Source organism: Streptomyces sp. NPDC058773 (assembly GCF_042746015.1).
Taxonomy (GTDB): domain Bacteria; phylum Actinomycetota; class Actinomycetes; order Streptomycetales; family Streptomycetaceae; genus Streptomyces.
Window position 1 is genome coordinate 1 of record NZ_JBHYPE010000027.1, and the last position, 107,463, is coordinate 107,463.

The 107,463-nt window shown below is 71.7% G+C and carries 85 protein-coding genes, 2 tRNA genes, 1 other RNA gene and 3 pseudogenes; 39 read left to right on the top strand and 52 right to left on the bottom strand.

What is annotated here, in order from left to right:
• Positions 1-130 precede the first annotated feature (130 nt).
• Both tmk and topA read right to left on the bottom strand, forming a co-directional pair.
• The gene (gene tmk, locus ACFW5B_RS22545) at positions 131-3,454 is read right to left on the bottom strand and encodes a dTMP kinase (protein ID WP_386442354.1); all 3,324 of its coding nucleotides are present in this window, start codon (positions 3,452-3,454) and stop codon (positions 131-133) included.
• Between the two features lie 130 nt (positions 3,455-3,584).
• Positions 3,585-6,440 (bottom strand): type I DNA topoisomerase, encoded by a 2,856-nt coding sequence (gene topA / locus ACFW5B_RS22550; RefSeq protein WP_386442357.1) that lies wholly within the window; start codon positions 6,438-6,440, stop codon positions 3,585-3,587.
• 506 nt (positions 6,441-6,946) lie between these two features.
• Here topA and ACFW5B_RS22555 point away from each other — a divergent pair.
• Both ACFW5B_RS22555 and ACFW5B_RS22560 read left to right on the top strand, forming a co-directional pair.
• The gene (locus tag ACFW5B_RS22555; protein ID WP_386442360.1) at positions 6,947-7,576 is read left to right on the top strand and encodes a hypothetical protein; all 630 of its coding nucleotides are present in this window, start codon (positions 6,947-6,949) and stop codon (positions 7,574-7,576) included.
• Complete coding sequence (locus ACFW5B_RS22560) at positions 7,573-8,013, top strand: DUF2752 domain-containing protein (RefSeq protein ID WP_386442363.1); 441 nt, start codon at positions 7,573-7,575, stop codon at positions 8,011-8,013. Before ACFW5B_RS22555 ends, ACFW5B_RS22560 begins: the two co-directional genes overlap by 4 nt.
• Before the next feature lie 77 nt (positions 8,014-8,090).
• Here ACFW5B_RS22560 and ACFW5B_RS22565 read toward each other — a convergent pair whose 3' ends face one another.
• From ACFW5B_RS22565 to bldG, 7 genes are all read right to left on the bottom strand, one after another.
• Positions 8,091-8,495, bottom strand: a complete 405-nt coding sequence (locus ACFW5B_RS22565) for a hypothetical protein (protein WP_386442366.1) — start codon at positions 8,493-8,495, stop codon at positions 8,091-8,093.
• 231 nt (positions 8,496-8,726) lie between these two features.
• A complete protein-coding gene (locus ACFW5B_RS22570) occupies positions 8,727-8,924 on the bottom strand; it encodes a hypothetical protein (protein WP_386442369.1) in 198 nt (65 codons plus the stop codon).
• Positions 8,925-9,009: 85 nt separating this feature from the next.
• Positions 9,010-10,557 carry a methyltransferase gene (locus tag ACFW5B_RS22575; RefSeq protein WP_386442372.1) on the bottom strand — a complete coding sequence of 516 codons (1,548 nt, stop codon included), beginning with the start codon at positions 10,555-10,557 and terminating at the stop codon, positions 9,010-9,012.
• Between the two features lie 142 nt (positions 10,558-10,699).
• On the bottom strand, positions 10,700-11,284 hold the full coding sequence (locus ACFW5B_RS22580) for a small secreted protein (protein WP_386442374.1): 585 nt from the start codon (positions 11,282-11,284) through the stop codon (positions 10,700-10,702).
• 218 nt (positions 11,285-11,502) lie between these two features.
• Positions 11,503-13,908 carry a sodium-translocating pyrophosphatase gene (locus tag ACFW5B_RS22585; RefSeq protein WP_386442377.1) on the bottom strand — a complete coding sequence of 802 codons (2,406 nt, stop codon included), beginning with the start codon at positions 13,906-13,908 and terminating at the stop codon, positions 11,503-11,505.
• 904 nt (positions 13,909-14,812) lie between these two features.
• Positions 14,813-15,250 (bottom strand): ATP-binding protein, encoded by a 438-nt coding sequence (locus ACFW5B_RS22590; protein WP_386442380.1) that lies wholly within the window; start codon positions 15,248-15,250, stop codon positions 14,813-14,815.
• Between the two features lie 111 nt (positions 15,251-15,361).
• Complete coding sequence (bldG, locus tag ACFW5B_RS22595) at positions 15,362-15,703, bottom strand: anti-sigma factor antagonist BldG (protein ID WP_046926810.1); 342 nt, start codon at positions 15,701-15,703, stop codon at positions 15,362-15,364.
• 162 nt (positions 15,704-15,865) lie between these two features.
• On the opposite strand from bldG, the gene ACFW5B_RS22600 reads away from it, so the two are divergent.
• The gene (locus ACFW5B_RS22600) at positions 15,866-18,229 is read left to right on the top strand and encodes a DEAD/DEAH box helicase (RefSeq protein ID WP_386442382.1); all 2,364 of its coding nucleotides are present in this window, start codon (positions 15,866-15,868) and stop codon (positions 18,227-18,229) included.
• Positions 18,230-18,406: 177 nt separating this feature from the next.
• Here the strand turns inward: ACFW5B_RS22600 and ACFW5B_RS22605 are convergent.
• The 7 genes and pseudogenes from ACFW5B_RS22605 to ssd form a co-directional block, all read right to left on the bottom strand.
• Positions 18,407-18,724: pseudogene (locus ACFW5B_RS22605) on the bottom strand (Rv3654c family TadE-like protein); the annotation flags it as partial.
• Complete coding sequence (locus ACFW5B_RS22610) at positions 18,654-19,049, bottom strand: TadE family type IV pilus minor pilin (protein ID WP_386442384.1); 396 nt, start codon at positions 19,047-19,049, stop codon at positions 18,654-18,656. The gene ACFW5B_RS22610 and the pseudogene ACFW5B_RS22605, both read right to left, overlap by 71 nt.
• The gene (locus ACFW5B_RS22615) at positions 19,036-19,209 is read right to left on the bottom strand and encodes a DUF4244 domain-containing protein (protein WP_386442387.1); all 174 of its coding nucleotides are present in this window, start codon (positions 19,207-19,209) and stop codon (positions 19,036-19,038) included. The genes ACFW5B_RS22610 and ACFW5B_RS22615 overlap by 14 nt, the downstream gene beginning before the upstream one ends.
• Positions 19,210-19,437: 228 nt before the next feature.
• Entirely contained in the window at positions 19,438-20,247 is an 810-nt protein-coding gene (locus ACFW5B_RS22620; RefSeq protein WP_386442390.1) for a type II secretion system F family protein, read from the bottom strand.
• A 41-nt stretch (positions 20,248-20,288) separates the two neighbouring features.
• Positions 20,289-21,191, bottom strand: a complete 903-nt coding sequence (locus ACFW5B_RS22625) for a type II secretion system F family protein (protein WP_386442393.1) — start codon at positions 21,189-21,191, stop codon at positions 20,289-20,291.
• Positions 21,188-22,354 carry a TadA family conjugal transfer-associated ATPase gene (locus ACFW5B_RS22630; protein WP_386442396.1) on the bottom strand — a complete coding sequence of 389 codons (1,167 nt, stop codon included), beginning with the start codon at positions 22,352-22,354 and terminating at the stop codon, positions 21,188-21,190. Before ACFW5B_RS22630 ends, ACFW5B_RS22625 begins: the two co-directional genes overlap by 4 nt.
• Positions 22,351-23,589, bottom strand: a complete 1,239-nt coding sequence (ssd, locus tag ACFW5B_RS22635) for a septum site-determining protein Ssd (protein ID WP_386442398.1) — start codon at positions 23,587-23,589, stop codon at positions 22,351-22,353. Before ssd ends, ACFW5B_RS22630 begins: the two co-directional genes overlap by 4 nt.
• Before the next feature lie 465 nt (positions 23,590-24,054).
• Between ssd and ACFW5B_RS22640 the strand changes: the two genes are divergently transcribed.
• Positions 24,055-24,963, top strand: coding sequence for an HAD family hydrolase (locus ACFW5B_RS22640; protein WP_386442401.1), 909 nt, complete (start codon positions 24,055-24,057; stop codon positions 24,961-24,963).
• Positions 24,964-25,332: 369 nt separating this feature from the next.
• On the opposite strand, the gene ACFW5B_RS22645 is transcribed toward ACFW5B_RS22640, so the two are convergent.
• On the bottom strand, positions 25,333-26,205 hold the full coding sequence (locus ACFW5B_RS22645; protein WP_386442404.1) for an oxidoreductase: 873 nt from the start codon (positions 26,203-26,205) through the stop codon (positions 25,333-25,335).
• Positions 26,206-26,306: 101 nt separating this feature from the next.
• On the opposite strand from ACFW5B_RS22645, the gene ACFW5B_RS22650 reads away from it, so the two are divergent.
• The 7 genes from ACFW5B_RS22650 to ACFW5B_RS22680 all read left to right on the top strand — a co-directional run bounded on the left by ACFW5B_RS22650 (position 26,307) and on the right by ACFW5B_RS22680 (position 35,660).
• Entirely contained in the window at positions 26,307-27,293 is a 987-nt protein-coding gene (locus tag ACFW5B_RS22650) for an ATP-binding protein (protein WP_386442407.1), read from the top strand.
• A gap of 304 nt (positions 27,294-27,597) precedes the next feature.
• Complete coding sequence (locus ACFW5B_RS22655; RefSeq protein WP_386442409.1) at positions 27,598-29,937, top strand: SulP family inorganic anion transporter; 2,340 nt, start codon at positions 27,598-27,600, stop codon at positions 29,935-29,937.
• A 147-nt stretch (positions 29,938-30,084) separates the two neighbouring features.
• Entirely contained in the window at positions 30,085-32,049 is a 1,965-nt protein-coding gene (gene acs, locus ACFW5B_RS22660; RefSeq protein WP_386442412.1) for an acetate--CoA ligase, read from the top strand.
• 336 nt (positions 32,050-32,385) lie between these two features.
• Positions 32,386-33,780 carry a Na+/H+ antiporter NhaA gene (gene nhaA / locus ACFW5B_RS22665; protein WP_386442415.1) on the top strand — a complete coding sequence of 465 codons (1,395 nt, stop codon included), beginning with the start codon at positions 32,386-32,388 and terminating at the stop codon, positions 33,778-33,780.
• Between the two features lie 44 nt (positions 33,781-33,824).
• Positions 33,825-34,283 carry a phage holin family protein gene (locus ACFW5B_RS22670; protein WP_386442418.1) on the top strand — a complete coding sequence of 153 codons (459 nt, stop codon included), beginning with the start codon at positions 33,825-33,827 and terminating at the stop codon, positions 34,281-34,283.
• Positions 34,280-35,218: an alpha/beta fold hydrolase gene (locus ACFW5B_RS22675; RefSeq protein WP_386442421.1), complete on the top strand. Its 939-nt coding sequence runs from the start codon at positions 34,280-34,282 to the stop codon at positions 35,216-35,218. The genes ACFW5B_RS22670 and ACFW5B_RS22675 overlap by 4 nt, the downstream gene beginning before the upstream one ends.
• A gap of 244 nt (positions 35,219-35,462) precedes the next feature.
• The gene (locus ACFW5B_RS22680) at positions 35,463-35,660 is read left to right on the top strand and encodes a hypothetical protein (protein ID WP_386442423.1); all 198 of its coding nucleotides are present in this window, start codon (positions 35,463-35,465) and stop codon (positions 35,658-35,660) included.
• A 105-nt stretch (positions 35,661-35,765) separates the two neighbouring features.
• Here ACFW5B_RS22680 and ACFW5B_RS22685 read toward each other — a convergent pair whose 3' ends face one another.
• Genes ACFW5B_RS22685 through nth form a run of 3 tightly spaced genes read right to left on the bottom strand, consistent with a single transcriptional unit; the run spans position 35,766 to position 38,777 of the window.
• The gene (locus ACFW5B_RS22685) at positions 35,766-36,965 is read right to left on the bottom strand and encodes a MarP family serine protease (protein WP_386442426.1); all 1,200 of its coding nucleotides are present in this window, start codon (positions 36,963-36,965) and stop codon (positions 35,766-35,768) included.
• Positions 36,966-36,978: 13 nt separating this feature from the next.
• Positions 36,979-37,692, bottom strand: coding sequence for an NUDIX hydrolase (locus ACFW5B_RS22690; RefSeq protein ID WP_386442428.1), 714 nt, complete (start codon positions 37,690-37,692; stop codon positions 36,979-36,981).
• Between the two features lie 53 nt (positions 37,693-37,745).
• On the bottom strand, positions 37,746-38,777 hold the full coding sequence (gene nth, locus ACFW5B_RS22695; protein WP_386442431.1) for an endonuclease III: 1,032 nt from the start codon (positions 38,775-38,777) through the stop codon (positions 37,746-37,748).
• A 443-nt stretch (positions 38,778-39,220) separates the two neighbouring features.
• Between nth and ACFW5B_RS22700 the strand changes: the two genes are divergently transcribed.
• A complete protein-coding gene (locus ACFW5B_RS22700) occupies positions 39,221-39,895 on the top strand; it encodes a Crp/Fnr family transcriptional regulator (protein WP_006604164.1) in 675 nt (224 codons plus the stop codon).
• A 132-nt stretch (positions 39,896-40,027) separates the two neighbouring features.
• Positions 40,028-40,837 carry a nucleotidyltransferase gene (locus tag ACFW5B_RS22705; RefSeq protein ID WP_386442435.1) on the top strand — a complete coding sequence of 270 codons (810 nt, stop codon included), beginning with the start codon at positions 40,028-40,030 and terminating at the stop codon, positions 40,835-40,837.
• A gap of 78 nt (positions 40,838-40,915) precedes the next feature.
• Here ACFW5B_RS22705 and ACFW5B_RS22710 read toward each other — a convergent pair whose 3' ends face one another.
• From ACFW5B_RS22710 to ACFW5B_RS22725, 4 genes are all read right to left on the bottom strand, one after another.
• Positions 40,916-41,752 carry an MBL fold metallo-hydrolase gene (locus ACFW5B_RS22710; RefSeq protein ID WP_386442438.1) on the bottom strand — a complete coding sequence of 279 codons (837 nt, stop codon included), beginning with the start codon at positions 41,750-41,752 and terminating at the stop codon, positions 40,916-40,918.
• Positions 41,749-42,723, bottom strand: coding sequence for an NUDIX hydrolase (locus ACFW5B_RS22715; RefSeq protein ID WP_386442441.1), 975 nt, complete (start codon positions 42,721-42,723; stop codon positions 41,749-41,751). The genes ACFW5B_RS22710 and ACFW5B_RS22715 overlap by 4 nt, the downstream gene beginning before the upstream one ends.
• 121 nt (positions 42,724-42,844) lie before the next feature.
• Positions 42,845-43,309 carry a RidA family protein gene (locus ACFW5B_RS22720; RefSeq protein ID WP_386442443.1) on the bottom strand — a complete coding sequence of 155 codons (465 nt, stop codon included), beginning with the start codon at positions 43,307-43,309 and terminating at the stop codon, positions 42,845-42,847.
• Positions 43,306-43,467, bottom strand: a complete 162-nt coding sequence (locus ACFW5B_RS22725) for a DUF4177 domain-containing protein (RefSeq protein ID WP_003975360.1) — start codon at positions 43,465-43,467, stop codon at positions 43,306-43,308. Before ACFW5B_RS22725 ends, ACFW5B_RS22720 begins: the two co-directional genes overlap by 4 nt.
• A 186-nt stretch (positions 43,468-43,653) precedes the next feature.
• Between ACFW5B_RS22725 and ACFW5B_RS22730 the strand changes: the two genes are divergently transcribed.
• Together ACFW5B_RS22730 and ACFW5B_RS22735 are read left to right on the top strand one after the other, a co-directional pair.
• Positions 43,654-44,712, top strand: a complete 1,059-nt coding sequence (locus ACFW5B_RS22730; RefSeq protein ID WP_386442446.1) for an ArsA-related P-loop ATPase — start codon at positions 43,654-43,656, stop codon at positions 44,710-44,712.
• Positions 44,709-46,079 carry an ArsA family ATPase gene (locus ACFW5B_RS22735; RefSeq protein ID WP_386442448.1) on the top strand — a complete coding sequence of 457 codons (1,371 nt, stop codon included), beginning with the start codon at positions 44,709-44,711 and terminating at the stop codon, positions 46,077-46,079. Before ACFW5B_RS22730 ends, ACFW5B_RS22735 begins: the two co-directional genes overlap by 4 nt.
• 249 nt (positions 46,080-46,328) lie before the next feature.
• On the opposite strand, the gene ACFW5B_RS22740 is transcribed toward ACFW5B_RS22735, so the two are convergent.
• A complete protein-coding gene (locus tag ACFW5B_RS22740) occupies positions 46,329-46,670 on the bottom strand; it encodes a WhiB family transcriptional regulator (RefSeq protein WP_386442451.1) in 342 nt (113 codons plus the stop codon).
• Positions 46,671-47,053: 383 nt separating this feature from the next.
• Here ACFW5B_RS22740 and ACFW5B_RS22745 point away from each other — a divergent pair, with 383 nt between their 5' ends.
• Positions 47,054-49,240, top strand: a complete 2,187-nt coding sequence (locus ACFW5B_RS22745; protein ID WP_386442454.1) for a transglycosylase domain-containing protein — start codon at positions 47,054-47,056, stop codon at positions 49,238-49,240.
• A 91-nt stretch (positions 49,241-49,331) separates the two neighbouring features.
• Here ACFW5B_RS22745 and ACFW5B_RS22750 read toward each other — a convergent pair whose 3' ends face one another.
• Complete coding sequence (locus tag ACFW5B_RS22750) at positions 49,332-49,796, bottom strand: GatB/YqeY domain-containing protein (protein ID WP_386442457.1); 465 nt, start codon at positions 49,794-49,796, stop codon at positions 49,332-49,334.
• A 126-nt stretch (positions 49,797-49,922) separates the two neighbouring features.
• Between ACFW5B_RS22750 and ACFW5B_RS22755 the strand changes: the two genes are divergently transcribed.
• From ACFW5B_RS22755 to ACFW5B_RS22770, 4 genes are all read left to right on the top strand, one after another.
• Positions 49,923-50,849: a metallophosphoesterase gene (locus tag ACFW5B_RS22755; RefSeq protein WP_386442460.1), complete on the top strand. Its 927-nt coding sequence runs from the start codon at positions 49,923-49,925 to the stop codon at positions 50,847-50,849.
• 196 nt (positions 50,850-51,045) lie between these two features.
• Complete coding sequence (locus tag ACFW5B_RS22760; protein WP_386442463.1) at positions 51,046-51,774, top strand: Pr6Pr family membrane protein; 729 nt, start codon at positions 51,046-51,048, stop codon at positions 51,772-51,774.
• A 12-nt stretch (positions 51,775-51,786) separates the two neighbouring features.
• Positions 51,787-51,860: transfer RNA gene (locus ACFW5B_RS22765), tRNA-Pro, on the top strand.
• Between the two features lie 571 nt (positions 51,861-52,431).
• Positions 52,432-53,907, top strand: a complete 1,476-nt coding sequence (locus tag ACFW5B_RS22770) for a hypothetical protein (RefSeq protein WP_386442466.1) — start codon at positions 52,432-52,434, stop codon at positions 53,905-53,907.
• Here the strand turns inward: ACFW5B_RS22770 and ACFW5B_RS22775 are convergent.
• Positions 53,834-55,957, bottom strand: coding sequence for an ATP-binding protein (locus tag ACFW5B_RS22775; RefSeq protein WP_386442469.1), 2,124 nt, complete (start codon positions 55,955-55,957; stop codon positions 53,834-53,836). The two genes, ACFW5B_RS22770 and ACFW5B_RS22775, sit on opposite strands and share 74 nt — an antisense overlap.
• A gap of 698 nt (positions 55,958-56,655) precedes the next feature.
• On the opposite strand from ACFW5B_RS22775, the gene ACFW5B_RS22780 reads away from it, so the two are divergent.
• Together ACFW5B_RS22780 and ACFW5B_RS22785 are read left to right on the top strand one after the other, a co-directional pair.
• Positions 56,656-60,660 (top strand): AAA family ATPase, encoded by a 4,005-nt coding sequence (locus ACFW5B_RS22780; protein ID WP_386442472.1) that lies wholly within the window; start codon positions 56,656-56,658, stop codon positions 60,658-60,660.
• A gap of 350 nt (positions 60,661-61,010) precedes the next feature.
• A complete protein-coding gene (locus ACFW5B_RS22785; protein WP_386442475.1) occupies positions 61,011-61,811 on the top strand; it encodes a glycosyltransferase family 2 protein in 801 nt (266 codons plus the stop codon).
• A 22-nt stretch (positions 61,812-61,833) separates the two neighbouring features.
• On the opposite strand, the gene ACFW5B_RS22790 is transcribed toward ACFW5B_RS22785, so the two are convergent.
• On the bottom strand, positions 61,834-62,757 hold the full coding sequence (locus ACFW5B_RS22790; RefSeq protein ID WP_386442478.1) for an FkbM family methyltransferase: 924 nt from the start codon (positions 62,755-62,757) through the stop codon (positions 61,834-61,836).
• Between the two features lie 355 nt (positions 62,758-63,112).
• Here ACFW5B_RS22790 and ACFW5B_RS22795 point away from each other — a divergent pair, with 355 nt between their 5' ends.
• The gene (locus ACFW5B_RS22795) at positions 63,113-63,643 is read left to right on the top strand and encodes a hypothetical protein (protein WP_386442481.1); all 531 of its coding nucleotides are present in this window, start codon (positions 63,113-63,115) and stop codon (positions 63,641-63,643) included.
• Between the two features lie 153 nt (positions 63,644-63,796).
• On the opposite strand, the gene ACFW5B_RS22800 is transcribed toward ACFW5B_RS22795, so the two are convergent.
• Complete coding sequence (locus tag ACFW5B_RS22800) at positions 63,797-65,089, bottom strand: amidohydrolase family protein (RefSeq protein WP_386442484.1); 1,293 nt, start codon at positions 65,087-65,089, stop codon at positions 63,797-63,799.
• A gap of 131 nt (positions 65,090-65,220) precedes the next feature.
• Here ACFW5B_RS22800 and ACFW5B_RS22805 point away from each other — a divergent pair, with 131 nt between their 5' ends.
• Positions 65,221-65,670 carry a DoxX family membrane protein gene (locus ACFW5B_RS22805; protein ID WP_386442487.1) on the top strand — a complete coding sequence of 150 codons (450 nt, stop codon included), beginning with the start codon at positions 65,221-65,223 and terminating at the stop codon, positions 65,668-65,670.
• A gap of 58 nt (positions 65,671-65,728) precedes the next feature.
• Here ACFW5B_RS22805 and ACFW5B_RS22810 read toward each other — a convergent pair whose 3' ends face one another.
• Both ACFW5B_RS22810 and ACFW5B_RS22815 read right to left on the bottom strand, forming a co-directional pair.
• Positions 65,729-67,303: an LCP family protein gene (locus ACFW5B_RS22810; RefSeq protein WP_386442490.1), complete on the bottom strand. Its 1,575-nt coding sequence runs from the start codon at positions 67,301-67,303 to the stop codon at positions 65,729-65,731.
• Between the two features lie 198 nt (positions 67,304-67,501).
• A complete protein-coding gene (locus ACFW5B_RS22815) occupies positions 67,502-69,601 on the bottom strand; it encodes a bifunctional polysaccharide deacetylase/glycosyltransferase family 2 protein (protein ID WP_386442492.1) in 2,100 nt (699 codons plus the stop codon).
• Between the two features lie 510 nt (positions 69,602-70,111).
• On the opposite strand from ACFW5B_RS22815, the gene ACFW5B_RS22820 reads away from it, so the two are divergent.
• Entirely contained in the window at positions 70,112-70,930 is an 819-nt protein-coding gene (locus tag ACFW5B_RS22820; RefSeq protein WP_386442495.1) for a TetR/AcrR family transcriptional regulator, read from the top strand.
• 303 nt (positions 70,931-71,233) lie between these two features.
• Positions 71,234-72,526 (top strand): cytochrome P450, encoded by a 1,293-nt coding sequence (locus tag ACFW5B_RS22825; protein ID WP_386442498.1) that lies wholly within the window; start codon positions 71,234-71,236, stop codon positions 72,524-72,526.
• 204 nt (positions 72,527-72,730) lie between these two features.
• Here ACFW5B_RS22825 and ACFW5B_RS22830 read toward each other — a convergent pair.
• A pseudogene (locus tag ACFW5B_RS22830) lies at positions 72,731-72,937 on the bottom strand (SAM-dependent methyltransferase); the annotation flags it as partial.
• Between the two features lie 237 nt (positions 72,938-73,174).
• Here ACFW5B_RS22830 and ACFW5B_RS22835 point away from each other — a divergent pair.
• Positions 73,175-74,977: a S9 family peptidase gene (locus ACFW5B_RS22835; protein WP_386442571.1), complete on the top strand. Its 1,803-nt coding sequence runs from the start codon at positions 73,175-73,177 to the stop codon at positions 74,975-74,977.
• Positions 74,978-75,024: 47 nt separating this feature from the next.
• On the opposite strand, the gene ACFW5B_RS22840 is transcribed toward ACFW5B_RS22835, so the two are convergent.
• Positions 75,025-76,011: a cation diffusion facilitator family transporter gene (locus ACFW5B_RS22840; RefSeq protein WP_386442574.1), complete on the bottom strand. Its 987-nt coding sequence runs from the start codon at positions 76,009-76,011 to the stop codon at positions 75,025-75,027.
• Between the two features lie 57 nt (positions 76,012-76,068).
• Here ACFW5B_RS22840 and ACFW5B_RS22845 point away from each other — a divergent pair, with 57 nt between their 5' ends.
• The gene (locus ACFW5B_RS22845; RefSeq protein ID WP_386442501.1) at positions 76,069-76,290 is read left to right on the top strand and encodes a hypothetical protein; all 222 of its coding nucleotides are present in this window, start codon (positions 76,069-76,071) and stop codon (positions 76,288-76,290) included.
• A 71-nt stretch (positions 76,291-76,361) separates the two neighbouring features.
• Here ACFW5B_RS22845 and ACFW5B_RS22850 read toward each other — a convergent pair whose 3' ends face one another.
• From ACFW5B_RS22850 to ffs, 10 genes are all read right to left on the bottom strand, one after another.
• On the bottom strand, positions 76,362-77,285 hold the full coding sequence (locus ACFW5B_RS22850; RefSeq protein WP_386442504.1) for an SURF1 family protein: 924 nt from the start codon (positions 77,283-77,285) through the stop codon (positions 76,362-76,364).
• A 58-nt stretch (positions 77,286-77,343) separates the two neighbouring features.
• Complete coding sequence (locus tag ACFW5B_RS22855) at positions 77,344-78,936, bottom strand: hypothetical protein (RefSeq protein ID WP_386442506.1); 1,593 nt, start codon at positions 78,934-78,936, stop codon at positions 77,344-77,346.
• Positions 78,933-79,595 carry a SigE family RNA polymerase sigma factor gene (locus ACFW5B_RS22860; protein WP_386442509.1) on the bottom strand — a complete coding sequence of 221 codons (663 nt, stop codon included), beginning with the start codon at positions 79,593-79,595 and terminating at the stop codon, positions 78,933-78,935. The genes ACFW5B_RS22855 and ACFW5B_RS22860 overlap by 4 nt, the downstream gene beginning before the upstream one ends.
• Before the next feature lie 616 nt (positions 79,596-80,211).
• Positions 80,212-81,345: an aspartate-semialdehyde dehydrogenase gene (locus ACFW5B_RS22865; protein ID WP_386442513.1), complete on the bottom strand. Its 1,134-nt coding sequence runs from the start codon at positions 81,343-81,345 to the stop codon at positions 80,212-80,214.
• A complete protein-coding gene (locus ACFW5B_RS22870) occupies positions 81,342-82,613 on the bottom strand; it encodes an aspartate kinase (RefSeq protein ID WP_386442516.1) in 1,272 nt (423 codons plus the stop codon). Before ACFW5B_RS22870 ends, ACFW5B_RS22865 begins: the two co-directional genes overlap by 4 nt.
• Before the next feature lie 347 nt (positions 82,614-82,960).
• Complete coding sequence (locus tag ACFW5B_RS22875) at positions 82,961-83,623, bottom strand: DUF5063 domain-containing protein (protein ID WP_386442518.1); 663 nt, start codon at positions 83,621-83,623, stop codon at positions 82,961-82,963.
• The gene (gene recR, locus ACFW5B_RS22880; RefSeq protein WP_018089931.1) at positions 83,616-84,215 is read right to left on the bottom strand and encodes a recombination mediator RecR; all 600 of its coding nucleotides are present in this window, start codon (positions 84,213-84,215) and stop codon (positions 83,616-83,618) included. The genes ACFW5B_RS22875 and recR overlap by 8 nt, the downstream gene beginning before the upstream one ends.
• Positions 84,216-84,266: 51 nt before the next feature.
• The gene (locus ACFW5B_RS22885; RefSeq protein ID WP_078889642.1) at positions 84,267-84,617 is read right to left on the bottom strand and encodes a YbaB/EbfC family nucleoid-associated protein; all 351 of its coding nucleotides are present in this window, start codon (positions 84,615-84,617) and stop codon (positions 84,267-84,269) included.
• A gap of 166 nt (positions 84,618-84,783) precedes the next feature.
• Positions 84,784-87,405, bottom strand: coding sequence for a DNA polymerase III subunit gamma and tau (locus tag ACFW5B_RS22890; protein WP_386442523.1), 2,622 nt, complete (start codon positions 87,403-87,405; stop codon positions 84,784-84,786).
• 45 nt (positions 87,406-87,450) lie between these two features.
• Positions 87,451-87,549, bottom strand: an RNA gene (ffs, locus tag ACFW5B_RS22895) — signal recognition particle sRNA small type.
• Positions 87,550-87,680: 131 nt separating this feature from the next.
• Here ffs and ACFW5B_RS22900 point away from each other — a divergent pair.
• Positions 87,681-87,765: transfer RNA gene (locus tag ACFW5B_RS22900), tRNA-Ser, on the top strand.
• A 104-nt stretch (positions 87,766-87,869) separates the two neighbouring features.
• Here ACFW5B_RS22900 and ACFW5B_RS22905 read toward each other — a convergent pair.
• Positions 87,870-88,289, bottom strand: coding sequence for a DUF1707 domain-containing protein (locus tag ACFW5B_RS22905; protein WP_386442526.1), 420 nt, complete (start codon positions 88,287-88,289; stop codon positions 87,870-87,872).
• 130 nt (positions 88,290-88,419) lie between these two features.
• Between ACFW5B_RS22905 and ACFW5B_RS22910 the strand changes: the two genes are divergently transcribed.
• Positions 88,420-89,016, top strand: coding sequence for a TetR/AcrR family transcriptional regulator (locus ACFW5B_RS22910; RefSeq protein ID WP_386442528.1), 597 nt, complete (start codon positions 88,420-88,422; stop codon positions 89,014-89,016).
• Between the two features lie 44 nt (positions 89,017-89,060).
• On the opposite strand, the gene ACFW5B_RS22915 is transcribed toward ACFW5B_RS22910, so the two are convergent.
• Together ACFW5B_RS22915 and ACFW5B_RS22920 are read right to left on the bottom strand one after the other, a co-directional pair.
• Positions 89,061-90,287: a VanZ family protein gene (locus tag ACFW5B_RS22915; RefSeq protein ID WP_386442531.1), complete on the bottom strand. Its 1,227-nt coding sequence runs from the start codon at positions 90,285-90,287 to the stop codon at positions 89,061-89,063.
• 121 nt (positions 90,288-90,408) lie between these two features.
• A complete protein-coding gene (locus ACFW5B_RS22920) occupies positions 90,409-90,816 on the bottom strand; it encodes a hypothetical protein (RefSeq protein WP_386442534.1) in 408 nt (135 codons plus the stop codon).
• A gap of 646 nt (positions 90,817-91,462) precedes the next feature.
• Here ACFW5B_RS22920 and ACFW5B_RS22925 point away from each other — a divergent pair.
• The 3 genes from ACFW5B_RS22925 (at position 91,463) to ACFW5B_RS22935 (ending at position 93,200) form a co-directional block, all read left to right on the top strand.
• On the top strand, positions 91,463-91,816 hold the full coding sequence (locus tag ACFW5B_RS22925) for a hypothetical protein (RefSeq protein WP_386442537.1): 354 nt from the start codon (positions 91,463-91,465) through the stop codon (positions 91,814-91,816).
• 206 nt (positions 91,817-92,022) lie between these two features.
• Positions 92,023-92,418: a DUF6153 family protein gene (locus ACFW5B_RS22930; protein ID WP_386442577.1), complete on the top strand. Its 396-nt coding sequence runs from the start codon at positions 92,023-92,025 to the stop codon at positions 92,416-92,418.
• Positions 92,419-92,507: 89 nt separating this feature from the next.
• A complete protein-coding gene (locus tag ACFW5B_RS22935; RefSeq protein ID WP_386442540.1) occupies positions 92,508-93,200 on the top strand; it encodes a DUF305 domain-containing protein in 693 nt (230 codons plus the stop codon).
• 317 nt (positions 93,201-93,517) lie between these two features.
• On the opposite strand, the gene ACFW5B_RS22940 is transcribed toward ACFW5B_RS22935, so the two are convergent.
• The 3 genes from ACFW5B_RS22940 to ACFW5B_RS22950 all read right to left on the bottom strand — a co-directional run bounded on the left by ACFW5B_RS22940 (position 93,518) and on the right by ACFW5B_RS22950 (position 97,879).
• Positions 93,518-93,751, bottom strand: coding sequence for an SHOCT domain-containing protein (locus ACFW5B_RS22940; RefSeq protein ID WP_386442543.1), 234 nt, complete (start codon positions 93,749-93,751; stop codon positions 93,518-93,520).
• Positions 93,752-94,013: 262 nt separating this feature from the next.
• Positions 94,014-95,669: an APC family permease gene (locus ACFW5B_RS22945; RefSeq protein WP_386442546.1), complete on the bottom strand. Its 1,656-nt coding sequence runs from the start codon at positions 95,667-95,669 to the stop codon at positions 94,014-94,016.
• A gap of 185 nt (positions 95,670-95,854) precedes the next feature.
• On the bottom strand, positions 95,855-97,879 hold the full coding sequence (locus tag ACFW5B_RS22950) for an ABC transporter ATP-binding protein (protein ID WP_386442549.1): 2,025 nt from the start codon (positions 97,877-97,879) through the stop codon (positions 95,855-95,857).
• Positions 97,880-98,472: 593 nt separating this feature from the next.
• Between ACFW5B_RS22950 and ACFW5B_RS22955 the strand changes: the two genes are divergently transcribed.
• The 4 genes from ACFW5B_RS22955 to ACFW5B_RS22970 all read left to right on the top strand — a co-directional run bounded on the left by ACFW5B_RS22955 (position 98,473) and on the right by ACFW5B_RS22970 (position 104,468).
• Complete coding sequence (locus ACFW5B_RS22955) at positions 98,473-100,773, top strand: ATP-binding protein (protein WP_386442551.1); 2,301 nt, start codon at positions 98,473-98,475, stop codon at positions 100,771-100,773.
• A gap of 389 nt (positions 100,774-101,162) precedes the next feature.
• Complete coding sequence (locus ACFW5B_RS22960) at positions 101,163-102,290, top strand: FAD-dependent monooxygenase (RefSeq protein WP_386442554.1); 1,128 nt, start codon at positions 101,163-101,165, stop codon at positions 102,288-102,290.
• A 102-nt stretch (positions 102,291-102,392) separates the two neighbouring features.
• The gene (locus ACFW5B_RS22965) at positions 102,393-103,337 is read left to right on the top strand and encodes a VOC family protein (RefSeq protein ID WP_386442556.1); all 945 of its coding nucleotides are present in this window, start codon (positions 102,393-102,395) and stop codon (positions 103,335-103,337) included.
• Between the two features lie 147 nt (positions 103,338-103,484).
• Positions 103,485-104,468: an AraC family transcriptional regulator gene (locus tag ACFW5B_RS22970; RefSeq protein ID WP_386442558.1), complete on the top strand. Its 984-nt coding sequence runs from the start codon at positions 103,485-103,487 to the stop codon at positions 104,466-104,468.
• A gap of 59 nt (positions 104,469-104,527) precedes the next feature.
• Here the strand turns inward: ACFW5B_RS22970 and ACFW5B_RS22975 are convergent, their stop codons facing one another.
• Both ACFW5B_RS22975 and ACFW5B_RS22980 read right to left on the bottom strand, forming a co-directional pair.
• Positions 104,528-104,827: a DUF6506 family protein gene (locus ACFW5B_RS22975; RefSeq protein WP_386442560.1), complete on the bottom strand. Its 300-nt coding sequence runs from the start codon at positions 104,825-104,827 to the stop codon at positions 104,528-104,530.
• 83 nt (positions 104,828-104,910) lie between these two features.
• Entirely contained in the window at positions 104,911-105,876 is a 966-nt protein-coding gene (locus ACFW5B_RS22980; RefSeq protein ID WP_386442563.1) for a helix-turn-helix transcriptional regulator, read from the bottom strand.
• A 96-nt stretch (positions 105,877-105,972) separates the two neighbouring features.
• On the opposite strand from ACFW5B_RS22980, the gene ACFW5B_RS22985 reads away from it, so the two are divergent.
• On the top strand, positions 105,973-106,338 hold the full coding sequence (locus tag ACFW5B_RS22985) for a VOC family protein (protein ID WP_386442566.1): 366 nt from the start codon (positions 105,973-105,975) through the stop codon (positions 106,336-106,338).
• Positions 106,339-106,425: 87 nt separating this feature from the next.
• Positions 106,426-106,701, top strand: a pseudogene (locus tag ACFW5B_RS22990) (helix-turn-helix domain-containing protein); the annotation flags it as partial.
• A 205-nt stretch (positions 106,702-106,906) separates the two neighbouring features.
• Here the strand turns inward: ACFW5B_RS22990 and ACFW5B_RS22995 are convergent.
• Positions 106,907-107,314, bottom strand: a complete 408-nt coding sequence (locus tag ACFW5B_RS22995) for a hypothetical protein (RefSeq protein WP_386442568.1) — start codon at positions 107,312-107,314, stop codon at positions 106,907-106,909.
• Positions 107,315-107,463 lie beyond the last annotated feature (149 nt).

Genomic DNA, 107,463 nt, shown 5'->3' on the forward strand with positions numbered 1-107,463 from the left:
ACAACATAACCACCCCCCCCCCCGGCGGGGCCGGGCGCCCCCCGCCGCCCCCCCCCACCCACCACCCGGGGGGGGCCCCCCCCCCCCCCCCCCCCCCCACGGCCGTGTTCGTACGAGGGGAGCCGGCCCGCTAGCCGCGCCGCCCCCGGCCGCCGCGACGGCCGTTCCCGCCCCGGCCGTGATCCGCGTCCTCGTCGTCGCGCGAGCCCAGCAGCTCGTCGGCGAGCGTGGGCAGGTCGTCCAGCGGGGTCTCCTCCGCCCATTCGGGGCGGGGGCGGCCGGACTGCGGGGTCTCGACGGGGCGGCCCGTCGCCGGGTCGATCTGCGGGAGTTCGCGGGTGCGCTCGGTGCGCGACTCGGCGGGGGTGGACGCGGTGCCGTTCCGGCCGGCCGCCGCCTCCGGCGTCTCCTTGCGGAACATCCACGGCGGCACCCGGTCGGCGGGGTCACCGCTCCGCCCGTCGGCGCCGTGCACCTCGTCGCTGCGTACGGGCGGCAGCACGGCGGTCTCCTCCGGGTCCGCGCCGGTGTCCAGGCCCCGCCAGGGGTCCTGGGTGTCCCGCACCGGGGGCAGCACCGCGGTCTCGTCCGCCGCACGGGAGCCGGCGTCGCCCGGGGTCCCGGGCCGCGGCAGCGACTCCTCGGTCCGCTCACCGTCCGAGCCGGAACCGGACGAGGAGGACGGCGACGAGGAATCGTCGGACGTGCTCTCTCCGAACCGCTTCCGCAGGTCCGCGACGTAGGTCTCCGCCGTGGGCGCGTCGGCCGCTTCCGCCGCCTCGGCCGCGGCCTTGGCCTCCGCCGCGGCAGCCGCCTCGGCCGCCGCCTTCCGCGCCTCCTCGGCGCGCAGCAGTGCCGCCTCGGCCTTGCGCTGCTTCTCCAGGCGGCGCTCCTCGGCCTCCTTGCGGAGCCGCGCCTCCTCCTCGTGCTGCTTGCGCAGCCGCTCCTGCTCGGCCTGGCGGGCGCGCTCCTCGGCCTCGCGGCGGGCCCGCTCCGCCTCGGCGGCCTGCCGGGCCTCGTCGGCGCGCTTCCGGGCCTCCTCGGCCTGGCGGGCCTCCTCGCGCGCCCTGGCCTCCTCGGCCTCGCGGCGCTTGCGCTCCTCCTCCTCGGCGCGCAGCCGGGCGAGCTGCTCCTGGCGCTCCCGCTCCAGGCGCTCCTCCTCCGCCTTGCGCGCGGCCTCCTCCTCGGCCTTGCGGCGGGCCTCCTCCTCGGCGGCCTTACGGGCGTCGGCCTGCGCCTGGATCTCGGCCTCGGAGAGCGGGAGCACCTGGTCGAGGCGGTGCCGGACGACGGTGGTGACGGCTTCCGGCTCCTGGCCGGCGTCGACGACCAGATAGCGCGCGGGGTCGGCGGCGGCCAGTGTGAGGAAGCCGGCCCGTACCCGCTGGTGGAAGGCGGCGGGCTCGGACTCCAGCCGGTCGGGTGCCTCGGTGAAGCGTTCCCGTGCGGTCTCCGGGGAGACGTCGAGCAGCACCGTCAGATGGGGGACGAGGCCGTCGGTGGCCCAGCGGGAGATCCGGGCGATCTCCGTGGGGGCGAGGTTGCGTCCGGCGCCCTGGTAGGCGACCGAGGAGTCGATGTAGCGGTCGGTGATGACGACCGCGCCGCGCTCCAGGGCCGGCCGGATGACGCTGTTGACGTGCTCGGCCCGGTCGGCGGCGAACATCAGCGCCTCGGCACGGTCCGACAGCCCGGACGTCGAGACGTCGAGGATGATCGAGCGCAGCCGCTTGCCGATGGCGGTGGCGCCCGGCTCGCGGGTCACCACGACCTCGTGGCCCTTGCCGCGGATCCACTCCGCGAGCGCCTCGACCTGGGTGGACTTGCCGGCGCCGTCGCCGCCCTCCAGGGCGATGAAGAAGCCGGTGGGGGCGGGCGCCTGCGCCGGGTCGCCACCGCGCAGCGCCTCCCGCAGATCCTGCCGCAGCGGTACGCCCTGCCGGTCGTCGACCTTGCCGAGCACCAGCGCGGCGACCGGCAGCAGCAGCGCCCCGGTCAGCATCAGGGTGTAGGCGGCACCGCCGTACGCGAAGGCGAAGGCGCCGCCGCCGAGGTGGTGCGGGCCGATGACGGCCGCGAGCAGCGGCGCGACGATGGCGGCCAGCGCGACGGAGAGCCGGACGACGGCGTGCAGATGCTCGGTCGTCCGGGCGGTACGGGATTCCTCGGACTCCTGGTCCAGCAGGACGTGTCCCGTATGGGCCGCGACACCGGCGGCGATACCGGCCAGCAGCGCCAGCACCAGCACCGTCGTCGGGTCCGGGACCAGGCCCATGGCCAGCAGCGCGAGTCCGGTGGTGGCCACCGCGAGGGCGAGCAGCCGGCGCCGGGAGAGCGTGGGCAGCACCCGGTGGGCGCCCCGGACGCCGACGGCCGCACCGCCGGTCAGCGCGAGCACCAGCAGCGCGAAGGTGGCCGGGCCGCCGGCCAGGTCGTAGCCGTGCAGCGCGGCGAGCGCGACGGCCGCTGCGAGGGCTGCGGCCACCGCGGCGCAGGACGCCACCAGCAGCGGGATCGCGCCCGTACGGCCCTTGTCGGCGGCCGGGCGGGCGGTGCCGCTCGCCGCCTTCTGCCCCTGGGCGGCCTGACCGGACGGCGCCGCGGCGGCCTTCGGACGGCGCAGCCCCTCCAGAGGGGAGCGCGGCCGCGGCGTCGGCACACCGGGGAGCTCGATGAAGTAGAGGATCGACACGGAGGCGGCGAACAGACCGGCGGCCACATACGAGCCGAGCGCGGCCTGGTGCAGGTGGAACCAGTCGATGCCGGTGCCCAGGAGCTTGCTGATGAGGGTGACGACCACCAGGCCGGCGGCCGCGACCGGCAGCGAGAGGAAAGTGGTGCGCAGCGAGAGGCGCCGCAGCGCGTCCATGTTGTCGGGCAGCGGGCGGACCGCGGCGCCCTCGGGGGGCGCGGTGGGCAGCAGGCCGGGTGCGGCACTCTCCCGTGCGACGGTCCAGAAGCGTTCGGCGACGCCGGTGACGAAGACCGTGACCAGCAGCCAGGCCAGTGCGTTGCCCGGCGTCCAGTCGATCCAGAGGGGGGCGATGACCAGCAGCGCGAGCCGCAGCAGATCCGCGCCGATCATCGTCCAGCGCCGGTCCAGCGGGCCGCCGGGCGCAGTGAGCGCGGACAGCGGGCCCAGCAGGACCGCCCCGAAGAGCAGCATCGCCAGCATCCTGGCCGCGAAGACCAGGGTGACCGCGAGGGCGGCTCCCCGATACCCACCGCCGAAGACGGGCTCGCCGCCGAGGGGGACGTACAACGCCGCCTGAAGGGCGAGGAGTACGAGGACAAGCATGGACAGGGCATCGCCGATGCCCCCGACACATTGGGCGCTCCACAGTCGCTTCAGTGGGGGGAAGCGGAGCAGGGCTCGCACGGCGCGCTCGCGGGAATCCGCCGCTAGGGCGCCTGAAGTGGGGGTCACGACCGTTGGCTGCTCGGCACGCGTCATCTCGCCAGCCTATCGATACGGTGCGTCGCGTCGAGCGCCTGCCCGAACAAAGGGCCGGGCCCGACGGAACGAATCCGTCGGGCCCGCCCTTGACCTGCGGTTCCGCCGAGCGGAACCGGCCGGTCCGGCCTCAGTCCTCGGCCGGCGCCGCCGTCTTCTTCGCCACCGCCTTCTTCGCGGTGGTCTTCTTGGCGGTGGCCTTCTTCGCCGTGGTCGTCTTCTTCGCCGTGGTCGTCTTCTTCGCCGCGGTCTTCTTGGCCGCGGTCTTCTTCGCGGCCGTCTTCTTGGCCGGCGCCTTCTTGGCGGCCTTCTTCGCGGTCTTCTTCGCCGGACCCTTGGCGCGCTTCTCGGCGAGCAGTTCGTAGCCCCGCTCGGCGGTGATGGTCTCGACGTCGTCGTCCCGCCGCAGCGTCGCGTTGGTCTCGCCGTCGGTGACATACGCACCGAAGCGGCCGTCCTTCACCACCACCGGCTTACCGCTGACCGGGTCCGTCCCCAGCTCCTTCAGCGGCGGCTTGGCGGCGGCCCGCCCGCGCTGCTTGGGCTGGGCGTAGATCGCCAGCGCCTCGTCGACGGTGATCGTGAAGAGCTGCTCCTCGGTCTCCAGGGAGCGCGAGTCGGTGCCCTTCTTCAGATACGGGCCGTAGCGGCCGTTCTGCGCGGTGATCTCCACGCCCTCGGGGTCCTTGCCGACGACGCGCGGCAGCGACATCAGCTTGAGCGCGTCCGCCAGCGTCACCGTGTCCAGGGACATCGTCTTGAAGAGCGACGCGGTGCGCGGCTTGACCGCGTTCTTGCCGGTCTTCGGGGTGCCCTCGGGCAGGATCTCGGTGACGTACGGGCCGTAGCGGCCGTCCTTGGCGACGATCTGGTGGCCGCTCACCGGGTCCGTGCCCAGCTCGAAGTCGCCGCTCGGCTTGGCGAGCAGCTCCTCCGCGTACTCCACGGTCAGCTCGTCGGGCGCCAGGTCGTCGGGGACGTCGGCGCGCTGGTGGCCCTCGGCGTCCTTCTCCCCGCGCTCCACATACGGGCCGTAGCGGCCGACCCGCAGCTTGATATCGTCGCTGACCGGGAAGGACGAGATCTCCCGGGCGTCGATCGCGCCCAGGTCCTCGACCAGTTCCTTGAGCCCGCCGAGGTGATCGCCGTCGCCGTTGCCGGCGTCCGCGGCACCGCCCTCGCCGTGGCCCTCGCCGAAGTAGAAGCGCCGCAGCCACGGCACGGACTGCGCCTCACCACGGGCGATGCGGTCGAGGTCGTCCTCCATCTTGGCGGTGAAGCCGTAGTCGACCAGCCGGCCGAAGTGCTTCTCCAGGAGGTTGACCACCGCGAACGACAGGAAGGAGGGGACCAGCGCGGTGCCCTTCTTGAAGACGTAGCCGCGGTCGAGGATCGTGCCGATGATCGACGCATAGGTCGACGGACGGCCGATCTCGCGCTCTTCCAGCTCCTTGACCAGCGTGGCCTCGGTGTAGCGGGCGGGCGGCTTGGTGGCGTGCCCGTCGGCGGTGATCTCCTGCGCGGCCAGCGCGTCGCCGTCGGCGACCTGCGGCAGCCGGCGCTCGCGGTCGTCCAGCTCGGCGTTCGGGTCGTCGGCGCCCTCCACATAGGCCTTCAGGAAGCCGTGGAAGGTGATGGTCTTGCCGGAGGCGCTGAACTCGGCGTCCCGGCCGTCGGCGGACCGGCCGCCGATCTTGACCGTGACGGAGTTACCGGTCGCGTCCTTCATCTGGGAGGCGACGGTCCGCTTCCAGATCAGCTCGTAGAGCCGGAACTGGTCGCCGGTCAGGCCGGTCTCGGCCGGGGTGCGGAAGCGGTCGCCGGAGGGGCGGATCGCCTCGTGCGCCTCCTGGGCGTTCTTGACCTTGCCGGCGTAGGTGCGCGGCTTGTCCGGCAGATAGTTCGCACCGTACAGATGGGTCACCTGCGCCCGTGCCGCGGCGACCGCGGTGTCCGAGAGCGTGGTGGAGTCCGTACGCATATAGGTGATGTAGCCGTTCTCGTACAGCTTCTGCGCCACCTGCATGGTCGCCTTGGCGCCGAAGCCGAGCTTGCGGCTGGCCTCCTGCTGGAGGGTGGTCGTACGGAACGGGGCGTACGGCGAGCGCCGGTAGGGCTTGGACTCGACCGAGCGCACCGCGAAGTCGGTGTGCTCCAGGGCGGCGGCGAGCGCGCGGGCGTTCGCCTCGTCCAGATGCAGGACCTCGTTCTTCAGCTGCCCGTTGGAGCCGAAGTCCCGGCCCTGCGCGATACGGCGGCCGTCGACGGTGGTCAGACGGGCGGTCAGCGTCGACGGGTCGCTCACGTCCCCGGCCCGTCCGGTGGAGAAGGTGCCGGTCAGGTCCCAGTACTCGGCGGAGCGGAAGGCGATGCGCTCGCGCTCCCGCTCGACGACGAGGCGGGTCGCCACGGACTGCACCCGGCCGGCCGACAGCCGCGGCATGACCTTCTTCCACAGGACCGGCGAGACCTCGTAGCCGTAGAGGCGGTCGAGGATGCGGCGGGTCTCCTGGGCGTCGACCAGCTTCTGGTTCAGATCGCGCGGATTGGCGACGGCCTCGCGGATCGCGTCCTTGGTGATCTCGTGGAAGACCATCCGGTGGACGGGGACCTTGGGCTTGAGGATCTCCTGGAGGTGCCAGGCGATGGCCTCGCCCTCCCGGTCCTCATCTGTGGCCAGATAGAGCTCATCGGACTCGGCCAGCAGCTCCTTGAGCTTCTTGACCTGGTCCTTCTTGTCACTGTTGACGACATAGATCGGCTGGAACTCGGCGTCGACGTTCACGCCGAGGCGGGCCCACGGCTCGCCCTTGTACTTCGCCGGGACCTCTGCGGCGCCGTTCGGCAGATCGCGGATGTGTCCGACGCTGGCCTCGACCACGTAGCCAGGGCCGAGGTAGCCCTTGATCGTCTTCGCCTTGGCAGGCGACTCGACGATGACGAGTCGGCGGCCGCCGCCGTCTGTGGTCTCGCTGGTCGGGGACAACTTCGCTCTTCTCTCCGGTCGACGCTGGAAACGCTCCCCGGCCGGACGCCGGGACGCACTGCGGTGACGCTTGACGCTGCGGAGTGTGACGGTACCTCCCGGCCCCGTGTCAAACGGAAAAACCCCGCAACGCCACTCGAACGGTAACCCGACTACATGCCTTCATGCCGCCCGGACCGCATCGGGCGCCGTCGCGGGCCGCGGGGACGGTCCTGTGGATCATGACGGGGCCGTACCGCTCCCCGGTGTCCACGCCGGCCGTTCCCCGCGCGCCGCGGCCCCGGCACCTCCGGTGATTCCACACAGTGACGGATCACCGACGCCTCCTCGCTCACCCGGGGCCGCACACCGCGCGATCCGCCGGCAGACATCTGTCACAAGGCGGCGCCGGATGCCGTCATTGCCTTGATACCGCACGTGAGCGGGCTGGCAGGATGGACACGGCACGGCTCGCCGTTCGAGCCGGGCCTCGCCGTCGTCACGCACTCTCGGGGGGAACAGCACCCATGGCCCACCAGCACCCCGGACCGCCTCCGGAGCAGCCGCCCGGCCAGCCCGGTCAGAACCCCTACGCCACGCCGGAGGACGGCGGTCCCGCGGCGGCCGGCTACGGCTATCCGCAGGGCGGCCGTCCCGGGGAGCCCGGATACGGGTACCCGCAGCCCGCCCCGCAGCCGCAGCCCGGATACGGCTATCCGCAGGAGGCCACGCAGCCGGCGCCGCCGCCCGGTTTCGCGCCGGCCGCGCCGCAGCAGCCGGTGCCCGGCGGCTTCCAGCCCGGGGCGCAGCCCGGCGGGATGGCGCTGTCGCTCGGCGATATCGCGGTCACCGGCGACACAATCATGACGCCGGCCGGGCCGATGCCGCTCAAGGGTGCGGTGTGGACGGCGACCGACATGTCGCGGACGGAGGAGAAGATCCCGGCGCACGCGGTCGTGCTCGCCATCGTCTTCTTCCTCTTCTGCCTGCTCGGTCTGCTCTTCCTGCTGATGAAGGAGAAGGTGACGACCGGGTTCGTGCAGGTCACGGTGGTCAGCGGCGGGCGGCACCACGCGACAATGATCCCGGTGCAGTCCCCGCAGCAGGTGATGTTCGTACTGAACCAGGTCAACTACGCCCGGTCGCTGAGCGTGTGAGCAGCGGGCAGTCCTGGGGGCCCGCCGAGCCCGCGGGCCCCACGGGGGCGTCGGTCCGGGCGCGGACCCTCCGCCAGGCGTCGGTCGCGCTCGGCGTCGGCACGGCGGCGGCCGTCTACCTCTGGCACACCAATCCGCACCAGCCGGGGCAGATCCTGCTCCCCTGCCCCTTCAAATGGGCCACCGGGCTGCTGTGCCCGCTGTGCGGCGGGACGCGGATGGCGTACGACCTGATGCACGGGGAGCTCGTGACGGCGTTCCACGACAACGCGGTGCTGCTCGTCCTGGGCGGGCCGGCCGTGGCGTACGCCGTCGGGCGATGGCTGGTCGCCGGTCTCCGCGGGCGGGTGTACCGGCCGCGGCTGTCGGGCCGCGGCAATGCCGTGATGCTCGGCATCGGCATGGTGTGGATGCTCGCCCGCAATCTCGTCGGCTAGAGGGACGGCTGACGGTCCGGCGGACGGCTGACGGTCCGGCCGCGGTCCGGACCGTCGCCTTCCGTGCTGTCAGCGCGTCAGCGGACGGTGACCGTGACGACCGGCGAGACGGTGCTGCCGGTGGCCATCCGGAGCTGGTTGACGCCCTTGATGCCGAGCTTGACCCGCACCGAGTACGCGCCGCTGGAGTTGACCGGCGTCTGCGCGGGCAGCGAGACCCACTTGGCGCCCTGCTTCTGCTGGACGGTCAGCTTGGTGCCGGCCTTGATGCCCTTGGCGATGCCGGTGATCCGGAACTCCTGCCAGGCCTTGACCGTCGTCACACTGGCCTTGGCCGTCAGGGAGGCGGCGGCCGGTGCGGTGGCCACGACCGGCGTGGGCGAGTGGAGGTCCTGCGGTGCGGCGAAGGCCGCGGCCGAGCCACCGGCCAGCAGGGAGACGGCGATGACGCCGACGGAGGCGAAGCGAAGTGCACGGTTCATAGGTGTTCCTCACTGAGGGGGCCGGCTCGTCGGGCGGCCGGCCTGTCGGTGACCTTCACTGAGGAACATGCCCGGAGCCGGCGGATAGTTCCCTCGTACCGGCACACACCGGCCATATCTGACAGAACTGGCCGGAAGTGAACGGGGCGCCCCATGAGCGCAGTTGAGGACGGTGCCTCTTACAAGGGTGCCGGACGGGCGTGCGGCGGAACGAAGTGGCGAAGCCCGCGGCTACAGCGCCACCAGCAGCCAGCAGCCCGTCGCCAGGAAGACCACCCCGGACAGCAGCGCCGTGGCGGTGGCGACCGGACGGCTGACACCGTCGGCGACCGGCCCGCCGGTCCGCGCGCAGACGCCCGTCCACACCAGAAGTCCGGCGCCGAACAGCGCGAACGCCATACCGGCGAATGCCTCGGGTCCTCTCTCCATGCGGGCAGCGTGGCACCCCGGGGCGGCATCCCGGCGAACGCCGGATGAACGGGGCCGGTATGTCGCCCGCGCGGCCCCACCGCCGTCAGCCGCCCGCGGGCACCGGCTCCAGGAACCCCTGCTCGACCAGCATCCGGATCGACGCCGGGGTGCGGTCCCGCAGCAGTACCGGGTCCTCGCCGACGAGTTGGGCGATGGCGTCCAGAATCCGCCCGGCGGGCAGGGAGCCGTCACACACCCCGGCGAAGCCCGCACCGACCGTGTCCACCTTCGTGGCCCGCCGCATGCCGCGGTTCTGACGCAGCACCACATGTTCCGGGTCCTCCGCCCCGGGCAGCCCGACCTGCTCCTGGACCACCTCGTCGGCGAGCCGGAAGTGGCCGGCCAGCAGCGCCGCGTCGTCGGTGGCCCGCAGGTAGTCCTGGCGGTCGAAGTGCCGTACGACCGCGTCCCCCAGCGGCTGTTCGACCGGGTGCGGCCATTCCTCGACGGTGACGGAGGAGGCCTCCGCACCGGACTTGCGCAGCGTGATCCAGCCGAAGCCGATGGCCTTGGTCTTGCGCGCCTCGAACTCGTCGAGCCAGGCGTCGTACCGCGCCGCGTAGGCCTCGTCGCCCGCCCGGTGGTCGCCCGCGTCGCGCAGCCACAGCTCGGCGTACTGGGTGATGTCCTGCACCTCGCGCTGCACGATCCAGGCGTCACAGCCCCGCGGTACCCAGGACCGCAGCCGGTCCTGCCACTCCTCGCCCGCCACATGCTGCCAATTGGCCAGCAGCTGGCAGTAACCGCCGTCGTTGAGATGCGCCGCCGACTGCTGGACGAGCGTGCGGCACAGGTCGTCGCCGCCCATCCCGCCGTCCCGGTAGGTGAGCCGGGCGCCCGGGGAGATCACGAACGGCGGGTTGGACACGATCAGGTCGTACGTCTCGTCGCCCACCGGCCCGAACAGCGAGCCCTCCCGCAGGTCCGCCGGCGCCGCACCGGAGAGCGCCAGCGTCAGCGCGGTGATCCGCAGCGCCCGGGGGTTGAGGTCGGTGGCCGTGACCCGGGTGGCGTGCTGCGCGGCGTGCAGCGCCTGGATGCCGGAGCCGGTACCGAGGTCGAGCGCCTTGCCGACCGGGCGGCGCACCGTGATCCCGGCCAGGGTCGTGGACGCACCGCCGACGCCGAGCACCAGCTCCGCGCGGTCCGCCTCCCCGGCGCCCCGGATGCCGCCGGCCCCGCCGACCGCGCAGCCCAGGTCGGAGACGATCCACCAGTCCTGCCCCTCTGGGCCGCCGTACGGGCGTACGTCCACACTGGCGCGCACCTCGTCGCCGTCCTGCACCAGCCAGCCGTCGGCGAGGCAGTCCGCGACCGGCAGCGCGGCCTGCGCGCGCCGCTGATCCACCGGGCGCTGGAGCAGGAACAGCCGCACCAGGGTCTCCAGCGGGCTGTCGCCGCGGGTCGCCCGCAGGGCGGGAACGGTCTCGCTGCGCGCGAGCGCGGCATAGGCCGGCCCGCCGAGCAGGTCCAGCAGTCCGTCGGCGGTGAAGTCGGCGGCCAGCAGCGCCTCGCGCAGCCGGGCCGTGCGGGCGTGGCTCTCGGGGTCCTGGTCATCTGCGGTGGGGAGGTGCGTACTCACGTCCCCCATTGTCGGCCCTGCCACTGACAAACCGCGACGGCCCGGCGGCACGCCCTTCCCGGGCGCGTCGCCGGGCCGTCGGAGCCGTTGCCGGGGCGCGGATGCCGCGGCTGCCCGGCGTGGCCGACCCGCGCGGCCGGCTCGTGCGGCGCTACGACTTCTTGGACTGCGTGGGTGCCGGGGAACCGGACGCGGCGGGGTTCTGACAGCCCTTCTGGGCGGCCATCGCCGTGCCGACCTCACCGGCCTCCAGGTTCTTGAAGGCGGCCTCGCTCTGCTTGTTGAGCTTGTTGATGCCGTTGGAGAGGTCGCGCAGACCGTCCGCGAACTTGAGCTTGTCCGAGGTGTCCAGGCTGTCGACCTGCTTCTGGAGGTCCGCGTAGCCCTTGGACAGCGAGTTGAGTTCCTTGACGGCGTTCTGCTGGGCCTGCTTGCCCTGGTCGGTCGGCGGCGGCCCGGCCTTCTCCAGGGACTTGGCCAGCGAGGCGTAGGCACTGGAAATCTTCTGGAAGGCCGCGGAGTCGGTCTGCTGGACCTTCTTGGAGTCCGTGCTGCCGTTGTCGGCCGTCTGCATGGCGCCGTTGGCGTCCTGGATCTTCTTGAACTGAGCCTGCGCAGGGTCGCAGAAACTCTTCGCCCAGTCATTGAGCTTCTTGTTGCTGTCGTCGCTGCAGCCGGTCAGCGCGAGCACCAGTGCGGCACCGCCGGACAGTGCAGCCACAAGCTTCTTGTTCACCGGATTGGTCCCTTCCATGGCTCTCGGCCCCGGAACATACACGCCCAAAGGGCCTGGGCCAGTGGTCGGGCATCCCGCCCTGCCCTCATTGCAGCCATTTGCACCAAGGACCGCAGGGCCACCCGGGCACACGGAAGGCGGGTGGCCGGCGTCCGCAAAAAACGCCGTCCACCCGCCCAGTTGAGCGGTCCGCGAGCCCTTCCGGTGGTCCTTTCCGGCTAGGACGCCACCGCCGTTTTCGCCGATTTGGCGATGCCTTCCTGATCTTCGGAGTTGTCTTCGTCACCCACGGCGATTCCGCGCCGCTTGGAGACGTAGACCGCACCGACGATGACGGCGATCGCCAGCAACGCGACCACGAGCTGGACGCCCACGCTCTTGTCCTGGCCGTATGAGAACTTGACCACAGCGGGCGCGATCAGCAGCGCCACCAGGTTCATGACCTTCAGCAGCGGGTTGATCGCCGGGCCCGCGGTGTCCTTGAACGGATCACCGACGGTGTCGCCGATGACCGTCGCGGCATGCGCCTCGCTGCCCTTACCGCCGTGATGCCCGTCCTCGACCAGCTTCTTGGCGTTGTCCCACGCACCACCGGAGTTGGCGAGGAAGACGGCCATCAGCGTGCCGGTGCCGATCGCACCCGCCAGGAACGAGCCGAGCGCGCCGACGCCCAGGGAGAAGCCGACCGCGATCGGGGTGAGCACGGCCAGCAGCCCGGGGGTGGCCAGCTCACGCAGCGCGTCCTTGGTGCAGATGTCCACGACCCGCCCGTACTCGGGCGTCTCGGTGTAGTCCATGATCCCGGGACGCTCCCGGAACTGCCGGCGCACCTCGAAGACCACCGATCCGGCCGACCGCGACACCGCGTTGATCGCCAGCCCGGAGAACAGGAAGACGACCGAGGCGCCGAGGACCAGCCCGACCAGGTTGTTGGGCTGCGAGATGTCCAGGCTGAGCCCCATCCCGGTGGCGGCGCTGCCGACGCCCCGCACGGCGGTGGCGATCGCGTCCCGGTACGAGCCGAAGAGCGCGGCCGCGGCCAATACGGCGGTCGCGATGGCGATGCCCTTGGTGATGGCCTTGGTGGTGTTGCCCACCGCGTCCAGGTCGGTCAGCACCTGCGCGCCGTCACCGGTGACGTCACCGGACATCTCGGCGATGCCCTGCGCGTTGTCGGAGACCGGACCGAAGGTGTCCATCGCCACGATCACGCCGACCGTGGTCAGCAGGCCGGTTCCGGCCAGCGCCACCGCGAACAGCGCCAGCATGATCGAGGCGCCGCCCAGCAGGAACGCCCCGTAGACGGCCAGACCGATCAGCACCGCCGAGTAGACGGCCGACTCCAGGCCGATCGAGATACCGGAGAGCACGACCGTGGCCGGGCCGGTCAGCGAGGTCTTCCCGATGTCCCGTACGGGCCGCCGGGTGGTCTCGGTGAAGTAGCCGGTCAGCTGCTGGATCAGCGCGGCCAGCACGATGCCGATGGCGACCGCCACCAGCGCCAGCATCCGCGGGTCGCCGCGGTGGCTGAGGATCTCGATGTCGGAGACGCCCTTGAGGCCCTGGTAGCTGGACGGCAGGTAGGTGAACACGGCGGCGGCCACCAGGACCAGCGAGATGCCCGCGGAGATGAAGAAGCCGCGGTTGATGGCGGTCATGCCGCTGCGGTCGCTGCGCCGGGGCGCGACGACGAAGATGCCGATCATCGCGGTGAGCACGCCGATGGCCGGGACCAGCAGCGGGAACGCGAGCCCGGCGTCGCCGAAGGCGGCCATACCCAGGATGAGCGCGGCGACCAGGGTCACCGCGTACGACTCGAAGAGGTCGGCGGCCATACCGGCGCAGTCACCGACGTTGTCGCCCACGTTGTCCGCGATGGTCGCGGCGTTGCGCGGGTCGTCCTCGGGGATGCCCTGCTCGACCTTTCCGACCAGGTCGGCGCCGACGTCCGCGGCCTTGGTGAAGATGCCGCCGCCGACCCTCATGAACATCGCGATCAGCGCGGCGCCGAGACCGAAGCCCTCCAGCACCTTGGGCGCGTCGACGGCGTACACCAGCACCACGCAGGAGGCGCCGAGCAGCCCCAGCCCCACGGTGAACATTCCGACGACGCCACCGGTACGGAATGCGATCTTCATCGCCTTGTGAGAGACCGCCGTAAGATCCTTTTCCCGGGTATCACCCTTGTCCGGAGTGGCTTCCCGGGCGGCCGCCGCAACGCGCACATTGCTGCGTACGGCGAGCCACATGCCGATATAGCCGGTGGCCGCCGAGAATCCGGCACCGATCAAGAAGAAGGCGCTGCGTCCGGCGCGCTGCGTCCAATTGTCCGCAGGCAGCAGCATGAGCAGGAAGAACACCACGACGGCGAATACACCGAGGGTCCGCAACTGCCGTGCCAGGTAGGCATTTGCGCCTTCCTGCACGGCCGCCGCGATCTTCTTCATACTGTCGGTTCCCTCACCGGCCGCGAGCACTTGGCGGACCAGCACCGCCGCGACAGCCAGCGCCGCCAGGGCGACCACGGCGATCACCAGCACGATGCCGCGGTTGCCCGCCGTAAGGGACGGCCCGGCCAGAAAAGTGGGGGTGTCAAGCAACTGAGGGGTGTAAGGCCCCGCCATTCGTCCTCCTTGACGTTTGGCACATGGGCGCGCGGAAGCACGCTCAGGCGTCCTGAGCAAGATGTGGACGGATTGTAGGGAGCCGCGGTTGATCAAAACAGTACGCGTCAAAGGGAATTCGCCGGTAGCGGCGAAGATCAAAAGGCCGACGCGGTACGGAATTCGCCCGGACGAAGGAAAGCGCCGAATTCGCTGACCACGGCCCGATGATCTCCCTGTCGTACTGATCGCCTATGGACCGCCCACTGATCGCCGCTGCTCAAGGACGCCGCATCGGAGCCTGCGCCGATCGGGGTGCGCGTGACACCGAAGAGAATTGATCCACCCGGCTACGGCCGAAGGAGTGACCCGGGCCGCCCGGACCGCTCCCCACCCCTCGATGAGGGACCGTCAGATCGAGTCCGGATCGCAACGCATGGGGCGGGGGCGGAATCCGGGACGGGGGCGCCAGGGGCAGCCATTGGGCGCGGGCGGGGCGGACGGAGGGCCGGGGGGGGGGAACCGCGGCGTGGGGCCATCGCGGGCCTCGCGGGCAGGCGGAAGCCGCCGCGGAGGTCAGAGCCCGGCAGAAGGCCGTACGGGGCTCTCTCCGGCGATCTCGTGGCCGAGGGGCGGGATCTCATGGCCGACGGGCCAGGCGGTCGTGAACAAGCGGGCCACGGGCGCCGTCATCGCGCTCGGGGCGTTGGCGGTCTTGGAACCCGTCGTCGCTCTTGGAGTGTCGGTCGTCGTGGGTGCGCGGCCGGACCGTGGATGTCATGGCTCGTGCCGCGTCACGTGCGGACGGCACGGCGCCCATGGGCGGCAGGGCGCCGACGGACGGCGCGGTCACCTGCTTACGGCACGGCCATTTGCGTGCGGACAGCGGAGCCCCGGAGACGCCCCGCCGACGGCCCGCCGTGCCCTACGGCAGGACCGCAGCCGTCGTGGTGGGCCAGGTCATGCGGATCAGCCCGCCGTCCTTGCCGGCGGTCACCTCGACGTCGTCGACCAGCCCGCTGATCACGGCGAGGCCCATCTCGTCCTCGCCCTCGGCGTCGCTCTCCGCGACGCCCTCGGCCTCGTCGGCGCCTCGCGCCGTACCGGAGTCGCCGGTCACTCCGTCGCCCACCTCGATCGAGAACTTCTTCTCGCCCTCGATCAGCAGGACCCGGACCGGCGAGGTGATGTCATGGCTCTCGTGCAGGCCCACGGCCCGGCTGCACGCCTCACCGACGGCGAGCCGCACCTCGTCCAGGACGGCCTCGTCCACCCCCGCGCGCCGTGCCACGGCAGCCGCGACCAGACGCGCGGTGCGGACATGCTCGGGAAGGGCGCTGAAGCGAAGTTCGACGGTGGCCATGCCATCCCCCTCGTTATGCGGGCGTGCGACGCAGGGGGCCGGACCGGTGTCCGGTACCCCCCACTGCTCTTCCTCCCCCGCGCCGGCCGGCGCGGGGGACCGGCAAAACCGTCAGTCAGTCGCCGAGACGGCTTCGTCGACCGAGGTGTGAATCGGGAACACCTTGGTCAGTCCGGTGATACGGAAGATCTTGAGAATGCGCTCCTGGTTGCAGACCAGGCGCAGCGAGCCCTCATGGGCACGCACCCGCTTGAGTCCGCCGACCAGGACGCCGAGCCCAGTGGAGTCCAGGAAGTCGACACGTTCCATGTCCACCACGAGGTGGTAGCTTCCGTCGTTCACAAGCTCGACCAGCTGCTCCCGCAGCTTGGGCGCGGTGTATACATCAATCTCGCCACCGACCTCGACGACCGTACGGTCGCCAACGGTCCGGGTCGACAGGGACAGGTCCACGGATCCTCCAGCACCTTGCTATCGAGCGGTCGCCCCCCTGGGGCCTCCCCACCGTAGGTAGGGGCGGATCTGGCAGCCGCGATGGCATTCAATCACTTACCGGTAGGCGTGCACGACGCCCTTTGAGCATTGTCCGTCACTCCGGTGACACACTCGGTGCCGATGGCCTCCAATCCCGTCCCGCCGGATGCGGGCGCGCGCTCGTCCCCAGGCATGATTCTCGACCGTCTCGCCAGGGGCGCGACCCGCGCTGCGCGCATCACTCATACGGAGCACTTGCCCCCGCGCATCGGCAGCCATGCCGACTGGCCGCAACAGATCCGGCCGGAAGTGATCGACGCCATCCGGTCAGCCGGAATCGAGCGTCCCTGGGCTCACCAGGCACGGACGTCCGAACACGCACTGCGCGGCGAATCGGTCGTGGTCGCCACCGGCACCGCCTCGGGGAAGTCCCTGGCGTATCTCGCGCCGGTCCTCTCCACCCTCCTGGACGGCTCGGAGGCCCCGAACGGGAGAGGGGCCACGGCCCTGTATCTGGCCCCTACCAAGGCACTGGCGGCCGATCAGCGGCGTGCCGTACGTGAGCTGGCGGCCCCGCTGGGCACGACCGTGCGGCCCGCGGTCTACGACGGCGACACCCCCGTCGAGGAGCGCGAGTGGGTCCGCCAGTACGGCAATTACGTCCTGACCAACCCCGACATGCTGCATCGCGGCATCCTGCCGTCGCACTCCCGCTGGTCCTCCTTCCTGCGGGCGCTGCGCTATGTCGTCATCGATGAATGCCACAGCTATCGCGGCGTCTTCGGCTCCCATGTCGCGCAGGTCATCCGCCGGCTGCGCCGTATCTGCGCCCGTTACGGCTCCGAGCCGGTCTTTCTGCTCGCCTCCGCCACGGCCGCGGAACCGGGTCGGGCGGCGACCCGGCTCACCGGTCTGCCCGTGGTGGAAATCACTGAGGACACCTCGCCGCGCGGCGAGTTGGTCTTCGCGCTGTGGGAGCCGCCGCTGACCGAACTCCACGGCGAGCAGGGCGCCCCGGTCCGCCGGACCGCCACCGCCGAGACCGCCGATCTGCTCACCGATCTGGCCGTCCAGGGCGTACGCACCGTCGCGTTCGTCCGCTCCCGGCGCGGCTCCGAACTCATCGCCCTGATCGCGCAGGAGCGGCTCGCCGAGGTGGACCGCTCGCTGCCCGGCCGGGTCGCCGCCTACCGGGGCGGATATCTGCCCGAGGAGCGCCGCGCCCTGGAACGCGCCCTGCACAGCGGCGAGCTGCTCGGTCTGGCCGCCACCACGGCGCTCGAACTGGGTGTGGACGTCTCCGGTCTGGACGCCGTGGTCATCGCCGGCTATCCGGGGACCCGGGCGTCCCTGTGGCAGCAGGCCGGGCGGGCGGGGCGCGCCGGGCAGGGCGCGCTCGCCGTGCTCGTGGCCCGCGACGATCCGCTGGACACCTATCTCGTCCACCATCCCGAGGCGCTCTTCGACCAGCCCGTCGAAACCACCGTCCTCGACCCCGACAACCCTTACGTGCTCGCTCCCCACCTGTGCGCGGCCGCCGCCGAACTCCCGCTCACCGAGGACGACTTCCCGCTCTTCGGGTCGGCTTCGGCCGGACTGATGCCGCAGCTGGAGGCCGCGAGCCTGCTGCGCCGGCGTGCCAAGGCCTGGCACTGGACGCGCCGCGAGCGCGCCGCCGACCTCACCGACATCCGTGGGCAGGGCGGCTCGCCGGTACAGATCGTGGAGGCGGGCACCGGGCGGCTGCTGGGCACCGTGGACGCCGCCGCCGCGCACACCACCGTCCATGACGGCGCGGTCCACCTCCACCAGGGCCGTACCTATCTCGTGCGGGAACTCGACCTCGCCGATGACGTGGCGCTCGTCGAGGAGGCCAGCCCGCCGTATTCCACGACCGCCCGGGACACCACCGCGATCTCCGTCCTCGAGACCGACACCGAGATCCCCTGGGGCGACGCCCGGCTGTGCTTCGGGTCCGTCGAGGTCACCAATCAGGTCGTCTCCTTCCTGCGCCGCAAACTGATCACCGGCGAGGTCCTGGGCGAGACCAAGCTCGATCTGCCGCCCCGTACGCTGCGCACCCGCGCGGTGTGGTGGACGGTCACCGAGGACCAACTCGACGCCGCCAGGGTCAATCCCGAGCAGCTGGGCGGCGCCCTGCACGCCGCGGAACACGCCTCCATCGGCATGCTGCCGCTCTTCGCCACCTGCGACCGCTGGGACATCGGCGGCGTCTCCGTGCCGCTCCACCCGGACACCCTGCTGCCGACCGTCTTCGTCTACGACGGCCACCCGGGCGGCGCCGGATTCGCCGAGCGTGCCTTCCACACGGCCGCCGAGTGGCTCACCGCCACCCGCGATGCCATCGCCTCCTGCGAATGCGAGGCCGGCTGCCCTTCCTGCATCCAGTCCCCCAAATGCGGCAACGGCAACGACCCGCTCCACAAACGGGGCGCCATCCGGCTGCTGGGCGAACTGCTGCGGGGGGTGCCGCGGGGGGCGTAACGAGGCCGTGGCGGTACAGGCGTGGGCCACGGCAGATGACGCCCGAGCGGACCGGATGCCGGCCGCAGTGGGCGACGCCCGAGGAGGCCGGGCCCGCGCCGGGGCGCCGTCCCCCGGTGGCCCGGCCCGCGACCGTACCCGGGAGGTGAAGGGGGAGTTGCCCGCCTCGGCCGAGACGTCGGCGACCTGAGCGGTCACCGCGCAGCGCACCAGGCGGGTGTGCTGCGCGGCCGCCACCCGGCGGGCCGCCGCGCAGGCCGCGGTCGGCCCCCGCAGGGCGTGATCCGCGGCGGCCAGCGCCGCGAGGTCCGCCGCGCCACCCGCCCGGTGCCGCGCCGCGACGGCCTGACCCACGCCGACCAGAGCCACGAACACCGCGCACAGCGCCGCCGTGGCGAAGACCGTCCAGACCGTCGCCGAGCCCTCATCGGCGCACCGTCTCCTCCGCAAGAGCCACCGCCTCCCCCGTGACCTGCACCTTGAGTTGCTCCACACCGGGCAGCCCGGCCGCGACCCGTACCCGCACCAGATCGCCCTCCCGCGCCACGGCGATCCGCGCGCCCCGCGGAGCCGCGCCCCGGGCTGCAGCGATCACCGCCGCCGGTGGTTCCGACCGCGCCGCGGCACGCGCCCCCGCCCGCGCCGCGTCCACACACTCGATACGGGCACAGACCGCCGTCAGCCCCCAGACGAGTGCCGCTACGACCGCCACCAGAACGGGCGTGACCACGGCGGTCTCCGCCGTCACGAAGCCGGCATCGCGGGCCCGGGGGATGCCCCCGACCCACGGGTCCGGGGCACAGCCGTCAGAACTGGACATTGATCGCCCTCTCGAGCACCGACTGCAGCAACGCCTTTACCGGTCCGCTCGTCACGACCTTGTAGAGCACCGCCGCCAACGCACACGCCGCCAGCGTCCCGACGGCGTACTCCGCCGTGGTCATCCCCCGGTCATCCGCCCCGGTGGCGCGCAGCTTCACCCACCACCGTCGCGACATTCCGCCCCGCAACATTCGAACCCCCTTTGAACGGTCCTACGAATAGCCGCTGATGAACGGCCGTTGACCCATGACTTCTGGTTGATCACTTGTGGTTCATGACTGCTGGTGGCCGACTCCGCGCCCCCCTTCACCGGCCTCACCGCCACGCTCTCCGCACAGCGCCACGAATCCCGCAATGCCCGCGAACACGCCACGCCCGCCGCTCAGTTACGCCCCCAGCAGCCCGCTCGCCAGGCCGATCAGCACGGGCGCCACCCCGAGCGTCAGGAACGCCGGCAGAAAGCAGGCCGACAGCGGCAGGGTGACCAGCACCCCGGCCCGTCGGGCCTGTGCGGTCGCCACCCGGGCCTGGTCCGCCCGGAGTTCGGCGGCGATCCGGGAGGCCGACTCGACGGCCGGCACCCCGGATATCCCGGCGCGCTCCATACATCGCGCCAGCCCTTCGGCACCGGGGAGAGCACCCAACCGTGGCCATACGACCGCTGGTTCACCGCCCAGGCGCAGTTCCGCCGCCACCTGGCGCAACCGCTCGGCGACCGGCCCGTCGAGTGACCGGCCCACCGCCTCGGCCGCTTGCCGCGGCCCGGCCCCGGCCGCGAGGCAGGCCGCCAGCAGATCGCCCGCCGGTGCCAGCTCCGCCCGCACCTCCGCGGCCGCCGACCGAACCGCCTCCTTGCCTCGTTGGCGGACCAGGCGGTGATACACCCCGTAGCCCACGGCGAGTCCCGCCAGGACCCCCGTCATGCCACCGACGAGAATGATCACGAGGCCGGCCGCCGCCAGGGGGCCGGCCCATTCCTGCAGCCGACCGCGTTCTGGCGTGCCGTCCCGGACCGTCGCCGTACGCCGCCACCACCGGGCACGGACGGATGTGCCGGTCCGGGGCCCGTCCTTTCCGTAGCGATGCGCCCCGGCACCCCACACCTCCGCGAGCCGTCTCCGTACGGCGCGTGCGCGGTGCGCCTCCCGTGCCAGCGCCACGGCGCACAGCACCGCCGTCATGGCAGCGACCGCCATCCCCACCCTGTGGACAACTTCCGCACTCACATCGATCCCCCCTACGCCCCTTCCGCTGCCGTGACGATCCGGGCCGTCCAAGCCACCCCGCCCCACTCCAGGAGCCCTCCGACCACCAGGCAGCCCCACCCGGCCGGGGTGTGCAGCAGCACCCGCAGGGGGTCGGCGCCCAGTGCGCTGCCCATCAGGAGCCCGGCGGCCGGCAGCAGCGCCAGCATCAGCGCGGTGGCCCGGGGGCCGGCCAACTGGGCGCGCAGTTCGTCGCGCTGGTCCCGCTGCGCCCTGAGCCCGGCCGCGATCCGCTCCAGCCCCGAGGCCAGCCCGGCGCCGCCCTCCACGGCCACCTGCCAGCACGCGGCCATACCGGTCAGCCCCGCGGCCCCCGGCTGCCGCGCCGCGGAGCGCAGCGCCTGAGAGACGTCCCCGCCGTACCGCGCGGCGGCCAGCACCGCCGAACCCGCGGCTCCCAGACCCGGCGTCCCCGCGGCGAGCAGGGCCTGCGCGGGCTGCCGCCCGGCCCGCAGCTCCCCCGCCACCGCCGCGCACAGTCCGATCACCGCATCGGCCCGCCGGTCCCGCACGCGCCCCGCCCCACGGGCGGCCAGCCACCGGCGGACGAGGAACACGGCGGGCACCGAAGCGATCACCGGGATCACGGACCCGCCCAGTACCGCCAGCGCAAGCCCCACCGGCAGACACCAGACCTCCTGCCCGACGTCTCCCCAGCGGCCGAGGCTCCGACGACGCCCCGTTTCCCCCTCGATCGACCGCCCCGCGCACCACTTCCGTACCCCCTCGCGCCGACTCCCTGCTGATTCCGCCTCTCCTCCGCCGAGCAGCGCCCGCGCCCGCCGCCGTACGTCCTCCGCCCGGCCACCGGCCGACCGGAGGGCGGCGCCCGCACAGAGCACCGCGATCACCAGCACCACACCGGCCGCACTCATCGGGACGCACCCCCGCCCCGCTCGCACAGCTGCCGCAATCGCCCCCAGCCACGCTCCTCCTGGAATCCGAGCGGGCCCCAGACGGCGGCCGGCACGGTCACCACGAAGCCCTCGCGGTCCCGCTCCAGGACATGGAGCTCGGCGATCCGGCGCCGCCCTGTCCGGTCGCGGACGAGATGCAGCACCACCGAGAGCGCGGCGGCCAGCTGACTGTGCAGCGCGGCGCGGTCCAGGCCTGCGGTCGAACCGAGAGCCTCCAGGCGCGCGGGCACATCGCAGGCGGCGTTGGCGTGGACCGTGCCGCACCCGCCCTCATGGCCCGTATTCAGGGCCGCCAGCAGGTCCGTGACCTCGGCGCCGCGCACCTCGCCCACCACCAGCCGGTCGGGGCGCATTCGCAGCGCCTGCCGTACGAGGTCCCGCAGGGTCACCCGGCCGACGCCCTCCTGGTTGGCGGGCCGGCTCTCCAGCCGCACCACATGGGGATGGTCGGGCCGCAGCTCCGCCGAGTCCTCGGCCAGGACGATCCGCTCGGCGGGGCCGACCAGGCCGAGCAGGGTGCTGAGCAGTGTGGTCTTGCCGCTGCCCGTACCGCCGCTGACCAGGAACGACAGCCGGGCCGCCAGCAGCGCCCGGAGCAGCCGGTCGCCGCCCGGCGGGACCGTGCCGGCCGCCACCAGTTCGGCGAGGCCGAAGGCCCGTGGCCGCAGCACCCGCAGGGACAGGCAGGTCCCGGCGACGGCCACCGGGGGCAGCACGGCATGCAGCCGGGTGCCGTCCGGCAGGCGGGCGTCCACCCAGGGCCGGGCGTCGTCCAGCCGTCGGCCGGCCACCGCCGCCAGCCGCTGCGCGAGCCGGCGCACCTCCGCCGCGTCGCGGAAGCGGACGTCCGTGCGCTCCAGCCCGCCACCGCGGTCCACCCACACCTCGTCCGGCGCGGTGACCAGGACGTCCGTGACGTCGGGCGCGGCCAGCAGCGGCTCCAGCGGCCCGCTGCCGACCATCTCGGACCGCAACGCGGCCACCACTCCCAGCACTTCGGCGTCCCCCAGCAGCCGCCCCTGCTCGCGCAACGCCACGGCCACCCGGGCGGGTGTCGGCTCCGCGCCGGCCTCGGCGAGCCGCCGGCGCACCCCCTCCAGCAGGTCCTGTCCGTGGCTCATGCCCGCCCTCCGCTCCGGCCGCCCGCTCGGGAAGCCGCCTGGGCAACCGCAGGACCGTGCGCACCGGCCGCGGGGCCCGAGCCGCGCCCTGCACCGCCACCCGGCCCCGGCCCGGCGGCGGACGGCGGCCCGCTCCCGCCGCCCCCGCTCTCCGTCAGCCGCTGCCAGAACGCCGTGCCGAACCGCGCGAGCGGCCCGCGTACCTGCGCCCCCGGTGGCAGCCCGCGCGACAGATCGGCCAACAGGCCTGCCTCCCAGGGCACTTCACCGGCCAGGGGCAGCTCCATGAGGCGGGCGATCTCGTGCGGCGGCAGGCCGTGCCCGTGGCGGCCGGGAGCCCCGCGCGCCACCACGCGCAGATCGCCGAGCGCCCGCTGCACCCCGGCGGCCACCCGCTGCGCCGCAGCGACCGCGCGCAGCTCCGTAGGGACGAGCAGCAGACCCATGTCCACCTGGGCCAGGGCCTCCGTCACCGCCGCGTCGACCCGGCGCGGCAGGTCCACCACCACGACACCGCCGCGGCGGCGTGCCGCGGCCATCACCGCGCGCATGGCCGGCGGCGGGATGGTGACATCGGAACCCCGGTCCCAGCTGAGGACGCGCAGCGCGTGCAGGCGCGGCAGTGCCTCGGCCAGGGCGCCGCAGGCCACCCGCCCCCGTGACTCGGCGAAGGCGGGCCAGCGCAGGCCCTTCTCCTTCTCGCCGCCGAGCAGCACGTCCAGCCCGCCGCCCAGCGGGTCGCCGTCGACGAGCAGGGTGCGCAGTCCCGCGCGGGCCGCCGTGACGGCCAGCGCACCGGCCAGGGTGCTCGCTCCGGCGCCGCCGCAGCCGCCGATGACGCCGACCGTCAGGGCCGGCGGCCCGACGCCCTCGACCGCATCGGCGATCCGGTCCGCCAGCCAGCGCTCGCCTTCGGGGAGAGCCAGCACCCGCTCGGCCCCGAGGGCGACGGCCAGCCGCAGGACGGCCGGATCGTCCGCGTCCCGCCCCGTGAGGATGACGCCCGCCCGGCGTCCGGCGCCGCGCATGCGGGGTGCGCAGTCGGCGCCGACGATCACCAGGGGCGGCGCCTCCCAGTCCCCTCTGCGGGCGGGCAGGCCATGGGCCACTTCGGGCAGCGCCCCGGCCGCCGCACACAGCCTGAGAAGATCGTCGAGGAGTCTTTCGTCCTCGGTGATGATCAGCGGGCCGCCCCGCACCTCGCCGGTGTCGACCGGCCGTTCCGATGGCGTCATTCCGGCCACGTTCCGTCCCCCTGTCGCTACGCAACTCGCACATCCGCGAACTCGCGGACTTTCACGGTGCAGCGATCGGGGAAATCTTGTGGATCTTGACCCAAAATTGTGGACAACTCCGCGGCTGTGAATATCCCTGTCACCTATTCCGGCGACGGCGGCCACTTCAGGACACACGGAGCCTTCCACAGAGCAGCGCGCTGACTACGATGCGTAATGACGCGGGAGCGCTGAGGCCGGGGGCGCCGCGTGGGCCGGGAGAAGTGTGGATCCACGTCCGAAGACGGAAAATGCGTCCGGACATGCGACGACCCCCGCCGGGGGGGAGAGCGGGGGTCGTCCCCACGGCCGACTCGGGGGGGGGGAGGAGCCGGACCGGGTTAGCACGGTCGCGAACGATCCGTGACTTCCATGGTGTACCCGAGAGCCTTCTCAGGCAAACCCACGCGCCACACCTTACGCCGAATGGTGGGCGCCTATGCTCGCCCCGTGGAAAACCACTCCGTGCCTCACTCGACTCCCCGTACTGCCGCGTTCTTCGACTTGGACAAGACCGTCATTGCTAAGTCGAGCACGCTGACCTTCAGCAAGTCGTTCTACCAAGGCGGCCTGATCAATCGGCGGGCCGTACTGCGCACTGCGTACGCCCAGTTCGTGTTCCTGGCGGGCGGCGCCGACCACGATCAGATGGAGCGGATGCGGGAATATCTCTCCTCACTGTGCCGCGGCTGGGACGTGGCACAGGTGCGGGAGATCGTTGCCGAGACGCTGCACGATCTGATCGACCCCATCATTTATGACGAGGCGGCCTCACTCATCGAGGAGCATCACGCCGCGGGCCGCGACGTCGTGATCGTCTCCACCTCGGGCGCCGAGGTGGTCGAGCCGATCGGTGAACTCCTGGGCGCGGACCGGGTGGTGGCCACCCGTATGGTCGTCGGCGAGGACGGCCGCTTCACCGGAGAGGTGGAGTACTACGCCTACGGCCCGACCAAGGAAGAGGCCGTGCGGGGGCTCGCCGAGTCCGAGGGCTACGACCTCGAGCGCTGCTACGCGTACAGCGATTCGGCCACCGATGTCCCGATGCTCTCGGCGGTCGGCCACCCCTTCGCCGTCAATCCGGACCGGGCGCTGCGCCGCGAGGCGGTCGCGCGGGGCTGGCCGGTTCTCTCCTTCAACCGGCCGGTCCCGCTCAAGCAGCGACTGCCGACGCTGTCGATGCCCTCACGGCCGGTGCTCGCCGCCATGGCCGCGGTGGGCGCGGCCATGGCCACCGCGACGCTGGTCTGGTACGCGAGCCGGCGGAAAACCCCCGAGCCGCGCCTCGGTCTTATTGGCCGGAACGGTCAAGCCGCCCGTAATGCCCGCGTTTGAAGTCAAACACAAAGATCTGGTAGGTGGGGTTCCGCTTCCCCCGCCCGAGTAGTACAAAGGACTTAACGGCCCGCGAGACCAAGGACATCCGAGAGGAACACCTTTAACGCAGGAAGTGGCCCACGGACCGGTGCATGAAAGTTGGGCACCCACGCGACGCCGACCCGTCGATTACGGGCCAGCCGCACCAGGTAACCGGACGAAGATTCCGACCTGATGGGCAAATATTCGAGCACGCTTGGTAACCCGACGGACATGCCAGCGGCGGTACCACCCATTGGTACCGCCGCAACCCTTGTTCAGGGGTGAATGAAGCAACCCTTCCGGAATTCTCCGCGCACCGCCCAAAAGGTTTCGTCCGACCGTCCGTTATGCCGCGCCACGCTGCAGCGCCTCACAGACGGCGGTGCTCTCCCGAACGCCGAGTTCCACCGCGCGTCCGCAGTGGGCGATCCAGGCCGCGACGCCCTCCGGGGTGCCCGAGACGTAGCCCTCCAGGGCGGCGACATACGCCGCGCGCCCCAGTTCGGCGTGCCCGACCTCGGCGGGGCAGATCGACTTCGGATCCAGTCCGCTGCCGATCAGTACGATCCGCTCCGCGGCCCGCGCGACCAGCCCGTTGCACGTGGCGAACGGCCGCAGCGCGAGCAGCTCGCCGTGCACCACCGCCGCGGTCACCAGCGCCGGCGCCTCGCTGCCCGCGAGGAGCAGCCGCGCCAGCCCGTCCAGCCGCCCGGCGACCTCGTCGGCGTCCGGCAGCGGCAGCTCGATGAGCGGTTCGTCCACCGGCTCGGCACCCAGCCGGGGCCGGCCCACCGTCCCGTCCGCCGCACCGTCGCCTCGCCCGCCTCCCGAGGCGGCCACCAGATGGAGCCGTGCCAGGACCCGCAGCGGCGACTGCCGCCACACACTGAGCAGCTGTCCGGCCTCGGCCGTCAGCCGCAGGGCCGCGCCGACCGTGCGCGGCTCGCCCTCGACACCGAAGTCGGTGCGGCGGCGGACCTCTTCGAGCGCCCAGTCGGCCCCGGAAAGCGCCGCGGAACCGCGCGCTCCGCGCAGCGCCGCCTCGGACGCCACCTCATTGCTGCGGCGTCGCATGATCCGGTGCCCGTAGACCCGGTCGACACCCTTGCGTACGGAGTCCACGGAGTCGGCGACTCCCGGGAGCGAGGCCAGGGTCACGAGCGGGTCGGTGCTCGCCTTGGGGGGTTCGGGGGGCGTCCCCCGGGAGATTCCAGCCATGGGTACGACCCTACGCACCACCAGGCCGGACCCCTCGAAGGAGTGGTCTTCCTCACGCAGCCCTCTCACTCGGAGCGAGATCAACATTACCCTTGGTGAACATGAAGATCGCTTTCGTAGGCAAGGGCGGCAGCGGGAAAACCACCCTGTCCTCCCTGTTCATCCGGCATCTCGCCGCTTCCCGGGTCCCCGTGATCGCCGTGGATGCCGACATCAACCAGCACCTGGGCGCCGCCCTCGGCCTCGACGAGGCGGAGGCCGCCGCGCTTCCCGCGATGGGCGCCCATCTGCCGCTGATCAAGGACTACTTGCGCGGCAGCAACCCCCGGATCCCGTCGTCCGAATCGATGATCAAGACCACCCCGCCGGGCGAGGGCTCGCGGCTGCTGCGGGTCGGCGAGGCCAACCCCGTCTACGACGCCTGCGTCCGGACGGTGGACCTCGACGGCGGCCCGGTACGACTCATGGCCACCGGGCCGTTCACCGAGTCCGATCTCGGTGTGGCCTGCTACCACTCCAAGGTCGGCGCGGTGGAGCTGTGCCTGAACCACCTCGTGGACGGCCGTGAGGAGTATGTCGTCGTCGACATGACGGCCGGTTCCGACTCCTTCGCCTCCGGGATGTTCACCCGTTTCGACATGACCTTCCTGGTCGCCGAGCCGACCCGTAAGGGCATCGCCGTCTACCGCCAGTACAAGGAGTACGCACGGGACTTCGGCGTCCCCTTGAAGGTCGTGGGCAACAAGGTGCAGGGCCCGGAGGACCTGGCGTTCCTGCGTGACCAGGCCGGCGACGATCTGCTGGTCACCGTTGGCCACTCCGACTGGGTGCGTGCCATGGAGAAGGGCCGCCCGGCTCGCTTCGACCACCTGGAGGAGGCCAACCGGCACGCCCTGGAGACGCTGCACCGCACAGCCGACGCCGCCTATGGGCGCCGCGACTGGGAGCGCTACACACGGCAGATGGTGCACTTCCACCTGAAGAACGCGGAGAGCTGGGGCAATGCGAAGACCGGCGTCGATCTCGCCGCTCAGGTGGACCCGTCCTTCGTGCTCTCCGAAGGGGCGGTCGCGCCGCAGCCGGCCTGACCGGCCGGACGGCACGGGCGGGTGCCGCGGGTGCGCCGGCCCGCAGGGCGCACCCGCCCGGCAAAGCCTGAGATCCACAAGGCGAAACCCGCCGCATTCACCAGATAAGGGGAAGGATTGCGGCGAATGCCTGCAAATACTTCTCTCGGCCTTTACCTCTCATTACGGTTCATTTACCGATGCTTGAGAGTCACTGGACCGTCACCCAACGGTGACCACCGCCGGTCGACTCACGTCCCGCCGCAGTACACCGCCGCCCCACGATCGCGCCCCGCGCGACCGCGTCGCCCCGGAGGAGACGGGAATGCCGCAGACCGAGAAGCAGACCGAGAAGTCGCCGCAGCCGCCGCACACCGCACATCCCGCCGAGCTCCCTCCCGAGCCCCGTACGCCCTCGGGCCCCGGCTCCCGTCCGGAGAAGGGCCGGGCCGCCCGTCGGGACCTCTCCGCCTCGGTCGTCGTCTTCCTGCTCGCCGTCCCGCTGTCCCTGGGGCTCGCACTGGCCACCGGCGCCCCGCTCCAGGCCGGGCTGGTCTCCGCGGTCGTCGGCGGGATCGTCGCCGGACTGCTCGGTGGCGCCCCGCTCCAGGTGAGCGGCGCGGCGACCGGCCTCCTGGTGGTCACCGCCGACCTGGTCCAGCGCTACGGCTGGCGTGCCACCTGCGCCGTCACGGTCCTGGCCGGTCTCACCCAACTCGCCCTGGGCGCACTGCGCGTGGCCCGCGCGGCGCTGGCCGTCAGCCCGGCGATCGTGCACGGCATGCTGGCCGGTATCGGCGCCACCATTGCCCTCGGCCAGCTCCATGTGGTGCTCGGCGGCAGCCCGGACAGCTCGGCCCTCGACAACGCCGCCGCGCTGCCCGGCCAGTTGGCGCATCCGCACGCCGTCGCCCTTCTGATCGGCGCCGTGACCGTCACCGTGCTCCTCGGCTGGGGACGGCTGCCGGGCCGCGCCGGACGGTGGGCGCGGGTGCTGCCCGCGCCGCTGGCCGCCGTGCTCGCCGCGACGGCGGTCAGTGCGGGCACGACGGTGGCGCGGGTGGAGCTGCCGTCCTGGCGGATGCCCGAGCTGCCGGTGCTTCCGGACGCCTCCCTTCCGGCCCTGATCGCCGCGGTGCTGACGGTCACCCTCGTCGCCGGTATGGAGTCGCTGCTGTCGGCGGTGGCCGTGGACCGGCTGGCGGCCGAGCGGCCGGACGCTCCCACGGGGCGCGCGCGGCTCAACCGGGAGCTGGCCGGCCAGGGCGTGGCCAATACGGTCTCCGGGCTGCTGGGCGGGCTGCCGATCTCCGGGGGCGCGATCCGCGGCTCGGCCAATGTGCGGGCCGGCGCGGTCACCCGCCGCGCCACCGTGCTGCACGGCGTATGGGTGCTGCTGTGCGCGGGGCTGCTGGCCAGTGCGCTGGAGCTGATTCCGCTGGCCGCGCTCGCCGCGCTGGTGATGGTCGTCGGCGTACGGATGATGAGCTTCGCGCACATCCGGCATGTGCAGCGGCACCGCGAATTCCCGGTGTATGCCGCCACGTTCGGCGGCGTCGTGCTGTTCGGGGTGCTCCAGGGTGTGGGGACGGGCATCGCGGTCGCGGTCTTCCTGGCGCTGCGCCGGCTGACGCACACCCGGATCACGGTCACGGAGGAGGCCGACGGCCACCGGGTGCGGGTCACCGGGCAGTTGACGTTTCTGGCGGTGCCGCGGCTGACCCGGGCGCTGGCGCAGGTGCCGGCGCACACCGATGTCGTCGTCGAGCTGTGCGGTTCGTTCATGGACCACGCCGCCTACGAGGCGCTGCAGTCCTGGTCCGCCACCCATCGGGCGCACGGCGGTCAGGTGACCCTCGGCGGCCGTGCGGGCCGGCCGCTCGCCGCGCAGGCCGGTGACCACTCCTGCCGGCCGTGGACACCCTGGCGCAACCATCAGTGCACCCGGAGTGCCCCCGACCCGGCGGCGGTCCCGGAGAGCAGCGGCAGCCAACTGCTGGGCGGGGTTTCCGCCTTCCAGCGCCATACGGCCCCGCTGGTGCGCGAGGAGCTGTCCCGGCTGGCGCGCGAGGGCCAGCGGCCCACCCAGCTCTTTCTGACCTGTGCGGACTCCCGGCTGGTCACGAGCATGATCACGTCCAGCGGGCCGGGCGATCTGTTCACCGTGCGCAATGTCGGCAATCTGGTGCCGCCGCCCGGCTCGGACGCCTCCTGCGACTCCGTGGGAGCGGCGATCGAGTACGCGGTGGAGGTGCTGCGGGTCGGCTCGATCACGGTCTGCGGGCATTCGGGGTGCGGCGCCATGGGAGCGCTGCTGGGCGGCGCCGCACCGGAAGACGCCGAGCCGACCCCGCTCTCCCGATGGCTGCGGCACGGCCGGCCGAGCCTGGCCCGTATGCAGCGCATCGGACGCCGGGGGCGGGGCGAAGTCGCGCTCAGCGGGCGGCCGGTGCGCGACGACCAGGAGCGGCTGGCGCTCGTCAACGTCATGCAGCAGCTCGACCACCTCAGGGCGCACCCGTGTGTGGCCCGCCGGGTGGCGGAGGGAACGCTCACTCTGCACGGCATGTATTTCCATGTCGGCGAGGCCCAGGCGTATGTGCTCGACGAGGCCGCCGGGCGGTTCTGCGCGGTGCGCGGAGAGCCTGCGCCGGTCATGGCCTGACCTGCGCGGCGTCTCCTCAACAGCCCTTGAACACACCCTGACGAAAGGTCTACACCAATATTTTTCCACAGCCCTTGTCAGGGCCGGGCGCGGGCTGATGAGCTATGACCTGGGGACACATCGGACGCCCTGGGAATGGGAGATGTTGTGAGCAACGAAAGCCTGGCCAACCTGCTCAAGGAGGAACGGCGGTTCGCGCCGCCCGCCGATCTGGCCGCGCACGCCAACGTCACGGCTGCCGCGTATGAGCAGGCCGCGGCAGACCGGCTGGGCTTCTGGGCCGAGCAGGCCCGGCGGCTGTCCTGGGAGACCGCTCCCACCCAGACCCTCGACTGGACCAACGCGCCCTTCGCGAAGTGGTTCGCCGACGGCAAGCTCAACGTCGCCTACAACTGCGTGGACCGGCACGTGGAGAACGGCCTGGGCGACCGGGTCGCCATCCACTTCGAGGGCGAGCCCGGCGACACCCGCGCGATCACGTACGCCGAGCTCCAGCGAGAGGTCTCCAAGGCCGCCCATGCGCTGACCGAGCTGGGGGTGCGCAGCGGCGACCGGGTCGCCATCTATCTGCCGATGATCCCGGAAGCGGTCATCGCCATGCTGGCCTGTGCCCGCCTGGGCGCTCCGCACTCGGTCGTCTTCGGCGGCTTCTCCGCGGACGCCCTGGCGACCCGGATCAATGACGCGGACGCCCGTGTGGTGATCACCGCCGACGGCGGTTACCGCCGCGGCAAGCCGTCCGCCCTCAAGCCCGCCGTCGACACCGCACTGACCAAGCCGGGCACGGAGAACGTCCGCAGCGTCCTCGTCGTGCGCCGCACCGGCCAGGAGGACATCGACTGGCACGAGGGCCGCGACGTCTGGTGGCACGAGATCGTCGAGCGGCAGAGCGACCAGCACACGCCCGAGGCCTTCGATGCCGAGCACCCGCTGTTCATCCTCTACACCTCCGGCACGACGGGTAAGCCCAAGGGCATCCTGCACACCACGGGCGGCTACCTCACCCAGGTGTCGTACACCCATCACGCGGTCTTCGACCTCAAGCCGGAGACCGATGTCTTCTGGTGCACCGCCGACGTCGGCTGGGTGACCGGCCACTCGTACATCACCTACGGCCCGCTCTCCAACGGCGCGACCGAGGTGCTCTACGAGGGCACGCCCGACAGCCCGCACCAGGGCCGCTGGTGGGAGATCGTGCAGAAGTACGGCGTGACGATCCTCTACACCGCGCCGACCGCGATCCGCGCCTGCATGAAGTGGGGCGACGACATCCCGGCGAAGTTCGATCTGTCGTCGCTGCGCATCCTCGGGTCGGTGGGCGAGCCCATCAACCCCGAGGCGTGGATGTGGTACCGCAAGCACATCGGGGCGGACGCGACGCCGATCGTCGACACCTGGTGGCAGACCGAGACCGGCGGGATGATGCTCAGCCCGCTGCCGGGCGTCACGGCGACCAAGCCCGGCTCGGCCCAGGTGCCGCTGCCCGGTATCGCCGCGACCGTGGTGGACGACGACGCGCGTGAGGTGCCCAACGGCGCCGGCGGCTACCTCGTCCTGACCGAGCCCTGGCCGGCCATGCTCCGCACGATCTGGGGCGACGACCAGCGCTACCGCGACACGTACTGGTCCCGCTTCGAGGGCAAGTACTTCGCCGGCGACGGTGCCAAGAAGGACGACGACGGCGACATCTGGCTGCTCGGCCGGGTGGACGACGTGATGCTGGTGTCCGGCCACAACATCTCCACGACCGAGGTGGAGTCGGCGCTGGTCTCGCATCCGAAGGTGGCCGAGGCCGCGGTCGTCGGCGCCGCCGACCCGCAGACCACCCAGGCCATCTGCGCCTTCGTCATCCTGCGCGGTGGCGCGGCCGAGGACGAGGGCCTGGTCGAGGAGCTGCGCGCGCATGTCGCCCAGCAGCTCGGCCCGATCGCCAAACCGAAGCGGATCATGCCGGTCGCGGAGCTGCCCAAGACCCGGTCCGGCAAGATCATGCGGCGGCTGCTGCGCGATGTCGCCGAGAACCGCGCCCTCGGTGACGTGACCACCCTCACCGACTCCACGGTCATGGACCTGATCCAGGCGAAGCTGCCGAGCGCCGCCAGCGAGGACTGAGCGGGACGGAACCAGGAGGGGGCATCGGGCCGGACACGGCCGGGTGCCCCCTTGCCGTGGCCACGGCGGCCCCGGCGTCCGCCCCAGCAGCCCACCGCCCGTTTTGACCGTAAAGTGAGACCACCGGATAGCCACTCGCGCCCGCCCGGTACAGTGGGACATGCGTCAATGACGCGCTAAAACTCTGGGTGCGCCGGGAAGTCTGGTCGGCAACTGCAACAGCCGTACACAGCTGCCGAAAGCCGGAGGTCACCGAGTGAGCGCGCGAAACCAGCAAACGATCGAGCAGTGGGTGCCGCGCGCACACCGCCCCGCCGAGCGTTGCGAGGCCGCCGCATGAGCGCCCCCCGGAACCGCCGCGCCCCCTTCCTCGGCCGGATGCCACTGCCCGAGCGGAACTTCGTCGCGGATGCGCTGCGCGCCGAAACCGTCGGCGGCATCCTCCTCCTCGTCGCCGCCGTAGCCGCTCTGATCTGGGCAAACACCCTCGGCGGGAGCTACGAGGCGGTCCGCGGCTTCCACTTCGGACCGGCCGCGCTGGGCCTGGACCTGTCCGTCCAGCACTGGGCCGCCAACGGCCTGCTCGCGGTGTTCTTCTTCGTCGCCGGTATCGAGCTCAAGCGCGAACTGGTCGCGGGCGAACTCCGGGACCCCAAGGCCGCCGCCCTCCCCGTGGTCGCCGCGCTCTGCGGCATGGCGATGCCCGCGGTCGTCTACTTCGTCGTGAACGCCCTCGGCGGCGGCTCGATGCAGGGCTGGGCGGTCCCCACCGCCACCGATATCGCCTTCGCGCTCGCCGTGCTCGCCGTGCTCGGCACGTCCCTGCCCGCCGCGCTGCGCGCCTTCCTGCTCACCCTCGCCGTCGTCGACGACCTCTTCGCGATCCTGATCATCGCGATCTTCTTCACCTCGAAGATCGACTTCCTGGCGCTCGGCCTTGCCGTCGCCGGCCTGGTGCTCTTCTACCTGCTGCTGCGCAAGGGCGTCCGCGGCTGGTACGTCTATGTCCCGCTCGCCGTGGTCATCTGGGCCCTGATGGAGAACAGCGGGGTGCACGCCACCATCGCCGGTGTCGCCATGGGCCTGATGCTGCGCTGCACCCGGCGCGACGGCGAGAAGGAGTCCCCGGGCGAACACATCGAGCATCTGGTCCGCCCGCTCTCGGCCGGCCTCGCCGTGCCGCTGTTCGCCCTGTTCTCCGCGGGCGTGTCCATATCCGGCGGCGCGATCCATGAGGTCTTCACGCGGCCGGAGACCCTCGGGGTGGTGCTCGGCCTGGTGGTGGGCAAGGCGCTCGGCATCTTCGGCGGCACCTGGTTCACCGCCCGCTTCACCCGGGCCGAGCTGAACCCCGACCTGAAGTGGCCGGATGTCTTCGCCGTCGCCGCCCTGGCCGGCATCGGCTTCACCGTCTCCCTGCTCATCGGCGAACTCGCCTTCGCCGAGGACCTGGTACTGGCCGACGAGATCAAGGCGGCGGTGCTGATCGGCTCGCTGCTGGCGGCCGTTTTCGCCGGCGTTCTCCTCAAGATCCGCAATGCCAAGTACCGGAAGCTGTGCGAGGACGAGGAGCGGGACGAGGACCAGGACGGCATCCCCGATGTCTACGAACTCGACAAGCCGGAGTACCACCTGCGGATGGCGGCGATCCACGAGGCCAAGGCCGCCGAGCACCGGCGGCTTGCCGAAGTGGCCTCCGGCACGCATGCCGGAGACGATGGTCCGGCATGATCTGAGAGGCTTTGCATCCGCGTGAAGAGAAGAGGGAGACGGCGATGACCGCAGTCCACGACGGCACGGACCGCAGCCTCGGACAGCTGGTGGCCACGGCCACGGCCGAAATGTCCGCGTTGGTGCACGACGAGATCGCGCTGGCCAAGGCGGAGTTCCGGCAGGACGCCAAGCGCGCGGGCATCGGCAGCGCCGCGTTCATGGTGGCCGGCGCGCTGGCGCTGTTCGCGCTGCCGGTGCTGAGCTTCGCGGCGGCGTACGGCATCCACAACCTCGGCCTCGGGCTCGCCTGGTCCTTCCTGATCGTCGGCGGCGCCTTCCTGGTCCTCGCCGGGCTGCTGGCCCTGATCGCGATGGCCAAGATGAAGAAGGTCAAGAAGCCGGAGCGGTCCATCAACTCCGCCAAGCAGACCGCGGCGGTACTCCAGAAGGCCAAGCCGCACCCGCGCGTGGCGCCCGTGGAGCACCCGGTGCTGGAGTCTGTGACACGCTCATCGGTATGACAGCCCCTGACAGCACCGCTTCGGTCGTACGGATCGACGTTCCCGGCGGACGCGAGGTCTCGCACCGCGACGTCGCGGCCAACGGCGCCCGTTTCCACATCGCGGAGATGGGTGACGGCCCGCTGGTGCTGCTGCTGCACGGCTTCCCGCAGTTCTGGTGGACCTGGCGGCATCAGATGCCGGCGCTCGCCGACGCGGGTTTCCGGGCGGTCGCCATGGATCTGCGGGGCGTCGGCGGCAGCGACCGCACCCCGCGCGGCTACGACCCGGCGAACCTCGCCCTGGACATCACCGGCGTCATCAGGTCCCTGGGCGAGCCGGACGCCGCGCTCGTCGGGCACGACCTGGGCGGCTATCTCGCCTGGACGGCCGCGGTGATGCGGCCCAAGCTGGTGCGCCGGCTGGCCGTGGCCTCGATGCCGCATCCGCGGCGCTGGCGCTCGGCGATGCTGGGCGACGTCCGGCAGAGCGCCCGGAGTTCGCACATCTGGAACTTCCAGCGCCCCTGGCTGCCGGAGCGCGCGCTGACGGCGGACGATGCGGCCCTGGTGGGCCGGATGATCCGCGACTGGTCCGGCCCCCGGCTGCCGGAGGACGACGATCTGGCCGTCTACCGGCGGGCTATGTGCATCCCCTCGACGGCGCACTGCTCGATCGAGCCGTACCGCTGGATGGTGCGGTCGATGGCCCGCCCCGACGGCCTCCAGTTCAACCGCCGGATGAAGATGCCCGTACGGGTGCCGACGCTGCATCTGCACGGCTCGCTCGACCCGGTGATGCGCACCCGCAGCGCGGCCGGTTCCGGCGAGTACGTCGAGGCGCCGTACCGCTGGCGGCTGTTCGACGGCCTGGGGCACTTCCCGCACGAGGAGGACCCGGTGGCGTTCTCCACGGAACTGATCAACTGGCTGAAGGACCCGGAACCGGACCGGTGACGAGCCGCTGCCCCGGAAGGGGCGGCGAGCAACGGCGGCCCCGGGGCGGGCTGTTGGAGCGCCCCGTACACCGGTGCGCCCTGCCCCTCGCGGACCGCTGAGCGCGCCGTCCGGACCGCTCAGCGGTGCCCTTCCCCGCCCGGCTCGAACGCGCGTATGACGAACAGCCACTTGCCCGGCGCATAGGCCAATTGGCGGTCCCCGGGGCGGTTACGGACCTTGGGGCACGGGCAGAGTCGAGGGTATGGGCTGGACGCACGACTACCGTGACGTGGCACGCAACCGCCGCAGCAGTGCCGCTGCAGTGGGTACTCAGGAAAGGGGAACCCCGGACCTCAGGTCCGGCGCCTCCCCCGACCCGACGCACCCGATGGGGATCCCTCGCATCCTGCGCCGCAGAGCGCGCTGGATGAGCGCGCGGCTACGCCATTCCCGTACCTGACCCCTCGGCCCGCCGACGGGACGCGGGATTCCTTCCCGTGTCCCGCCGCCGGGCCCCGGCCGTGATCCGCTCCGCCGGAGCGCCCGGCCGGCTTCCGGATCAGCTCTAGATCGCGCAGCCCTGGCTGTCGACCCGCCGCTGCGCGGTGCGCCCCTTGGTGACGTCCTCGCGGACCTCGTCGGCGGTCAGCGCATAGCCGGTGCGGGAGTCGTCCAGCGACTTCGCGAAGACGACGCCGTAGACCTTGCCCTGCGGGGTGAGCAGCGGGCCGCCGGAGTTGCCCTGCCGGACCGTGGCGTAGAGGGAGTAGACATCGCGGCCGACCGTGCCGCGGTGGTAGATGTCCGGGCCGGTGGCCTGGATGCGGGCGCGGACCCGGGCGGCACGGACGTCGTAGCCGCCGTTCTCCGGGAAGCCGGCGACGATGGCGCTGTTGCCGCTGTTCGCGTCCCCGCCGGTGAACTGCAGCGCGGGCGCGTCGAGTGACGGCACGTCGAGGACCGCGATATCGCGCCGCCAGTCGTAGAGCACGACCCGGGCGTCGTACGTACGGCCCTCGCCCCCCACCTGGACGGTCGGCTCGCGAACGCCGCCGACGACATGGGCGTTGGTCATCACACGGTGCCGGCCGAAGACGAAGCCGCTGCCTTCGAGGACCTTGCCGCAGCTGGGGGCCGTGCCGACGACCTTGACGATGCTGCGCCGGGCCTGCGCCGCCACCGGGCTGGTGGCGAGCCGCGGATCGGGGGCCGGCACATTGTTGATCGGTTCGTTGGAGAACGGCGTGAAGACCTGCGGGAAGCCGTTCTGCGCGAGGACCGAGGAGAAGTCGGCGAACCAGGTGCCGGCCTGCTGCGGCAGCACCCGGGACACCCCGAGCAGCACCTTGGAGTTACGGACCTCCTTGCCGAGCGTCGGCAGGGATGTTCCGGCCAGCGCCGAGCCGATCAGCCAGGCGACCAGCAGCATCGCCAGGACGTTGACCAGCGCACCGCCGGTCGCGTCCAGGGCTCTCGCCGGTGACCACGTGATGTGGCGGCGCAGTTTGTTGCCCAGGTGGGTGGTGAGCGCCTGGCCCACGGAGGCGCACACGATCACGATGGCGACCGCCGCGATGGCCGCGAAGCTGCCGGGTGTCGCGTCCCCGGTGATCTCGTTCCAGATCACGGGGAGCAGATAGACCGCGATCAGACCGCCCCCGAGGAAGCCGATCACGGACAGGATGCCGACGACAAAGCCTTGCCGATAGCCGATGATCGCGAACCACACGGCCGCGACCAGCAGCAAAATGTCCAGGACGTTCACGCCGGACACCGTCTCACGAGCGCCAGTCGAGCGGGACCGCCTTGTCACGGTCCCACGGAATCTCCCAGCCCGCGTAGTGCAGGAGCCGGTCGATGACTCCGGCGGTAAACCCCCAGACCAGGGCGTTCTCGACACGGAACGCAGGCCCGATGTGGCCGCTGGGATGGCGCGTTGTCACGCGATGGGCGGGGTCCGTGAGATCCGCCACGGGAACCGTGAACACCCTTGCGGTCTCCGCCTGGTCGACCGCACCGACCGGGCTCGGCCGGCGCCACCACCCCAGGACGGGGGTCACCACGAAGCCGCTGACGGGGATGTAGAGCCGCGGCAGCACGCCGAAGACCTGCACACCGGAGGGGTCGAGGCCGGTCTCCTCCTGGGCCTCACGCAGCGCGGCGCGTACCGGACCGGAGCCCTCCGGGTCGCCGTCCTCCGGGTCGAGGGCGCCGCCGGGGAACGACGGCTGGCCGGCGTGGGAGCGCAGGGTGCCGGCGCGCTCCATCAGGAGCAGCTCGGGGCCGCGGGAGCCATGGCCGAAGAGAATCAGGACTGCGGACTGCCGGCCACCGCTCTCGGGCGGCAGAAAGCGGCTGAGCTGCGGCGGCTCGATGGTGTCGGCCACCCGGGCCACCGGGTCCAGCCACTCGGGCAGGCCCTCGGCCGTGACCGCCGCCTCCCGGCCGGCGTCCGTCTCCCGGCCGTACCGCTGCTCCCGTGCACTCCGCATACGCGCCCCCTCAGGCCTGGCATCGATGGTCGGTCACCTCTGGGCGGCGGGCGTCATGAGGCGGCCACCGGGGGCGCCATCGGCGGCGCGGGCTGTCCCGGATAGCCGGCCGGGGGCTTCAGCCGCTGTCCCGGCCGGCCGCCCAGCTCGTACTTCAGCAGCTTCCTGGCCTTCTCCGGGTCCGTCTCGCCCTCGCCGTACGCGGGGCACAGCGGGGCGATGGCGCATGCTCCGCAGGCGGGCTTGCGGGAGTGGCAGACGCGGCGGCCGTGGAAGACGACGCGGTGCGAGAGCATCGTCCACTCGCTCTTGGGGAAGATCTCGGCGACATCCGCCTCGACCTTCTCGGCGTCCTCGGCGGTGGTCCAGCCGAAGCGGCGCGCCAGACGGCCGAAGTGGGTGTCGACGGTGATGCCCGGGACGCCGAAGGCATTGCCCAGGACCACATTGGCGGTCTTGCGGCCGACCCCGGGGAGCGTGACGAGGTCCTCCAGGCGGCCGGGGACCTCGCCGCCGAAGCGGTCGCGGAGCGCCGCCGACAGGCCGATCAGCGACTTCGTCTTGGCGCGGAAGAAGCCGGTCGGCCGGATCAGCTCCTCCAGCTGCTCCGGGGGCATCGCGGCCATGTCCTCGGGCGTCGGGCAGACCGCGAAGAGGCGCGGGGTGGTCTGGTTGACCCTCAGGTCGGTGGTCTGCGCGGACAGGACCGTGGCGACCAGCAGCTCGAAGGGGTTGGTGAAGTCCAGCTCGGGGTGGGCGTACGGATACAGCTCGGCCAGCTCGCGGTTGATCCGGCGGGCCCGGCGCACCATGGCGACCCGGGACTCGGGCTTGCGCGCGGCGGCCTTCCTGGCGGGCGCCTTCGCCGCGGCCGTCTTTGCGGTCTTCTTCGCCGTCGCCTTCTTGGCGGGGGCCTTCTTCGCCGTCGCCTTCTTGGCCGGGGCGGTCTTCTTGGCCGGGGCGGTCTTCTTGGCGGCGGTCCTCTTGGCCGGGGCCTGCTCCGCGGCCGCGGTGGCCGTCTTGATGACGGCCTTCTTGGCCGCGGCCTTCTTGGGCGCCGCCGGCTTCTCGGGGGTTGCGTTCACGGGGCGGCCTTCTTCCCTGCCGAGGTCTTGTCCGCCGGAGTCTGCCTCGCGGAGGTCTGCACGGTCGTGTCCTGCGCCGACGGTCGCGACGCGCCGGTTTTCCGGACGGGCGGCTTCCGGCGGGGCGCCACCCCCGAGGGGGATTTGTTACTTTTATCCGAAATCGAGGTGCGGCCGGACTCCTGTTCGCCCACAGCGGAATCACGCCCTGCGCTCACTCGTCCGGCCCCCAGTCCTCTGCTCTCACCGGCGTATTGGACACTCGGCCAGACTAAGGCCAGCCACTGACATCCGGCTTGATCGCTGTGATTCCTGACCCCAATCGGCCCCCTGCCTTATGGCTCGGAGCACCGGTCCGGCAAACTTGTGATTGATCGCACTGTTTTGCATTCCGGCATGATGGGGACCACAGCCCCCGGAGCATGTCGACAAGGAGAGATCTCGTGGACGACGTTCTGCGGCGCGCACCGCTCTTCGCGGCGCTCGATGACGAGCAGGCGGCCGAGCTGCGCGCCTCTATGGGAGAGGTCACGCTCGCCCGCGGCGACGCCCTGTTCCACGAAGGGGACCCCGGCGACCGCCTGTACGTGGTCACCGAGGGCAAGGTGAAGCTGCACCGCACTTCCCCCGACGGCCGGGAGAACATGCTCGCCGTCCTCGGCCCCGGCGAGCTGATCGGTGAGCTTTCGCTCTTCGACCCCGGCCCCCGTACGGCCACCGCCTCCGCCCTCACCGAGGTGAAGCTCCTCGGCCTGGGCCACGGCGACCTCCAGCCCTGGCTGAACGCCCGCCCCGAGGTGGCCACGGCCCTCCTCCGCGCGGTCGCCCGCCGGCTGCGCAAGACCAACGACCAGATGTCCGACCTGGTCTTCTCCGACGTCCCGGGCCGTGTGGCGCGCGCCCTGCTCGACCTGTCGCGCCGCTTCGGCGTGCAGTCCGAGGAGGGCATCCACGTCGTCCACGACCTGACGCAGGAAGAGCTGGCCCAGCTGGTCGGCGCCTCCCGCGAGACGGTCAACAAGGCGCTGGCGGACTTCGCGGGCCGCGGCTGGCTGCGCCTGGAGGCGCGCGCCGTGATCCTGCTGGACGTCGAGCGGCTGGCCAAGCGCTCGCGCTGACCCGCTCGCGGAACGGCCTGGAAGGGCCCCGCTCCGGCGGGGCCCTTCGTCATGGGCCCGCGAGCCGCCCGTAAGGCCCCGCGGCCCGGAAAACGGCTCGCAGGTCCGCCAGAGCCTCGCCATAGTGGCGCCATGATCCACGGCACGGGGCTGGACCGGGACGGCTGCTTCCTGCGCGAGGGGGCCCTGGACCGGGTGTCCGCGCCGTTCGCGCCCGTGGTGGCGGCGCTGGGCGACCGGCTCGGCGCCCGCTTCGGCCCGGGCCGGCTGCACAGCGGCTACCTCTACGGCAGCGTTCCACGGGGCACCGCCATCCCCGGTGTCTCCGACCTCGATGTGCTGCTCGCCCTGTGGGACGGGCCCACCGATGCCGACCGGGCCGCCGCCCGCGCCGTCGAGGAGCACCTCGATGCGAGCTTTCCGCAGGTCAACGGCGTCGGCATCCTGCTGTTCGGGGTGGGCCGGCTGCTGAGCGCGCCGGAGCGGTACGACCTCGGGTGGTTCGTGGCGTGCCTGTGCACGCCACTCAGCGGTCCCGATCTCGCCGGCCGGCTGCCCCGTTACCGCCCCACCTCGCGCCTCGCCCGCGAGACCAACGGCGGCCTCCACCACGCGCTGCCCGGTCTGCGCGCGCAAGCCGCGGCGGCCACCACGGAGGCCGAGCGCACCCGGCTGACCCGGGCGGTGGCGCGCCGGCTGGTCCGTACCGGATTCACCCTGGTCATGCCGCGCTGGGGCGGCTGGACGAGTGATCTCACCGAGTCCGCCGAGGTATTCGGCCGCTACTACCCGGCGCACGCCGAGCAGATGCGCACCACGGCGCGCGCCGCCCGGACGCCCGCCGCGTACCCGGAGCTGCTGGACGCCTTGCTCCAGGACCTCGCCCCCTGGCTGGCCGACGAATATCTGGCCGTCCACGGGGCGAAGACTCCCCGCCCGTAGGAACGCTGACGGAGCCTCCCGCCCGTGGGAGCGGTCCGGAACCGCCGGGGGCCGCCCGGCGGCCGGTCCGCGGCGCCCTCAGTCCTCGATCAGTCCGTGCTCGCCCAGGTAGTCCAGCTGCGCCCGTACGGACAGCTCGGCGGCGGGCCACAGCGAGCGGTCGACATCGGCGTAGACGCTCGCGACGACCTCGGCGGGGCTGCCGTGGCCGGCCTCGACCGCGGTCTCCACCTGGGCGAGCCGGTGCGCCCGGTGCGCCAGATAGAACTCCACCGCCCCCTGGGCGTCGTTCAGCACCGGCCCGTGGCCCGGCAGGACCGTCGCCACCCCGTCGTCGACCGTGAGGGAGCGCAGCCGGCGCAGCGAGTCCAGATAGTCGCCCAGGCGGCCGTCGGGGTGCGCCACCACGGTGGTGCCGCGCCCCAGGATCGTGTCGCCGGTGAGCACCGCGCGGTCGGCCGGGAGGTGGAAGGAGAGCGAGTCGGCGGTGTGGCCCGGGGTGGGCACCACCCGCAGTTCCAGGCCGCCGGTGGTGATGACATCGCCCGCTTCGAGGCCCTCGTCCCCCAGGCGCAGCGCCGGATCGAGGGCCCGTACGGACGAGCCGGTCAGCTCGGCGAAGCGGGCGGCGCCGTCGGAGTGGTCCGGGTGACCGTGGGTCAGCAGGGTCAGCGCGACGCGCTTGCCGGCCCGTTCGGCGGTGTCGATGACGGCGCGGAGGTGCGTCTCGTCGAGCGGTCCGGGGTCGATGACGACGGCGAGGTCGGAGTCCGGCTCGGCGACGATCCAGGTGTTGGTGCCGTCCAGCGTCATCGGCGACGGGTTCGGAGCCAGCACGCAATGGGCGCGCGCGGTCGCGGGCCCGGCGATCACTCCGCCGCGGGGCTGGCCGGGGAGGGCGGCTGCGTCGGTCATGCGGGGGTCCCTCCCGAGGGGCCGGAGTCGTCGGGCTCGCCGCCCCCGGGGGCACCGGCCCCGGCGTCCGTCCGTGCGATGTGCTTGGTGAACTCGTCGTGCCCCGGCCAGCTCAGTTCGATCCCGCCGTCCACGAGGCGGGCCCGGGCCAGTACCGGCGTCAGGTCCTGGGCCTCCGCTGCGGCCAGCGCGTCCGCGGCGGTGGCGTACGGCTGGAGCCCGCGCAGGGTCGCGATGGTCGGCGGCATCATCAGCAGCTCACCGCGGTCGTATCCGGCGGCCGCCTCCTCGGGCCGGATCCACAGCGCGAGGTCCGCCTCGGTGGAGGCGCCGGGGGTCCCCTCGGGGCCGGAACCCGCCGGCCCCTGAGGGAGCGTGCGCTGGCCCTCGGGCAAAGCGGCGACGAAGAACCAAGTGTCGTAGCGCCGTGGTTCGAACTCCGGGGTGATCCAGCGGGCCCAGGCGCCCAGCAGATCGGAGCGCAGCACCAGGCCGCGCCGGGCCAGGAAGTCGGCGAACGACAGCTCATGGGCGACCAGGGCGGCGCGGTCCGCCTCCCAGTCCTCGCCCGTGGGGTCCGCGACGACCGTGTCGGCCGAGGGGCCGGCGAGCAGCACGCCCGACTCCTCGAACGTCTCGCGGACCGCCGCGCAGACGATGGTCTGGGCGGCGTCCGGGTCGACGCCCATACGGACCGCCCACTGGGCGCGTGACGGGCCGGCCCAGGCCACCGGCCGTTCGTCACGGGGATCGACGGATCCGCCCGGATAGGCGTACGCGCCTCCGGCGAAGGCCATGGAGGCGCGTCTGCGCAGCATATGGACGGCGGGGCCGCCGGAGGCGGAGTCCCGCAGCAACAGGACGGTCGCGGCCCGCCGGGGCTCGGCCGGGGTCAGCTCGCCGTTCGCGAGCGCCCGGATACGGTCCGGCCACTCCGGCGGGTACCACTGGCCATTGGTCGTGGACGACATGGCCGGATGCTATGCGCTCGCGCGCGGATGTTCGAGGGCGTCTTCGCGCCGGAGGGCCCCTGTCCACCAGGGGCCCTCCGGTGCGGGGCACGCACTACCGGTGCCGCTGTCCCGCGGGTGCCTATTCGGCGACCTCGACCTGGATCTCGACCTCGACCGGCGCGTCGAGCGGCAGCACCGCCACACCCACCGCGGAGCGGGCGTGCACGCCCTTCTCGCCGAGGATCTCGCCCAGCAGCTCGCTGGCGCCGTTGAGGACGCCCGGCTGGCCGGTGAAGTCCGGCGCGGAGGCGACGAAACCGACGACCTTCACGACCCGCTGGATCCGGTCGAGGTCTTTGATGACGGACTTCACGGCGGCCAGCGCGTTGAGCGCACAGGTCGCGGCGAGCTCGTTGGCCTGCTCCGCGCTGACCTCGGCGCCGACCTTGCCGGTCAGCGGCAGCGCGCCGTCCACCATCGGCAGCTGGCCGGAGGTGTGCACATAGGCGCCGGAACGCACCGCGGGCTGGTAGGCGGCCAGCGGCGGCACGACCTGCGGCAGCTTCAGGCCGAGCTCGGCGATCTTCTCCTCCACCGCGCTCATGCCTGCTTCTCCCGCTTCAGGTAGGCCACCAACTGCTCGGGGTTGTTGGGGCCCGGAACGACCTGGACCAGCTCCCAGCCGTCCTCGCCCCAGGTGTCCAGAATCTGCTTCGTCGCGTGCACGAGCAGCGGCACGGTCGCGTATTCCCACTTGGTCATGGGGCGAGCGTAATGCCTGTCCACGGCCGCGGTGGAAGCCGTCCGCCCCGGCCCGCCGACGGCCCGGCCGCCGGACCCCTACGGATCATCCCTGATCCGTCCCGGACGGACCGTTGGGCAGATATCCGGGGCTTCCCAGGCGTATCCCGTGCGTAGCCGGGACGAGGACTGGTTAGGCTCCTTGGCGTGAGCAGGCTCCATGTCGTCAGCGGCAAGGGCGGCACCGGAAAGACCACGGTCGCCGCTGCCCTCGCCCTCGCCCTGGCCACCGAGGGTCGCCGTACCCTCCTGGTCGAGGTCGAGGGCCGACAGGGCATTGCCCAGTTGTTCGAGACCGAAGCGCTTCCCTACGAGGAACGCAAGATCGCGGTGGGTCCGGCGTCGGAAGGCGCCGCGCCCTGGGGCTCCTCCCGGACGGAGTCCGGCGGCGATACCGCGCGCGGCAGTGGCGGCAGACGGGCCGGCGGCGAGGTCCACGCCCTCGCCATCGACGCCGAACGCGCCCTGCTGGACTACCTCCAGATGTTCTACAAGCTGGGCAGCGCGGGCCGGGCGCTGAAGAAGCTCGGCGCGATCGACTTCGCCACGACCATCGCCCCGGGCCTGCGGGACGTCCTGCTGACCGGCAAGGCGTGCGAAGCGGTCCGCCGCAAGGACAAGAACGGCAAGTTCGTCTACGACGCGGTCGTGATGGACGCCCCGCCCACCGGCCGCATCACCCGTTTTCTGAACGTCAACGACGAGGTGGCCGGTCTGGCGAAGATCGGCCCGATCCACAATCAGGCGCAGGCCGTGATGCGGGTCCTCAAGTCGCCCGAGACCGCGGTGCATCTGGTGACGCTGCTGGAGGAGATGCCCGTCCAGGAGACCGCCGACGGAGTCGAGGAGCTGCGCGCCGCCGGTATCCCCGTGGGCGGCGTCGTCATCAACATGACCCGCCCGGCACTGCTGGACAACGGCGATCTCGACATCGCCGCCCGGGGCGCCCGTGCGGGCGTCGCCAAGGCGCTCTCCCAGGCCGGTCTGGGCGGTGCCCGCCGCGGCGGACTGGCGGACCGGCTGATCGACCCCCTGCTGGAGCAGGCACGCGAACACGCCGAGCGCGTCGAGCTGGAGCGCGCCGAGTACGCCGAGCTGACCGCCATCGGCCTGCCCACCTACGAGTTGGAGCTGCTCCCCGAGGGAGTGGACCTCGCCGGGCTCTACCACCTGGCGAGAGACCTGCGGAAACAGGGGCCCATATGACCTCGGACACCACGACGCTGGACGCCTCGGCCCCGCGGCTCGAGGTCGATGCGCTGCTCGACGACCCGCACACCCGCATCGTGGTGTGCTGCGGATCGGGCGGTGTCGGCAAGACCACGACCGCCGCGGCGTTGGGTGTGCGCGCCGCCGAGCGCGGCCGCAAGGTCGTCGTGCTCACCATCGACCCGGCCCGGCGGCTGGCGCAGTCCATGGGCATCTCCGAGCTGGACAACGTCCCGCGTCAGGTCAAGGGCGTCGACCAGACCGCGGGCGGCGAACTGCACGCGATGATGCTGGACATGAAGCGCACCTTCGACGAGATCGTCGAGGGCCATGCGGACGCCGACCGGGCCCGCGCGATCCTGGAGAACCCCTTCTACCAGTCCCTGTCGGCCGGTTTCGCGGGCACCCAGGAGTACATGGCCATGGAGAAGCTGGGCCAGCTCCGCGCGAACGACGAGTGGGACCTGATCATCGTCGACACCCCGCCGAGCCGCTCCGCGCTGGACTTCCTGGATGCCCCCAAGCGCCTGGGCTCCTTCCTGGACGGCAAGTTCATCCGGGTGCTGATGGCGCCGGCGAAGGTCGGCGGCCGGGCCGGGATGAAGTTCCTCAACGTCGGCATGTCGATGATGACCGGCACCCTCAGCAAGCTCATGGGCGGCCAACTGCTGCGCGATGTGCAGACGTTCGTGGCCGCGATGGACACCATGTTCGGCGGCTTCCGCACCCGCGCGGACGCCACGTACCGCCTGCTCCAGGCGCCCGGTACGGCGTTTCTCGTGGTGGCCGCGCCGGAGCGGGACGCGCTGCGCGAGGCGGCGTACTTCGTCGAGCGGCTGGCCGCCGAGCAGATGCCGCTGGCCGGCCTGGTGCTGAACCGCGTACACGGCAGCGGCGCCGCCCAACTGAGCGCCGAGCGCGCACTGGCCGCCGCGGAGACCCTCACCGACCGCATGGCGGAGGACACCCAGGCGGACGCGGCGGAGCCCGGTACGGCCCCGGACGGGACGGATCCCGCCCCCGACCGGGCGGAAAATAATCTTGCCGCCGACGGCATTGTGGATCTCGACGGCGGGAAGGCTGGCTCACGTACCGCCGGCAGCCTCTCCCCCGCTGCCGCGGCGGAGCACCCGACATCCACCCCGGCCTCAGCGGAGCAACTGGCCGCCGGACTCCTACGACTCCACGCCGAACGCATGCAGGTGCTCGCGCGCGAACGGCGCACGCGGGACCGCTTCACCGCGCTGCATCCCGAGGTTCCGGTGACGGAGGTCGCCGCACTGCCCGGCGATGTCCATGACCTCTCAGGGCTGCGTGCCATCGGCGACCGCCTGGCGCTGAACCCCTCGGACACCGACGACTGACGACGGGCGGCGAAGGAGCCGTACTCACGGCTGGTTCAGCCACCCGCCCACCAACGAAGCGCCCTTCACCACACCCCCGGGCGCCGTTCCACGTCTTCACCGGGCGCGCCGGATCAGCGCGCCCACCCCCATCCATGCCTCCAACTCCGGTGCATCTCACCGTCGCTGACGGACTTCGCGTCCGTCCGACCGATCAGACCGCGCCATCAACCGAACCTTCTCGGCCGATTTCTCCGGCCGTGCCCGCGGCTAGCCCACCGCGGCCAACTCATCGAAGGCCTCGTCGTCACAGTCCACCGGCAGGATGCCCGTGCTGCGCTCATATTCCGTACGCGCTGTCTCCAGCAGCCGGCGCCATGACGTCACGGTCGGGCGGCGACGCAGCAGCGCCCTCCGCTCGCGTTCGGTCATTCCGCCCCACACGCCGAACTCCACCCGGTTGTCCAGGGCGTCGGCCAGGCACTCCGTGCGCACCGGACATCCGGTGCACACCGCCTTGGCGCGGTTCTGCGCCGCCCCTTGAACGAACAGTTCATCCGGATCGGTCGTGCGGCAGGCTGCCTGTGCGCTCCAGTCGGTTACCCAGCTCATGCTGGCGCCGTCCTCTCCCGAATCGAGGCTCCCCCACGGCGGCAAGCGGCATATTCACCGTTGCCAGTTGAGGACGTTACGGAAGGCAGGCAGGGCGCAACACCCCCTTCGGGCCCAATCTTGGATGGCCCGAACGGACTATGCGTATGCGGCAGATCACCCAACGGAGTGACCGTGCGGCATACGTCACTTTGCGCACAAGGCAGGACAGTTCCCCGTCCTGACACGGGATTTTCCTCGTCGCCTGCGGGCACGTGGGGGCGCGTCCCGCGGGAAGGAGGGGTTGACGAACTCGGGCGTAACTGTTCGGCTGCGCTGACTGAGGACAGGCTAAACGAACACGTGCGCCCCTGTCCGGCGGATTGAGAACGTAGGCTGCCCTCATGCCTAAGAAGCGCGATGGCGGAGGTCTGTCCAAGACGCAGCAGGCCGCCAAGTTCCTCGGTGTCAGCGTCCTGGCCGGAGCGGTACTCGCCGGTCTCGCGCTCCCGGCTGCGGGGGCGCTCGGCCTGACCGCCAAGGGGTCGGTGGAGGGCTTCGACGACATCCCGGCGAACCTCAAGACCCCGCCGCTCAGCCAGCGGACCAGGATTCTGGACGCGAAGGGCGGCGAGATCGCCAAGGTCTACTCCCGTGACCGCACGGTCGTCGGCCTCAAGGACATGTCGCCGTACATCCGGCAGGCGATCGTCGCGATCGAGGACGCGCGCTTCTACCAGCACGGCGCCATCGACCCGAAGGGCATCCTGCGGGCAGTCAACAAAAATGCCCAGTCGGGCGGCGTCTCCCAGGGCGCCTCGACACTGACCCAGCAGTACGTGAAGAACGTCTTCATCGAGGAGGCGGGCGACAATCCGGACAAGGTCGCCCAGGCCACCCAGCAGACCCTCGGCCGCAAGGTCAAGGAGCTCAAGTACGCGATCCAGGTCGAGAAGGAACTCGGCAAGCGGAAGATCCTGCAGAACTACCTCAACATCACGTTCTTCGGGCAGCAGGCCTACGGCGTCGAGGCGGCCGCCCAGCGCTACTTCAGCAAGCACGCCAAGGACCTGAACCTGGAGGAGTCGGCGCTGCTGGCCGGCATCGTCCAGTCGCCCACCCGCTACGACCCGGTCAACGCCCCGCAGGAGGCCACCCGGCGGCGCAACACCGTGCTCCAGCGGATGGCCGACCTGAAGGACGTCAGCCAGGCGCAGGCCGACGCGGCCGCCAAGAAGCCGATCAAGCTGGCGATCAGCCGCCCCAAGAACGGCTGCATCACCGCCGTCGACGGCGCCGGCTTCTTCTGCGACTACATCCGCAAGGTCTTCCTCACCGACAAGCACTTCGGCAAGAACCGCAAGGTCCGCCTGAAGCGCTGGAACGAGGGGGGCATGACGATCCGCACCACCCTCGACCCGCAGACCCAGAAGTCGATCCAGGCATCGCTGAGCGACCACGTCTACGACGACGACCCGGTCGCCGGTGCGGCCAGCATCGTCGAGCCGGGCACCGGAAAGATCCTCGGCATGGGCCAGTCACGCCCGTACGGCTTCGGCGAGAACCAGACCGTGATCAACCTCTCGGTGGACCACGCCATGGGCGGCGGCGCGGGCTACCAGCCCGGGTCGACCTTCAAGCCGGTGATCGCGGCGGCCGCGCTGGAGCAGGGCACGAGTCCGGAGCAGGAGTACCCCTCGCCGTACCGGATGCCGTACCCGAGCCCGGTGCAGACCTGCGACGGCGAGTGGCAGGGCACCGACACCACGCAGAACGAGAACAAGGAAGAGGTCGGCCCGTACGGCATGAAGGAGGCGACCGCGAAATCGGTCAACACCTACTTCGTGCAGCTGATCAGCGACATGGGTATCTGCCCGGCGGTGAAGATGGCCCAGAAGATGGGCATCGAGCGGGCGGACGGCAAGCCGTTGCAGGAGGTCCCGTCGATGACGCTGGGCGTCCAGGAGATGTCGCCGCTGACCATGGCCGCCGGCTACGCCGCGTTCGCCAACGGCGGTGAGTACTGCTCCCCCGTCGCCATCGAGTCGATCACCAACGCACGGGGCCGGGCGCTGAAGGTCCCGCAGTCCAGTTGCCGCAGCGCGATGTCCAAGAAGACCGCCGACACGATCAACACCCTCCTGAAGGGCGTCGTCGAGGACGGAACCGGCAAGGAAGCCGGTCTCCAGGGCCGCGACAGCGCGGGCAAGACCGGCACCAGCGACAGCCGCTACGCCGCCTGGTTCGTCGGCTACACCCCGAACGCGGCCGGTGCGGTCTGGGTCGGCGACCCGCTGCACAAGCGCAAGATGTACGACATCAGCATCGGCGGCGTCTCGCACGCCAAGGTCTACGGCGCCGACACCCCCGGCCCCATCTGGCGTGACGCGATGACCGGCGCCCTCGACGGCCGGCCCGCGCCCCAGCTGCCCACCGTCCCGATCGGCGATCCGGCCAAGGACCACCAGCAGGACGACGGCAAGGGCCGCGGCGCGCAGAAGCCCGGCCGTGGCCACGGCGGCAAGCCGGGCGGCGGCTGGCACATTCCGGGCTTCCCCGGCCTTCTGGGCGGCGGCAACGGCGGCTGGTAGGCGGCCGGTTGGCCCGTACGGCACGCACTGAGGGGCGCCCCCACATCACGGGGGCGCCCCTCGGCCGTCTTTCGGGGACTCGGTCGGCCGCTCAGCCGGCCAGCAGCTTCTTCACCGTCGCGGCCACCCGGCCGCCGTCGGCGCGGCCCGCCACCTGAGGGTTGACGATCTTCATGACCGCGCCCATCGCCTTCGGGCCCTCGGCGCCGGCGCCCTTGGCCTCCGCCACGGCCGCCGCGACCAGCTGCTCCAGCTCGTCGTCGGTCAGCGGCTTGGGCAGATACTCCGCGAGCACTTCGCCCTCGGCGCGCTCCCGCCCGGCCTGCTCGGCCCGGCCGCCCTTCTCGAAGGCGTCCGCGGCCTCCCGGCGCTTCTTCGCCTCCCGCGCGATGATCTTCTCGACCTCGCCGTCGGACAGCTCACGCGACTCGGTGCCCGCGACCTCCTCCTTCTGGATCGCGGTGAGCGTGAGACGGAGGGTGGAGGAGCGCAGCTCGTCGCGCGCCTTGATCGCGACGGTGAGGTCGTCCTTGAGCTTGGACTTGAGCGTGGTCATGCCGTTGAGTATGCCCCCACCCGCCGACAATCGCCGCGCCCTTTTCCCCCGGCCCCGCCACACCGGCCCCACGACGGGCCGCTCCTCCGCTGCATCCACCCCCCGCTCTCTGCGACGATGGGACGCATGCGCGCGCGATACGGAGTACCCCTGACCCTGACGGCAGTCGGCGCGGCCGGTCTGGCCTACGCCGCCGGCTTCGAAGTCCGTTCCTTCCGCCTCCGGCGGGTGACCGTGCCCGTACTGCCCCGCGGTATGCGGCCGTTGCGCGTCCTGCAGGTCTCCGACATCCACATGGTCAGCGGACAGCGCAAGAAGCAGCGCTGGCTGCAGTCGCTCGCCGGGCTGCGCCCCGACTTCGTCATCAACACCGGTGACAACCTCTCCGACACCGAGGGCGTGCCCGAGACCCTGGATGCGCTCGGCCCGCTGATGGAGTTCCCCGGCGCGTACGTCTTCGGCTCCAACGACTACTACGGGCCCAAGCTCCGCAACCCCGCCCGCTACCTGATCGAGCGGGTCCAGGGCCGGCACGGCCTCAACGGCAACGCCCCCGCCGTGGGCGTCGTCCACAACCCGTGGGAAGAACTGCGGGACGCGTTCGACGCGGCCGGCTGGGTCGGCCTGTCCAATTCCCGCGGCCGGCTGAAGCTGGAGGGCATCGAGATCGCCCTGACCGGCCTGGACGACCCGCACATCAAGCGGGACCGCTACGCCGAGGTGGCCGGCGGCCCGGAATCCGGCGCCGACCTCTCGCTGGCCGTCGTCCACGCCCCCTACCTGCGCTCGCTGGACGCCTTCACCGCCGACGGGTACCCGCTGATCCTGGCCGGTCACACCCACGGCGGCCAGCTCTGCATCCCCTTCTACGGCGCCCTCGTCACCAACTGCGACATCGGCACCGACCGGGTGAAGGGCCTGTCCACCCACACCGCGGGCGGCCACACCTCCTACCTCCATGTCTCCGCCGGCTGCGGCACCAACCGCTACACCCCGGTCCGCTTCGCCTGCCCCCCGGAGGCGACGCTGCTGACCCTGACGGCGCGGGACTGAGCGGACCGGGAGCCACGGGCTCGGCCGGGGCCGGGCTCACGGGCTGAGGGCCGGGGCCGGGGTCCCGCCCGGGAGCCGACGGCTCGGGCTCTCCCGGGCCGGGACCGGGGGCCGGACGTGTGGGCCTCACCCCCGACCCGCGGATTTGCCGAATGAGGTCTCCCCGGCCCGGCGATCATCCCCCTAACGTGGAGGAATGTCCGACCCCACCCGGACCTCGCAGTCCACTCGCTACGCCACCGACCCGGCCGGGGCCGCCGCCCGCACCCCGGCCGCCGCCGTCGCCCCCACGATCCGCCGCCCCCTGGCAGCCGCCTTCCGCGCCCTCGTCGCCGCGGCCGCCCTGACGGGCCTGCTCCTCGCCGCCCTCGGCTCACCCGCCCCGGCCCAGCTCCTCACCCACTTCACCGTGCAGGCCAACCTCGCCCTGGCGCTGGTCTCGGCCGGCTCCGCGCACCGCGCCTGGGCCGGCCGCCGCCCCGTGAGCCCCTGGATCACCGGCGCCCTCCTCTCCTTCCTCGCCCTCCCCGCCCTGATCCACCACGCCCTCCCCGCCGCCGACGCCACCGCCTTCGTGCTGCCGGACACCGGTCTCCCCACCACTGCCCGAGCCCTCTCCCACCACCTCCTCGTCACGGTCACCCCGCTCGCCGCCCTCGCCGACTGGCTTCTGTTCACCGCGCCCCGCGGCTTCCGCCTGTCCCACGCCTGGCAGTGGCCGGCCTACCCACTCCTCTACCTCGCGTTCACCCTCGCCCTCCCCACTGCGGCCGGCGCCCCTCCCCCGACCGCCGCCACCGGTCTCACCCTCGCCCTGGCGAGCTTCCTGCTGTCCTTGATCACCATCGGGATCGACCAGGTCAGGCCTTCTCCCCGGCTCCGCAAGAACCGGATTTCACCTACGGGGATCAGTCCGCTAAAGTAGAGCTCGTTGCTTCGGGGTGTAGCGCAGCTTGGCAGCGCGCTTCGTTCGGGACGAAGAGGTCGTGGGTTCAAATCCCGCCACCCCGACTGAAGAAACACAGGTCAGGGCCTGATCCGCATCGCGGGTCGGGTCCTGATTTGTTTCCAGTCCTCTTGCGAGCCGCCGTTGGGGAGGCGGCCCGGAATCCGGCTCCCGTTTTTCTGCCCGGGGTGGCGCACGCCACATCAGGGAGGAGCGCTCCGGGCAGCGCGAGTGGGAGACGTACGCCAAAGCGCCGCGAGTGCCGCGCAGTCAGCAGGAGGTGGCAGGTGGGGCCGTCCGATCCCCCGGCGATACAGGTACCGGTCGGGGAAGGCGCTGATCGCTGGGTGAGCCGGGCGACTCGTCGTCGGGTGCTGCTCGTGGTGCACAACGTCACCTCCGCCGGGCGTCTGCTGGACATCGTGCCGTTGTTCCACGACGACTTCCGGGTGCAACTGCTGGTCACCTCAACGGAATCGTCGGTGTTTCAGGGCGGAATCCAGCGACTGTTCACCGAGTTGAACCTGCCGGTGCTGCCCTGGGAGCAGGCGCTGCGAACACCGGTGGACCTGGCGATTTCTGCCAGTTTCGGCGGCCAACTGCACGCCCTGAACGGCAAATTGACCGTTTTGTCGCATGGTGTGGGCTACACTAAAAAGCTCGGGCGAGCCGCGAGCCGCGAGCCGCGAGCCGCGAGCCGCGAGCCGCGAGCCGCGAGCCGCGAGCCGCGAGCCGCGAGCCGCGAGCCGCGAGCCGACGTTCGGGCTGTCGCCGGAGTGGCTGCTGCGGGACGGCGAGCCGTATGCGGACGGGCTGGTGCTGTCGCATCCGGAGCAGTGGGAACGGCTGCGGCGTGTGTGCCCCGAGGCCGCGTCGGCGGCCGTCCTCGCCGGCGATCCGTGTTTCGACCGCATGCTGGCCGGGCGGCCGTACCGGGAGCGGTTCCGGCGCGCCCTGGGTGTGCGGCGCGGGCAGCGACTGGTCGTGCTGAACTCCACCTGGAACCCGGAGGGTCTCTTCGGTAACGGTGGTGGCCAGGACGTCGTGCCGAGTCTGCTGCCCCGGCTCACCGCGGAACTGCCCGCCGATGACTACCGGTTGGCGGCCGTTCTGCATCCGAACATCTGGTTCGGGCACGGCCCGGGGCAGATCCGGATGTGGCTGGACCGGGCCCGGCGCAGCGGGCTGGCGTTGATCGACCCGGTGCACGCCTGGCGGCAGGCCATCCTCGCGGCGGATGCCGTGGTGGGGGACTTCGGGGCGGTCTCCTACTACGCCGCGGCGCTCGGCATCCCGGTGCTGCTGGCGGCCACGGGGGAGGAACGGCTGGACCCGGAGGCGCCGCTCGCGGCGTTCGTCCGCGACGCGCCGCGGCTCGATCCGCAGGGGCCGCTGCGCGAACAGCTGGCGGACCTGATGGTGCGGCACCGGCCACGCACCGGGCCGGCGGAGTTCATCACCTCGGCCCCGGGGGCCTCGGCGGAACTGCTGCGACGGCACTTCTACTCGCTGATGGACCTGCCCCAGCCGGCGGCTCCCCCGCTGCTGGAGCCGCTGCCGCTGCCGCCCTACGATCCCCCGCGGCGTACACATCCGCTGGATGTCCGTACGCGGGTCCGCGGGGCCGACGTCGTGATCGAGCGCTCCACCGGGCATCCGTACGACGCCGCCGGGGAGGCGCACCGCGCCGTGCACGAGGACACTCTCGATCCGGGGGACCTGGCGACGGCGGATGTGATCTGGCGTGACGGACCGCCGGACGATCCGCGCCTCGGCGGCCCGGAGGGGTGGACGGCTGAGGTACTGCGCCGTCATCCGCACTGCGTGCTCGCCGCGTATGTCAGCGGGCCGGACCACTGCACGGTGCGCACCCGGCAGCACGGGGTACTGCGTCTGTCGGCGGGCCCGGGGGCGGACCTCGACCCGGCCGGGTACGCCTCCGCGCTGCACGCGTGGCTGGTGCACGGCGGCGTGGTGCCACCGGGCGGCAGCACGCTCCGGGTGCACGCGGCAGCCGGCGTGCACCCGGTGACCGCGGCTACTCCGCGGCCTCACACCGCAGCCGGAGACGGGCCAGGTAGTCCAGGTGCGGAGTCGCGCCCTCCGGCGTGAGCAGCCGTTCGGCCTCGGCGATGCGGGCCAGCGCCGCGGTGTTGTCGCCGGCGTCGTGCAGCACCTCGGCGAGGTCGGTGAGCACGCGGCCCTGGTTGTACGCCTCGCCCTGTGCCACGAAGAAGTCCCGCGCGCTCTCCAGGCGGACCCGCGCCTCCTCCAGCCGCTCCAGGCCACGCAGGGCGCGCCCCTGGTGGCGCGTTGCCAGCGCGAGGGCGCGGGGCAGGTCCGCCGCGCCGTCCTGCCCCGGGGAGATCCGCCGGTACAACTGCTCCGCCTCGGCGAACCGTTCGTACGCGGCCTCGTACTGCCACCGGCTCAGCATCTGCAGTCCCTGCAGCTCCACGGACGACGCCTCGCCCAGCAGGTGGCCGGCCGTGCGCTCGGCCGTGACGGCGCGGTGCGTCGCGCGGTCGGCCTCCTCCCAGCACCGCAGTTCGCCGAGGCAGTGGCCGAGCTGGAAGTGGATCAACGCCGCCGTGCGGGGGTCCGTGGCGTGCTCGTCGGTGCAGCGGTCCGCGATCCGCAGGGCGGGCAGCACCTCGTCCCAAAGCCCGGCCTTCAGCTGCAGCGGCCAGAGCGCGCGGGCCAGCCGCAACGCCACGGTGGGACGGCCGTATTCGCGGGCCACGGAGACCGCCCGGATGACATTCGCGGCCTCGGCCCGCAGCGCCGCCATGCCCGCGGCCTCGTCCCGGTACGGCGTGCCGTCGGCCGGGACGGACTCGACCCGCCAGCTCTGGGGCAGCGCGGCATGGGCGGCGTGCAGCGCCCGGTTCAGCACGAAGTCCAGCGCGCGGGACACCGCCGCGGCGCACTCCGCGATGCCGTGCTCCGGCCCCGCGGCGTCCGCCAGGAGGCGCCGCACCTCGGGACGGAAACGGTGGCGGCCCTCGTGCAGCGGCTCCACCAGCCGCGCGTCCACCGCCTCGGCGAGCATCCGGGCGGCCTCGTCGGGGGCGACGTCCGCGGCGGCCCCGGCCAGTCCCGCGTCGAAGGCCGGCCAGCCGACCACCGCGGCCAGCCGGCACAGCCGCGCGGCCTCCGGGCCGAGCCCCCGGCACACTTCCCGGGCCATGCCGTGCACCGGAGAGAGGCCGGTGAGGCCGTCCGCCGGTTCCGGGAGCGGCGTTTCCTCGGTCAGCAGACGCAGCGCCGCCGCCTTCAGCGCGAAGGCGTTGCCCGCGCAGCGGTCCAGCAGTACCGGCAGCTGCGCCTTGACGAGAGCGGCCTTCTCCGGACCGGCGACCTTCTTCAGCAGCTTCACCGCGTCCCGGTCGCCCATCGGCGGAACGGGAATGCGCTCCGCCTCCAGCGCGAACGCCGGACCGGACGAGATCACCAGGAGGAAGACCTCCGGGGTGGACGGGACGAGGTGGCGGACCTGCGCCACGGCGGAGGCGTGGTCGATCACCACCAGCATGCGGCGGCCGGCCGTCAGCCGCCGGTACAGGTCCTCGCGCCCGGCTTCCGTGGGGGGAATCCGCTCCCGTTCGATGCCCATCTCCAGCAGCAGCTGCAACAGGACCGCCGACGGCTCCGGGCCGCTCCCGGCGGCCAGGTCGCGGAGGTCGACGTAGAACTGCCCGTCCGGGTACTGGGCGAGCTGGGCGGCTCCCCAGTACAGGCCCACCGCGGTGGTGCCGATGCCCGGCGGCCCGTACAGCAGAGCGGCCCGCGGCCGGCCCGCCGCGGGACGGGCCGCCTCTCGCGTCAGCTGCTTCAGCACCCGCTGCCGGTCGGTGAAGTGCCGGGTGGCGGGCGGCAGTCCGGCTCCGGGGCCCGGCAGCACCACCGGTGCCGGCATGGTCCGCAGCAGCTGAGCCCACTCGCCGTGGTGCTGCCGGTCCCGGCTCAGCCTCTCGGAAAGCTCCGCCGCCAGCGCCTCCCACCCCGCCGGGCTCGCCGGCAGCGGCTCCGGCCGTCCCAGGGTCCGTCGCACCAGCGCGCCCGTCGACACGAGCACCCGCTTGCCCATCTCCCCCGCGGCACCATTTCCCACCGCGGTGAGAAATGCGGTGAGCGCACCCACCGTCACGATCTCGAACACGCCAGCCCCTCCCCTGGTCCCGTGGCGCCCTGGCCGGACTGTATCCCCGCCGTCGCAGCCCGGGGAAACGATCTGGCCGGGCGGTGGCACAAGGGCCGGGGCCCCGCGCAGGCGATGCGGAACAGTGACGGCAGGGTGGAGATCCACAGCGGGAACCCGGACGTCACGCATGACGAGCTGAAGAAGCGGTCGATCGAGTGCGGGCCCGCGGCACGGGGACGAACCGGATGGTTTGCGCGGGTGACACCACCCGGCCCTTGTGACACCGCCCGGCCGTCGTCACGCCGCGCCGTTCGTCACCGGTCCCTCCCCTCGTGGGGACCGGTGCCGAACGGCGGGCGGTGTCGATCCGCGCCCCCCGTACCGGCGCGGATCCAGGGAAGGCAGGACCCGTGGTCGACGCGGACGCAGTCCGGAGGGACCGCTTTCACAGGTCCCTCGCGCTCCGGCACCCGGACCCTCACCACCGGCTCTTGACTCAGGCCGAGCCTGACCGCGAATGTGCGTCAGGAGTGGCCTTCGAGCGCTGAGCCGGTGGGCTGTCCCGGGAGTCCCCGTTGCTGCGCCGCTGCTGCGCGATCCTGCCAGCTGGGGCTCCCGGCGGGGAGGTTCCGGACTCGGACGGACGGTTTAACCACAGGTCAGCCAGCTAAGGTGAGTTTTCCGGTCCGGATGTCCAAGTGCGGGGGACGTAGGGGGTGGAAGCCTTGAGTGCCGACTCAGGGGCACGTACGGCCTTCGCGGAGCGGCTCGCGCTGCTGTACAAGGAGGCCGGCAACCCTCCCCTCAAAAAGGTCGCCGAGGCGGTCGTCCGGCTCCAGCGGGTCGACGAACGCGGGCGGCCCGTGCGGGTGTCCGTGCAGCGGATCAGCGACTGGCGGCGGGCCAAGAACGTGCCCGCGCAGTTCGCCGCGCTCGCTGCGGTGCTGCACATCCTGATCCCCCAGGCGCGGCGGCAGCGGCCCGCACCGGTGTCCGCCGGGCTGTACGACCTCGCCCAGTGGCAGCGGCTGTGGGAGAGCGCGGTCGCGGACCCGGTCGGTGACCGCGCCGCGGCGGCCGCGCAGCAGGAGGACCGCGGCCCGGCCGAGGCGGCCACCGTCCCCGGCGTCTGCCCGTACCGGGGACTGGCTTCGTACCGGCAGCAGGACGCCGGGTGGTTCTTCGGGCGGGAGCGGAGCACCGAGGCGCTCGTCGCGCAGCTCCGTGCGGCGGAGCGGACCGGTGGCCTGGTCATGCTGGTGGGTGCCTCGGGGGCGGGGAAGTCCTCGCTGCTGAACGCCGGTCTGGTGCCCGCGTTGCAGAGCGGCGCTCCGGGCGACGGCAGCGGCCGGGCGCGCGAGGTGGTGCAGCTCGTACCGGGCGGCGATCCGGTCGCGGAGCTGACCCGCCGCATTCCTGAACTCGCCGGGCCCCTCTCCGGCGCGGAGGGCTCGGCGGCGCCGGAGCCCGGTTCGCCGCGCTTCACGCGGGCCGTGCGGGAGGCCGCCGCGGCCTGGGCGGGGCCCGAAACCCCCGCCGCCGCCCGGCCGGTCGTGATCGTGGACCAGTTCGAGGAGGCGTTCACCCTCTGCGACGAGGCGGCCGGGCGCGCCTTCGTCCAGCTCCTGCACGCCGTGTGCACCCCCGCCGGACCGAGCGACCCGGCCCCCGTGCTCGTCGTCCTCGGCATACGGGCCGACTTCTACGAGCAGTGTCTCGGGCATCCCGAACTGGCCGACGCCCTCCAGCACCGGCACATGGTGCTCGGGCCGCTGACCACCACGGAGCTGCGCGACGCGGTGACCGGCCCGGCCAAGGCCGTGGGCCTGGAACTCGAACCGGGGCTGGCGGAACTGATCGTCCGGGAGGTCAGCGCCGACGGCGCCGGCGGGGCGCACGACGCGGGGGCGCTGCCGCTCCTCTCGCACGCCCTGCTCGCCACCTGGCAGCGGCGGAAGGCGGGCCGGCTGACGCTGGCCGGCTACCGCGCGGCGGGCGGCATCCAGGGCGCGGTGGCGGCGACCGCCGAGCGGGCCTGGTCCGGTCTCGACCCGACGGCGCGCACCGCCGCGCGGCTGCTCCTGCTCCGGCTGGTCCGGCTCGGCGAGGACACCCAGGCCACCCGCAGACGAGGGAAACGGCACCAACTGGCCGATGAGTCAACGGACCCGGGCAAGACGGAGGAATCGCTCGAAGCCCTGGTGCACGCCCGCCTGGTGACGCTCGACGCGGAGGCGGTGGAGATCACCCATGAGGCGCTGCTGCACGCCTGGCCGCGGCTGCGCGACTGGATCGACGAGGACCGCAACGGCAATCTGCTGCGCCAGCGGCTGGAGGAGGACGGCCGGGCCTGGGAGGGCGCGGACCGCGACACCTCGCTGCTCTACCGCGGCTCCCGTCTGGAGCAGGCCCGCACCTGGGCCGACTCCGCCGACGACACCTTCCTGACCCGCACCGCGGTGGAGTTCCTGGCCGCCTCGGTCCGGCTGCGCCGGCGCACCGTGCTCCTGGCCCGGGGCGCGGTGGCGGCGCTGGTCGTCATGGCGATGCTGGCCGTCGGCTCCGCGGTGGTCGCGTGGCAGCAGCGGGACGACACGGTGTTCGCGCAGGTGCTCGCCCAGGCCGACCGCGCCCAGTACACGGACCCCTCCTTGTCGGCGCAGCTCGATCTGGTGGCGCACGGCCTGCGGCCCCAGGACGAGGGCACCAACAACCGGCTGATCTCGATGGTGAACGCGCCGCTGGCCACACCGATGCTGGGCCACACCGGCGCCGTCTACCTCACCTCCTTCAGCCCGGACGGACGGCTCCTGGCCACCGCCAGCTACGACCGGACCGTGCGCCTGTGGGACGTGGCGGACCCGACGCGTCCCGAGCCCCTGGGCAAGCCGCTCACCGGCCACACCAGTTGGGTGAGCACCGCCGTCTTCAGCCCGGACGGCCACACCCTCGCCAGCGCCGGGGACGACGGGACGGTCCGGCTGTGGGACGTCCGCGACCCGCACCGGCCGCGGCCGATCGGGGCGCCGCTGGCCGGCCACAACGGCACGATCTTCCTGGTCGCCTTCAGCCCCGACGGACGGACGCTGGCCACCGCCGACGAGGACCACACCGTGCGCCTGTGGGACGTCCGCGACCCGCACCGGCCGAAGGCGCGGGCCACCCTGACCGGCGCCACCGCCCCGGTGCGTGCCGTGGCGTTCAGCCCCGACGGACGGACGCTGGCGACCAGTGGCGACGACAGCAGGATCAGGCTGTGGGAGGTGGCCGGACGGGGCCGTCCGGAGGCCGGCGCCGTACTGACCGGCCACTCGGACACCGTGCACTCGGTGGCGTTCAGCCCGGACGGCGACACCCTCGCCAGCGGCAGCAAGGACAACACCGTCAGGCTCTGGCGCGTGGACTCCCCGCGTCACGCGGCACCGATCGGCGCGCCCCTCACCGGGCACACCGGCCCGATGTGGTCGGTGGCCTTCAGCCCCGACGGCAACATGCTCGCCGCCGGCAGCGCGGACAGCACCGCCAGCCTGTGGAACGTCAGCGATCCGGCGTACCCGTCGCAGGTCGGCGAGCCCCTCGCGGGCAGCAGCGGTGAGATGTACGCCGTGGGCTTCAGCCCGGACGGCCGGACCCTCGCCACCGGCAGCGGCGACAGCAAGGTCCGGCTGTGGTCGATCCCGACGTCCAACATGGTCGGCCGGATCGGCGCGTTCCGCCCGGACGGACAGGTGCTCGCCACGGCCGCCCGCGACAGGCGGGTACGGCTGTGGGACGTACGCAACTCCACCCGGCCCGCGGTCCTGGGCAAGCCGTTCACCCCCGGGAAGGGCGATCTGCGCTCCCTGGCCTTCTTCCCCGACGGGCGCACCCTCGCGGTGCTGATGGGAAGCCAGACGGTGGAGCTGTGGAACGTCGCCGACCCGGCCCGCCCGGTCTCCTACGGGAAGCCCATCGGGCTGAAGACCCGGTTCGTGGGGCCCGACGCGCTGGCCGTCAGCCCCGACGGCCGCACGCTGGCGAGCGCCTACGAGGACCACACCATTCAGCTGTGGGACGTCAGCGATCCGTCCCGTGTGCGTCCGCTCGGCGACCTGCTCACCAGCCACAAGGGCTACGTCAACTCCCTGGCCTTCAGCCCGGACGGCCGCACCCTGGCCAGCGGCAGCGCGGACGCCACCGTACGGCTCTGGGACCTCACCGCCCCCCGTCACACCACCCCGCTCGGCCCGCCCCTCAGGGGCCATCTGGGACCCGTCAACTCCCTGGCCTTCAGCCCGGACGGCCGCACCCTGGCCAGCGGCAGCGACGACGACTCCGTACGGCTCTGGGACACGACCGATCCCCGTAAGGCGACCCGGCGGGGCTCGCCGCTCATGGGGCACACCGAGGCAGTGGTGTCGCTGACGTTCAGCGAGGACGGCCGGACCCTGGCGAGCGGTGGCAACGACAACACGGTCCGGTTCTGGCACATGGGCGCCTCCAGGGCGACCGCCATCGGCCAGTCGACGAGCCCCAACGCCAAGACAGGCAATTTCCTGTCCTTCAGCCCCAGCAGTCACATGCTCGGAGTGTCGAGCGGCGCCGGCACCGTCCGGCTGTGGAACCTCGACACCAAGAAGGCCATTAGCCGTATTTGCTCGACCACCCGGGGCGTTCTGACACCGGAGAAATGGCGCGAGTATCTGCCGCTTCTCTCGTACGCACCGCCGTGCGGTGACTGACGGGCCACGACGCGGCCGACCGGGAGCGTCCGGCAAGTCGTCGGACGGGCCGCCCCCCATCGGCCCGCACGCCTCTGACCCCGTGTTTCTCCCGTCACCTGACCCGCGTTACGTGACTCCAGCCACAACTCCGCGTTCCAATTCAGCAGTTGGCTCCCATCGCGCGGGCAGGCTTGCTACTCTTGGCCACAGCCCGATCGCTGGTGCATCCCCCGTCGCCAGCGATCGGGCATTTTCATGCCTGCACGCCCCGCGCCGCACAGGAACAACGTGAACACCGAATAGGGCAATGTCCCTCGCCCGCTTTATTGACCGCCGGTCCGGTTTCCCGTGCGGGGAATCCCGGCTTCATGAACCTCCGCGGCCCGCTCACAGGAAAGGTGGTAAGTGCCGTGCGCCGGCGCCTCATCATCGTCACCGCCGTCCATGCGCCGTCGGCGCGCTTCCTGCCGGAGGCCTACGCATCGCTCCGTCTGCAAGAACTCCCCGACGGGTGGGAGTGGCACTGGCTCATCCAGGAGGACGGCACGAGCGACGAGGTCGCGCCCTACGTCCCCGACGACGCCCGGGTGACCTTCCGGCAGGGCCGGGCCGGCGGCCCCGGTGTCGCCCGCACCATCGCCCTCGCGCACGCGGACGGCGAGTACATCAAGGTCCTGGACGCCGATGACCAGTTGCCGCCCGGCGCACTCGCCCGCGACCTGGCCGCCCTCGAAGCCGACCCCGGCATCGGGTGGACCACCTCCCGCGCCCTCGACCTGCTGCCCGACGGCTCCACCGCCGGCTTTCCCGGCGACCCCGAGCCGGGCCCGATCGAGCGCGGCACCGTGCTCGACTTCTGGACGGCGAACGGCTTCCGCGCGCAGGTCCACCCCGCGACGCTCTGCGTGCGCCGCGGCCTGGCCCTCGCCCTCGGCGGCTGGATGGCCCTCCCCGCCTCGGAGGACACCGGCCTGCTGCTCGCCCTCAACGCCACCAGCCGCGGCTGGTTCTCCGCCGAGGTAGGCCTCCACTACCGCAAATGGCCCGGCCAGGCGACCAGCCAGACCTCCCACACCGACACCACCGAACGCGAGGCCCGCATGGCGGTGGTGGAGGCACGGGCGCGGGAGCTGGCGGGAATGGGGTGGGGCTATCCGGCCGGGAGCTGAGCGGGGCGGACGTGTCCGGCGCTCACGCAAGCGTTTCCGCGTCGACGCGCGAGAAGATCAGATCGCTCTCCTCGACGACCGGGCCACGCCACCGCACCGGCACCGCCGTCGGCCGGTGCAGTGCTGCCGGGTAGCTTCCCGGCGCGTAGCTGTTGGGCAGCCGGTAGGCGTGGAACCCGTGCTCCCGCATCGTGTGGAGGAGTTCGGCGGGTGACTCGCCCAGCGCTTCCATCCGCTCGGGGGTCACCTCCACGGTGATCTCCGCGTCCGGGCGGAGTGTGTCGAGCACGGGGGCCAGGCCGCGGATGGCGGCGCCTTCCGCGCCCTCCACGTCGATCTTGATCACGCGGGCCGCGGCGAGCTCGTCCGGGTCCAGCAGTTCGGGGAGCGGGTACGCCTCGACATCGAGGGTGAGCTCCGCGGGGCCGTCGTACGGGACGATGCTGGCCGCGCCCATGTTGGCCGAACTCGCGAGGATGAGGGTCACCGTCTTGCGGGCGTCGGCGACGGCGCAGTTGACGGTGCGGATGGTGTCGTAGCCGTTGCGCTCGGCGTGCGCGCGGACCCTGGTGTGGAAGGTGGGCGAGGCCTCTACCGCCACCACCCGCCCCTGTTTCCCCACGAGTTGTGCGGCGAGCAGGCTGAAGTAGCCGACGTTGGCGCCGACGTCGATGTAGGTGTCTCCGGGGCGCAGGCGGCGTCGGAGCCAGTGCGTCATATGAGGTTCCCACAGGCCGAACAGGTAGACGTAACGCTGAATCAGGTCCTGGGTGTCCACGAGCATTTCGGCGCCGAAGCGGGTGCGGACGAGCCGTTGGCGGGGGTGTTGCCGGAGCCATGGGTTGAGGCAGTGCGTGGCCAGTGCCGCCTTTCCGAACGTACCGGGGGCGTCCCGCAGATATCCGCGCCCGAGGGTGATCAGGGTCTCGCTTGTGGTGCTGCTCATCCGGTCGTCGCCCCTTTGTCGGTCTCTCCCGCACCGTAGCCCGCGGCCGCCCCCGTACGGCCGGTGGCTCCGGGGGCGTGGTGCAGATGGTGCGGGCGGGCGGATCGGGTACCGCGCTGGTCTCGGGGCCGGGCACCGCTCACGTCCGTCGCGGCCCGGCTCCGGTCCGTCGCGGTGCGGCTCTGGTCTGTTGTGGTGCGGCTCTGGTCTGTTGTGGTGCGGCTCTGGTCTGTTGTGGCCCGGCGTGCCACGCTGCGCGGCACCCGTTCGCCCGGTCCCGGTGGTCACCGTGCCCACGGCCGGGGCGGGATACCCATCGGCGCAGCACTGTCGCCCTGACAGCAAGGAGACGGCAATGAGCGAGTCCCACGGAGCCGAGCATCCGCCGGGTGCTCAGCGGGACCGGGCCACTGGGGCCCGGGACACGGCGGAGGTGAGCGCCGAGGAGGCGCTCCGGCAGCGGCATACCGTCCGTGCGCGGAGCGCGTCCGACCGCACCACGGGCGCGTGCCGGTTCGCCGGTGTCGAGGCGGATGCGGGGGCCGTCATCGCCGTCCCGACGGCGGCCGCCGCGAAGGCCGTCAACGCCGTGCGCCTGTCGGCCGGTGCGCTGGCCGCGCTGGCCCAGGGGGCGCCCGATCCCGCAGCCGACGCCCGGCAGGCCCGGAACGCCGCCGCCGCGTCCGTACTCGCCGCCCAGATCGCGCAGTCCCAGGGCGGCGGTGAGCACGGCGATGCCGCGTACCAGGCCGCTCTCAAGGCGTCCCAGGCGGCCGGACTGGCCGCGGGGCGGGACGGTATGGGCCGCAGCGAGGCGCTGAACACCGCGGCGGAGGAGGCCGAGGCGGCCGCCGTCGCCGCGGCTCGGGCCGCGGGCTGGATGTAGCGCTCCGCGCTCCCGTACGGCGCCGGGCACCCCCGGTGTGGCCGGCGCCGTACGCGGCGGCGTTCCGGGGCGCGTACGGGAGCGGCGCGCGGTGGCGCGGGTCGCCACTCGCCGGCCGCGGGGCGCCGGGCACCAGGCGCCCGGCGCGCCCGGTCAGTCCCGGTCGAAAGGCAGGTCCAGCATCCGGATGGCGTTGCCGCGCAGGATCTTGTACGTGACGTCTTCGGACAGCCCGGCCACGTGCTCGGCCGCCACCTGCTTGGTGTGCGGCCAGGTCGAGTCGACGTGCGGGTAGTCGGTCTCGAAGGTGGCGTTGTCGACGCCCACGGTCTCGATCGAGTCGACGCCGTGCTTGTCCCGGAAGAAGCAGCAGAAGATCTGCCGGTAGTAGTAGGACGACGGGGGCTCGGGGATGAGGTCCTTGACCCCGCCCCACGCCCGGTGCTCCTCCCAGACGTCGTCGGCGCGCTCCAGGGCGTACGGAATCCAGCCCATCTGGCCTTCGCTGTAGGCGAGTTTGAGCCGCGGGAACTTCACGAGGACGCCGCTGAACAGGAAGTCCATCATCGAGGCCATCGCGTTGTTGAAGCTCAGCGAGGCCTGCACGGCGGGCGGTGCGTCCGGGGAGGCCGCCGGCATCTGGGACGACGAGCCGATGTGCATGTTCACGACCGTGCCGGTCTCCTCGCAGGCGGCGAAGAACGGGTCCCAGTAGCCGGAGTGGATGGACGGCAGCCCCAGGTAGGTGGGGATCTCGCTGAAGGTCACCGCGCGCACCCCGCGCGCCGCGTTGCGCCGGATCTCGGCGACCGCCAGCTCGATGTCCCACAGCGGGATCAGGCACAGCGGGATCAGCCGGCCGCCGCTGTCCCCGCACCACTCCTCCACCATCCAGTCGTTGTACGCCCGGACGCAGGCGAGCCCGACCTCCTTGTCCTCGGCCTCGGCGAAGGTCTGTCCGCAGAACCGCGGGAACGTCGGGAAGCAGAGCGAGGCCTCCACATGGTTGAGGTCCATGTCGGCCAGCCGGGCCTTCGGGTCCCAGCACCCGCGCCGCATCTGCTCCCGGGTGATCCCGTCCAGCGTCATCTCGTCGCGGGAGAAGCCCACGGCCGCGATGATGCGCTTGTACGGGAAGATCAGCCCCTCGTACTCCCACCAGTCCGTGACCTGGCCCTCGGGGTCCGTCGTGAACCGGTACTTCCCGCCGACGTACGCCAGCTCGCCGATGCCGGCCGTGAAGGGCTTGGGCCCCTTGTCCTGGTACTTCTTCGGGAGCCAGGTCCTGAAGAGGTGCGCGGGCTCGATCACGTGGTCATCCACGCTGATGACCCTGGGGAGCTCCGCCGTGCCGGTCTGGTTGCTGCTCACGCTGTACCCCCAACTGCTGCTGCCGCCGAGTTCACGCCCTCGGGCCGACACCGGCGTCCGTATCTGACGACCCATCAGTTCGGAGGTTATGGGCTCCCCCCTGTGACGACAAGGCAGGGCCGGGAACTCCCGCCTCTTGCGGTATCGCCCGGCGTCCGCTGAACTGACGCATCGTCAGTTCAGGTACGGAGAGTCGAGGGGGCAGCATGCAGACGGTCTGGCTCAGCGGTGCCGAGTGGTTCGCCGTCCTCCGGATCGGCCTCGGGCTGTGGTGGCTGGAGAGCTGGCGCCACAAGGACAAGAAGAGCTGGTTCGCGGGCGGCGGCATCACCTGGGCGGCCGGTATCGCGGCCGACCACCGGTGGCCCGCGGTCCGCAAGGGCTTCGACCGCCTGGTGAAGCCCCACCCCCGGCTGATGGCTCACCTCGTCGCCTACGCGGAACTGGCTCTCGGGCTCGGCCTGATCGTGGGCCTTCTGACACCGATAGCCCTGATCGCCGGAGCGGTGCTCAATCTGGTCTACCTGGTGCTGATGATCCACGACTGGGCGGAGCAGGGGCAGAACCTGATGATGGTGCTGATCTCCGTCGGCGCGCTGTGCGCCATGAGCTGGCAGAGCTGGTCGCTCGACGGGGCCTGGGGGCTGTTTCTGTAGCGGGGACGGCCCGTCCGCCCACCCGGACGCGGCCGTGCCGGGCGGGCGGAGCCGGCGGTCAGTTCTTGTCTCCGACGGTCACCGGGCGGTCGCTGCTCAGCTCGCTGAACAGCTCTTGCGCCTTGCGCTTGTTCCACAGCACCGCGCTGCCCTTGGACGTCGGGAAACCCAGGCTCGCCACGGGGACGTTGAGCCGCTTGCCGTCGCCTTCCGTGACGCCCTTCATCGCCTTGAAGAGCGAGGTGAGGTTCGGCAGGCCGGTGTCCTTGTCCACGATGAGGGTGCCGAGGCCCGCGCTCATCGTCGGGTAGACCGTGCCCGGATCGAGCAGCACGCCCGGGGTGGCGGCCTTGTGGGCGAGGGCGGCCAGGAACTTCTGCTGGTTCTGGCTGCGGCCCAGGTCGCCCTTGGCCTCCTGGTGGCGCTGACGGACGAAGGCGAGCGCCGTACGGCCGTCGAGCGTGTGGCAGCCCTTCTTCAGGTTGGCGCCCGACTTCTTGTCCTTGATGTCGCGGTCCAGGCACATCGGCACCCCGCCGACCGCGTTCACGATGCCGACGAAGCCCGCGAAGCCGATCTCGGTGTAGTGGTCGATGTGCACGCCGGTGTTGTGCTCGATGGTCCGGACGAGCAGATCGGGGCCGCCGAACGAGAACGCCGCGTTCAGCTTGTTCTTCGACGCGCGGTAGTGCTTGCCGGTCTCGGGGCGGATGTGCGACGGGATGGTCACCCATGAGTCACGCGGGAGACTCACCATCGACGCCCCGTGTTCACCGGTGTGCAGAATGATCATTGAGTCGGTACGGCGTCCCGCGTCGGCCGAACCGCCGGTGTGCAGGTTCTTCCTGGCGCGGTCGGAGAGTCCCACCCGGCTGTCGGAGCCCACGATCAGGTAGTTGGTACCGCCACCCTCCGGCGGGCGGTCCGCGATCTTGTCGAGGTCGACCTCGCGGTGGAGTTCGGTGTCCGCCCAGACATAGGTGCCCGCGGAGCCCACGGCCAGCACGGTGGACAGGACGATCAGCACCCGGACCGTCCGGCGGCGCTTGCGGGGAGGGCGCGTGGTGCGCCTGCCGCGGCCGTCGTCACCGTCACCGTTCCCGTCGCCAGGGCCTTTACGGCCGGTGCGGACGGGGGGCCGTCCGCGGCCGGGCTGTGTGTGTAACCGGGGTGGGGGCACCGGGGCCGGCAGCTCCGCGCCCTGCGCCTCAAGGTCCAGCGGCGGCGCCTGGTGCACCTGCGGAGTGAGCACCTGCGGCGGGTGCATCTGCGGCCACTCCACCGGTGGCGTGTGCACCTGAGCCGGGTGCTCCTGCGGCCACTGCACCGGTGACGCATACGCCTGAGCCGGCTGCTCCTGCGGCATCTGCATCCGGGGCGGGTGCTCCTGCGGCGCGTACGCCTGAAACGGGTTTTCCTGGGACGGGAATTCCTGCGGCGCATACACCTGAGTCCCCTGCACCTGAGACCCGTACGCCTGCGATCCGTACGCCAGAGGCGTATGCACCTCGGGCGTGTACACCTGCTGCGCGGGGTCGGCCGGGTACCAGAACTCCCCGGTGCCGACGTACTCCGCCTGCGTTTCGCCGCCGCGCCAGTTCCCGTCGTGCGGCCCCTCCAGCCATTCAGTCATGCGCGGAAGTCTGCATGCTCATGTCCACTTCGGGAACCGGTGTGTGGGGATATGCACAAACGAAAGGGCCGAATGCGCTAAATGTGCGCTGCGGGAGGGGAGTTGCGGGCGGGACGGCACCGGGGAGCGCCCGGCCGGCGCCCGGGTGTCCGCCCGGTCCCGGTCCGGGCGGACATCCGCGGGGCGCGCCGCCGGCGGTCATCTCGACGACGGCAGGCTCTCGTACGTGACCGCCTGGCCGATGTGCTGCGCGGCGGTGCCGGAGCGGTGCATACGCTGCCACTTCAGCCGGGTGCCGAGCAGGAAGGCCACCACGGACTGGATGACCACCAGATACATCAGCTGCCGGTAGACGAAGAGCTGGAGCGGCATCGCCCACAGCTCCCGCACCGGCTCGCCGTCGAGCTTCAACGCGTATCCGGCGCAGGCCAGTTGGAGGGCGAGGAAGCCGATCCACACCCCGGCCGAGAGCACCGGGCCGCGGAAGAGCGCCCCGTAGAGGGCGAAGACGTCCACGATCGGCGCGAGCAGCGGCAGGGCGACCTGGAAGAGCGTGAGGTAGCTCAGCCCGCGGCGTCCGAAGCGGCCTGCCGGGCCCACCTCGACGACGGCACGGCGGTGCTTCCACATGGCCTGGAGGGTGCCGTAGCACCAGCGGTACCGCTGCCGCCACAACTGCTTGAGCGAGGTGGGCACTTCGGTCCAGGCGATCGCGGACTCCTCGTAGACCACCCGCCAGCCGGCCTGCCACAACGCCATCGTCAGATCGGTGTCCTCGGCGAGGGTGTCCTCGCTGACCCCGCCGACGCCCATCAGCGCGTCCCGGCGGAAGGCACCGATGGCGCCCGGGACCGTCGGCATGCACTCCAGCACCTCGAACATCCGGCGGTCGAGGTTGAACCCGAAGACGTACTCCAGGTGCTGCCAGCGCCCCAGCAGCCGACTACGGTTGCCGACCTTGGTGTTGCCGCTGACCGCGCCCACCGCCGGGTGGGCCAGCGGCTGGATGAGCCGCTGGATGGCGTCCGGCTCGAAGACGGTGTCGGCGTCGACCATGACCACGATGTCGTACCGGGCATGGGCGAGACCGGTGTTGAGGGCGGCCGCCTTGCCCGAGTTGGGCTGGCGGATCACCTCCACCCGGGGGTCGTCGATCAGGGCGGCGATGTCCGCCGTGTCGTCCGTCGACCCGTCGTCGATCACGATGATCTGCAGATGCGGGTGGGTGGAGTCGAGCAGCGAGCGGACGGTGGACTCGATGCCCGCGGATTCGTTGTAGGCGGGGACGAGGACCGTGACCGGTTCGGTGACCTCACGCAGCCAGGGGGAACCCGGCCGGATGCGGGACAGCCGCCGGACATGGGCGCGGGCGAAGAAGACGAGCGAGGCCAGCCGCAGCACTCCCAGGACGCCGCCGATGCCCAGCACCCAGGTCATCCCGCCGACGAAGGCGTGCCCGAGGATCTTGACCCCGACCAGCGCCTTGCCCACCCACTGGTCCAGGGGCGTGGCCGGGGTGTCGGCCGCGGGCAGTCCGGTCCCGAAGGTGACCGTGGTGAATTTGTCGATCCTGGGGTTGCCGAGCAGCTTTTCGGTCTCGCTGTAGGCGACGTCGTTCTGGCTGAACTGCCGGATCACGCCCTGCGCCGGCTTACGGAACCACCGGTCGGCGGCCACCAGGGTGTAGCCGTCCGCGGCGGCCCGCTGGGCGGCCTTCCACTCCGGGCCGCACATGGTGTCCACCGCGGTGGTCTGCGGCAGCCGCAGCAGATTGGTGTGGATGCCCGCGGTGCCCGCCAGCGCGCCCTGCGTCAGCGACAGCTCCAGCCGCGCCCGGACCGACGAGGCCGAGCCCATGACCGCACCGGTGTAGGTGTTCGACCCGATCTCGTGACCCTCGGCCTGGATGCGCCGCACCAGGGCCGGGTGCTGGGCGGCCTCGGAGCCCTGCAGGAAGAAGGTGGCGTGCGCATGATGCTTGCGCAGCAGATCGAGCAGGCGTGGCGTCCATACGGGGTCGGGGCCGCCGTCGTAGGTGAGCGCCACGGTGCGGGCGGGCATGCCGGCGGACTTCGTCCGGTCACCGTTGAGGCGCACCACCGGGCCACCCTTGTCCACCGCGCGCGGCACCGGTGTGGTGCAGTCACGCCGGGTCTTCGCGGCGTCGACCTCATGGGTGGTCCAGCCCTCGAAGAACAACGCGCCGAAGGCGAGGGGCAGTACGAGGATCAGCAGCAGCCAGTGACCGCGGGGGTCACGGGACTGCGCGTGCCGGCCGCGGTTCGAGCGGCGCCTCACGTCGGGACCGAGGTGACCTCGGGCGGGGCCGGAGCGGGCACTCTTCGGACGGCGGCGCCGGTGGCCGTCGCGGCGGCCGCGGTGCGCAGCACCGCCCCGTGCCGGACGGAAGCGTCGGCACCCGACTGAGAAGCACGTATTTTCTGCCGTTCTGCGTTCCGGCTGCCCTCACACATGGTCGGCGAGTGTACCCATCACGGATCTCGGGCAGCGGCCCGCGACCCCGTCCCGTCACCGCGATGACAAGCCCCCTGACGGTCCCTCAAGCCGACGCGAACTGTGAGCATTTGACCAGGTCAGGCAGGTATTTCACGTGACGTTTGCCCGGTATTGCGACCTCTGCAACGCGGCACTCCACCCCCTCGGGCTGAGAGTGTTGTAACACCCGGCCGCCCCTGAGTGACGTTCCGGCCGCTGGCCGAAAACACCCTTCTCCACGGGCCTCGTCCGGCCTAACTTTGACTGTGTGACCAGATTTGAAATCCGGTCACGAAGCCGGAGGGGGACGACGTGGAACGAGCGCAGCGCGCCGACCGCATCCTGGACGCGGCGGGGGAGTTGCTGCTCGCCTGGGGCTACGGGCGAGTAACCATCGATGAGATCGCCCGGCGCGCCAAAGTCGGCAAGGGCACGGTTTATCTGCACTGGAAGACCAAGGACTCCCTGTTCCTCGCCGTGATGCTGAAGGCGCAATTCCGTATTCATCACCGGCAGTTGGCGCGGCTGCGGGCGGATGCGCTGGAGATTCTGCCGAGCCGGATGATGAGCCGGCAGTTCCTCGCCTTCCAGAACGAACCGGTTCTGCGCGCCCTGTACAGCGACGACGGCGATATCCTCGGCCGGCTCCACGACACCGCCAGGAATGAGTTCGCGGAGCTGATGTCGCAGGGCGACCGGAATCTGCGCCGCCATCTGGAAGTGCTCCGCGCGCACGGCCTGGTGCGCGACGACACCGACGTACAACACCAGCAATACGCCTTGTTGGCGACCTCCACCGGCTTCTTTCTCTCCGAGTCGCTGCTCGCCGGCCGCGCCCCGGACAGCCTGGAGCTGCGCACCGAAATCCTCGCCCGCACCATCCGGAGCGCACTGGAGGTGCCGGCCGAGGCCGTCCCGGTCCCCGGCACCGCCCACGACCTGGGCGCCGGCCTGGAACCGGCCGCTGACCTGGGCTCCGGCTCCGAACCGGGCCCCGGTTCCGGACCGGAGTCCGCTGCCACCGCCCGTCTGCGCGCCGCCGCGGCGGCGGCCGCGCCCGAAATCATCGACGTCTACGAGCATTTCACCGAACTCTGCGTACAGGAGATGCGCCGGCAGATACGCGACTGAGTCCGTGCGGCGGATTCCGGTGCGGACGGATTCACGGGGTGGACCCGTGAGCTGGTTTCCCGCCGCGCCGGATTCGTCCGGCGGTCTTCCGGGCGGAACTCCCCGCAATGGGGCGCCCGAGAGGGACCGCACGGCGCCGGCTCCACGGTACGGAATCCACCCGGCCGGCACCGCCTGACGGACATCCGCCCACGGCCGCTCCCACGCGTTCCCCGAGAGAAAAGCGCCACGTCCACGCCCTGGTCCGGCCGGGTCCCACCCGGAACCGTCCGGGCCGACTCCCAACCCGGAGGAGATCGAAAGATGTCGGCATTATCCAGCTCCCCGTTCGCCGCACATGTCGGGAAACACCCCGGCGAGCCGAATGTGATGGACCCGGCGCTGATCACCGATCCGTTCGGCGGTTACGGCGCACTGCGGGAACAAGGCCCGGTCGTCCGGGGCCGGTTCATGGACGATTCCCCCGTCTGGCTCGTGACCCGCTTCGACGACGTCCGACAGGTCCTGCGTGACCAGCGGTTCGTCAACAATCCCGCCGCACCCTCCCTGGGGCACTCGGTCGACGAGAGCCCCCTGGCCAGGCTGCTGGACATGATGGGGCTGCCCGAGCATTTCCGGCCGTATCTGCTCGGATCGATCCTCAACAACGACGCACCCGACCACACCCGGCTGCGCCGGCTGGTGTCCCGCGCGTTCACGGCGCGCAAGATCACCGACCTGCGGCCGCGGGTCGAGCAGATCGCCGACGAGCTGCTGGCCCGGCTTCCCGAGCACGCCGAGGACGGTGTCGTCGACCTCATCAAGCACTTCGCCTACCCCCTGCCGATCACCGTCATCTGCGAACTGGTCGGCATTCCCGAGGCGGACCGTCCGCAGTGGCGGAAGTGGGGTGCGGATCTGGTCTCGCTGGAGCCGGAGCGGCTCCGCACCTCGTTCCCGCCGATGATCGAGCACATCCATGAGCTGATCCGCGAACGGCGCGGCGCGCTCACCGACGATCTGCTCAGCGAGCTGATCCGCGCCCATGACGACGACGGCGGCCGGCTCAGCGACGTCGAGATGGTCACCATGGTCCTCACGCTCGTCCTGGCGGGCCACGAGACCACCGCCCACCTCATAGGCAACGGCACGGCGGCGCTGCTGACCCACCCCGACCAGCTGCGGCTGGTCAAGGACGATCCGGCGCTGCTGCCGCGCGCCGTCCATGAACTGCTGCGCTGGTGCGGGCCGGTGCATCTGACCCAGCTGCGGTACGCCTCCGAGGACGTCGAGGTCGCCGGGACGCCGATCCGCAAGGGCGACGCCGTGCAACTGATCCTGGTGTCGGCCAACTTCGACCCCCGCCACTACACCGACCCCGAACGCCTCGACGTGACCCGGCACCCCGCCGGCCACGCGGAGAACCATGTGGGCTTCGGCCACGGGATGCACTACTGCCTGGGCGCCACCCTCGCCAAACAGGAGGGCGAGGTCGCCTTCGGCAGGCTCTTCGCGCGCTACCCGGAGGTGTCCCTGGGCGTCGCACCGGAACAACTGGAGCGGACACAGGTGCCCGGAAGCTGGCGACTGGAGACCCTGCCGTTGCGGCTGGGGTGACGGGGGCGGGCCGTTCGGAGGCCTGAGGAGGAGGCGGGGTCCGTGCGGGAGATCCTCCGCACGGACCCCGGTCCTCGGGGGCTTGCCTGCCGGGGGGGCAGGCGTCGGCCGGTGCGGGGCGCGGGCCCGGCCGCTTCAGCGCGGGCGGCCGGCCCGCAGCGCTTACATGAGAGGGGTGCGGGGGCGGTCGCCCGGGAAGCGGTGGTCCTGCCCGCAATGGCACTGGAGGTGGAGCAGGGAGCGGCCGGTGACGTCCCCGACCTCGGCGATCTCGAAGTCACGCAGCACGTCCCGGGCCCGCCGGAATCCGTCCCGGTCGTAATAACCGCTCGCGGTGTGGAGGGCGACGCGCTCGTCCCACCTGGCCCGATTGACCTCCCGCCAATCCTCGGGACCGGTAATTCCTCGCATTCGGCGAAGTTATCCACAGCCTTGCGGCCCTCGCCAACGGATTTCCGGCGCCGGGCGCAGAATGGGCCCATGACTGACGAGACGACCCCAGCCCCAGGCCACGACGCCACCGCTCCGCACCCTTCGACGACCGACCCCCTGCACCCGGCCGGGACGACGACGGGCCCGGCCGGCCCGATAGTGGGGGCGGACGGGTCGACGAGGGGCCCGGCGGATTCCGGCGGCGCGGACGGTGCGATGCCGGACTGGGAGAGGCGCTTCCGGGCGCCGCGGATCGGGCTGCCCGACTGGGCCGAGGACGCCCCGGACCGTTCCCTGTTCGTCTCGAACGCCACCGGCACCTTCGAGCTCTATGCCTGGGACCGGGCCACCGGCGCGCAGCGGCAGGCCACGGACCGGCCGAACGGCACCACGGACGGGACGCTGTCGCCGGACGGCCGGTGGATCTGGTGGTTCTCGGACACCGACGGCGACGAGTTCGGCGTCTGGATGCGGCAGCCGTTCGAGGGCGGCCCGGACGAGCCGGCGACCCCGGGTATCGACCCCGCGTATCCGGGCGGACTGGCGATCGGCCGGGACGGGACCGCGGTCGTCGGCTGCTCGACGGACGAGGAGGGCTCGACGGTCCATGTCGTCCGGCCCGGTGAGCCGCCGGTGGAGATCTACCGGCACCGCGAGTCCGCAGGCGTCGGCGACCTCTCGCACGACGGCTCGCTGATCGCCCTGGAGCACACCGAGCACGGCGACGCGATGCACTCCGCGATCCGCGTCGTCCGGCCCGACGGCTCCACGGTCGCGGAGCTGGACGACACCAAGGGCGGGACGGAGGAGCTGGGCCTGTCCGTGATGGGCTTCGCGCCGGTGGACGGGGACGCCCGGCTGCTGGTCGGACATCAGCGGCGGGGCCGCTGGGAGCCGATGATCTGGGACCCGCTGACGGGTGCCGAGACGGCCCTGGACATCGACCTCCCCGGAGACGTGGGTGCCGACTGGTACCCCGACGGGTCGGCGCTGCTGGTGGAGCACGAGTACCAGGCACGGAGCGAACTGTGGCGCTACGAGCTGGGCACGACGCCGGGCGGCACCGGTGACGGGGCCGCCGGTCCGCTGACCCGGGTCGAGACCCCGGCCGGCACGGTCTCGGGCGCCACCGCGCGACCGGACGGCACGGTGGAGTTCCTGTGGTCGTCGGCGGCCCAGCCCCCGGAGGTGCGGTCGACGAGCGGCAAGGTCGTACTGGACCCGCCCGGCATGAAGGCACCCGGCTCGGTGCCGGTGCGGGACGTCTGGGTGGAGGGCCCCGGCGGCCGTATCCACGCTCTGGTGCAGCAGCCGGCGGGCGACGGCCCCTTCCCGACGGTGTTCGACATCCACGGCGGTCCGACCTGGCACGACAGCGACGCGTTCGCCTCGTCGCCCGCGGCCTGGGTGGACCACGGCTTCGCGGTCGTACGCGTCAACTACCGCGGCTCGACCGGCTACGGCCGCGCCTGGACCGATGCCCTCAAGCACCGCGTCGGGCTGATCGAGCTGGAGGACATCGCCGCGGTGCGCGAGTGGGCGGTCTCGTCCGGGCTGGCCGATCCGGAGCGGCTGGTCCTGTCGGGCGGCTCATGGGGCGGCTATCTGACGCTGCTGGGGCTCGGCACCCAGCCGGAGGCCTGGGCCGTGGGCCTGGCCGCGGTTCCGGTCGCGGACTACGTCACGGCGTACAACGACGAGATGGAAGCCCTCAAGGCAATGGACCGCACCCTGCTGGGCGGCACCCCCGAGGAGGTCCCCGAGCGCTTCGAGGCGTCGTCGCCGCTGACCTATGTGGACGCGGTGCGGGCCCCGGTCTACATCTCCGCGGGCGTCAACGACCCACGCTGCCCGATCCAGCAGGTGGAGAACTACGTCCAGCGCCTGGAGCGCCGCAGCCATCCGCACGAGGTGTACCGCTACGACGCCGGCCACGGCTCCCTCGTCGTGGAGGAACGCATCAAGCAGGTCCGCCTGGAACTCGATTTCGCCCAGCGGTATGTGACCGAAAGGAGCTGAGCGTTCCGCGGGGCGCCGGGAGGGGCCCGTGCGGGGCCCCCGGTTGGTCAAAGGCGCAGGTGGTGGGCCAAGGCCGCGTGTGGGTCCGCGCTGCCGGGGCTGTCGTCAGGGGTGTGGTCCGTGTGGACGGTGGCGGCGGTGAGTCGGGGGACGGCGTGAATGAGGGCATGTTCGGCGGCGACCGCGAGGGCGTGTGCCTGGACGACGGTCAGGTGCGCGTCGACGACGATGTCCGCCTCGGCCCGCAGGGTGTGGCCGATCCAGCGCATACGGACCTGCCCGATGCCGAGCACGCCGTCCACCGCGCGGAGTGCGGTCTCCGCGGCTTCGATGAGTTCGGGGTCGACGGAGTCCATCAGCCGCCGGTAGACCTCCCGGGCGGCGTCGCGCAGCACCATGAGGATGGCCGCGGTGATCAACAGGCCGATGAGGGGGTCGGCCTGCCGCCAGCCGAGCGCCGCGCCGCCCGCGCCGAGGAGAACGGCGAGGGAGGTGAAGCCGTCGGTACGGGCATGCAGACCGTCGGCGACGAGCGCGGCCGAGCCGATCCTGCGACCGGTGCGGATGCGGTAACGGGCCACCCACTCGTTGCCGAGGAATCCGATCACGGCGGCCACGGCCACGGCCCACAGGTGTGTGACATCGCGGGGGTTCAGCAGCCGGTCCACGGACTCGTAGGCCGCCCACACCGAGGAGGCGGCGATCGTCAGCACGATGGCGACGCCCGCGAGGTCCTCGGCACGGCCGTAGCCGTAGGTGTAGCGGCGGTTCGCGGCCCGGCGTCCGAGCAGGAAGGCGATGCCCAGCGGGACGGCGGTCAGTGCGTCGGCGCCGTTGTGGATCGTGTCGCCGAGCAGTGCCACCGACCCTGACAGGGCGACGATCACCAGCTGGATCAGGCTGGTCAGGCCCAGGATCGCGAGCGAGATCCAGAGCGTGCGCAGGCCTTCGCGGGAGGTCTCCAGCGCGGCGTCGACCTTGTCCGTGGCCGCGTGGCTGTGCGGGGTGATCAGGTGGGCCAGCCGGTGCCGCAGCCGCGCCCGGCGGCCGGAGGGGTGGGGGTCGTGCGGGTCGTGCGGAGGCTCATGCCCGTGACCGTGCGCAGGGCCGTGCACGTGGCCCTGCGCGTGCCCGGGTACGTAGCCATGTGGACGGCCCTGCCCGTGCCCCTGCCCTTCGCCCCGGCCGTGCAGGTGATCATGGCCATGCGCCTCATCGTGGTCGTACGGATGATCATGGCCGTGCGGGTGAACGCCATTGCCTGCCATATGGCCTACCGTGGCACGCCGAGCCGATTGCGGCTATCACCGTGATACGCGCTCCGACCAGCTGCAACCTCGTCGCAGTAGCAGCCTCCCGGCGCAGCCGCAGCCCCGTAGGCGTTTCAGGCCTTCGCGGCCTGGGCCGCCTCGCCGTTCCCCTGCGCCGGGTCCCGTTCCTGGAGCGACTCCGCGCCGTCCCCCGAGCCCACAGCGTCCCTGGAGCGCCCGCCACTCCCCGGCGCCACACCGTCCTCGTCCCCCACGCCAATGCCCAGCGCCACATCCTTGGCGACCTCGGTGTCGCGGCGGAAGAGGCGGAACCACATGAACACGACGAAGCCGGCGAAGACGAACCACTCGCCGGTGTAGCCGAGGTTCTGGAACGCCTTGAGGTCCAGCCCGCTGCCCTCGGCCGCGGCCGGCGGGACCGCGCGCAGCGGTGCCTGGGTGTCGGTGAGCGTGATCCAGGCGTCGTAGACCTCGTACGGAACGATGTTGACCAGCGACGCCGCGCTGATCATGCCGAGCTGGCCGGGCGCCAGCCCGCCGCCGGCCTGTACGCCGTCGGTGCCCTGGTTCTCGGAGGCCTGCAGCGCGCCGGTGACCGTCACCTCGCCCTTGGGCGGCGCGGGCACCTTCGCCGTGTCGGCCTTGGCGCCGGCGTCGCCGGGCAGCCAGCCCCGGACGACAGGCAGCGCCTTGCCGCCGTCCGTGCGGAGCAGAGTGAGGACGTAGAAGCCCTGCCGCTCGCTGCCCCCGTCCTTCAACGTGCGGGCCGGGACGAGCAGTTGGTGTCCGGTGTCGTAGCGCCCACGAGCGCTGGCCTGGCGGCCGGAGGTGACCTTGTCGACGGGCAGCAGCTGCTCCAGGGGGCGGGCGGCCGCGGTCCTGGCCCGTGCGGAGCGGTCCTCCTGCTGATGGTGGGTGTCGACGCGGTCCTCGAAGCGGCTCAGCTGCCAGCTGCCCATGAAGATGCAGAAGGGAATCGCCAGTACGGCGAAGACGTTGATCCCCCACCACCGCGGGGTCAGCAGGAACCGGTACACGCCCTCAACGGTACGGTGCCCCAGCGGCGCGTCGGCACCGCCCCCTCGCGGTCCGGCCCTACCGGGCCGCCACCGCCTCCGTGCGGTACACCGTCCCCGCGCACGCGTCCGTGACCTTGGCGTCGGCCGCGGCGGGCTCGCCGGCCTCCGGCGTGTGGCTGAGCACGATGCTCCCGGACGCGCCGCCGTCGCCGGAACCGTCGGTGCCGCCGGCCTGGCTGCCGCCGTCACCGGCGGGCGTGGTCCCGCCGTCCGGCGACGGCCCCGGGTCCTTGGAGGCGTCGGGCGTCGGTGTCGGGCCGGGGGTGGCGCAGCCGGTGGTGCCGCCGCCGGACTCCGGAATCCAGGCGAACTTGACCTCGTACGCCTCCCCCGGCTTGAGAACCAGCTGGTCAGGGGTGGTGGCCGGGTCGGGCAGCCCGGTGGCGTCATCGCCCGAGGTGTGGTCGACGACATGGACGCGGTCGGCGTTCGTGGAGCCCTGGGCGACCAGGCCGATGGTGCCGCCGCCCTCGACGGAGCATGTGGCGGCGGACGTGTTGACCACCCGGAACGCGCCGTAGACGCGGCCCGTGGCGTCCGCCGCGCCGACCGTGCTGGTGCCCTGGCCCAGCTGTTCGCGCCCGCAGACCGGCGAGGTGACCTCCATGGTCTCGTCCGGGGCGGGGACGATGCCGCCGCCGGCACCGTGGCCCGCGCCGTTCTTCTCCCTGGCCTTGCCCCGGCCCGCGGGTTCGGCCGCGCCCGGCTTCTCGCCGTACCTGCCGCCCGGCAGCGGACCGGCCTGCTCGGTGCCCTCGCCGTGGGCACCCCCGGTGCCGCCCTGGGGGCGCGGGCTGCCCGCCGCATTGGCGGGCCGCTCCTCGGAGCCGCCTGCGAGGTGGGCCACATGGACCATGGCGGGGATGGACGTACCGCCGAGCAACAGCGCGGCCGCGGCGCCGACGACGGCATGCCGACGGCGCTGACGACGGGCGGGCACGGCCCGGCGCAGCTGCTCCAGCGCGTCCGGCGCGGGTTCGAGGTCGCCCACGCGGGCGTGCAGCAGCCGTCGGAGATCGTCCTCGCCGCCGAAGTCGCCACCGGTGGGGTGGCTGCGGCCGGGGCCGTCGCCACCGCCGTTGCCGGCGCCGCCGCCGAAACCGGAGTCGGTGGGGCCGTCGCTGCCGTACGCATGGCTGCCGGCCTCGTCACCGGCGTCCGCCACACCCTCCGCACCCGCTACCGCACCGTCCGTGACAGCGATGTCATCGCCGATACCGGAAACTTGGCCGGTTTCCACCGCCTGCCCGCGGGGGGTGCCGGGCCGGTCGCCGGCACCCGGCGCACCGTCAGAACGCCCTTGCGCCTCACGCGTCGCGTACAGCCCACCTACCACATCGGCGAGTTGTGCGCGCAGCTCGGCCGGCTCGCCCGGCTCACGCCGTTCCCCCGCGCCGGGAGCCGCACCCGTGCCGGGCGCCTCGTGGGGCCGGGCGTACGGAGTGCCCGGGCGCGCCGATCCGGCCGGGCCGGGACCGTGGGTGTGGTTGCCGCTGTGCTTCATGGGGTCGTTCGAAGTGCTCGGGAAAATCGGGGTGCTCGGGCGGCCCGTGTCGTACGAGCCGCACGTGTCGTGCGGGTGGTGCCGGCCGAACGTCGTGCCACTCATGCCGGAGCCTCCATCGCGACGCGCAGCGCCGCGATGCCACGTGAGCCGTAGGCCTTCACGGAACCGAGCGATATGCCGAGCGTCTCGGCCACCTGCGCCTCGGTCATGTCGGCGAAGTACCGCAGCACCAGCACTTCGCGCTGCCGGCGCTGCAGCCCCCGCATCGCCTTGATCAGCTGGTCCCGCTCCAGCAGGTCGTACGCGCCCTCCTCGGCGCTCGCCATGTCGGGCATCGGCTTGGAGAGCAGCTTGAGCCCGAGGATGCGGCGACGCAGCGCGGAGCGCGAGAGGTTGACGACGGTCTGCCGGAGGTAGGCCAGGGTCTTCTCGGGTTCGCGCACCCGCCCGCGCGCGGAGTGCACACGGATGAAGGCCTCCTGGACGACGTCCTCGCAGGAGGCGGTGTCGTCGAGGAGCAGTGCGGCGAGACCGAGCAGCGAGCGGTAGTGCGCGCGGTAGGTCTCGGTGAGGTGGTCGACTGTGGTGCCCGCTGCCATCGCGTCGTCAGTGTCCCCACGCTGCGGGGGAATCTGTGCGGGACGTGTGGTGGGCCAGGGGGCGATCACCGGCATGCCCCCGGACACACGGGGGCGCGGTGGGTGCACTGCCGCGCCGGCTGCGCCCGCTGGGGCGATGGTGAATCCGAGTACCTCTGCCACGCCTGTTGGACACGCTTCCCCCTATAAGGGTTGTACGCGCAAGGCACCGCTTTTGACGATGCATTCAATGCCCTCATGCGTACCAGCTCTTCCTGAATGCCCTGATTGCCCCTACGCGAAGACCCCGACGCCCAAGGGCTCACCTTGTGGCCCGCGGGCACCCCGGGGCCACCCCTGAGGGCAGCCACAAAGACGCGCCCCGCCCAACTGCCGGTTGCAGTGCGCGGGGAGCGAATGGTCGAACGGATCGTCAGCCCAGATCAAGGGGTGTGGACCGGCGATTCGCTCACAGAATCTTCACACGCTCCGCCAAGTATCTCCCAGGCACTGAGTGCACGACGGCCGAACCCACCAAGTCACCCACCGGTACCGGCCATCACGGAATGCGGACCAACCGGGCACGGAGGCGGTGAAAGACCAGGACGCCGAACCCCCGGCACCGAGCCGCCAGTTCACCGAACCAGCAACGTGGCACCACAGCAACGTGGCACCACAGCAACGCGGCACCACAGCAACACAGCGCCCCGACCCGGCAGCAGCGCGGGGTCCCCACAACGCACCGGCGCAGCCTGCACCCAAGACAGTAAGCCCCCAGGCAATGGCCCCCCGCCGCGCCCTACCCCCGGAGTTCGGCCGCCACCAGTTCGCCGATCTGCGCCGTGTTCAGCGCAGCGCCCTTGCGCAGATTGTCCCCGCACACGAACAGTTCCAGCGCCCGCGGATCGTCCAACGAACGCCGCACCCGCCCGACCCAGGTCGGGTCCGTGCCGACGACATCGGCGGGGGTCGGGTACTCGCCCTCGGCCGGGTCGTCGCTGAGGACGACGCCGGGGGCCGCGGCCAGGATCTCGTGCGCGCCGGCGACCGTGACCTCGTTCTCGAACCGGGCGTGCACGGTCAGCGAGTGGGTGGTGATGACCGGGACCCGTACGCAGGTCGCGGTGACCGGCAACTCCGGCAGCCCCAGGATCTTGCGGGACTCGTGCCGGATGCTGAGTTCCTCGGAGGACCAGCCGTCCTCCTGGAACGAGCCGGCCCAGGGCACGACGTTGAGGGCGATCGGCGCCGGGAACGGCCCCAGGGTGTCGCCGACGGCCCGCCGCACATCGCCGGGGGTGTGCCCCAGCTCCGTGCCGGACACCGCGGACAGCTGGGACCGCAGGGTGTCGACGCCTGCTTTGCCCACCCCGGAAACGGCTTGGTACGAGGAGACGATCAGCTCGCTCAGCCCGTACTCGGCGTGCAGTGCGCCCAGCGCGACGATCATCGAGAGCGTGGCGCAGTGCGGGTTGGCGATGATGCCGCGCGGGCGGACCCGGGTGGCGTGCGCATTGACCTCGGGCACGACGAGGGGCACGTCCGGGTCGAGCCGGAACGTGCCCGCGTTGTCGATGACGACCGCGCCCCGGGAGACCGCGACCGGCACCCACTGTGCGGAGACCTCGTCGGGGACGTCGAACATCGCGACGTCGATACCGTCGAAGGCCTCCTCGCTCAGCGCGACGACCTCGGCCTCGGCGCCCCGCACGGTCAGCTTGCGGCCGACCGGGCTCCGGTCGTCCCCCGTCGCGGGGAGGTCGATCAGCCGGATCTCGCCCCAGATGTCGGCCCGCTCGGACAGGATGCCCAGGAGGACCGAGCCGACGGTGCCGGTGGCACCGACGACGGCGAGCTGCGGCTTGGCGGCCGTACGGGCGTCCGTCCTCAGCGTGTCAGCCAAGGACGGACGGCCCGCTTCGGCCGGAATCATCGACCGGTGCCGCCATAGACCACGGCCTCGTCACTGTCGGTGTCGAGACCGAAGGCGGTGTGCACGGCGCACACGGCGTCGTTGACGTCATCGGCACGGGTGACGACCGAGATGCGGATCTCGGAGGTCGAGATGAGCTCGATGTTCACGCCCGCGTTCGACAGCGCCTCGAAGAACGTGGCGGTGACGCCGGGGTTGGTCTTCATCCCCGCGCCGACCAGCGAGATCTTGGCGATCTGGTCGTCGTAGCGCAGCGAGTCGAAACCGACCGCGGCCCGGGTCTTCTCCAGGGCGGCCACGGCCTTGCGGCCCTCCGTCTTGGGAAGCGTGAACGAGATGTCGGTCAGACCGGTCGACGCGGCGGACACGTTCTGCACGACCATGTCGATGTTGACCTCGGAGTCCGCGATCGCACGGAAGATGCGCGCGGCCTCGCCCGGCTTGTCCGGGACTCCGACGACCGTGACCTTCGCCTCGGAGGTGTCGTGTGCGACGCCCGAGATGATTGCCTGCTCCATCGGCTGGTCCCCTTGCGGTTCGTTGCTGACCCAGGTGCCCTTCAGTCCCGAGAAGGACGAGCGGACATGGATCGGGATGTTGTAACGGCGTGCGTACTCGACGCACCGGTGCAGCAGCACCTTGGAGCCGGAGCTGGCCAGCTCCAGCATGTCCTCGAAGGAGATCCAGTCGATCTTCCGGGCCTTCTTCACGACCCGCGGGTCGGCGGTGAAGACACCGTCCACATCGGTGTAGATCTCACAGACGTCGGCGTCCAGGGCGGCCGCCAGCGCGACGGCGGTCGTGTCCGACCCACCGCGCCCCAGCGTCGTGATGTCCTTCTTGTCCTGGGACACACCCTGGAATCCGGCGACGATGGCGATGTTGCCCTCGTCGACGGAGGTCTTGATACGGCCCGGCGTGACATCGATGATCCGTGCCTTGTTGTGCACGGAATCGGTGATGACACCGGCCTGGCTACCGGTGAAGGACTGCGCCTCGTGACCGAGGTTTTTGATCGCCATCGCCAGCAGGGCCATGGAGATCCGCTCTCCGGCGGTCAGCAGCATGTCGAACTCGCGCCCCGACGGGATCGGGGACACTTCCTGCGCGAGATCGATCAGCTCGTCCGTCGTGTCGCCCATCGCCGAAACCACCACGACAACCTGGTTGCCGTTCTTCTTGGCCTCGACGACTCGCTTGGCAACGCGCTTGATGCCCTCGGCATCCGCAACGGATGAGCCGCCGTACTTCTGCACGACAAGGCCCACGTGCGCTCCTCGCAACTGTCTCTTCGGGAGTTTCCTCCCGGACCCCCGGAAATGGGGGTACTGCGGTCGGCTCAGTCTAACGAGCAAGCGGTCTCCGCCCCGCTGATACCACATCGTGAGACGTGGGGCTCAACCACTGATCACGGCAGTTTCTCCGTGATCACCTGGCTCGGGAGTTCCACGTCCCGCGGCGGATGATCCACAAGGCGCACCGTCGCGCCCGCTCGGCGAGCACATGCCCGCTCCGAACCGGTACACACGGAAACGTAACCCAGGTCACAGGCTCCGGGCGCGGCGAGGGCACCCGTGGAGGCGGAGAATTCCGCTCCGCCGCGCGCTCCCCGGGCTCACATCCCCCGCAGCCCCAGCGGCCCGGCGATCTCGGCCGCCATGACCTTTCCGGCCTCCTCGGCGAGCCGCTCCTCGTCGGCGCTGACGCCGCTGTCGGTGTCCAGGCCGTCCAGCTCGTCCAGCGGCTGGTCGAGGCGTACGTGGGCGACCAGCGACTGCAGCGCGCGCAGCGCGGCGGAGGCGGTCGGGCCCCAGTTGGAGAGGTAGGAGAACTGCCACCACCACAGGGCCTCGCTGACCCGGCCCGCGCGGTAGTGCGCCAGGCCGTGCCGCAGATCGGTGATGATGTCGGCCAGGTCGTCGGAGATCCGGCTGGCGACCGGCTCGCTGCGCGGCACATACGGGTCGAAGACCTCGGAGTACACGTCCACCGGGTCGAGGAGGTTCGCGAAGCGCTCGCGCAGCTCGTCGACGTCCGGCTCCGGGCCGGTGTCCGGCTCGTACCGCTCGTCGGGGACGAAGTCCTCGTGCGCGCCCAGACGGCCGCCGGTGAGCAGCAGCTGGGAGACCTCCAGCAGCAGGAAGGGCACCGCGCTGTCCGGCTCGTCACCCTTGGCGACTTCCGTCACCGCGACGATGAAGCTCTCGATCGAATCGGAGATCGATACGGCGAAGTCGTCCGGGTCCTGTGTCGCGTTGTGCAGCGTGGCATCAGACATCGAGAAGTCTCCTCCCTTCGAAGGCCCGCCCCAGCGTGACCTCGTCCGCGTACTCCAGATCGCCGCCGACCGGCAGTCCGCTCGCCAGTCGCGTCACTCTCAGGCCCATGGGTTTGATCATGCGGGCCAGATACGTGGCCGTGGCCTCGCCCTCCAGATTCGGGTCGGTGGCCAGGATCAGCTCGGTGACGGTTCCGTCCGCGAGCCTGGCCAGCAGTTCCCTGATCCGCAGGTCGTCGGGGCCCACGCCCTCGATCGGGCTGATCGCCCCACCGAGGACGTGGTAGCGACCGCGGAACTCGCGGGTCCGCTCGATCGCCACGACGTCCTTGGGCTCCTCCACGACGCAGATGACCGCCGGATCGCGCCTCGGGTCCAGGCAGACCCGGCACTGCTCCTCCTGCGCCACATTGCCGCAGGTACCGCAGAACCGGACCTTCGCCTTGACCTCCATCAGCGCGTTCGCGAGCCGGCGGACATCGGTCGGCTCGGCCTGAAGAATGTGGAAGGCGATCCGCTGCGCGCTCTTGGGACCGACACCGGGCAGCCTGCCCAGCTCGTCGATCAGGTCCTGGACCACGCCTTCATACACGGAACGTCTTCTTTCTCTTCTGCCGTGATGCGTACGCTAGTTGGCTGCTCCTCAGAAGGGGAGACCGGGGATTCCGCCACCGCCCAGACCCTGGGCGAGCGGGCCGAGCTTCTGCTGCTGGAGCTGCTGGGCACTGGCGTTGGCGTCCCGGACCGCCGCCAGCACGAGGTCGGCGATCGTCTCGGCCGTCTCCTCCGCGGAGTCGGTGTCGACCGCCTTGGGGTCGATGACCAGGCCCTGGAGCTCTCCGGAGCCGGTCACCGTCGCCTTGACCAGACCGCCGCCCGCGGAACCCTCGACGGGTGTCTCCGCCAGTTCCTGCTGGGCTGCCGCGAGGTCCTGCTGCATCTTCTGGGCCTGCTGAAGCAGCTGCTGCATATTGGGCTGACCACCGGGGATCACGACGTGACTCCTGCCATACGACAACGATTGGTGCGGTAGCCCGAGCCTACGTGTTTCACGGGCCCCGCGCCCTACGCCGGAGGGAGGAGCGCGGGTGTACGCCCGGCGTACGCGCGGTGACCCACTGCCGCCCCTCCGCACCCGTCTACGGAGTGCCGCCGGGCGCCTACTCGTTGTTGAACTCTTCCAGCACCGTCGCGCCCAGCTCCCGCACGATCAGGTCGTGTCCGCTGAGCGCGGAGTCGACGAGATCGGCGTCGTCCTCGGCCGGCATGTCGTACTCGATGGACGTCGGGGGCTCCGGGGCGCGGTACGCGGGCTCTGCCGCGGGCGCGCTCTGCCCGCCGCCCGCGGACGACGGTGCGGACACCGCTTCCCGGGCCCTCCGCGCAGCCTGGCTTCCGCCGCCGCCGGTGTTGCCGGTGCCGCTGCCGCCGTCCTGCCCGTACTGCCCACCGGACGACGGGGGCGCCGACGGGCCGCCCTGCTGGGGCGGGGACTGCGGGGCGCCCTGCTGAGGCGCGGCGGGCGCACCGCCGCCGAAGCCGCCGCCCCCTCCACCACCGAAGCCGCCACCGCCGCTGCGGGGGGCGCCGCCGGCCGCCGGACCGGCGCCGCCCGACGGATCGACGATCGCCTCGACCCGCCACTTCACCTGGAACCGCTCGGCCAGCACGTCCTTGAGCACGTCCTCGCTGCCGCCGTTGGCAAAGCTGTCACGGGCCCCGGCATTGGGGAAGCCGATCTGGAGGGTGGTGCCGTCGAAGCCGGAGACCTGGGCGTTCTGACTCAGCAGGATCCATGTGAAACGGCGGCGGTCCTTCACCGCTTCCAGGATGTCCGGCCACATCTGCCGCACCTGGGCGGCACCCTGCGCCGCCCCCGGGGCCGCACCGGCCGCCGACGGCTGAGGGGACGGGGTCGCGGGCGACGGCGCACCGGCCGGGGGTCCGGACGGCGGCCCGGCCTGCGGCCCGGACGCGGCGGGTGATGCGGGGGGCGGCGCGGCGGACGCTCCGCCCGGTGGTGCCTGGGGTGCCTGGGGTGCCTGGCCGCCCTGCCCCGGCGCCACGGCCGTGGGCCAGCCGCCGGGCTGCCGTCCGGCACCGCCGTTGCCGCCCGCCGGGGCGCCGCCGGCAGCCTTGCCCGTACCTCCGGGCCAGGCCCCGGGCCGCGCGGCCGGCGCGCCGCCCTGGGCACCGTGCGCAGCATCCGCCGGGCCGCCCTGGGGCGCCCCCGCGCCCCCACCGTCGCCCGGCTGCTGCCCACCACCGGGATGGGCCCCCGGCCCACCGGGCGCCCCGGCACCAGCGGTCGGCCCGCCGGGCGCATTCGCACCGGCCATCGGCCCACCGGGCACACCGGCACCGCCCGTCGGCGCCGCCGGGGCGGCAGCCGGAGCCCCGGCCCCGCCGGCCGGTCCACCACTCACCGCGCCCCGCACCGCGGCCCGCGCGGCGGCGGGCCCGGACGGCCCGGCCGGCATCGGCGGATGCGCCTCCGGGCCCGGCACATAACCGGCCGCGGGCCCACCACCGGACGCCACCACGGGGGCGCCCCCGGGCCCGAGGTCGCCCCCGTGGCCCGCACCGCCGCCCGTGCCGCCGCCCCCGCCCAGCAGCGCCGCGCCCGCGCCGCGCTCCAGACGGTCCAGCCGCGCCTGCACCGACCGCTCGTCGTCGTACGCCGCGGGCAGCAGCACCCGGGCACAGATCAGTTCCAGCTGGAGCCGCGGCGAGGTCGCCCCGCGCATCTCCGTCAGCCCCGCGTTGACCAGGTCGGCGGCCCGGCTCAGCTCGGCCGCCCCGAAGACGGACGCCTGCGCCGTCATCCGTTCCACGACATCCGCGGGGGCGTCGATCAGCCCCTTCTCCCCCGCGTCCGGCACGGCCGCCAGGATCACCAGGTCCCGCAGCCGCTCCAACAGGTCCGCGACGAAGCGCCGCGGGTCGTTGCCGCCCTCGATGACCCGGTCCACGACCTCGAAGGCCGCCGCGCCGTCCCCCGCCGCGAACGCCTCCACGATCGAATCCAGCAGCGACCCGTCGGTGTACCCGAGCAGCGCCGTCGCCATGGCATACGTCACACCGTCCGCACCGGCACCGGCGAGCAGCTGGTCCATCACGGACATCGAGTCCCGCACCGACCCGGCACCGGCCCGCACCACCAGCGGCAGCACCCCGTCCTCGACCGGGATCTCCTCCCGCCCGCACACCTCTGCCAGGTACTCCCGCAGCGTCCCCGGCGGCACCAGCCGGAACGGGTAGTGGTGCGTACGCGACCGGATGGTCCCGATGACCTTCTCGGGCTCGGTGGTCGCGAAGATGAACTTCAGATGCTCCGGCGGCTCCTCGACGACCTTCAGCAGGGCGTTGAAGCCCGCCGAGGTCACCATGTGCGCCTCGTCGATGATGTAGATCTTGTAGCGGCTGCTCGCCGGCCCGAAGAAGGCCTTCTCCCGCAGCTCACGGGCGTCGTCCACGCCACCGTGCGACGCCGCGTCGATCTCGATCACATCGATCGAGCCCCGGCCGTTCCTGGCCAGGTCCACACACGACTGGCACGTCCCGCAGGGCGTGGGGGTGGGACCTTCCTCACAGTTGAGGCAGCGCGCCAGGATCCGCGCACTCGTCGTCTTGCCGCAGCCGCGCGGGCCACTGAACAAATAGGCGTGGTTGACCCGGTTGTTCCGCAATGCCTGCTGCAGCGGATCGGTCACGTGCTCTTGCCCGATGACCTCGGCGAAGGTCTCGGGCCGGTAGCGGCGGTACAGCGCAAGGGACGACACGCATACGACGATATCGGCCCGCACCGACAACCGACGGGCCCCGTAAACGCAAGCGCCCCCCACGCACCCGCCAGAGCCGACCTACCCTTGCTGCCTTCCGGCCCTGGGGGAGTTCAGTCAGATAGCGCCACGTGAGGGGCTGAGCACCACAGTAGCGGATCCCCCGCCCAAGAAACGAACCCGGACCCCGTCCCCGGACCCGCTCACTCCCCCCGCCGGCCCCTCCCCGGGATCATGGTCGCGAGCACTCCCCAACGTCTTGTATTGTTTGCGGCGGAGGATTCGCCTAGTGGCCTAGGGCGCACGCTTGGAAAGCGTGTTGGGGGCAACCCCTCACGAGTTCGAATCTCGTATCCTCCGCCGGCAGAAGGCCCGGACCGCTCGACGGTCCGGGCCTTCGTCGCGTTCGGGGCCGCTGGTCGCGCAGGACCTGCGGGATTCATCTACCGGGGTGGCGCGGGCCGTTACGCGTCGCAGTCGCCCCCCTCCCCGCCGCGCGGCCACACCGCGATGGCTACCAAGACGGCCGCCCAGACCCCCAGCGGCAGCATGGGCCAGTAATACGTCAGCTCGTGCTTGCGGAGGCAGTTCACGCCCCAGACCGCCGACATGATCACCGCGCCGCCGAGCCAGTGGCGCCACTCCTCCAGCCACTCCCGCAGGTCCTTGCGGTCACGTTCCCGCGCGGACAGCTCGGGCGCGGGGAGGTCCGCGGTCACTGCGGCGAGTTCCGTAGCGGTGCGCACCTGGAGCACCTGCCGTGCGCGGTGCGCGTGTTCGTCCGCGTCCAGCCGGCCCTCGGTGAGCGCGGTGGCCAGCAGGTCGAGCGCGCGGTCGCGGTCGCGGTCCCCGATCCGCAGGGCAGGTTCGCGTCGTTCGTCCACGGTGCACCCCTTTCGTCCTGGCCGCGGTCGACGCGGTCGGATTTTGGAATACGACCGTATCTCAAAAAGAGTACGAGCGTATTCTGACGGCGGAAGGACGGGGCGGGAGCGAGGCGAGGAGTCGTACGGCGTGCCCAAGACGGTGGACCGGGACGAACAGCGGCGGCAGATCGGGGCCGCCGTATTGCGCCTCGCCTCCGAGCAGGGGCTGGACGAGGTCAGCGTGCGCACGGTGGCCGCCGCGAGCGGCCGCTCGCCGGGAGCCGTCCAGAAGTACTTCCGCACCAAGGACGAGATGCTGACCTTCGCCGCCGAACTGGCCGGCGAACGCATCGAGCAGCGGATGGCCGCCGTCGACACCGGCCTCCCGCCGCGTGAGGCGCTCCGCGCCCTCGTCCTCACCACCCTGCCGCTGGACGCGGAGCGCCGCGCCGAGGCCGCCGCCCAGCTCGCCTTCGCCGGACGCGCGGCCCACCACCCCGGACTCGCCGCGGTCCGCCGACAGGTCGACGAGGATGTCCGTGGTGCCCTCGCCCACTGGCTGGCGTCCGCCGGACACGGCAGCGGCCCGGAACCGACCGCGGACCACCTGGCCCGGGCCGACGCTGTGATCGCCCTCTCCGACGGGCTGGCGCTGCGGCTGCTGTACGCACCCGACGAGCAGGAGGCGCTGCTCCGCGCCCTGGACCATGCCCTGGATGCGCTGATGGCGCCGGCTTGTCCGTAGTGGGCGGTGCCGTACCGGACGCCTTCCTGTCGGGCCGGGCGCGGTCAGCTCTGTGTGGCGCCGTCGTGGATGGGGTCCGGTGAGACCCGTGCGCCGGTGACGGCATCGAGGAAGACCGTGGAGTCGGCGCGTTTCCCGGGGCCCGGTGCGAGGGCGACCATCCATACCGGGCGCCAGGCGTGATCGACGCGTTGGGCGAGCAGCTTGACGGGATGTGCGACCTCGCCGGGGGCTCCGCGTTCGGCCCGCTTTTTCGCGGCAGCCTTTGTGACAGTTGCCTTCGGGAGGTCGGGGTCCTTTGTGCTTCGTGCCGCCATGCTGGTGACACGGCCGGCGGGCGAGATGCTCACATCCAGTCGCATCGGCATCATCACCCCGTGCACATAACGGCGGTAACTCAGCACCTGCGGGCCCCGCTTACCGCGCAGCGCGGTGACGGTGGCCTCGGCGCCCCTGATCTCGCCGGCGAACCACTTCTTCGCGAAGCGTTCTCCGGCCGCGCGGATCTCGGCCGCGGAAAGAGAGCCGGTGCCGCTCTCCCCCCTTTTCGGGGTGAGCCGTTCGAGCTTTCGCTCAGGCCAGAGGGCGACGACGGTTCCCCGCGATGTTTCGGCCTCCAGGCGCCAATGGCCGCCCGGCAGCTTTGTGCTGGAACTCTGAACGGTGTGCGCTTCCTTGCCGTACAGCTCGGACACCGTCCGTTGCAGCCAGGCGTCCTGCGCGTGCAGGGCGGTCGCTCTCGCCCGCAGGCGCTGTGATTGCGCTTCCGAGTGGACCGGTTTGACGGCGATGGCGAAGGAGGCGGTGAGCAGCAAAGCTCCCAGCGCGCCCGCGCACGCACCCCACACCGCGTCTTTGCCTGAGAAGGGCGGACGGCGCTTGTGGACCCACAGGATCGCGGTTCCCAGGGCTACGCCGAGAATGCCCCCCAGAGTGTTCGCCTTGATGTCGTCGAAACTGCACGCGCGGCCCAGATCCGTCCACGACTGCAGCAGCTCGATACCGCACGTCAGCGTCAGAGTTCCGGCAAGGGTCACGACAGGACGCCGGAACAGCAGTACGGCGAGACAGCTCACCGGGACGAAGAGCGCGATATTGAGACGCGCCGACCCGGAAGCCAGGAACGACCCCACGGGCAGGCCGACATCGCAGATGCCGGCCTGCCCGGAGCCTCCGTCTCCTGGCATGAGAGTCACGGTGAGCACGCCGGCCAGGGCCACGGCGAACAGCAGCGCCAGACTGACGGATGCGCCCCTGGCCTTCGCCAGCACGGCCGACGGAACTCCCAGTATCAGCGCGGTGACCAGGAGAGCCGGAATCAGGCCGGGCAGCGCGCCGATGGATGATTCGATCACCAGGTCTGTCTTTCAGGAGTCGGCGGAGGGGATTGCCCTAGCAGAGGTGCTCGACCCAGGGTGTTTCGTACCAGCTGCCGTTCGCAATCATCACACCGACGGCCTTGCAGTCCGATGCATCACTCACCGGAAGCACCCAGCCGGCCTTGATCGAGTGCCCCTTCTTGACCGTCCTCACCTTGCCCTTCACGACAATGTCATCCGTGTGGAGTTGCAGCTGCGCCGTCACGGGACCGCCGCCGCTCTTGGTGTACTTGATGCCCGTGAAGAACTTCGAGGAGGACTGGCCGATTTCGCGCCCGTTACGGGCTTCGAAGTAGAGCCTGCCATTGTCCAGCTTGGTGCTCGTCGAGCCGCCGGCGTATGCCGCGGTGGCCCCCATGGCAGCTACCAGCGCTCCGCCGACAGCAATGCCTCGAAGCGTCTTCCGTGAAAAGAAATTCACGTGCATCTCCCCCTTGTTTTCGGCACCTCAATAGTCGGACGAGATGCCGCATTCCCCGAATTCGGTAAGCACCACAGGAGCGCTTGACCATGAGATGACCTTATGGGGAAAGAACTTGCCGGGCAAGGGATTTCGAGCGGCGCGTGGGCAGTTGAGTCAATTCCGGTGCAGAATCAGCCAGGAGCAAAAACGTTCGCATAACTGCCGGCGGCAACGTCTCGGACGGGGTCACTTCTGCGGGCACGGCGGCCCTGCACGCAGCCTGGACCTGCCGACACGCATCGGAACAGTGCCCCCAACTGCACCATTCACACCGCACGGATCGCTATTGGCCGGATATCCTTTGTCCGAATCGCCACCCAAGACCCTCACTCCCGAAGAAGTGCGGCTACCGCACCTGTGACCGGCCACCGATGCCGTGATCATGACGCCACCGGAAGGCCCCGCGCGCTCGGGCTTCCGTCAACTCCCGCTTCGGGTAAGGAAATCGGCCGACACCGGACCATTCCGCAAAAGAAAGGGAAACCGACGAAAGGCGGCGCACTGGTCTCGCCTGAAACCAGACGGTCACCGATGATGCCAAGTGGTTATCGAATCGCAGGCGTGAGCAGGGTTTCGGGTACCCGGCCCCGGCAATCAAGGAGACATGAACAACACCCACGAACCCATGCCCCCGAACAACTCTTACGACGGCTACGGCACCTATGAGCGCAACCGGTCCGGTGTCGGTGCGAATCGGACCGCGCTGCTCATTCACACAATCGGGGACGTGGCCGCCGGTTTCCTGGGCCTGTGGATCCTGCTGTACCTGCTCGAAGCGAACCAGGGAAACGTCTTCGTCGGATTCGTCCACGGCGTGGCCGATGCACTCTCCTGGTGGTCGCAGGACATCTTCACGATGGACAACGAAGGGGTGCGGGTTTTCCTCAATTACGGTCTGCCTGCGGGGATTTACCTGCTGCTGGGGCACGGGATCGCGGCTCGGGTTCGCCGCGTCTGAGTGCATGGCGCCCCTCGGTGGGGCTGCTCAAGGGTCCGTGATCAGGCCGAGCGGACGACGAAGCGGAAGCGGACGCAGCGGTGGATGCGGACGTGGAGGTGGAGGCGGACGGGGACGCCGTGAGGTCGCGGGCCCTCTGTGGGGGGCGAATTGGTGTGGGAGCCGCCCGTTCGTGCGCTTCGCCCACTGCCTAGCATGAAGGGGTGATGCCCAGCCGCCCGTACGTTCCTCCACGGCCCGCCGCCCGGCGGTGGCGTGTGCTGTGCGTACTGGGGCTGCTGGTGGGCCTGCTGGGCATGCACGGGCTCGGTCCCGCCGGCGCCGTGTCCCCTTCCGTGCACGGTCACCGCATGACCGTGGTGGCCGACGCCCATGCGCACTGCCCAGGGGACGGCGACTGCGGCGGCAGCGGGCATCTCCATCACGCGGACCCGTCCTGTGCGTCCGCCGCGCTGCACGGGCCGCCCGTCCTCCCGGCCCTGGCCCCGTCCCTCGGCTGCCCCGTACCGCCCGCCGACGCGACCGGCGCCGGCGAACCGGACAAGCGGGACGGCGGGCGGGCGCCGCCTTCTCTGGCCGAACTCCAACTCCTGCGGATCTAGGAACACCACGACGGCACGGACGCCCCGTTCAAGGGCGCGGTGCCGCCGTCCGGCATGCCCTGATACCGCTGATTTCCAGGAGTTCACCCATGAAGTCCACCCGTCCGTTCACGCGCCGCCTCGCACTCGTGGCCGCAACCGCCGCCTCCGCGCTGGTGCTGGCCGCCTGCGGCGGCAACGACAGCGGCAGCCACTCCGCGCACCGCTCCCCGTCGGCGTCCGGCTCCTCGGCCGGCGCCTCGGCCCCGGCCGGCTCGCACAACGCGGCCGATGTGGCGTTCGCGAAGGGGATGATTCCGCACCACCGGCAGGCCGTGGAGATGGCCGACCTGGCCGCCACCCGAGCCTCGTCGAGCGAGGTGAAGGAGCTCGCCGCCAAGATCAAGCAAGCGCAGGACCCGGAGATCAAGACCATGTCCGGCTGGCTGACGGCCTGGGGCGAGCAGGTGCCGAAGGAGATGCCGCACGACATGCCCGGCATGGACCACTCCGACGGCGCCGGCCACTCCGGCGGCTCCGAGCACTCCCCTGGGCCGGGGATGGATCATTCGGCCATGCCCGGGATGATGAGCGCGCAGGAGATGACCGCGCTCAAGAAGAAGTCGGGCAAGGACTTCGACAAGTCCTTCATGGAGATGATGGTCGGGCACCACGAGGGCGCGGTGAAGATGGCCCGCACCGAGAAGGCGAAGGGTGCCTACGGTCCCGCGAAGACGCTCGCCGATGCCGTGATCAAGGCCCAGGAGGCGGAGATCGCGCAGATGAACAAGCTGTTGGGGTAGGGGTGAGCTGAGGGGCGGTTGGCTGCTCGGTGGCCGTGGTGGCTCACCCGGTTAGGGCCTTGGCGAGCGCCGATGGCGTCCCGTCGCCGCCCGTGCTGGTTCGTCACCGCCGGCTGCAGGCCGCAACCACGGGCGGCCGACCGAAAACACGGGCCGGCACCACAGGCGGCCCGTACCCCGGCCTCCGCCTGACCGTGGTCCGCCGGGCTTCGTGCAGACGGCGGGCGACGGTCAGGCGCCGGGTCGGTCAGGCATCGGGTCGGCCAGGCGCCGGGTCGGCCAGGCGCCGGCGTCGGTGCGGAACCGCCCGCCGCCCCTCAAGGCGAGCGCCAGCCCGGTGGAGCGCCCCTGAGGGTGGCCAGCCGGCGCCGGTACTCCTCTTCGTCGATCTCGCCTCTCGCGTAGCGCTCCGCGAGGATCTGCTCGGGGCCGGATACCCGGCGGCTGCCCGGGGGCTCGCCGTGGCCGGGGCCCGAGCGGCCCAGGGCGCGGACGATCAGCAGGGCGATGACGAAGAGCAGCGCCAGGAACAGGAACAGGCTGATCGACATCGCGAGCCAGGCCCATCCGCCGCCATGGTGGCCGTACCAGCACCACATCGACCTCCACCTCCCGCGCGACTCGGGGTGCGGCATGCGGGCACCGGGCCCGCGCCCTTCCATGGTCCCTCGGTCCGGGGCGGGGGGCCATGGGTCGGCGGGCGGCGGGAGGGAGCGCCTGGGTGCGGAGTCAACTGCTGTCGCCGCCGAACTCGCACCGCCCCTCGATGAGTTCACCGCCGGTGGCGCTGTTGCGCAGCGCCCCCCTTGCCCCTCACCGCCCCGCCTCCGGCCCCTCCGGTACCGACTCGCCCGTTTCCTCGTGTTGTACGGCGTCGGCGACTTCCTCGGGGGGCATCGCGAGGCGTACGGCGGTGTAGTGGATGGCGAGGCTGAAGACGATCACGATGACCAGGTCCCACCAGTCGGGGAGGGTGCCGGTGCCGCCGTAGCGGCCGAAGCGGGCGATGAGGATCATGCCGCCCAGCCAGGGCCATACCCAGAGGGCGGACCGGGCGTGGAGGCCGGCGCGTTCGGCGGCCGGGATGCCGCGGCGGGTGAGGGCGAGGAAGACGAAGCCGAGCGCGGCGGCGATGCCGAGTTTCCAGTCCGCCTCGTAGCCGGACCAATAGAAGATCAGGTTGGCGAAGACGAAGCCCAGGGGGGCCAGCACCCCTCCGGCGGGCAGTCGGTAGGGGCGGTTGCGGGCGCCGTCCCGTACGCGGAGGGCGGCCAGCGAGACCGGGGCGAACGCGTACATGATCGCCGCGGCCGAGGTGACCAGGCCGACCAGGGCCTGCCAGCTGGGGAACGGCAGGAAGGCCAGCTCGCCGACGACGAAGGCGAGGAGGGTGGACACGACGGGGACCCGGCTGCGGCCGACCTGGGTGAGCGGCCGGGGCAGCACCCGCTCGCGGCCCATGGCGTAGGAGAGCCGGGCGGCGCCCGCCATGTAGACGAGGCCGGTGCCCGCCGGGGAGATGACGGCGTCGACGTAGAGGATGGTCGCCAGCCAGCCGGCGCCGATGGCGGTCGCCAGGGTGGCGTAGGGGCCGAAGTTGCCCGCCCCTACGGGGTTGTCCCAGCCGCGGGCCAGGGCGTCGGGGTTCAGGGCGGCGATGAAGGCGATCTGGAGCAGCAGGTAGAGCGCGGTGCCGACGGCCATGGCCACGACCACCGCCCGGGAGATGTCGCGCTGCGGGTCGCGGGCCTCACCGGCCAGCTGGATGGCCTGCTCGAAGCCGAGCAGCGCGAAGACCACTCCGGCGGGCAGGGCCGCGAAGACGCCGTGTGCCCCGTGCGGGGCGAAGCCGCCGCCCGCGGTGAAGTTCTCGGGGTGGAAGGCCAGCGTCATCAGGACCACGACGGTCAGCAGGGGGACGGCCGTCTTGAACACGGCGGTGACCGAGTTGATCCCGGACATCAGCCGGACGCCGAGGACGTTGATGACCGTGAAGAGCATCATGAAGACGGTGCCGATCACCAGGCCCGCGGTGGTGAGGGTGCCGTTGGGGTTCAGCAGGTCCACCCGGTCGTGGACCCAGCCGATGCGGTCCAGGTACGAGAGCGTGGCCTCGACCTCGATGGGCGAGATCAGCACCGACCGCAGCCAGGACATCCAGCCCGCGGTGAAGCCGGTCAGCGGGCCGAAGGCGAAGAACGGGAAGCGGGCGGTGCCGCCCGCGATCGGGTAGGTGGCGCCCAGCTCGGCGTGGGCCAGCGCGAGCACGGCGAGCATGGTCGCGGCGAGCAGCCAGGAGATCAGCGACGCCGGTCCGGCGATGACGGCGGTGGTGAGCGCGCCCAGCAGCCAGCCGGAGCCGATGATCGATCCCAGGGAGAGGAACATCAGCCCCCAGAACCCGACCGCCCGGCGCAGATGGCGGGTCTCGCCTGCGCTCGCACTCCCCGCTACGGCTGGCTTGCTCACACGCGCTCCTGGTTCACCGAGCCATCTTCGTCCGGGGACACGGACCTCGCGCCGGTGGCGCGCGGTGCGTCGCCCATATACGGAGAGTAAACGCAGGGAGACCGGTCAGGTTCCGGTTTGGGCGGCGAGTTCCCTCGTCGGGCCGTGTGGCGGGCCATGTGGCCGCCCGCGGGCGGCGTGGCCGACTACTGGCGGTGAGTGGCCGAGGGGTGCGCGAGGGGGTGCGGGGAGCCGTTGCGGGGCGGTGGGTGGGCGTGGAACAGGGTGGCGTAGAGGCCCCGGCGGGCGAGGAGTTGGGGGTGGGTGCCCGTCTCCACCAGGCGCCCTTCGTCCAGGACGAGGATGCGGTCCGCTTCCGCGGCGAGGTCCAGATCGTGGCTGATCACGATGGTGGTGCGGCCCTCGGCGAGGCGCCGTAGTGGCGCGAGGATGTGCTGGGTGGCCAGGGTGTCGAGGCCCGTCGTGGGCTCGTCGAGGATGAGTACGGGGGCGTCGCGGAGCATGGCCCGTGCGATGGCGACGCGCTGGAGCTGGCCACCGGAGAGCCGCGAGGTGCCGGGCGCGATGACGGTGTCGTAGCCGTCGGGGAGGGCGGCGATGAACCCCTCGGCGTCGGCCGCGCGGGCGGCGCGGACCACGTCCCCGTGGGTGACCTCCGGGCGCCCGCAGGCGATGTTCTCCTCCACGGTGTCGTGCAGGACCAGGGTCTCCTGGGGCAGCAGCGTGACGTTGCGGCGGAGCCGGGCGAGCGGCATGCGGTTGACGGGGATGCCGTCGAGCCGGATGCTGCCGGCGTCCGGGTCGTAGAACCGCAGCAGCAGCGCGGCGAGCGTCGACTTGCCCGCGCCGCTGGGGCCGGTGATGACGACCAGTTCCCCGGGCACCGCCATGAACGAGAAGTCCTGGAGGACCTCGTGCGCGCTGTTGGGGTAACGGAAGTGGACCCGGCACGCCTCGACCGCGCCGACCGCGCGGTCCGGTGCCGGGACGATGACGGCGTCGTCCGGGTCGGTGACGGCGGGCCGGGCGTCGAGGATCTCCAGCAGCCGTTCGGAGCCGGCGGTCGCCTCGGTGACCGTCAGCCCCAGCTGGCCGAGGTCGCGGATCGGCGGGTAGAGGTAGCCGATGAACGCGGCGAAGGCCAGCAGCTCGCCGAGCGTCATCCGCCCCGCGGAGATCTCCCATGCGCCCAGGCCGATGATCGCCAGCACGCAGAGGGTTTCGAGGACCTCGACGATCTGGTCGTACAGCTCGTTGAGGCGGGCACTGGTCACCGACGCCCGGAACCAGCCGCGGGCCTCCCGCCGGAGCCGCTCCTGCTCGTCGTACTGCCGGTTGTAGGCCTGCGTCAGGACGACGTTGACCAGGCCTTCCTCGACGACGGAGGTGATGGCGCCGTCGGCCGCCCGCTCCCGGCGGGAGACCTCCTTGACCCGGCCGGTGAAGCGGCGGGTGGCGATCACGAAGAGCGGGGCCAGGGCGAAGGTCACCAGGGCCATGTCCCAGCGCAGCCAGAACGCGGCGCCGGCGTAGAAGATGATGCCGAAGACGGCGGTGGCCGCCTGGACCAGGCCGGAGACCACCAGCTGCTCGATGGCGTCCACGTCGCCGGTCATCCGCTCGACGAGGTCACCGCGGCGGTTGCGCTGGAAGAAGTGCGGCGGCAGCTTCTGGAGATGGGCGAAGACGCGGGCCCGCAGCCGCATCACGAAGCGCTCGGCCGTCCAGGCGGCGAGCGAGTTGCCCAGATACCCGACCACGCCGCCGGTGACGGCCACGCCCAGCCACAGGGCGGCCGGTTTCCAGAAGGCGCTGACCGAGCCCTTCTGGAGCGCGTTGTCGGTGAGTTCGGCGAAGACCAGGATGGCCACGGTCTCCGTGAGGGCGGCCACGATGGCGCAGAGACAGACCAGGACGATCCAGCGCCGGTCGCCCCGGGTCAGCGGCCAGAAGCGGCGTACGGATTCCTTGAACCCCACCCGCCTGGTGCGGATCGGGGCGGCGGCCACCAGGCCGCTCCGCAGGACTCGGTCGGCACCGGGGTCCAGGGGCGGCCGGCCCGCTGTCCGCTGCCCGGCCGCGCGGCCGGCGGGTGCGTCACCGTCCTGCTGCGCCAGGGACGAGCCCGCCCCAACAGGCGGTGGTTCGGTGCCTCGTTGAGGCGACGCCGCTCGGCGCTCCGCGCGCCGGCGCGAGATGCGGAGGGGCATCGTCGCTCCTCATATCCTCGCTGCTCGGGCGGTGGGCCGGGGCCGGAACGGGCCCCTCACACCGACGAGGCGGACCCGCGCGGTACGCGAGTCTGCCTCGGACTCAGGGTTTTGAGTCAGTGGTAACGACGCCTGCGCAGATACCTGCGTCCGCGCCTCCTGCGACGCCGACGGCGGCCGTGGTGGTCGTGGTCGTAATCGTCGTCGCCGTGCCTGCGCCTTCTCGGGAAGACATTCCGGAAGCTCATTCTGCCTCCTAGACTTTGTTCCTTGTTTATCGAACCGTTACCAGCTCGACAACTCCCAAGCTACGACGCTCACCTGTATCCAACAAGCCGATTTGCGTGAAAATTCAGACATAAGCCAAGATTCTTCTCAATCGCCTCAAAGAGTGCCGAGTTGTCACTCTCCGCACACTGTGCGCGAGGGAGGGCGCGAACGCCGGTCCGGGCACCCGCAGCGGGGGGCGGGGGGGGGCCCCGGGGGGGCGGCGGGCCCCCCCCCCCCCCCCCCACGCCTCGTCCGCCCGATACCGGATATACCGGCCCGTACACGTGTTTGCCCGCCGTATCGGGGGCGGCTAGGGTCGGAGCATGGGCGGTCACGTGCAGGAGGCGGGCACCCTGCCTGCGGAAATGACCCGGTTCATCGGGCGGCGGCGTGAGCTGACCCAGGCCCGGGCGCTGCTCTCGCGCGGCCGCCTGGTGACCCTGACCGGGCCCGGCGGGATCGGGAAGACCCGGCTGGCGCTGCGCCTGGCCGCCGACGTACGACGGTCCTTTCCCGGCGGGGTCTGGCTGGTGGAGCTGTCCGCACTGGCGGACGGGGAACAGGTCGCGCAGACCGTCGCGGCACGGCTGAGGGTCGGCCGTGAGGCGCTGAGCGACCCGCTGCCCCGCCTCGTGGAACACCTGGCCGGCCGGCGGATGCTGCTGGTGCTCGACAACTGCGAGCAGGTCCTGGACGGCTGCGCGGAGCTGGTGGCGGCCCTGCTGGCGCGCTGCCCCGAGCTGCTGGTGCTCGCGACGAGCCGTCAGGCCCTGTCGGTGGGCGGAGAACAGGTCTTCCCGGTGCCGCCGATGATGCTCTCCGGTCCAGCGGGATCCGCGGAACACGGTGAAGCGGTGGCCCTGTTCGCCGATCGTGCCACCGCCGTTCGGCCGGACTACACACTCACCTCGCAGAACGCCGCGGTGGCCGAGGAGATGTGCCGCCGCCTGGACGGGGTGCCGCTGGCGATCGAACTGGCAGCGGCCCAGATGCGGGTCCTGTCGGCGCCGCAGATCCTCAGCCGCCTCGACGACCGCTTCCGGCTGCTCGGCACCGGGCCGCGGACCGCCCCACCGCGCCAGCGTGCCCTGCGGGCGGCGATCGACTGGAGCCACGACCTGTGCACGCGCCAGGAGCAACTGCTGTGGGCGCGGCTGTCGGTGCTATCCGGCGGATTCGACCTGGAAGCGGCCGAACACCTCTGCTCCAGCGGGGGAATCGACCGGCACGATGTGCTCCCCCTGATCACCGGCCTGGTCGACAAGTCCGTGCTGACCTGCGAGGAGCAGGGCACGCGAATGCGCTACGGCATGCTGGACACGCTGCGCCACTACGGGCAGGAGCAGTTGGCCGCCTCGGGTGAGGAGCCCGCGCTGCGTGCCCGGCACCGGGACTACTACCACCAGATGGCCCGGCAGGCCGAGGCCGAATGGTTCGGGCCGGACCAGATGCACTGGTTCACCCGGCTGCGCATCGAACACGCCAACTTCCAGGCGGCCCTCGCCTCCACGACCGGCGAGCCGGGCCAGGCACCGGTGGCGATGGGCCTGGCGGCTGCCCTGTGGAGCCACCCGCTCGGTTACGGGTCCTTCCACGAGGGCCGCCGATGGCTCGGCCAAGCCCTCGCCCTCGACGACGGGCCCGGCCTGCCCCGCGCCCGGGCGCTCTTCGTCGACGGGCTGGTGGCCGTGCTCCAGGGAGACCTCCGCGCCGCACAGACACGGCTGAAGGAATGCCGCGCCATGGCGGAAGTCCTGGGAGAACAACAGGAGCTGGCCCGGGGCACGCTGCATCTCGAAGGGCTCGTGGCCCTTTTCCGAGCGGACTTCCCCCACGCGATCGTGCTGCTCGGCGAGGCCTTCACCCGGCACCAGGCCGCCGGAGACGCCGGCAGTGCCGCCGTCGCCGCCTGCATGCTCACGAGTGCCTGCGTCAATGTCGGTGACCCGAACGCCACCCTGCACGCCGAGCGGTTCCTCGCGCTGTGCGAGGAGCACGGTGCCGCGTGGTCGCGCACCCATGCCCTGTGGGCCCTGGGCCTGGACCACTACCGGCGCGGGCTGCACCGGCGGGCGGCCACCCTGGTGCGGCAGGCGCTGCGGGACAAGCCCCTGTCCTACGACCAGTGCGGAGTGGCGCAGTGCCTGGAGGTCCTGGGGTGGTGCGCGGCCGCCGAGGGGCTCTTCGAACGGGCCGCGACGCTGATGGGCGCGGCCGACGCGGCATGGCAGGTCGCCGGCTCCACGCTCACCGGACTGGGCCATCTCCAGACCGGCCACCAGAAGTTCGAGGCACGGCTGCGCAAGGAACTGGACGCCGCCGCCTTCGACACCACCACCCGGGCGGGCCGGGCCCTGACCCTGGAGCAGGCCGTCGCCTACGCCCTGGACGACTCCACTCCCACCGCTCCACCGCCGCCCGCACCGGAGGCGTCCGCGCCCCTGACCCGCCGCGAACGAGAGGTCGCCGGCCTGGTCGCCGACGGCATGACCAACAAGGAGATCGCGGCGCGGCTGACCATCTCCCGGCGCACCGCGGAAGGACACGTGGACCGCATCCTGACCAAGACAGGCTTCACCTCCCGCGCGCAGATCGCCGCCTGGGTCGCCGCACACCGACCCTGACCGCGCGGGAAGACACCCACGCGCCGACCCTGCGATGAAGGGAAAGGACCTCAACGCCCTTCACGGCACGGCGCGACGCCGGCCTGAGCCACTTCGAGTACCAGGTGATGGCCGGGCTCTCCATGGTCCCCGAGCGCACCCTGCGGATGAGCGAGCTCGCCGCGTTCACCGAGGGTTCCCTCACCCCTGGCTGTCCCAGGTCGTCGGGCGGCCGGAGAAGCGCGGCTGGGTACGCCGTAACCCCGACCCCACCGACGGCCGCCACACCGGATGCGGTCGCCGGCCAGGTAGCCGATTGCGGACAACGGATGGTCGCCGCCTGATTCGGATAAGGCGGAGCGCCGATGGAGCCTACGGTTTCGAAGAAATCGGGTGCTCTGGAGGCGTACATGAACAGCTGTCGCGGTGCGCGTACGGCCATGATCGTGGGCGCGGGTGTCGCTGGTCTGACCGCGGCCACTGCCCTGGCAGGCGCGGGATGGCGGGTGGAGATCGCTGAGGTCGCCCCGTTAAAGGCGACTTCCGGCTGGGGGTTGTGCCTGACCGGTCCCGCGCTGCGGGCGCTGGCCGAGCTGGGTCTCGCGGACGCCTGTCTGACCGCGGGCTACGGCATGAGCGTGATCACGCATGTGGACGTGGACGGCGAACCCGCGGGCCAGGTCCGGCTACCGCGCCTGACCGGTGCGCGGCGACCGGCGATGGCCGGCATAGCGCGCCCCGTGCTGCACCGCATTCTGCACGCGGAAGCCGAGCAGCGCGGCGTGGTCGTGCGACAGGGCCTGACCGTCACGGCGGTGGACCAGGAGGGGGAGCTGGTCCGCGTGCGGCTGTCGGACGGGACGGTCCGGCTGGTCGCGCTGTTGGTGGGCGCGGACGGGATCCGCTCATCGACGCGGAGCCTGCTGGGCCTGGAGACCTCGCTCGACTATCAGGGGCAGATGGTCTGGCGGGCTCTGGTGCCCCGCCCGCAGTGGGTCACCGGGATCCACCAGTTTGCCGGGAAGGCCGGCACGGCGGGCCTGGTGCCCATCTCAGCCGGTGTGGCGTACGTGTTCTTGACGGAGAACGGAGTGGAGCAGAGCGTCCTGCCCGAGGCCGGACTCGTCCCGCGCCTGCGGCAGATACTGAAGGCCTTCCCTGGCCGGATGGCGGAGATCCGCCCGCTGGTGTCCGGGTCGGAGTCGGTGGTGCGCCGCCCGGTGCTGACCACGTTCCTGGCGGGCGCCTGGAACCGGGGCCACAGCGTCGTCATCGGTGATGCCGCACACGCGCCCGCACCACAGATGGCCAGCGGCGCGGCGCTGGCCATCGAGGACGGGCTGGTGCTGGCCGAAGAGCTCGGGCGGCACGGGTCGGTCCGGGCGGGGCTGGCGGCGTTCGTGAGACGGCGCAGGCAGCGGTGCCGAACGCTCGTGGAGACCTCGGTGGCGATCGCCGGCCTGGAACGTGCACAGCGCCATCGCGAAGCGTATCCGCTGACGGATGGCGGTCACCGGCTCATGGCCGAGCCCGCGTGACCATCCGGCGCGAAGTGACCAGCCAGGAGAGGGAGTTCGGCGGCCTGCCCTTCGCGCGTCGACAGGGAGAGACCGAGACCCGCGAGGGACAGGGAGTTCACCATGAGCAACAGCAGCAGTCTGATCACCCATCTGCGGCACATCGATGTCGCCATGCCGAACTTCGCCGCGCAGCGTCAGTTCTACACCGAGATGTGGGGCCTGACGGAGGCCGCCGGTGACACCGGTGTCTCGTTCCTGGCAGCCGAAGGCTCCCCGGAGCGGTACGTGGTGCGGCTGCGCAAGGACGCTCACAAGCGCACCGACCTCATCGCCTTCGGAGCCGCCACGGCCGCCGATGTCGACACCCTGGCCGCACAGCTGATCGCGCAGGGCGTGCGGCTGGTCCACGAACCGAAGCCGTTGGACACACCCGGGGGCGGCTACGCGGTCCGGTTCTTCGACGACGAGGGCCGCGTGGTGGAGGTCTCCGCCGACGTCGCCGCGCGCCGGCACCGCAGGATCGAGGCCCGCGAGCCGGTCCCCGTGCGCCTCTCCCACGTCCTGATGAACTCCCCCACCCCCGAGGCCACGGTTGCCTGGTACATCAGACACCTGGGGTTCCGCCTCTCGGACACCATGTGCCTCGGCAGCCGCGGCGAGATCATGTGGTTTCTGCGGTGCAACACCTTCCACCACAGCTTCGGCATCGTCCGCGGGCCGCACGCGGCCTTCCACCACGCCTCCTTCGAGATGCGCGGCATCGATGAGTTCATGCGCGGCACCGGCCGGATGCGGCGCCTGGGCATCGAGCGGCTGTGGGGACCGGGGCGGCACCGCGCCGGTGACAACGCCTTCAGCTACTTCCTCGACCGGGCCGGAAACACCGTCGAGTACACCACCGAGCTGGAGGTCCTGGACGAGGACACCTGGCACCCCCACATCTACGACCTTCGCGAGCCCGCCAACGCGGATCAATGGGGCACGGCCAACGAGATGGACGAGTTCATCGCCGCCAAGTCCCACAACGACGTCGACCCCGGACTGTTCGTGGCCCCGCCGCTGTGAGCACGCCCATGAGGGACCACGTCGCGTCACCCGTGGACACGGAAGCGCCGACCAAGGCCCCGGGCGGACCAACAGCGGTGACACACTGACAGCAGACCCCGGCCCGCCCGCACCACACCACACACCGTGGCGGCCGCCTCAAGGGAGATGAACCGCGTGCCGACTCCGCTGCGCAACTTCCTCCTCATCAAATCCCCCAACCCCGTCGACCTCCTGAACGCCGTCACCCGACTGTTCGGCGGCTCCATCGCCACGTCGCCGCTGGACGGCCTGTGCCGGGGAGAGCACGAACTGCGCGGGGTGGCCGCGCGCGACTTCGCCGTCGGCTACTTCGCCTCGCCGCTCGACGTACGCGTCTCCTCCGCGGGAGGACGCAGCTCCTACTTCGTCAACATCGGTGTGTCCGGCGCGATCGCCGCATCCTGCGACGGCCTGAACGCCACCCTCGACACCGCCACGGCCGGGGTCGTCAACCCCGGAGACACCCAGGAACTGCGCCCCGCACGCCTCGCCCCTTCACGCTTCCTGGGCCTGCGGATCGACGCCGCCCTGATCGACCAGGAATTCGCCGCACTGACCGGACGCCCACCGGCGTCCACCGTCCGCTTCGACTTCGCCCTCGACCTGGCTCAGCCCAAGGGCCGGGCCGTACTGCTGCTGATCCGCTCCCTCCTGGAGCAACTGGACTCGGGAGACTCGCTGTTCCAGCGTGCCGAACTCCAGCACAGCCAGCTGCGCAGCATCGTCACCGCGCTGCTCCTGGCCCAGCCGCACTCGCACACCGGCGAGCTGCGAGACGGTCCGCGACCTGGCCACCCGCGCTCCTTACGCGCAGCTCTCGCGTTCATCGAAGCCCACCTCACCGAACGCATCGTCCTCGGCGACATCGCCGCAGCCGCCGACTGCGCCCCACGGACCCTCAGCTCCGCATTCCGTGACCGGCTCGGTCTGTCACCCATGTCCTACGTACGCAACCTGCGGCTGGACCGAATCCGTCAGGACATCCTCACCACCACCGACAACGTCGGCACCATCGCCTACCGGTGGGGCGTCTCCCACCTGGGCCGCTTCGCCGGCGACTACTACGCCCGTTTCCACGAGTTACCTTCCGGCACGGCAGCCCGTCGGTAACGGTGCTCTCCCCTTCACCAGTCACCAGTGATCAGTCACCAGTGATCAGCGATCGGCGATCAGGAGAAGATCGCATGCACCTGGTCAACCGCCTCCGGCCCATAGCCGACCGTGCCCACGGGGACTGCACCGTCGGTCGCCTCGATGATGCGCCCGGCCCGCACGGGGCCGAACCCTCCGCACAGCTCGATCAGCTGCACCCCCTCGCCCAGCAGGCGGCGCGCAGCCGCAAGGGCCTGCTCGGGCTTCTCCACCCCCACGAGGACGGTGCGGCACTCGCCGGTGTCCACGACGTGGACATCGCCCTCTGCGGCGCTGCCGGCTGCTGTGCAGATGAATCCCCAGTGCGTGAGCGCCATGTGTGTGGGCCTCCTGTGGCCGCCGAGGCCCACTAGCTGTACTGACCGGGCACGTTGATTGAGAACAGGGGACTGATCGGCAATCACGATGCGGGGGGTGAGTGTCTGTCAGCCAGGTCCCTGGCGAGCTGACTGATGCGTGCGCGGGCCGTCTCAGGGGCGAGCACCTCGATGTGGTCGCCGAACTGAAGAAGCTGACGCACCGACTCGATGTCGGGGTAGCGCACGACGACGACGCACGAGCCTTTTTCCACGTCGGAGACACGGTGGATGCGGGTGCCGAGGATGCGCCGCGCCAGGTCGAGACCCTTTTCCGGCAGGCGGATGGTCACGCTCACGCGATCTTGCTCCTCAGTGCGTTTCTTCAACACGGCCCATCTGGTGCGGAGGGTTTCGCCTGGTTGGAGCACGGCTGGTGCGTCTAGCTGTTCGAAGGCCGACAGTCGTTCCAGAGCGAGCAGCCGGCTGTCGCCCTGGTCATCGGCGACGAGATACCAGCGACCTGATTTCGCCACGATCCCGTACGGGTCGACCACCCGTGTCGAGGCCTGGCTCTCGGAGCTGCGCCGGTACAGGATTCGAAGGCGTCGCCGGTGTCGCAGGGTCGAGGCCAGATCCGATACTTCGACCGCTGCCTCGGGGGCAGCAAACCACGCGGTGCTGTCGACAAGCACAAGGTCAGCCAGCCGCAGCGGGCTCGGCGACTCAGGCGCTGCAGCCTGGCAGGCGGCGATCTTGCGCTCGGCCGACTCCCACACCGCAGTTAGGCCCATTCGCTCACGTAGTGCGCTGTCCAAGCCGGCCACGGACAGGGCCTCCAGTTCTGGTGGTTCCAGATGGGATGCGCTGAGCCGTGCACTGGGGAGCAGGACGATCCCGCCGTTCCGCCCACGTTCGGCATAGACGGGCACGCCCGCTGTCGATAGCGCCTCGACATCCCGCAGCACAGTCCGCCGGGACACCTCAAGACGCGCGGCGAGCTCCGTGGTAGTGAGCCGCTGACGGGTCTGCAGGAGCAGCAGGAGATGCAGGAGCCTTGAAGCCTTCATGCTTACCCATGTTCTCAGAAAAGGTGACAGGTTCCGTCGCGATTGGGTGATCCACTGGGTGCTTGACCGAGAAATCAACGAGTTGAGGAGCGCTCCATGCCCGCACCGAACCTGTTCCTGATCGGCGTCCGCGACGCCGAGGCCGCCACCGCCTTCTACAGCGACCTGTTCGAGATCGAACCGACCTTCACCAGTCCCCACTACGTAGCCTTCGAAGCTGCCCCCGGTGTCCTGTTCGCACTGTGGACGGGCTACAGCGAGCACGCGGTCCCGAGCCTCCCTCGTACGACAGAGATCGGACTCATGGTGCCGGGGCCATCGCAGGCGATTGACGAGATCTTCACGAGGTGGGCCTCGAAGGGGGTCCACGTTGTGCAGGAGCCGCATGATGCTGTCTTCGGCCGCACGTTCGTGATTGCGGACCCTGACGGCAACCTCATCCGTGTCTCCCCGGTCGACTGACCTGCACTATCCCTCCCCGCATATCTCCAAGCTGAAGGGCCGGCCACACACCATGGCCGGCCTTTCAGCCTGTCTAGGAGCTCAGAAATGTCGCATTCGAACGCGGCCCTCACCCCGCGCCACCGGCTGAAAGTCGCTCGACTCGTCGCTGACGACGGCCGGCCAGTCAGCGAAGTCGCGGCCCGCTTCCAGGTGTCCTGGCCGACCGTGAAGCGCTGGGGCGATCGCTACCTCGCAGGCGAGTCCGTGCAGGACCGATCCTCACGACCGCGGAGCTCTCCGGCCAAGACACCCAAGACCGTGACGAAGAGGTGCGTCAGCCTGCGACTACGTCTGCGGGAAGGGCCGGTCCAGCGCGCGGCAACCAGCCGCCCTTCTCACGATTGATCAACGTGCCCGGTCAGTACAACTAACCAAACAGAACCAGGGGAAAATGCCCCGGATTGGCCATAACCCGCGCGTGACCCGCACCTCACTCCCATCCCGGCGCCGGCCGGGGCGGACGACGGGCCGTGACCGCCGGCCCCGACAGGCCGCGCAGTAGCGGTGACAGCGGCCAAGTGCCGCTCTACGCCACGCGATTGTCCACACGCAGCTGGATCTCCTGTTCCTGGTCACCAGATGTCGACCCGACGTCCCGGACCGAGAAGGCGTATCCCAGGCCTGTCCGCAGCCTGTCAGCCGCCCAATAGCCGCCCTGGACGGTGGCCGTCACCGGCCCGGTCAGCCGGTGCGGCGTGGTCTGCGTCGGCGCGTCGGCGGAGACGTCAACGATCGCGGACCATACAGCCGCCCCCGCCCCCGCCCCCGCCCCCTCCGGGTCCCGGGGCGCGTCGTCCTTCGCCCGGTCGGTGACGAAAAGGGTGTCGAGCACAGTGAAGACCGTGTGGGCGTCCTCGGGCAGGCAGCCGGTGAGCTGCACCTGGACCTGCGCCGCGCCCTGGTTGTTCTGTGCAGCCTGTGCTCCGTCCTTCACTGTGGCCTTCCTTTCCGAGTGACACGTGCGGCCGGGCCCAGGGCGGGGGGGGGGGGCGGCCGGGCGGGGGTCGGGGTGGCGGGCGTGCTGTGCGGCGCGGGCCGCGGAGATGGCCCGGCGGGGGGCCCGCCGCACCGGCGTGGATGGGT

Bases quoted from the DNA above. Each gene is read 5' to 3' on its own strand.
- tmk (WP_386442354.1), bottom strand. From the start codon at position 3,454: ATGACGCGTGCCGAGCAGCCAACGGTCGTGACCCCCACTTCAGGCGCC.
- ACFW5B_RS22555 (WP_386442360.1), top strand. From the start codon at position 6,947: ATGGCCCACCAGCACCCCGGACCGCCTCCGGAGCAGCCGCCCGGCCAG.
- ACFW5B_RS22565 (WP_386442366.1), bottom strand. From the start codon at position 8,495: ATGAACCGTGCACTTCGCTTCGCCTCCGTCGGCGTCATCGCCGTCTCC.
- ACFW5B_RS22570 (WP_386442369.1), bottom strand. From the start codon at position 8,924: ATGGAGAGAGGACCCGAGGCATTCGCCGGTATGGCGTTCGCGCTGTTC.
- ACFW5B_RS22575 (WP_386442372.1), bottom strand. From the start codon at position 10,557: ATGGGGGACGTGAGTACGCACCTCCCCACCGCAGATGACCAGGACCCC.
- ACFW5B_RS22585 (WP_386442377.1), bottom strand. From the start codon at position 13,908: ATGGCGGGGCCTTACACCCCTCAGTTGCTTGACACCCCCACTTTTCTG.
- ACFW5B_RS22590 (WP_386442380.1), bottom strand. From the start codon at position 15,250: ATGGCCACCGTCGAACTTCGCTTCAGCGCCCTTCCCGAGCATGTCCGC.
- ACFW5B_RS22600 (WP_386442382.1), top strand. From the start codon at position 15,866: ATGGCCTCCAATCCCGTCCCGCCGGATGCGGGCGCGCGCTCGTCCCCA.
- ACFW5B_RS22610 (WP_386442384.1), bottom strand. From the start codon at position 19,049: ATGTCCAGTTCTGACGGCTGTGCCCCGGACCCGTGGGTCGGGGGCATC.
- ACFW5B_RS22620 (WP_386442390.1), bottom strand. From the start codon at position 20,247: ATGGCGGTCGCTGCCATGACGGCGGTGCTGTGCGCCGTGGCGCTGGCA.
- ACFW5B_RS22625 (WP_386442393.1), bottom strand. From the start codon at position 21,191: ATGAGTGCGGCCGGTGTGGTGCTGGTGATCGCGGTGCTCTGTGCGGGC.
- ACFW5B_RS22630 (WP_386442396.1), bottom strand. From the start codon at position 22,354: ATGAGCCACGGACAGGACCTGCTGGAGGGGGTGCGCCGGCGGCTCGCC.
- ssd (WP_386442398.1), bottom strand. From the start codon at position 23,589: ATGACGCCATCGGAACGGCCGGTCGACACCGGCGAGGTGCGGGGCGGC.
- ACFW5B_RS22640 (WP_386442401.1), top strand. From the start codon at position 24,055: ATGGTGGGCGCCTATGCTCGCCCCGTGGAAAACCACTCCGTGCCTCAC.
- ACFW5B_RS22645 (WP_386442404.1), bottom strand. From the start codon at position 26,205: ATGGCTGGAATCTCCCGGGGGACGCCCCCCGAACCCCCCAAGGCGAGC.
- ACFW5B_RS22650 (WP_386442407.1), top strand. From the start codon at position 26,307: ATGAAGATCGCTTTCGTAGGCAAGGGCGGCAGCGGGAAAACCACCCTG.
- ACFW5B_RS22655 (WP_386442409.1), top strand. From the start codon at position 27,598: ATGCCGCAGACCGAGAAGCAGACCGAGAAGTCGCCGCAGCCGCCGCAC.
- nhaA (WP_386442415.1), top strand. From the start codon at position 32,386: ATGAGCGCCCCCCGGAACCGCCGCGCCCCCTTCCTCGGCCGGATGCCA.
- ACFW5B_RS22670 (WP_386442418.1), top strand. From the start codon at position 33,825: ATGACCGCAGTCCACGACGGCACGGACCGCAGCCTCGGACAGCTGGTG.
- ACFW5B_RS22675 (WP_386442421.1), top strand. From the start codon at position 34,280: ATGACAGCCCCTGACAGCACCGCTTCGGTCGTACGGATCGACGTTCCC.
- ACFW5B_RS22680 (WP_386442423.1), top strand. From the start codon at position 35,463: ATGGGCTGGACGCACGACTACCGTGACGTGGCACGCAACCGCCGCAGC.
- ACFW5B_RS22690 (WP_386442428.1), bottom strand. From the start codon at position 37,692: ATGCGGAGTGCACGGGAGCAGCGGTACGGCCGGGAGACGGACGCCGGC.
- ACFW5B_RS22705 (WP_386442435.1), top strand. From the start codon at position 40,028: ATGATCCACGGCACGGGGCTGGACCGGGACGGCTGCTTCCTGCGCGAG.
- ACFW5B_RS22710 (WP_386442438.1), bottom strand. From the start codon at position 41,752: ATGACCGACGCAGCCGCCCTCCCCGGCCAGCCCCGCGGCGGAGTGATC.
- ACFW5B_RS22715 (WP_386442441.1), bottom strand. From the start codon at position 42,723: ATGTCGTCCACGACCAATGGCCAGTGGTACCCGCCGGAGTGGCCGGAC.
- ACFW5B_RS22720 (WP_386442443.1), bottom strand. From the start codon at position 43,309: ATGAGCGCGGTGGAGGAGAAGATCGCCGAGCTCGGCCTGAAGCTGCCG.
- ACFW5B_RS22725 (WP_003975360.1), bottom strand. From the start codon at position 43,467: ATGACCAAGTGGGAATACGCGACCGTGCCGCTGCTCGTGCACGCGACG.
- ACFW5B_RS22735 (WP_386442448.1), top strand. From the start codon at position 44,709: ATGACCTCGGACACCACGACGCTGGACGCCTCGGCCCCGCGGCTCGAG.
- ACFW5B_RS22740 (WP_386442451.1), bottom strand. From the start codon at position 46,670: ATGAGCTGGGTAACCGACTGGAGCGCACAGGCAGCCTGCCGCACGACC.
- ACFW5B_RS22745 (WP_386442454.1), top strand. From the start codon at position 47,054: ATGCCTAAGAAGCGCGATGGCGGAGGTCTGTCCAAGACGCAGCAGGCC.
- ACFW5B_RS22750 (WP_386442457.1), bottom strand. From the start codon at position 49,796: ATGACCACGCTCAAGTCCAAGCTCAAGGACGACCTCACCGTCGCGATC.
- ACFW5B_RS22755 (WP_386442460.1), top strand. From the start codon at position 49,923: ATGCGCGCGCGATACGGAGTACCCCTGACCCTGACGGCAGTCGGCGCG.
- ACFW5B_RS22760 (WP_386442463.1), top strand. From the start codon at position 51,046: ATGTCCGACCCCACCCGGACCTCGCAGTCCACTCGCTACGCCACCGAC.
- ACFW5B_RS22770 (WP_386442466.1), top strand. From the start codon at position 52,432: ATGGTGTGGGCTACACTAAAAAGCTCGGGCGAGCCGCGAGCCGCGAGC.
- ACFW5B_RS22785 (WP_386442475.1), top strand. From the start codon at position 61,011: ATGAACCTCCGCGGCCCGCTCACAGGAAAGGTGGTAAGTGCCGTGCGC.
- ACFW5B_RS22790 (WP_386442478.1), bottom strand. From the start codon at position 62,757: ATGAGCAGCACCACAAGCGAGACCCTGATCACCCTCGGGCGCGGATAT.
- ACFW5B_RS22795 (WP_386442481.1), top strand. From the start codon at position 63,113: ATGAGCGAGTCCCACGGAGCCGAGCATCCGCCGGGTGCTCAGCGGGAC.
- ACFW5B_RS22800 (WP_386442484.1), bottom strand. From the start codon at position 65,089: ATGGGTCGTCAGATACGGACGCCGGTGTCGGCCCGAGGGCGTGAACTC.
- ACFW5B_RS22805 (WP_386442487.1), top strand. From the start codon at position 65,221: ATGCAGACGGTCTGGCTCAGCGGTGCCGAGTGGTTCGCCGTCCTCCGG.
- ACFW5B_RS22810 (WP_386442490.1), bottom strand. From the start codon at position 67,303: ATGACTGAATGGCTGGAGGGGCCGCACGACGGGAACTGGCGCGGCGGC.
- ACFW5B_RS22825 (WP_386442498.1), top strand. From the start codon at position 71,234: ATGTCGGCATTATCCAGCTCCCCGTTCGCCGCACATGTCGGGAAACAC.
- ACFW5B_RS22835 (WP_386442571.1), top strand. From the start codon at position 73,175: ATGCCGGACTGGGAGAGGCGCTTCCGGGCGCCGCGGATCGGGCTGCCC.
- ACFW5B_RS22855 (WP_386442506.1), bottom strand. From the start codon at position 78,936: ATGAGTGGCACGACGTTCGGCCGGCACCACCCGCACGACACGTGCGGC.
- ACFW5B_RS22865 (WP_386442513.1), bottom strand. From the start codon at position 81,345: ATGATTCCGGCCGAAGCGGGCCGTCCGTCCTTGGCTGACACGCTGAGG.
- ACFW5B_RS22875 (WP_386442518.1), bottom strand. From the start codon at position 83,623: ATGTCTGATGCCACGCTGCACAACGCGACACAGGACCCGGACGACTTC.
- ACFW5B_RS22925 (WP_386442537.1), top strand. From the start codon at position 91,463: ATGAACAACACCCACGAACCCATGCCCCCGAACAACTCTTACGACGGC.
- ACFW5B_RS22930 (WP_386442577.1), top strand. From the start codon at position 92,023: ATGCCCAGCCGCCCGTACGTTCCTCCACGGCCCGCCGCCCGGCGGTGG.
- ACFW5B_RS22935 (WP_386442540.1), top strand. From the start codon at position 92,508: ATGAAGTCCACCCGTCCGTTCACGCGCCGCCTCGCACTCGTGGCCGCA.
- ACFW5B_RS22940 (WP_386442543.1), bottom strand. From the start codon at position 93,751: ATGTCGATCAGCCTGTTCCTGTTCCTGGCGCTGCTCTTCGTCATCGCC.
- ACFW5B_RS22950 (WP_386442549.1), bottom strand. From the start codon at position 97,879: ATGCCCCTCCGCATCTCGCGCCGGCGCGCGGAGCGCCGAGCGGCGTCG.
- ACFW5B_RS22955 (WP_386442551.1), top strand. From the start codon at position 98,473: ATGGGCGGTCACGTGCAGGAGGCGGGCACCCTGCCTGCGGAAATGACC.
- ACFW5B_RS22960 (WP_386442554.1), top strand. From the start codon at position 101,163: ATGAACAGCTGTCGCGGTGCGCGTACGGCCATGATCGTGGGCGCGGGT.
- ACFW5B_RS22965 (WP_386442556.1), top strand. From the start codon at position 102,393: ATGAGCAACAGCAGCAGTCTGATCACCCATCTGCGGCACATCGATGTC.
- ACFW5B_RS22970 (WP_386442558.1), top strand. From the start codon at position 103,485: ATGAACCGCGTGCCGACTCCGCTGCGCAACTTCCTCCTCATCAAATCC.
- ACFW5B_RS22975 (WP_386442560.1), bottom strand. From the start codon at position 104,827: ATGGCGCTCACGCACTGGGGATTCATCTGCACAGCAGCCGGCAGCGCC.
- ACFW5B_RS22980 (WP_386442563.1), bottom strand. From the start codon at position 105,876: ATGAAGGCTTCAAGGCTCCTGCATCTCCTGCTGCTCCTGCAGACCCGT.
- ACFW5B_RS22985 (WP_386442566.1), top strand. From the start codon at position 105,973: ATGCCCGCACCGAACCTGTTCCTGATCGGCGTCCGCGACGCCGAGGCC.